The 115343-nt window shown below is 25.7% G+C and carries 104 protein-coding genes and 1 pseudogene (1 of these 105 cut by a window edge); 61 read left to right on the forward strand and 44 right to left on the reverse strand.

The features are described from left to right. Window positions 1-51: 51 nt before the first annotated feature. The 4 genes from ARA19_RS06030 to ARA19_RS06045 all read right to left on the reverse strand — a co-directional run bounded on the left by ARA19_RS06030 (window position 52) and on the right by ARA19_RS06045 (window position 3703). On the reverse strand, window positions 52-486 hold the full coding sequence (locus ARA19_RS06030) for a cell division protein SepF (protein WP_055070068.1): 435 nt from the start codon (window positions 484-486) through the stop codon (window positions 52-54). 620 nt (window positions 487-1106) lie between these two features. Next, entirely contained in the window at window positions 1107-1460 is a 354-nt protein-coding gene (locus tag ARA19_RS06035; protein ID WP_055070069.1) for a winged helix-turn-helix transcriptional regulator, read from the reverse strand. A 31-nt stretch (window positions 1461-1491) separates the two neighbouring features. After that, window positions 1492-2622, reverse strand: coding sequence for a metallophosphoesterase (locus ARA19_RS06040; protein WP_055070070.1), 1131 nt, complete (start codon window positions 2620-2622; stop codon window positions 1492-1494). A 256-nt stretch (window positions 2623-2878) separates the two neighbouring features. After that, the gene (locus ARA19_RS06045) at window positions 2879-3703 is read right to left on the reverse strand and encodes an MBL fold metallo-hydrolase (RefSeq protein ID WP_055070071.1); all 825 of its coding nucleotides are present in this window, start codon (window positions 3701-3703) and stop codon (window positions 2879-2881) included. 677 nt (window positions 3704-4380) lie between these two features. On the opposite strand from ARA19_RS06045, the gene ARA19_RS06050 reads away from it, so the two are divergent. Then, entirely contained in the window at window positions 4381-5823 is a 1443-nt protein-coding gene (locus ARA19_RS06050) for a radical SAM protein (RefSeq protein ID WP_055070072.1), read from the forward strand. Window positions 5824-6066: 243 nt separating this feature from the next. Here the strand turns inward: ARA19_RS06050 and ARA19_RS06055 are convergent, their stop codons facing one another. The 4 genes from ARA19_RS06055 to ARA19_RS06070 all read right to left on the reverse strand — a co-directional run bounded on the left by ARA19_RS06055 (window position 6067) and on the right by ARA19_RS06070 (window position 9087). Then, a complete protein-coding gene (locus ARA19_RS06055) occupies window positions 6067-6582 on the reverse strand; it encodes a hypothetical protein (protein ID WP_055070073.1) in 516 nt (171 codons plus the stop codon). Window positions 6583-6865: 283 nt separating this feature from the next. Next, window positions 6866-7630: an FAD-binding oxidoreductase gene (locus ARA19_RS06060; RefSeq protein ID WP_055070074.1), complete on the reverse strand. Its 765-nt coding sequence runs from the start codon at window positions 7628-7630 to the stop codon at window positions 6866-6868. A gap of 175 nt (window positions 7631-7805) precedes the next feature. Further along, window positions 7806-8609, reverse strand: a complete 804-nt coding sequence (locus tag ARA19_RS06065) for a dimethylarginine dimethylaminohydrolase family protein (protein WP_055070075.1) — start codon at window positions 8607-8609, stop codon at window positions 7806-7808. Between the two features lie 160 nt (window positions 8610-8769). Further along, window positions 8770-9087 carry a rhodanese-like domain-containing protein gene (locus ARA19_RS06070; RefSeq protein WP_055070076.1) on the reverse strand — a complete coding sequence of 106 codons (318 nt, stop codon included), beginning with the start codon at window positions 9085-9087 and terminating at the stop codon, window positions 8770-8772. Between the two features lie 594 nt (window positions 9088-9681). Between ARA19_RS06070 and ARA19_RS18110 the strand changes: the two genes are divergently transcribed. The 4 genes from ARA19_RS18110 (at window position 9682) to ARA19_RS06085 (ending at window position 13553) form a co-directional block, all read left to right on the forward strand. After that, window positions 9682-9816 carry a hypothetical protein gene (locus ARA19_RS18110; protein WP_278321673.1) on the forward strand — a complete coding sequence of 45 codons (135 nt, stop codon included), beginning with the start codon at window positions 9682-9684 and terminating at the stop codon, window positions 9814-9816. Between the two features lie 348 nt (window positions 9817-10164). After that, entirely contained in the window at window positions 10165-11799 is a 1635-nt protein-coding gene (locus ARA19_RS06075) for a C40 family peptidase (protein WP_055070077.1), read from the forward strand. A gap of 145 nt (window positions 11800-11944) precedes the next feature. Beyond that, window positions 11945-12388, forward strand: coding sequence for a hypothetical protein (locus ARA19_RS06080; protein WP_055070078.1), 444 nt, complete (start codon window positions 11945-11947; stop codon window positions 12386-12388). 343 nt (window positions 12389-12731) lie between these two features. Then, window positions 12732-13553 (forward strand): hypothetical protein, encoded by an 822-nt coding sequence (locus tag ARA19_RS06085; protein WP_055070079.1) that lies wholly within the window; start codon window positions 12732-12734, stop codon window positions 13551-13553. Between the two features lie 237 nt (window positions 13554-13790). Here ARA19_RS06085 and ARA19_RS17765 read toward each other — a convergent pair whose 3' ends face one another. Both ARA19_RS17765 and ARA19_RS06095 read right to left on the reverse strand, forming a co-directional pair. Continuing rightward, entirely contained in the window at window positions 13791-14432 is a 642-nt protein-coding gene (locus ARA19_RS17765) for a helix-turn-helix domain-containing protein (RefSeq protein WP_055070080.1), read from the reverse strand. 158 nt (window positions 14433-14590) lie between these two features. Continuing rightward, entirely contained in the window at window positions 14591-14899 is a 309-nt protein-coding gene (locus ARA19_RS06095) for a DUF3784 domain-containing protein (protein ID WP_055070081.1), read from the reverse strand. A 187-nt stretch (window positions 14900-15086) separates the two neighbouring features. Between ARA19_RS06095 and ARA19_RS06100 the strand changes: the two genes are divergently transcribed. Then, window positions 15087-16154 carry an amidase domain-containing protein gene (locus ARA19_RS06100; RefSeq protein ID WP_055070082.1) on the forward strand — a complete coding sequence of 356 codons (1068 nt, stop codon included), beginning with the start codon at window positions 15087-15089 and terminating at the stop codon, window positions 16152-16154. Between the two features lie 1006 nt (window positions 16155-17160). On the opposite strand, the gene ARA19_RS06105 is transcribed toward ARA19_RS06100, so the two are convergent. Beyond that, the gene (locus ARA19_RS06105; protein WP_055070083.1) at window positions 17161-17979 is read right to left on the reverse strand and encodes a mechanosensitive ion channel family protein; all 819 of its coding nucleotides are present in this window, start codon (window positions 17977-17979) and stop codon (window positions 17161-17163) included. 1070 nt (window positions 17980-19049) lie between these two features. Next, on the reverse strand, window positions 19050-20378 hold the full coding sequence (locus tag ARA19_RS06110; protein WP_055070084.1) for a hypothetical protein: 1329 nt from the start codon (window positions 20376-20378) through the stop codon (window positions 19050-19052). Window positions 20379-22598: 2220 nt separating this feature from the next. On the opposite strand from ARA19_RS06110, the gene ARA19_RS06115 reads away from it, so the two are divergent. The 6 genes from ARA19_RS06115 to ARA19_RS18115 all read left to right on the forward strand — a co-directional run bounded on the left by ARA19_RS06115 (window position 22599) and on the right by ARA19_RS18115 (window position 26424). Then, the gene (locus tag ARA19_RS06115; protein WP_055070085.1) at window positions 22599-23375 is read left to right on the forward strand and encodes a sensor histidine kinase; all 777 of its coding nucleotides are present in this window, start codon (window positions 22599-22601) and stop codon (window positions 23373-23375) included. 303 nt (window positions 23376-23678) lie between these two features. Further along, window positions 23679-24506 (forward strand): sensor histidine kinase, encoded by an 828-nt coding sequence (locus ARA19_RS06120; RefSeq protein WP_055070086.1) that lies wholly within the window; start codon window positions 23679-23681, stop codon window positions 24504-24506. Between the two features lie 15 nt (window positions 24507-24521). After that, window positions 24522-25238 (forward strand): LytR/AlgR family response regulator transcription factor, encoded by a 717-nt coding sequence (locus ARA19_RS06125; RefSeq protein ID WP_055070087.1) that lies wholly within the window; start codon window positions 24522-24524, stop codon window positions 25236-25238. Next, a complete protein-coding gene (locus ARA19_RS06130) occupies window positions 25235-25564 on the forward strand; it encodes a hypothetical protein (protein ID WP_055070088.1) in 330 nt (109 codons plus the stop codon). The genes ARA19_RS06125 and ARA19_RS06130 overlap by 4 nt, the downstream gene beginning before the upstream one ends. 315 nt (window positions 25565-25879) lie before the next feature. Further along, window positions 25880-26209, forward strand: coding sequence for a hypothetical protein (locus ARA19_RS06135; RefSeq protein ID WP_055070089.1), 330 nt, complete (start codon window positions 25880-25882; stop codon window positions 26207-26209). An 83-nt stretch (window positions 26210-26292) separates the two neighbouring features. Beyond that, a complete protein-coding gene (locus ARA19_RS18115; RefSeq protein WP_278321674.1) occupies window positions 26293-26424 on the forward strand; it encodes a hypothetical protein in 132 nt (43 codons plus the stop codon). 574 nt (window positions 26425-26998) lie between these two features. Here the strand turns inward: ARA19_RS18115 and ARA19_RS18310 are convergent. From ARA19_RS18310 to ARA19_RS06145, 3 genes and pseudogenes are all read right to left on the reverse strand, one after another. Further along, a pseudogene (locus ARA19_RS18310) lies at window positions 26999-27112 on the reverse strand (DUF4177 domain-containing protein); the annotation flags it as partial. Between the two features lie 361 nt (window positions 27113-27473). After that, window positions 27474-28058: an SdpI family protein gene (locus ARA19_RS06140; protein WP_055070090.1), complete on the reverse strand. Its 585-nt coding sequence runs from the start codon at window positions 28056-28058 to the stop codon at window positions 27474-27476. 33 nt (window positions 28059-28091) lie between these two features. Beyond that, complete coding sequence (locus tag ARA19_RS06145) at window positions 28092-28346, reverse strand: autorepressor SdpR family transcription factor (protein WP_055070091.1); 255 nt, start codon at window positions 28344-28346, stop codon at window positions 28092-28094. A gap of 255 nt (window positions 28347-28601) precedes the next feature. Between ARA19_RS06145 and ARA19_RS06150 the strand changes: the two genes are divergently transcribed. Genes ARA19_RS06150 through ARA19_RS06165 form a run of 4 tightly spaced genes read left to right on the forward strand, consistent with a single transcriptional unit; the run spans window position 28602 to window position 31234 of the window. Further along, the gene (locus ARA19_RS06150; protein WP_055070092.1) at window positions 28602-28970 is read left to right on the forward strand and encodes a GntR family transcriptional regulator; all 369 of its coding nucleotides are present in this window, start codon (window positions 28602-28604) and stop codon (window positions 28968-28970) included. Window positions 28971-29003: 33 nt separating this feature from the next. Next, on the forward strand, window positions 29004-29879 hold the full coding sequence (locus ARA19_RS06155) for an ATP-binding cassette domain-containing protein (protein ID WP_055070093.1): 876 nt from the start codon (window positions 29004-29006) through the stop codon (window positions 29877-29879). Further along, a complete protein-coding gene (locus ARA19_RS06160) occupies window positions 29879-30541 on the forward strand; it encodes a hypothetical protein (RefSeq protein ID WP_055070094.1) in 663 nt (220 codons plus the stop codon). Before ARA19_RS06155 ends, ARA19_RS06160 begins: the two co-directional genes overlap by 1 nt. 3 nt (window positions 30542-30544) lie before the next feature. After that, on the forward strand, window positions 30545-31234 hold the full coding sequence (locus tag ARA19_RS06165) for a hypothetical protein (protein WP_055070095.1): 690 nt from the start codon (window positions 30545-30547) through the stop codon (window positions 31232-31234). Between the two features lie 527 nt (window positions 31235-31761). On the opposite strand, the gene ARA19_RS06170 is transcribed toward ARA19_RS06165, so the two are convergent. Both ARA19_RS06170 and ARA19_RS17530 read right to left on the reverse strand, forming a co-directional pair. After that, window positions 31762-32064, reverse strand: coding sequence for a hypothetical protein (locus ARA19_RS06170; protein ID WP_055070096.1), 303 nt, complete (start codon window positions 32062-32064; stop codon window positions 31762-31764). A 1283-nt stretch (window positions 32065-33347) separates the two neighbouring features. Next, window positions 33348-33515: a hypothetical protein gene (locus ARA19_RS17530; protein ID WP_157452234.1), complete on the reverse strand. Its 168-nt coding sequence runs from the start codon at window positions 33513-33515 to the stop codon at window positions 33348-33350. 238 nt (window positions 33516-33753) lie between these two features. Here ARA19_RS17530 and ARA19_RS06175 point away from each other — a divergent pair, with 238 nt between their 5' ends. After that, complete coding sequence (locus ARA19_RS06175) at window positions 33754-34518, forward strand: EFR1 family ferrodoxin (RefSeq protein ID WP_055070097.1); 765 nt, start codon at window positions 33754-33756, stop codon at window positions 34516-34518. Window positions 34519-34599: 81 nt separating this feature from the next. Here the strand turns inward: ARA19_RS06175 and ARA19_RS06180 are convergent, their stop codons facing one another. Continuing rightward, window positions 34600-35949 carry an FAD-binding oxidoreductase gene (locus ARA19_RS06180; protein WP_055070098.1) on the reverse strand — a complete coding sequence of 450 codons (1350 nt, stop codon included), beginning with the start codon at window positions 35947-35949 and terminating at the stop codon, window positions 34600-34602. A gap of 596 nt (window positions 35950-36545) precedes the next feature. Between ARA19_RS06180 and ARA19_RS06185 the strand changes: the two genes are divergently transcribed. The 6 genes from ARA19_RS06185 (at window position 36546) to ARA19_RS06215 (ending at window position 45168) form a co-directional block, all read left to right on the forward strand. Further along, entirely contained in the window at window positions 36546-37310 is a 765-nt protein-coding gene (locus tag ARA19_RS06185; RefSeq protein ID WP_055070099.1) for an acyl-[acyl-carrier-protein] thioesterase, read from the forward strand. A 130-nt stretch (window positions 37311-37440) separates the two neighbouring features. Then, window positions 37441-40068, forward strand: a complete 2628-nt coding sequence (locus ARA19_RS06190) for a 3'-5' exonuclease (protein WP_055070100.1) — start codon at window positions 37441-37443, stop codon at window positions 40066-40068. A 536-nt stretch (window positions 40069-40604) separates the two neighbouring features. Next, a complete protein-coding gene (locus ARA19_RS06200; protein ID WP_055070102.1) occupies window positions 40605-41897 on the forward strand; it encodes a cation:proton antiporter in 1293 nt (430 codons plus the stop codon). Window positions 41898-42067: 170 nt separating this feature from the next. Next, the gene (locus ARA19_RS06205) at window positions 42068-43024 is read left to right on the forward strand and encodes an FAD:protein FMN transferase (RefSeq protein WP_055070103.1); all 957 of its coding nucleotides are present in this window, start codon (window positions 42068-42070) and stop codon (window positions 43022-43024) included. 9 nt (window positions 43025-43033) lie between these two features. Further along, a complete protein-coding gene (locus ARA19_RS06210) occupies window positions 43034-44551 on the forward strand; it encodes a 4Fe-4S binding protein (protein WP_055070104.1) in 1518 nt (505 codons plus the stop codon). A gap of 338 nt (window positions 44552-44889) precedes the next feature. Continuing rightward, window positions 44890-45168 (forward strand): ArsR/SmtB family transcription factor, encoded by a 279-nt coding sequence (locus ARA19_RS06215; RefSeq protein WP_055070105.1) that lies wholly within the window; start codon window positions 44890-44892, stop codon window positions 45166-45168. Between the two features lie 724 nt (window positions 45169-45892). Here ARA19_RS06215 and ARA19_RS06220 read toward each other — a convergent pair. Then, a complete protein-coding gene (locus ARA19_RS06220; protein WP_055070290.1) occupies window positions 45893-46618 on the reverse strand; it encodes a PP-loop family protein in 726 nt (241 codons plus the stop codon). Window positions 46619-46774: 156 nt separating this feature from the next. Then, window positions 46775-47974 carry a hypothetical protein gene (locus tag ARA19_RS06225; protein WP_055070106.1) on the reverse strand — a complete coding sequence of 400 codons (1200 nt, stop codon included), beginning with the start codon at window positions 47972-47974 and terminating at the stop codon, window positions 46775-46777. Window positions 47975-48224: 250 nt separating this feature from the next. On the opposite strand from ARA19_RS06225, the gene ARA19_RS06230 reads away from it, so the two are divergent. Continuing rightward, window positions 48225-48905 carry a hypothetical protein gene (locus ARA19_RS06230; protein WP_055070107.1) on the forward strand — a complete coding sequence of 227 codons (681 nt, stop codon included), beginning with the start codon at window positions 48225-48227 and terminating at the stop codon, window positions 48903-48905. Window positions 48906-48994: 89 nt separating this feature from the next. On the opposite strand, the gene ARA19_RS06235 is transcribed toward ARA19_RS06230, so the two are convergent. Then, a complete protein-coding gene (locus ARA19_RS06235) occupies window positions 48995-49564 on the reverse strand; it encodes an N-acetyltransferase (protein WP_055070108.1) in 570 nt (189 codons plus the stop codon). 520 nt (window positions 49565-50084) lie between these two features. On the opposite strand from ARA19_RS06235, the gene ARA19_RS06240 reads away from it, so the two are divergent. From ARA19_RS06240 to ARA19_RS06255, 4 genes are all read left to right on the forward strand, one after another. Further along, window positions 50085-53600 carry a COG1361 family protein gene (locus ARA19_RS06240; protein ID WP_055070109.1) on the forward strand — a complete coding sequence of 1172 codons (3516 nt, stop codon included), beginning with the start codon at window positions 50085-50087 and terminating at the stop codon, window positions 53598-53600. Window positions 53601-53677: 77 nt separating this feature from the next. Next, window positions 53678-54088 (forward strand): hypothetical protein, encoded by a 411-nt coding sequence (locus ARA19_RS06245; RefSeq protein WP_055070110.1) that lies wholly within the window; start codon window positions 53678-53680, stop codon window positions 54086-54088. Between the two features lie 205 nt (window positions 54089-54293). Then, the gene (locus ARA19_RS06250; protein ID WP_055070111.1) at window positions 54294-54767 is read left to right on the forward strand and encodes a hypothetical protein; all 474 of its coding nucleotides are present in this window, start codon (window positions 54294-54296) and stop codon (window positions 54765-54767) included. Beyond that, on the forward strand, window positions 54760-55248 hold the full coding sequence (locus ARA19_RS06255; RefSeq protein WP_055070112.1) for a hypothetical protein: 489 nt from the start codon (window positions 54760-54762) through the stop codon (window positions 55246-55248). Before ARA19_RS06250 ends, ARA19_RS06255 begins: the two co-directional genes overlap by 8 nt. 403 nt (window positions 55249-55651) lie before the next feature. On the opposite strand, the gene ARA19_RS06260 is transcribed toward ARA19_RS06255, so the two are convergent. From ARA19_RS06260 to ARA19_RS06280, 5 genes are all read right to left on the reverse strand, one after another. Further along, on the reverse strand, window positions 55652-56866 hold the full coding sequence (locus ARA19_RS06260; RefSeq protein ID WP_055070113.1) for an SPOCS domain-containing protein: 1215 nt from the start codon (window positions 56864-56866) through the stop codon (window positions 55652-55654). A 42-nt stretch (window positions 56867-56908) separates the two neighbouring features. Next, window positions 56909-57388, reverse strand: coding sequence for a hypothetical protein (locus ARA19_RS06265; protein WP_055070114.1), 480 nt, complete (start codon window positions 57386-57388; stop codon window positions 56909-56911). Window positions 57389-57400: 12 nt separating this feature from the next. Then, window positions 57401-57871, reverse strand: a complete 471-nt coding sequence (locus ARA19_RS06270; protein WP_055070115.1) for an SPOCS domain-containing protein — start codon at window positions 57869-57871, stop codon at window positions 57401-57403. Between the two features lie 73 nt (window positions 57872-57944). Continuing rightward, a complete protein-coding gene (locus ARA19_RS06275) occupies window positions 57945-58418 on the reverse strand; it encodes a hypothetical protein (protein WP_055070116.1) in 474 nt (157 codons plus the stop codon). Between the two features lie 79 nt (window positions 58419-58497). Then, window positions 58498-58989 (reverse strand): hypothetical protein, encoded by a 492-nt coding sequence (locus ARA19_RS06280; RefSeq protein ID WP_055070117.1) that lies wholly within the window; start codon window positions 58987-58989, stop codon window positions 58498-58500. Window positions 58990-59236: 247 nt separating this feature from the next. Between ARA19_RS06280 and ARA19_RS06285 the strand changes: the two genes are divergently transcribed. Continuing rightward, window positions 59237-60217 (forward strand): DNRLRE domain-containing protein, encoded by a 981-nt coding sequence (locus ARA19_RS06285; RefSeq protein WP_055070118.1) that lies wholly within the window; start codon window positions 59237-59239, stop codon window positions 60215-60217. Between the two features lie 153 nt (window positions 60218-60370). On the opposite strand, the gene ARA19_RS06290 is transcribed toward ARA19_RS06285, so the two are convergent. Both ARA19_RS06290 and ARA19_RS06295 read right to left on the reverse strand, forming a co-directional pair. Then, window positions 60371-61606, reverse strand: a complete 1236-nt coding sequence (locus ARA19_RS06290) for a chloride channel protein (RefSeq protein ID WP_055070119.1) — start codon at window positions 61604-61606, stop codon at window positions 60371-60373. 143 nt (window positions 61607-61749) lie between these two features. Further along, entirely contained in the window at window positions 61750-62367 is a 618-nt protein-coding gene (locus ARA19_RS06295; RefSeq protein WP_055070120.1) for a TetR/AcrR family transcriptional regulator, read from the reverse strand. A gap of 176 nt (window positions 62368-62543) precedes the next feature. Here ARA19_RS06295 and ARA19_RS06300 point away from each other — a divergent pair, with 176 nt between their 5' ends. Then, window positions 62544-62762: a hypothetical protein gene (locus ARA19_RS06300; protein ID WP_055070121.1), complete on the forward strand. Its 219-nt coding sequence runs from the start codon at window positions 62544-62546 to the stop codon at window positions 62760-62762. A 156-nt stretch (window positions 62763-62918) separates the two neighbouring features. Here ARA19_RS06300 and hcp read toward each other — a convergent pair whose 3' ends face one another. Both hcp and ARA19_RS06310 read right to left on the reverse strand, forming a co-directional pair. Beyond that, window positions 62919-64574: a hydroxylamine reductase gene (gene hcp, locus ARA19_RS06305; RefSeq protein WP_055070122.1), complete on the reverse strand. Its 1656-nt coding sequence runs from the start codon at window positions 64572-64574 to the stop codon at window positions 62919-62921. Between the two features lie 67 nt (window positions 64575-64641). Continuing rightward, window positions 64642-65004 (reverse strand): hypothetical protein, encoded by a 363-nt coding sequence (locus tag ARA19_RS06310; RefSeq protein ID WP_055070123.1) that lies wholly within the window; start codon window positions 65002-65004, stop codon window positions 64642-64644. 546 nt (window positions 65005-65550) lie between these two features. Between ARA19_RS06310 and secA the strand changes: the two genes are divergently transcribed. Together secA and ARA19_RS06320 are read left to right on the forward strand one after the other, a co-directional pair. Next, a complete protein-coding gene (gene secA, locus ARA19_RS06315; RefSeq protein ID WP_055070124.1) occupies window positions 65551-67932 on the forward strand; it encodes a preprotein translocase subunit SecA in 2382 nt (793 codons plus the stop codon). A gap of 517 nt (window positions 67933-68449) precedes the next feature. Then, window positions 68450-69352: a hypothetical protein gene (locus tag ARA19_RS06320; protein WP_055070125.1), complete on the forward strand. Its 903-nt coding sequence runs from the start codon at window positions 68450-68452 to the stop codon at window positions 69350-69352. Between the two features lie 70 nt (window positions 69353-69422). Here the strand turns inward: ARA19_RS06320 and msrA are convergent, their stop codons facing one another. Beyond that, window positions 69423-69896, reverse strand: a complete 474-nt coding sequence (gene msrA, locus ARA19_RS06325; protein ID WP_055070126.1) for a peptide-methionine (S)-S-oxide reductase MsrA — start codon at window positions 69894-69896, stop codon at window positions 69423-69425. Between the two features lie 274 nt (window positions 69897-70170). On the opposite strand from msrA, the gene ARA19_RS06330 reads away from it, so the two are divergent. Beyond that, a complete protein-coding gene (locus tag ARA19_RS06330) occupies window positions 70171-71100 on the forward strand; it encodes an oxidoreductase (RefSeq protein ID WP_055070127.1) in 930 nt (309 codons plus the stop codon). A gap of 142 nt (window positions 71101-71242) precedes the next feature. Here the strand turns inward: ARA19_RS06330 and ARA19_RS06335 are convergent, their stop codons facing one another. The 3 genes from ARA19_RS06335 to ARA19_RS06345 form a co-directional block, all read right to left on the reverse strand. After that, window positions 71243-72595, reverse strand: coding sequence for a [Fe-Fe] hydrogenase large subunit C-terminal domain-containing protein (locus ARA19_RS06335; RefSeq protein ID WP_055070128.1), 1353 nt, complete (start codon window positions 72593-72595; stop codon window positions 71243-71245). Window positions 72596-72712: 117 nt separating this feature from the next. Then, complete coding sequence (locus tag ARA19_RS06340) at window positions 72713-73825, reverse strand: DUF4179 domain-containing protein (RefSeq protein WP_055070129.1); 1113 nt, start codon at window positions 73823-73825, stop codon at window positions 72713-72715. Between the two features lies 1 nt (window position 73826). After that, window positions 73827-74345, reverse strand: coding sequence for a sigma-70 family RNA polymerase sigma factor (locus ARA19_RS06345; protein WP_055070130.1), 519 nt, complete (start codon window positions 74343-74345; stop codon window positions 73827-73829). 345 nt (window positions 74346-74690) lie between these two features. Here ARA19_RS06345 and ARA19_RS06350 point away from each other — a divergent pair, with 345 nt between their 5' ends. The 4 genes from ARA19_RS06350 to sdaAA all read left to right on the forward strand — a co-directional run bounded on the left by ARA19_RS06350 (window position 74691) and on the right by sdaAA (window position 78876). After that, complete coding sequence (locus tag ARA19_RS06350) at window positions 74691-75323, forward strand: pentapeptide repeat-containing protein (RefSeq protein ID WP_055070131.1); 633 nt, start codon at window positions 74691-74693, stop codon at window positions 75321-75323. 690 nt (window positions 75324-76013) lie between these two features. Next, window positions 76014-77087, forward strand: coding sequence for a PTS sugar transporter subunit IIC (locus ARA19_RS06355; protein WP_055070132.1), 1074 nt, complete (start codon window positions 76014-76016; stop codon window positions 77085-77087). A gap of 226 nt (window positions 77088-77313) precedes the next feature. Further along, window positions 77314-77994 carry an L-serine ammonia-lyase, iron-sulfur-dependent subunit beta gene (sdaAB, locus tag ARA19_RS06360; RefSeq protein ID WP_055070133.1) on the forward strand — a complete coding sequence of 227 codons (681 nt, stop codon included), beginning with the start codon at window positions 77314-77316 and terminating at the stop codon, window positions 77992-77994. A 3-nt stretch (window positions 77995-77997) separates the two neighbouring features. Continuing rightward, entirely contained in the window at window positions 77998-78876 is an 879-nt protein-coding gene (gene sdaAA, locus ARA19_RS06365) for an L-serine ammonia-lyase, iron-sulfur-dependent, subunit alpha (protein WP_055070134.1), read from the forward strand. 191 nt (window positions 78877-79067) lie between these two features. Here sdaAA and ARA19_RS06370 read toward each other — a convergent pair whose 3' ends face one another. After that, on the reverse strand, window positions 79068-80366 hold the full coding sequence (locus ARA19_RS06370; protein ID WP_055070135.1) for a glycosyl hydrolase family 18 protein: 1299 nt from the start codon (window positions 80364-80366) through the stop codon (window positions 79068-79070). Between the two features lie 185 nt (window positions 80367-80551). Between ARA19_RS06370 and ARA19_RS06375 the strand changes: the two genes are divergently transcribed. The 9 genes from ARA19_RS06375 to ARA19_RS06415 all read left to right on the forward strand — a co-directional run bounded on the left by ARA19_RS06375 (window position 80552) and on the right by ARA19_RS06415 (window position 88911). Continuing rightward, on the forward strand, window positions 80552-80707 hold the full coding sequence (locus ARA19_RS06375) for a zinc-ribbon domain-containing protein (RefSeq protein WP_055070136.1): 156 nt from the start codon (window positions 80552-80554) through the stop codon (window positions 80705-80707). 159 nt (window positions 80708-80866) lie between these two features. Then, window positions 80867-82795, forward strand: coding sequence for an FUSC family protein (locus ARA19_RS06380; protein WP_055070137.1), 1929 nt, complete (start codon window positions 80867-80869; stop codon window positions 82793-82795). A gap of 475 nt (window positions 82796-83270) precedes the next feature. Next, complete coding sequence (locus ARA19_RS06385; protein WP_055070138.1) at window positions 83271-84998, forward strand: hypothetical protein; 1728 nt, start codon at window positions 83271-83273, stop codon at window positions 84996-84998. A gap of 264 nt (window positions 84999-85262) precedes the next feature. Further along, window positions 85263-85811, forward strand: coding sequence for a class I SAM-dependent methyltransferase (locus ARA19_RS06390; RefSeq protein WP_055070139.1), 549 nt, complete (start codon window positions 85263-85265; stop codon window positions 85809-85811). A gap of 388 nt (window positions 85812-86199) precedes the next feature. Next, complete coding sequence (locus tag ARA19_RS06395) at window positions 86200-86577, forward strand: BlaI/MecI/CopY family transcriptional regulator (RefSeq protein WP_055070140.1); 378 nt, start codon at window positions 86200-86202, stop codon at window positions 86575-86577. Window positions 86578-86580: 3 nt separating this feature from the next. Continuing rightward, the gene (locus tag ARA19_RS06400; RefSeq protein WP_055070141.1) at window positions 86581-87102 is read left to right on the forward strand and encodes a M56 family metallopeptidase; all 522 of its coding nucleotides are present in this window, start codon (window positions 86581-86583) and stop codon (window positions 87100-87102) included. Between the two features lie 2 nt (window positions 87103-87104). Beyond that, window positions 87105-87368 (forward strand): M56 family metallopeptidase, encoded by a 264-nt coding sequence (locus ARA19_RS06405; RefSeq protein ID WP_055070142.1) that lies wholly within the window; start codon window positions 87105-87107, stop codon window positions 87366-87368. Window positions 87369-87439: 71 nt separating this feature from the next. After that, window positions 87440-88030 (forward strand): hypothetical protein, encoded by a 591-nt coding sequence (locus ARA19_RS06410; protein ID WP_055070143.1) that lies wholly within the window; start codon window positions 87440-87442, stop codon window positions 88028-88030. A gap of 107 nt (window positions 88031-88137) precedes the next feature. Continuing rightward, the gene (locus ARA19_RS06415) at window positions 88138-88911 is read left to right on the forward strand and encodes a GNAT family N-acetyltransferase (protein ID WP_055070144.1); all 774 of its coding nucleotides are present in this window, start codon (window positions 88138-88140) and stop codon (window positions 88909-88911) included. A gap of 383 nt (window positions 88912-89294) precedes the next feature. Here ARA19_RS06415 and ARA19_RS06420 read toward each other — a convergent pair whose 3' ends face one another. Continuing rightward, entirely contained in the window at window positions 89295-89495 is a 201-nt protein-coding gene (locus ARA19_RS06420; RefSeq protein ID WP_055070145.1) for a hypothetical protein, read from the reverse strand. A 221-nt stretch (window positions 89496-89716) separates the two neighbouring features. Here ARA19_RS06420 and ARA19_RS06425 point away from each other — a divergent pair, with 221 nt between their 5' ends. The 7 genes from ARA19_RS06425 to ARA19_RS06455 all read left to right on the forward strand — a co-directional run bounded on the left by ARA19_RS06425 (window position 89717) and on the right by ARA19_RS06455 (window position 98259). After that, entirely contained in the window at window positions 89717-91051 is a 1335-nt protein-coding gene (locus ARA19_RS06425; RefSeq protein WP_055070146.1) for an APC family permease, read from the forward strand. Window positions 91052-91927: 876 nt separating this feature from the next. Next, window positions 91928-92683 carry a hypothetical protein gene (locus tag ARA19_RS06430; RefSeq protein WP_055070147.1) on the forward strand — a complete coding sequence of 252 codons (756 nt, stop codon included), beginning with the start codon at window positions 91928-91930 and terminating at the stop codon, window positions 92681-92683. A 344-nt stretch (window positions 92684-93027) separates the two neighbouring features. Next, the gene (locus tag ARA19_RS06435; RefSeq protein ID WP_055070148.1) at window positions 93028-94287 is read left to right on the forward strand and encodes a tetratricopeptide repeat protein; all 1260 of its coding nucleotides are present in this window, start codon (window positions 93028-93030) and stop codon (window positions 94285-94287) included. A gap of 204 nt (window positions 94288-94491) precedes the next feature. Then, a complete protein-coding gene (locus ARA19_RS06440; protein ID WP_055070149.1) occupies window positions 94492-95118 on the forward strand; it encodes a DedA family protein in 627 nt (208 codons plus the stop codon). A gap of 273 nt (window positions 95119-95391) precedes the next feature. Then, window positions 95392-96876 (forward strand): YjjI family glycine radical enzyme, encoded by a 1485-nt coding sequence (locus ARA19_RS06445; RefSeq protein ID WP_055070150.1) that lies wholly within the window; start codon window positions 95392-95394, stop codon window positions 96874-96876. A gap of 52 nt (window positions 96877-96928) precedes the next feature. After that, window positions 96929-97771 carry a YjjW family glycine radical enzyme activase gene (locus ARA19_RS06450; protein WP_242862402.1) on the forward strand — a complete coding sequence of 281 codons (843 nt, stop codon included), beginning with the start codon at window positions 96929-96931 and terminating at the stop codon, window positions 97769-97771. A 92-nt stretch (window positions 97772-97863) separates the two neighbouring features. Continuing rightward, window positions 97864-98259 carry a hypothetical protein gene (locus ARA19_RS06455; RefSeq protein WP_055070152.1) on the forward strand — a complete coding sequence of 132 codons (396 nt, stop codon included), beginning with the start codon at window positions 97864-97866 and terminating at the stop codon, window positions 98257-98259. Between the two features lie 296 nt (window positions 98260-98555). Here the strand turns inward: ARA19_RS06455 and ARA19_RS18120 are convergent, their stop codons facing one another. Further along, window positions 98556-98684 carry a hypothetical protein gene (locus tag ARA19_RS18120; RefSeq protein ID WP_278321676.1) on the reverse strand — a complete coding sequence of 43 codons (129 nt, stop codon included), beginning with the start codon at window positions 98682-98684 and terminating at the stop codon, window positions 98556-98558. Between the two features lie 389 nt (window positions 98685-99073). Here ARA19_RS18120 and ARA19_RS06460 point away from each other — a divergent pair, with 389 nt between their 5' ends. From ARA19_RS06460 to ARA19_RS06470, 3 genes are all read left to right on the forward strand, one after another. After that, complete coding sequence (locus tag ARA19_RS06460) at window positions 99074-99784, forward strand: ABC transporter ATP-binding protein (protein ID WP_055070153.1); 711 nt, start codon at window positions 99074-99076, stop codon at window positions 99782-99784. Next, window positions 99781-100503, forward strand: coding sequence for an ABC transporter permease (locus tag ARA19_RS06465; RefSeq protein WP_055070154.1), 723 nt, complete (start codon window positions 99781-99783; stop codon window positions 100501-100503). Before ARA19_RS06460 ends, ARA19_RS06465 begins: the two co-directional genes overlap by 4 nt. A 307-nt stretch (window positions 100504-100810) precedes the next feature. Then, on the forward strand, window positions 100811-101761 hold the full coding sequence (locus ARA19_RS06470; protein WP_055070155.1) for a GH25 family lysozyme: 951 nt from the start codon (window positions 100811-100813) through the stop codon (window positions 101759-101761). A gap of 352 nt (window positions 101762-102113) precedes the next feature. Here ARA19_RS06470 and ARA19_RS06475 read toward each other — a convergent pair whose 3' ends face one another. Both ARA19_RS06475 and ARA19_RS06480 read right to left on the reverse strand, forming a co-directional pair. Next, the gene (locus ARA19_RS06475; protein ID WP_055070156.1) at window positions 102114-102416 is read right to left on the reverse strand and encodes a hypothetical protein; all 303 of its coding nucleotides are present in this window, start codon (window positions 102414-102416) and stop codon (window positions 102114-102116) included. Window positions 102417-102534: 118 nt separating this feature from the next. Further along, window positions 102535-102816, reverse strand: coding sequence for a bacteriocin immunity family protein (locus ARA19_RS06480; protein ID WP_242862403.1), 282 nt, complete (start codon window positions 102814-102816; stop codon window positions 102535-102537). A gap of 759 nt (window positions 102817-103575) precedes the next feature. Here ARA19_RS06480 and ARA19_RS06485 point away from each other — a divergent pair. From ARA19_RS06485 to ARA19_RS06505, 5 genes are all read left to right on the forward strand, one after another. Next, a complete protein-coding gene (locus tag ARA19_RS06485) occupies window positions 103576-104319 on the forward strand; it encodes an FHA domain-containing protein (protein ID WP_055070157.1) in 744 nt (247 codons plus the stop codon). A 45-nt stretch (window positions 104320-104364) separates the two neighbouring features. Beyond that, window positions 104365-105756, forward strand: a complete 1392-nt coding sequence (locus ARA19_RS06490) for a protein kinase domain-containing protein (protein ID WP_055070158.1) — start codon at window positions 104365-104367, stop codon at window positions 105754-105756. An 89-nt stretch (window positions 105757-105845) separates the two neighbouring features. Next, window positions 105846-106682: a hypothetical protein gene (locus ARA19_RS06495; RefSeq protein ID WP_055070159.1), complete on the forward strand. Its 837-nt coding sequence runs from the start codon at window positions 105846-105848 to the stop codon at window positions 106680-106682. Between the two features lie 505 nt (window positions 106683-107187). Next, window positions 107188-109197 (forward strand): anaerobic carbon-monoxide dehydrogenase catalytic subunit, encoded by a 2010-nt coding sequence (gene cooS / locus ARA19_RS06500; protein WP_055070160.1) that lies wholly within the window; start codon window positions 107188-107190, stop codon window positions 109195-109197. Between the two features lie 400 nt (window positions 109198-109597). Beyond that, a complete protein-coding gene (locus tag ARA19_RS06505; protein ID WP_055070161.1) occupies window positions 109598-110113 on the forward strand; it encodes an MgtC/SapB family protein in 516 nt (171 codons plus the stop codon). Window positions 110114-110202: 89 nt separating this feature from the next. On the opposite strand, the gene cax is transcribed toward ARA19_RS06505, so the two are convergent. The 5 genes from cax to fdhD all read right to left on the reverse strand — a co-directional run. Continuing rightward, window positions 110203-111282 carry a calcium/proton exchanger gene (gene cax / locus ARA19_RS06510; RefSeq protein WP_055070162.1) on the reverse strand — a complete coding sequence of 360 codons (1080 nt, stop codon included), beginning with the start codon at window positions 111280-111282 and terminating at the stop codon, window positions 110203-110205. Window positions 111283-111418: 136 nt separating this feature from the next. Then, complete coding sequence (locus tag ARA19_RS06515) at window positions 111419-111871, reverse strand: hypothetical protein (protein ID WP_055070163.1); 453 nt, start codon at window positions 111869-111871, stop codon at window positions 111419-111421. An 88-nt stretch (window positions 111872-111959) separates the two neighbouring features. Beyond that, window positions 111960-113831 (reverse strand): molybdopterin biosynthesis protein, encoded by a 1872-nt coding sequence (locus tag ARA19_RS06520; RefSeq protein WP_055070164.1) that lies wholly within the window; start codon window positions 113829-113831, stop codon window positions 111960-111962. Between the two features lie 22 nt (window positions 113832-113853). Next, on the reverse strand, window positions 113854-115071 hold the full coding sequence (locus ARA19_RS06525; RefSeq protein ID WP_207643337.1) for a molybdopterin molybdotransferase MoeA: 1218 nt from the start codon (window positions 115069-115071) through the stop codon (window positions 113854-113856). A 1-nt stretch (window position 115072) separates the two neighbouring features. After that, a protein-coding gene (fdhD, locus tag ARA19_RS06530) for a formate dehydrogenase accessory sulfurtransferase FdhD (protein WP_055070166.1) crosses the window boundary here: on the reverse strand, window positions 115073-115343 show its end. Its footprint extends 506 nt past the window's final position; the window shows 271 of its 777 coding nt (coding positions 507-777); its start codon lies beyond the right edge, outside the window; the stop codon is at window positions 115073-115075.

A 115343-nucleotide genomic window follows, 5' to 3' on the forward strand; every position in this document is an offset into this window, starting at 1 on the left:
TCTGAAATAAAAAATAGAGCTGTACTATTTATACAGCTCTATTTTTTTGTCTTATCTAGCTTTAAAATTTAAACTAAATAATCCACTTTCTTTTAATTCATTTTTCATCTCATTAGTTATTTCTACAGTAGGTGGTGCTGCTATATACACCCTACTTTCAACAGCTTGTAAATCACCATCTAATGTATATGTAACACCACATACAAAATCAAGTAATCTCTGTGCAACTTTTACATCTAAAGCTGTTGTATTTATAATAACTATATTTCCGCTTTTTAAAGCATCACATATTTCTGATGATTCCTCATATGAATAAGGCTTCTTTATTATAAGTTTAACATTTGCGCCTTCATTTAAGTGAACAATTTTGTTATTATTGTATGTTGTTTGTTCAGCTTGTCCGTAAGTAACTTCTTCCTCATAATAATCTTCTTCATATTCTTCTTCTTCGAATCCTAAAAAATTTTTAAATTTTGCTAATGCCATAATTTTACTCCTTTCTTAAATTTGCATTCTTTCTAATTATACCTTTAAATATCTTTTTTACATAGTATTTTATAACTTTTTTTTATAAATAAATATCTTTTTCCATATTTTATATCTTTATTTTACTATTTTCTCCAATTAATTTCAACATATTAAATTACTTTCTTGAACTTAATATACAAACTTTTTTTATTTTACTACGTATAATATAAAAAGGAGATATAAATACTTAATCTCCTCTTGAATCTTCATGATTATAAGTGTAGTTTTATAATAATTCTTTTTAGCTTTCTAAAATATTAAATTATATATTAGAATAAATCATTAAATTCTTTATTTTCAAGCCTTTTACTAAAGCCTTTAAATGATATATACAATTCTAATTCTAATAAAAATAAAAGTATTATTATTACTATACTATTGAATATATTAAGCCATTGAACTTTAAGTATAAGCTTTTAATTTGATGTTCTTATCAAAAAATAAGTTATAGTTGAAGCTAGAATCAATTTACTTTCTCTTATTCTAGAAAAAACTTCATTAATCAAACTCCTTAAATACCTTAGCCTATTCCTTAAGTAAATCTAACCATAAGATACTTTTATTTTCATTACATAATATTAATTTTCTTTTTGAGCATCAATAACAGCCTTTCCCCAATCTTCTATAGCATGTAATATTGGACAAAGTTTTTTTCCTAACTCTGTTATAGAATATTCTACATGTGGTGGAACTTCATTATATTGAACTCTTAAAATTAATTTTTTATCAACAAGTTCTTTTAGTGAACGTGTTAGCATTAAACTCGATATTCCATCTAAATTTTTTTGTAATTGATTAAATCTTATACTCTTATGTCTTGACACTTCCCATAATATAGGCAATTTCCATTTTCCTGATATTATATCTAGAGCATGATTTATGGAAAGTTCTCTTAAAGAGTACTCTCCCTTCAATTTACACACTTCATCCATAAAAACTCCTCCATTAATTACTTTTAATTGATTATGATACTATAACTTGAATTATTTCCGCTTTACTACCTGTTCTTAATCTAGGTCCACAAGTTCCATAACCTGAGGATACAAATAAATTGAAATTTCCCTTTCTTAAGTACCCATGGTCTATTTCGTACATTCTTTTTACAGCAAAAGCCCAAGGTCTCATTTGCCCCTTATGTGTATGCCCAGAAAATTGTATGTCAATATTATTATTTTCTGCTTCATAGCTATATTTAGGATTATGATCCATTAACATTGTAAATTTAGAACTATCTATTTCTCCAATTATTTCTTCTATGTTCTTTCTTGGAGTACCAAGTTTTTCAGATATTACATCATCTCTTCCAATTAGGTAAAATTCATCGTTTATAAGTACCTTTTCATCTCTTAAGACACGAACTCCATTTTTAGTTAATTCTTCTGATATTTCCTTACTTTTTCCCATCATAAGATCATGGTTCCCTAAAACTGCATATGTTCCATAAGTAGATTTTAATTTTGAAAATTCTTTAGCTAAATTAAGCTTCATAAAAGGAGTTATTTCACTATCCACTATATCTCCTGCAATTAACACCAAATCTGGCTCCAAAAAATTTATTTTTTCAACCATCTTTGTAAGTCTTCTTTTACCAAAAGTTATTCCTAAATGTATATCTGAAATAAGTATAATATTTAAACTATTTTTAAGTCTTTTTTTCTTATCATCAACTTCAAATTTTATTACATGTGGAAAAACAGCATTAACTGTTCCTTTGACACTTGTTAATATGGTCATTACCATAATTATTAAAAATCCTTTAAAGGATAATTCCATACTTTTTTCTCTTGATAAATCGCCAAAAAATGTTATCGCATTCACTATAGGGAATATAATGAAGCAATATAATAAAAATGCCATCCAATAAGTACTGACATTAGTAAAAAAATCATTTAAGGCCTTCGGTAAATATTTGTAAAATAGTAGTGGTATTCCGTAAGAATACCCTATTAGTAATACTATGCACCAAAAAACAAGATCACAGTTTATTATAAAATAACTTTTTAAGCTATAAGAAACCATTTCCCAAGTATAAAAAATTATCATTGTATATATAACTAATAAAATCAAAGTTGTTGATTTCTTTACTGTTTTCATATGTTTATTCTCCCAATTCACTTTCATTAAAATTAGAAAGCCTTGAAAAACTATTATTTAAGTATTTATCACTATCTTTTATAATATCATGTTAATATATTTTTAACAACTATATTAGATTTATTACTTTCTCTAGTAATTAGTGTTAAATCAATACAATTATTATTTTATACTCTATTCTATAAAATTATTAATTAATAATAATTCTTATTATAAAAAAATAGGACCTTTGTCCTAAAAATCATCTCTATATTTTTTATAAATCTACACTTGTTCCCTCATTTAAATAAACTATCTTTTCACCCATTATTTTTCTTAACTTATTATAAGTACGTTCTTTTGTATAGTGGCAAGTATAATAATTTATTTTTTTATCTGCAAGTGTTTCACAGATTGCATCTATATAATTTCTCTTTATTCCTTTTTTTCTTATAGTGGTAAAGAATTGAAATCCCCCTATTATATTATTAATATCATCCCCTATTACATCCTCTGCTTTTTTTGTTATATTAATAATTCCATTATGTCCACAACCTATAAATAGATTATTCTTATTTCCTTCTTTTATTATTAAGTTTTGTTCATGGTTAAAATCATCCAAAATAAACCCTTGATTAGACTTTATGAATAATCCTCTGTTAAATTCTAATGTATATTCTTTTTCATTTATTTCACTAAAAAGTATCAGTTCCTCATCTATTTTTAAATAATCTTCTACTAATATTATTCTTTCGTTTTCTTTAATTGATTTATCTAATCCTACATAAACCTTAAATATTTTAATAAAATTAGCATAAAAACCTTTAAAAGCATTTTTATTTATATATATTTTTGCTTTAGTATTAGCCTCTAAAAAAGCTTTTATTCCTCCCCCATGATCCTTATGTCCATGTGAAATTATAACAGTATCTACTTCTTTAATATCAATTCCATAAAATTCAGCATTTTTTATAAACCTATCATTTGGTCCTAAATCAAATAATATCTTATGTTTTTGAGTTTCTATATATAAAGAAAGACCACTTTTATTTTTATAAACAGAATTTAAACTATCGTTTTCTAATAATGTAGTTACCTCCATAAAACTCCTCCTTTATTTCATTCCTCTACTACTAGTAATATTTATCCTTTACTAAATATTTTTAACTTCCCTATATCTAACTATAGCATTATTTTTTTAATTATAAACAATATTTTATTAACATTCCTATGTTTATATATTTCTTTCTATATTTTATCTCATTTTTTCTAATAAATACCTTTATAATTATTCCTTTTTATTTAATATAAGTAAAATCATTGTTCATTTTGTAAAAAATTATAAATAAAATTATAATAATTTTTATTAGTTTTTACAATAAAATTAATATAATATATTGTTTTTAGATAAAAATTTAACATACCATTATCTGCTTTTAGTGAAATACTGTGATTAAATAAGAAAAATGATTTTTTTATAAGTTAATTTATTTATTTAAGTAAATTTAGCTTAATTTCATTTAATTTAGCTTAATTTTAGAATTGATTAATTAATGCTATACTCGCATAATGAACTTGTTGTTTGTTAGTTAACATTTTTTTAAATCTTTATTTCTTAAAGATTCCCTGTTTTAAAAGGTTAACAACAAGAAAAGCTTATTTTATAAACAATTTGTTAATAATTAAGCATTTAATTTTACGTATATTTCTATAAAATGTAATTACTAAATTAACTAAAGATTACATAACTAAAATTTATAATAATTTATGAGGTGACTTATGAACAGTGCAAAAGAAAAAATATTAGATATGATTTGTGATTATATCGAAAAGAATCCAGAAGGAAACATTGAAGATATAATCAACGTAGCTAAAAAATTTGTAAAAAGTGATTATGATAGAAAAGGTATAGAAAGAGTTGAAAGATTCTATAGAGAAATACCTTCAGTTAAAGGATTATTACACAGAATAGCAACAGAAGTTGATCCTGGAATATTAAGAACATTTTTCAGAAATTTTGTAGCTAAAGGTATGTGGGAAGGTGCAGAAATAAGAGACGAATTCTACATGAAAACTGGTGGAAGAGTACCATTCGCTTTATTAATAAGTCCATCAATGAAGTGTAACTTAAGATGTACTGGTTGTTATGCTAATGACTGGGATAAAGCTAAAGAATTATCATTCGAAGATGTTGATAGAATAGTTGGAGAAGCTAGAGACTTAGGTATCCACTGGATGTTCATATTAGGAGGAGAACCTTACTTCGTAGATTACATGTGGGATATATATGCTAAATACCCAGATGTTGAGTTTTTCACATTCAGTAACGGAACATTATTCAGCGATGAATATGCAGATAGAATATTAAAACTTAAAAACGTAATTCCAACATTCTCATTAGAAGGTTTTGAAGAAGACACTGATGCTAGAAGAGGAAAAGGTGTATTTGCTAAAGTTATGGACGGTATGGACAAACTTAAAGCTAGAAAAATTCCATTTGGAGTTTCATCAGCTACAGGTTCACCTAACGTAGATACAGTTATATCAGAAGAATACATTGATATGTGTATGAATAAAGGTTCATTCATAAGCTGGTACTTCATGTTCATGCCAATCGGTAAACCTGATACATCACTTATGTTAAACCCAGAACAAAGAATAAGACTTGGTAAGAGATCTGATGAAATCAGACATACTAAACCTTACATGACTATCGACTTCTTCAACGATTCACCACATGTTGGAGGATGTATAGCAGGAAGCTTCTATGCAAGTGTAACTTCATCAGGAGATGTTGAACCATGTATATTTGCTCACTTTACAGTTGATAATGTTCATGAAAAATCATTATCAGAAATCTTTGCTAGTGACTTCTTTAAAGAATTATTACACAGACAACCATACAATAAGAACTTATTAAAACCATGTATGATGATAGATAATCCAAACGTTATTAGAGAAGTAGCTGCAAAAGTTGGAGCTAGACCAACTGATGAAAGTGCTCATGCTATGCTTAACGATCCTAAATTTATGAAAGAATTAGAAGATTTATCAGCTAACTTCACTCCACTTGCTGACCAAACTTGGGAAGAATTATACGGAGATGTTAAAGATAAATTTGTTACTAGAAATGAATTCATGGAAGCTAATATCGCTAAGAGATTAGCTAAGAGAGAAGAAGAAGCTGCTAGAAAAGCTGCTAGAGCTAACAAAAATAAATAATTTTTAGAGGACGTATCGAATTACAGATACATCCTCTCTGTTTTTTATCTAGCTATATATGTTCATCATTTATAACCACTCACTTACGTAAAGAACTCCAATATTTTTCTTCAATTTAACTATACATCACTTACATAAATTCCATTGAAATTCATTCTAATTTAACTATACATCACTTACATAAATTCCATTGAAATTCATTCTAATTTAACTATACATCACTTACATAAATTCCATTGAAATTCATTCTAAATTAAATCCCCTACCTATCTCATATGTTAAAGATTCATTATTTTCTTTAGGATTTAAAACTAACCAATATGCTTTATCTAAATTTCTCCCATTTAATATAAATTTAGAAGATTCATCTGAAATAAAGTCTATTTGTTCTAATGGTATCTCTCTTCCCTTTTTATCTAGCACTTTAAAATTTATATAATGAAAAATATCTTTTAAATCATTTTTATTTGGAAAATTAATAGAAACTATTAGTGATTTATCATCATATATTGCACTCTTTAAATTTATTAAAATTTCTTTTCCGTTACTTAGCTTTTCTTTATAAGTATTATTAAAACAAGCTATATTATTTGGTTTATATGAAGTATTTATTAAATTATGTTTTTCAATATTAATAAGATTATTTTTATGTACTTTATTATTGCCAATAACCCCAGATGCTCTAAAAAATATATTAAATAAAAAAGCCATTATCACCCAAAACCAAAATTTACTTAATAAATCACCTAATTTTTTCATAAAATCCCCCTAACTACTATAATTTTACTATAGGACCTTTTATTATTCAATCTCTAAAAAAATTTCACTATTTAATTTTATTATTTATGTATATAAAATAAAAAATTGTTCATAATAAAGATATACAAAAGATAATTCCCCCATATTGCGAAGTCCCCCAGCTTCTTAATATAGAAAAGGAGTATTTCAAAGTAAAATTTTTTAACTTTGAAATACTCTCTTTAAGTTTATAGTATATTATTGCTTTCAAGCCTTATTTCTAAAAAATATAAATAAAATATTTTTAGAAAAATTCAAAATGAATATTTTCTTTTTCTACTCCTAATTCTAATAAAGAATTTTCTACAAGTTCAGTAAAACCTTTATTTCCACAGAAATAAAAATCACCATTTAAAGGTAAATTTTCTGCTATCCATTCTTTTGTTAAACGTCCTTTTATATCAAAATCTTTTCCTTCAACTTCACCTTCTAAAGGTCTTGTAAAGAAGATAGTTCCATTTATTAAACCTTCATTTTTATATTTCTTTATATCCTCTAAAAAGCATTCTGCTTTCATATTTCTTAATGAATAAACAAAGTGTATATCTTCTCTAGTTCCAACAACATCATATAACATTGATAAAACAGGTGTTACTCCTATTCCTCCACCTAATAATACTAATGGCTTGTCTGTCTTTTCCTTATTTAAAGCAAATGCTCCTTTTGGTGCTGTTACCTCTAAAACGTCCCCTTCATTTATATTATTTAATAAGTAGTTAGTCATTTTTCCACCTTCAACTACCTTTATACTAACTCTATAATAATCTTCATTAGGCTTCATTGATAAGCTATACATTCTTATTACTTTTTTCATAGCCTCATCTTCTGTCTTTATCTTTATTCCTATAAATTGTCCTGCTTTTGGTAAAGCCACTTTACTTCCGTCTGAAGGTTCTAAATAAAGAGAAAATATATCATCATTTTCCATTACTTTTTTCTTTACAACAAAATCCTTAAATCCCTTCCATGGTTCTACTTTAGTTATATTAGTAATACTTCCATTATTCATAGCAACTCTCCTTATCACTTATCTATCATTTATCTTAAGTATAGAAATATGTAATATTTTTCTAAACATAATTCAACTTTTTGTTCTGTATTCATATTATCAAAACCGATAAAAATAGTCAACTATAAATCCTATTAAATTTAGGAAGTAAAAACTTATATTTCTAATTAATTCTTTATTCTCTGAAAATAGGTAATGTACTACATGTAAATCCACCTCCAGCTTTAATAATTTCAGAATAATTTAAATAAAAAACTTTAAAACCAACTCTTTTTAAAATTTTTTTAACTTTCTTATCTGATGTTACTATCCTTTTTTCTCCCAATGATATTATATTAGTGCCTAATTTTTTTGCTGTTTTTTTATCAATATAATATAAGTTTTTAATAATTCCTTCTATTATATATGTATCATAAACATAATCACATATAATTGCATCATCATCATCTAATATGTTAAATACGCAATCAAGATGTAGCATTTTCTCTTTATTAAATTTTATAGGTATGACTTTATATTTTTTTCCTTCTTTTTTTAAATACTTTTTTAATTCTAAAATCCCATCTAAAGAAGTTCTTGTACTTACACCAACAAATATATATTCCTTATATATTAAGACATCTCCACCTTCCATTTCATTATTCATTTCATAATATTTTATATTTTTATCTTTTATGTACTCCTTTAATGCTTTTGTTTCTTCCTTTCTTTTTTTATTGCCTAACTTACATATAAATAAAATATCTTCAATAACAAAGCCTATATCTCTAGTAAAAACTTGATTAGGACCATATATAGGATTTAAAAAAATAAGTTTTGCCCCTTCTTCAATTAATAGATTAGTAAATGCAGTATATTGTTTAAGCATTTTTTTATAATTTATTTTTTTAAAAGTAAATTTAGTCAAAGTTAAATTATAAGGATAACAAAGAATAAATGTTCCTATTTTTTCATAATGATTTTTGTGACTTATTTTCATAAAATTCCTCTTACTTCTTATAGATTAATTAATTAATTTATTTATTATATTTTTTACATCTTAAGAGTAAATTATTATAAAAAAATAAGCCCTATAAAAATAGTCTAGGTTTTCTACTATTTATTTTTATACAGCTTATTTTATTATTTTTTATTAAATTTTACTTTACGAGTTCATAGGGCCAATCTAATATTCCACCAATATTATAAACATTAGTATATCCTTTTAAAGCTAAGATAGTAGCAGCAACTTCGCTTCTTGCACCACTTCTACAATAAACATATATAACTCTATCTTTTTCAATATCTAATCCCTCTATGTCATTTTCAAAATCTCCTATAGGAATTAACTCAGCTCCTTCAATATGCCCATCTTCATTAAATTCCATAAATTCTCTAACATCAATTAATAAAATATCGTAATTATTATCTAAATTCTCTTTAGCTTCTTTTGCTGATATTCTATGTACTTTTTCCATATTTACTCATTCAAAATTCATTAATATGAATTTTGCACTTCCTCCTTTTTAATAATAATCTTAAAATTTAGTAGTATAAGACTTTAAAAGATGTCTATTACTTAATACTTTACAGTGATAAATCACTCGTTTATTATATAATATAATTCAATAAAAATACACATTTAGCTATTAAATAGCTCATTTTTATTAATGCACTACTTTAAATAGCTTACATTTCTTTTAATTTATTATTTTAGTAAAATATCATTTTTTTACCTCATTTTATTATTTTTTTATTAAAATATATCCATTTTATTTTTAAATTATTAATAGAATATTTAATTTCCTTAACTACCATTTAATTCACTAAGTAGATTTTATATGTTATTGTGTGTATAATGTGATTAGTTGTAACATAAAATTAATATTTGTTATGAAATTGATTTTTTTCTTAATAATATCTCAATGATTGTTACAACATATTTATAAATGCTTTTTTACTGGACAAGCTCACAAGAAAAAGAGTTTATTCTTTAACAATGATAGTATTATGACTTTATAGCATAACATTTGTTGAGCTTATTACCAAATTAAAATAAATTATCATATAAAATGAAATTTAATTCAGAAAAATTTATTCCAAAGTATTTTGTGAATGAAACTGAAGTTTTAATAGAAGATATATATGTTCATAGTAATGTTAATATAGCTTTTAAAAGTTATGCTAGTTATATTAATTATCTATGAAAAGAAATTGATTTTTATCAGACTTAATGCTCATTGAGAGCTTAAGTATTATTTAATATAAAATTTAATTCATTAATTCATTGCCCCTTAAGTTCATATTTTCAATAATTAAACTCGAAAATTATTTTATTTTAAATATTGAACTTTTTAATAATGTTTTAATGTTTTAATAGAATATCTCTTTTGCTTTAAGGCGTTGTCTTATAGCTAGTTTAAGTCTTAAAAAGCAGTTAATATTCTATATTGGAAATTTAAATTTATGTATTGGAAAAAATAAGTTTTGGTTTAAAAGTTAAGTTTTAAAAATTAAGTTTTAAAAAATTAGGTAAGCACTTAGGAGGAAATATAATGAACAAATCGAAATTAACGGGAATATTATTATCATCAGCAGCAGTATTAACAGGAGCTGGAGTTATGCATCATGCACCTGCTCAAGCACAACAAACTCAATCAAACAATCATGTTGTATTAGCTCAAAGATCAGCAGATACAAACACAAGTAAAACTGCAGTAGTTATAGATGGTAATGGTTCTCTAGTTTTAAGAGCTGCAGCTAGTTCAGGTTCAGCTGTATCAAGTTACTTATCATCAGGTCAAATGTTAACTATAAATAGTCAATCAGGAGCTTTTTATAACGTTACAGTTCATGAAACTGGAGCTACTGGCTATATATCAGCTAACAATCTTCAAATAATTGAAAATGGTACTGATGATGCATTTAACGCTTTAAATGAATATGGACAAGTTGTAAATGTAAGCTCAAGCGTTCATTTAAGAGCTAACGCAAGCTTAAATTCAAGTATTATTGGTTTCTTACAAAATGGAAACACTTTCAAAGTATTAGGAAAAGAAGGTCAATGGTTCAAAGTTGATGTTGATGGAACTATCGGTTTTATTTATCAAGAATACGTATCAACTTCACAAGAAAACTTAGCACCTGTACACACATCAAGTGTTAATACTAATAGTAAAAACACTACTATTGTTAATAATACTAATAGCAACAATAATACAAAAACTAATAATGTAACAACTAAAAAAGCTCCAGTTGCAAAAGTTCAAGAAAAACAAGAACAAACTAATACTAAAGCAACTGAACAAACAAAAGAAGTTGTAAATAATGAAAATAATAAAGAAGCGAAAGCTAATAGTGAAACTAATAAAAATGTAAGACCTCAAGCTATGAGCTTCTTAGCTATAAATGTTAATAACAATAATAACAGCAACGCTCAACAAAGTAATAATAAGAGCCAAGCTCAACAAAACAACAATAACAGCAATGCTCAACAAAACAACAATAAGAGCCAAGCTCAACAAAACAATAATAAGAGCCAAGCTCAACAAAACAACAATAAGAGCCAAGCTCAACAAAACAATAATAAGAGCCAAGCTCAACAAAACAATAATAACAGCAATGCTCAACAAAACAACAATAACAGCAATGCTCAACAAAACAACAATAACAGCAATGCTCAACAAAACAATAATAACAGCAATGCTCAACAAAACAACAATAACAGCAATGCTCAACAAAACAATAATAACAGCAATGCTCAACAAAACAATAATAACAGCAATGCTCAACAAAACAACAATAGCAACAGCAATAATCAAGTAAGTAATGGAAATGTAACTGGTCAAGAAATTGTTAACTATGCTGAACAGTTCTTAGGAAGACCATATGTATGGGGAGCTACAGGTCCTAATGCTTTTGACTGTAGTGGATTAACTTCTTATGTTTACAGACACTTTGGATACAATATAGGACGTACTACTTATACTCAAGTAGATCAAGGAACTCCTGTATCATTAAATAACTTACAACCTGGAGACTTAATATTCTGGGGACCAGCTTCAGCACCTTACCATGTTGCTATATATATTGGTGGAGGAGAATATATACAAGCACCTCATCCAGGTGAAAATGTTGATATCTCATCATGGAACTTAAACAATATAAGTGCTGCTAGAAGAATTCTTTAATTATTTAATTATTTAATTCTTTAAATTAAATAATAGGATGTATCTATAAATTAGATACATCCTTTCTTTTGTCTTAATTTATAATATTATTTTTACTTTTGGAAAAACTAAAATATCTTTAATATTTAATTTTAGGAGGCCTAAAGTGAAAAATTTAACTAAATTTTTTATAATATGTATTCTTCCATTCGTACTATTTTCTTGTTCAAAGAAAGAAAATTCTGTATCACCAATTAACAAATCTATATTAGAAAAATCCTTTTCTATAAAATCTGAAAGTTCTAATGATAATTCAGATATATTTTTTAGAATCAATAGTAATAATACAAGTGACACTAATATTGTTTTAAGTGTCTACATAGATGATGACTTATTTATAAAAGAAACTATAAATCCCAAATTAAAAAGGACCCTAAATTATTCTTATGAAATTCCTAGAACAACTCATACAGTGAAAATACTTGTAGATGACATAAATAAATTTTCAATACCTTTTAATAATAGTTATAAAAATCAACTAGTTACTATAAATTATAACAATAATAATCAAGTTAATGATGTTACTGCAACAGTTTCTGATCTTAACTAAGATTAGATAAGCTTTGAATATAATCTTTTAAATAAATAAACATTAATCCCTATAAGGTCTATTAAAAGTAGATAATCTAACTTTATCTAAATTAAACCTTAATTTAGATAAAGTTAGATTATCTAAATTAAACCTTAATTTAGATATTTTTCTATAAAAAATCATTATTTAATAATAAAATATTAAATAATGATTTTTTGTTTTGTATATTCTTTTATTTATTATTAAAATAACCTTTTATTATACCTTTCCTTTATAAATTTATTAATTTTTCTATTTGAAATTTTAATTTTCTTAACTTATAATAAAGCAAGAATTATAACAATAATAAAGGGGAAAACATATGAAAAAAAAAAGAATAATTCCTATAGTAATAGTTGTTGTAATTATACTAATACTAATTGGAATTTTTTCATTTTATGAAAATAATAAAAAAGAAGTTGCTTCAAAAGAAGCACCTATTGCAACTAATTCAAGCAATATAACTAATACAACTGAAAAAACAAATAAAAACACTAGTGATTCTTTATCATTACCAAAACCATTATTTACTGATGAACAAAAAAATGAATACTACAAAATTTCTACAGCTATTAATGACATAGGACTTCCAAGTGATTCTTTAGTTACAAACCTTGATAACTATAAAGTTATTGATGGTGTTAAATATTTTGATGCTTACAGTTATGCTACTAGAACCTCATTTAAAACTCCAATTATACGAGAAGATGCTAATAATAATTTCTCTGGTGAAATAAACCATTATAATCTAGTAGGTCTTAATGGTAAAAAATTAGAGAATTCTTCTGTAGCTAGTTCAGAGGATTTAAACAATTTATCAAATGAGGATAAATATGTTCAACTTTATAAAATAGCTTCTGAATATATTGAAGGATATACAGCAAATTATCCTAATATTCAAGTTCAAGCTAATGATAATTATGAAGGAAATCTTAATGATATAACCGACCTTAAAATTGACTTAAATGATACTAAAGATATAGCAGGACACAAAACATATAAAGTATTAGTTGATATAAATAACTTCCATACTCCTATTTATGTTTCTCTTGATGGATATATCTATGTAAGTAGTCCAACTGACTACGAACAATTATTCTTCCCTGGATGGTTAAATCAAAACGTTCCTATACAAAAAGCTTAAAAATTAAGGTACTGTATCAATTACTTTTAAAAGAAGCTAAGTGCTAAGTGCACTGAGTAACTTCCAGTGATCAAACATAGATCTGGACTGTCAGTGAAATAAAGTGAGTTTGGAAATTTTAGCAATTGTTATAGAAAAATATTAGAACTTCTTTACGTAGGTGAGCGGTCATAAATGGTAAATCTATACAACTAGATAAAATACAGAGAGGATGTATCTGCAATTTGATACATCCTTCTATATTTTTTTTATTCCTATTTTATTGATATATTCTAAATATACCGTTACATAATCTCTAAGATCTAAATAATTATTAAAACTAAGTCCTGTTATTTCCTCTATTCTATTTAATCTATAATTTAAAGTATTTCTATGTATATGAAGCTCTTTAGCTACTCTATTTCTTTCTCCATTTTTATTTATATATACTAATAGAGTGTTTAACAATTCATGCCCCATATTCTCCTCTAAAATCTTATTAATTACCTTGTTATTATTAAAATCTAATTCTCTTTTAATATCTAAATTTAACTCTTTAATAAAGTTACCCTGTTGCTCTAACATAAGCTCAAATGCTGCTATAACTAATTTCGAGTACTCTTTTATATTTTCACACTCTCCAGCGATGGATATAAAACCTATAACCTTATTAAAATAATTAATTGGTTCTATTATTTCCATTATTTCTTTATTTTCATTTATTATTTCTATAGTTTTAGCTTTTTTTATTGCCAGCTTAGCCTTATCATTTTTATTATTAATTAAATTGCTATCAGTAGAGCTTATAGTTATTCCTTTATCATTTATTATACTTACAGTACATAAAGTTCTATTTTTCATTTTGTCTATAAAATTATTTACTAGCTCCTTATTTAACATAACCTTCACCCTAATTTATTATTTAATTCAACTCTAATTTTACCTTAAGTTAAGTGAAATTACTAATTAAATTTAAGTGTATATTTCATTTCAATATTATGTCCCCTATCTTTATGAGGTTATACTAGTACTTTAATATAACCTCATAAATTAATTATTTAATCAATTTCATATTTATTAAAACCAATTCCTATAATTATAGCTAACAAAGCTATAGTTATACCAAATATAACTGAAATGTTTATAAAAGTAAAATACCACCCTATTATTGATATAATTATTATCAATAAACCTGCTATAAGAAAGCTACTCCCTGTCCAATTTAATAAATTTTTTGCACAATAATTTTTCTTACTATCATACTCAGCTAATATAGAAACTGACTTCTTTCTAAATATAAAAAATGATATTAATATAAAAAATATCCCTACAATAGAGAATAGAATATTTCCTAAATATGCTTCCATTATAATTCTCCTTCCCTTCTTATCTTTATATAATATTCTGAACTGTAAAATTTTGTTTATAATATCCTAAATTTTTATTTCTGAATTTACATATTTAATATTTGCTTGATAAATACTACTTTTGTATGATTAGATAATTTATTATTATTTAACTAAATTTTATATTATAGAAAAGGAGTAGCAGAGCTTGAAAGTAAAAACTTTATATAAAATACCTTTGTTTTTTTTATTCATAATATCATTATTAAATTTTAATAAGTTTACATGTATCTCTACCTCTCATTATGATTTAATAAAAGAACCCATTTATAAGTACTTTGATAATGAAAAAAATAACTTTTTAATACATAAATCTAATATTAATTTAGACACAATAATAAATGAACCTTTATTAGCTGAAGATTTAAATTTTAAATATCTTTTTTTTCAAAATTGGAATTCTTCCTTAAATATTAATTTTTCTACTTATAATTATGATTTACATTTTATTGATTTTTACATTAATAACGATAAAGTAAAAGTTCATTTAATTAGAAACTTAAATTGCATACTAAATAACACTGATCAATTTAGCTCTTCAAATGAAGAATATATATTTTTTCTTGAATACCAAAATAATAACTGGAAAATTTATGACTTAGCAATAAAAGAAGAAAATGAAGACTATTTCTATACTATAAAAAACAACACATCTTTCAGAACATTAGCTAACTACAAATGGAAAGAAAGTTTTGATAATATAGATAACATTTTAAATGAATACTTATCTTTAAGAACAACTCATAACAGCAATAGAATAGAATCAACAACAAGAAAATATGACCTAGATAAAACTATAGATTATGCTTTAAAACATGCATTAAATTACAATAATGCTTATAAAAATTTTGATAATAACGGAGGAGATTGTACAAACTTTGTATCCCAATGTCTACATGCTGGCGGTTTACCCTTAAGCTCTGCTTGGAAACCTTATAGAGATAGTTGGATCAATGTAAATCTATTAAGAAACTATTTAATTTATAATTCTTTAGGCATTGAATCATCTACTATTGATGATGATATTATTGGATCTACAATACAATTTTACAATAGTGAATTAAATAGATATTCTCATAGTGGAATAGTTACCAGTAAATTAAGTAATGGTGATTATGGTTATTGTGCTCATAGCTATGATAAATTAAATTATCCACTTAGTTTATCATTTCCCGTGATTTATAAGAAAATTAGAATTATTAAAATAGTCTATTAAAATTAGCACTAAATTACACAGGTCTTTATTTAAATAATTTGATATGTGTAATTTGGTGCTAATTTTTATTTCTCTAATTATTGCTTAAATTTTGCTTTTTAATCCTTATATAATCCTAAAAATAAACCTAGACTTAATTCGGGTTGAGTTTTAATTCCACCTCACTGCTTAGTTATCATTATCTAGAAGGGTAAAACCATTTATCTTCTACTTATACACCGCTAGTATCAGGTAAATCTTAAATAAATAATTAAATCTTAATTTAAGTAGGTTTTAACTTCATTTAAATCTTATTTAAAGTTAGTTATTCATCTCTCTCTTCATTTCTAACTTATAGAACATTAGTGATTATAGATACTACTTTCTTAACTACTAAAAGAATGTAAACATAAACGTTTGTAATTATGTTTGTAATTACAGTTATGATTAAGTTTAAAATTATGTTAATATATGTGTAATTTATTGCTAATAAATATTTATTTTAAATAAATATGTTTACATTTACGTATACATAAACATAAGTATATTTATTTGTAAAAATATATCTATTTATTTTGAATTTTTATTACTTATATTAATGTAAACATTTTTACTTGCATTAATGTATTTATTATTGTAATCTTATTTGTTTTATTTCTTCATTTAACTCCTTTATTTATCTAATTTCAAGCTAGAAATTTTTTTAAAAAATTTTGTAGATATAAATAAAAAAACACTCTCTTAAGATGGGAAGAAAAGAGAGTGTCTTTCATTATATAAAGAAAGGAATGTGTGTATGAAAAAAGCATGATCTATAATTTTATATTATGCCCTTTTTTTTGTATTGTTACTATTATTCTTATGAAAATTTCTATGTACAAATTATTTCTTTTCAATATGAAATCTAAGTTAATTCTCTACTTTTAGTATAAAAAAGAGGATATATCTCTTCTTGATATATCCTCTAGAAATCTGTATCTCTTTATCTCTATCTTATAGAAAATTGGATACTAGTTATCAAATAAACTTATTTGTTAATGCTACCATTTACATGTACATCCATTTGTGGATATGGTATATTGATTCCTTCTTCATCAAACTTTAATTTTATATTTTCTAGTAAATCAAATTTAACAGTCCAATAATTTTCTCTTTTGGTCCAAACTCTTACAGTGAAATTTAAAGAACTATCCCCTTGTTCACAAACAGCTACAAATGGTTCTGGTTCAGTTAATATTAATCTATGTTCTCTAATTAATTTATATAAAATATTTTTAGCCTTTATTAAATCATCCTCATAGCCTATTCCTATAACTAAGTCAACCCTTCTAGTTTCTTTAGTAGAATAATTGATTAAACTTCCATTAGAAAGCTTTCCATTAGGAATTAAAACTTCTCGATTATCGGATGTAACAAGATATGTATAAAAAACGCTTATTTTCTCTACAGTTCCTTCATATTCAGAATTTTTAATATAATCCCCTACCTGAAATGGTCTTAATATTAATATTAATACACCACCTGCAAAGTGAGATAGACTTCCTTGAAGGGCTAGTCCAACAGCAAGTCCTGCTGATGCCACTGCAGCTGTTAATCCTGCTAAATCAAAGCCTATATACTCTAGTAAAGAAATAATTAATAGAGCCCTCAATACAATTTCCATAAATGTTTCTAAAAATGATGCTACTGATGGATCAAAGTTTTTACTTTTTAAAACTTTAATAAATCCAACAACAAACTTTCTTATTAATTTCCACCCTACAATTAAAAGTACTACAGCTATTCCTATTTTTAATCCACAGGTACTTAACCACTGTAAAAATAGCTTTAAAATATGTTCCTTCACTTTACTTCTCCTTTATCATTAGTATTTTATTATATATAAGATAACTTATACACTTTATAAATATTATCATCAAATTACACATATATAAAGACTTATTTTTATTATGTGTAATTTGGTGATAATCTATGTTTATTATTTTCCTCATCTTACACTAGCTTTAGTTAAAGGCTCAAGCAACCTCTTATAACTTATTAGTTATCTATTTTTTATTTCCCTTAATAAAGAAAACTTAATCTAGCTGGAGTTTTAGCTCCATCTCAATACTTAAGTGCAATTATCTAGAAATATGAGTCTGTAATATATTTACTTATAGAGTATAGGAATATTATAGCTTTTAGCTCTTAGGTAAATTCTCTTAAATTCTTATTAATCTAATAAAAAATTTATAGAGACTTTATATTAGATTAAATTTTATTTATTTTTATATAGTCATTGAAATATTCTAGTAAATCTTTTATTTGTTTTTTTAAATTATTTAGAATTAAATCTCATTGTATAAAAAATATTATCACCAGATTACACAATGCTTTTCATTATTTCTTAGATTTCTATAAAAATTAAATAAAATATTTTTGATGAACTAGTTATTATTCCTCACTTATAACAAATTATCACCAATTTACACAAACAAGTTTAATTTAAATAGCTATATCTATAAAAAAATAAGTTTAGCACCATTTAACACACATACTTAAATATAATTATAAATATAATTATATTTAGCTCTGATTACTTTATTAATAACTAGTTTTAAAAATACTCCAATCTTCTTAAAGTTGAAATAAACAAATATAGTTCTTAAATAGCCTTATCTCCCATTTAGATAAATCTTTAAACTTGACTTGGATAAGCCTTACTTTATATCATAAAGTCCTTATATGCCCCTTAAATCATTATTATTTTCAAATATTCTCTAAATCTAGTTATCCCATTTTCTATTGTGCTGTGTAATCTGGTGAAAATTTTAATCCCAAGTGTAAACTCAAGAAAAAATACTCATTTTATATTCTGCTGTGTAATTTGGTGAAAATTTTAATAACAATAAAAAGGCTTAAAAATAAGCCCTTTTATTAATCTTTATTAAAATATTTCTCATCAATATTTGAATACGGCTCAATAAGACCTTTTAATACATAGCCTTTAGCCTCAGCTTCATTCTTTAAAGTTTTTTTCCTTAGTTTATCATCAACTAATCTTAATAAAGCTTGATAATAATTAAATTTATGCATTTTAAAATGCTTTTTAAGTGTTTGATTAGTTACACCATAATGATGAAGCTTATTTAAAACTTCCTCATACTCATTATATTTTTCTAGTAAATTTTCTTCTTCTATTTCAGAATCATTTTCAATATAAAGTTCTTTAGGGAAGAATAAAGTAACACCTTCCTTTGATTTTTCATAATTACTTATAAACCCAACCTCTAATAACTCATTAAGAGCTGACATAAGTCTTTTTTTCCTATAATAGTCACTTTTTTCATCAGTTAATGGTATTCTGTTATACAAAGTTTCATACTTTAAATACATTTCCGTTCTATTGTTTCTCCATTTATTAAGAATTAAGAAAACTTTCTTAGTTATTCCACCTTTTAACTTTTGTCTTAAAGATTTACTACTTAGCTTTGCATTTCCAAAAAATAAGTTTTTTATAAAGAACTTATCGATTTTCACTGAACATTTATCACTAATAGAATTTGGATCAACTTTAAATTTATGCTCTCCATTTTTTTTATAAACATATTCACCATTTTCATCTATTACAGGAATATATTTATAACCACTATATCCATCTAAAATTCCTATCTGGAAAGTTGCGTCTATAATATATTCTTTCTTTATAGGATTATAAAGTCCTCCTTGCCCTGTATTCCATAATTTACTTTGAACAAGTATTTGTATAGCTTTAAACAATTGCTCCTGTATGGTCTTAGAATAACTCTTATACCCCATCTCTCTGGCTAATTGTCTATAAGTAAAATAAACAGTATTATCAATATCATCCAAATAAGATATATCATCTAAAGTATTTATTTTTTCTGAAATATCAACTTCATCATTTATTTTTTTTATAGCTTTTCCTATAGTACTAATTTTATTATCATTGCTCGCTATGTATAATCTAAATAATGCCAATAAAACATCATAACAATACTCATTAGGAACACCATATTCTGCATGCCCTAAAACTTTTAAAGCTCGTTCTTTTCCTTCACTACTTTCCCAGTTATATGTTATAGATGAAATAACATTCCCTTTTTTCGGCTTATAATAATAAATAAACGGCAAATCTATAAGGTTATTTTCAATATAATCTTCATCAACCTTAACAACAATGGTTTGAGGTTTCATCTCTACAACTTCACTCTTCATCCCTTTAATTTCAAGGCTTTTACCCACTTATCCACAACTCCTTTTTTATTAGCATACTCTATTTAACCATCCTGTGTAATTTGATGATAAAAAAAAGCTTATTTTTAAAAGTTATCCACAGGTAACACAATGCTATAAAGCAAGTATTATCAACACTTTACACATAAATTTTAATTACAAATAATATCTAACCTGTGGATATGTCTCTTTTTTTTCATTATATCATAAAAATGTGTAAGATGGTGAAAGCCCTTGTGTAAGTTCATGACCAAAAATGTGTAAGCTCATGGTAATCCACAGGGGCCTTTGTGTAAATTCATGATAAAAAGTGTGTAAAACCATGAAAAAAAAACCTCTCTATGTCGCATCCTTACTCACTTAAGCTTTCCTATAAGCTTTTTATAAGCAAAGCTTATATAAGCTCTTTATAAGCATTAAAAAGATAAGCACTCTAAATGTGCTAAATTCATATAAAAAAATTTTTTCTTCACCTTACACCTATAAAAATTTTCACTAAATCTATTAAACCTATGTGTAAATTCAATCTAAATATAAAAATATTCTAACTTAAGAATATTTTTAAGTTTTTAGAAAGGTTAGTTCTTACTATTAATTCCTTATTGATAAGTAAAACCATTAAGAAAGTAATATTCCTATTTAAATCAAATATAAGCCCTTTAGAGAGTCTTTTCTTTTAAAAGTATATTTACCTATAAAAATAAATAAAAATCATTTTAAGAGCTCTATGAAGCTTATATGAATATTTAATTAATAATTTTTTACCTAATAAACAGTGTTTGTAATAAGTTAATATTTTATCTAATAGCTAGATGCTGTAATATTCCTATTTTCTATAAGTAGTACATAAATAGTCTTATGCTCCTAGATAAGGATCACTAAGCATTCAGATGGAGTAAAAACTCCACCTGAGTTAAATCTATGGTTATAAAGCTAAGATAAATAAAAATGTTCTTAGATAAGGGTTACTAAAATTTAGTTATAGTTGAAACTTTATCTAAATCAAATCTCAGAGTGCCTGATAACTAGTACCTATAATATCTCAACTTTCTATAGACTAGAAATAAGCAGACATGAGACTCTGGATATGGAACATTAGAATTTACATAGACTTAAAATTATACGTAAATTAAGTCTTGGCTTATACAAATTATTAATTAAAATTTAATTAAACAAATAATTTTGTAAATGAAAGTGTAAACAAATTTATCTACAAAATAAATTTATAATAATAACTTTAATGGCATTGTTATTATATTTGATCAATAAAAAAGTTACAAATTTGTTTAAGAAAATGTAATCTATTATGTAAACATAATTTGAAATTTATATTTTTATAAGTAATGCAAAACTACAAATGTAAGTACTTACGTTTATGTTTACACATATGTAATCAAAAATACAATAAAATAATTATTTAAAAGAAAAGTTATTCCTTTTATAGAAATTTAAAAAAAGAAAATATTATTATAAATATTACTTTTAGTTATATTAAACAAATTTTAAAACATAAATGTTTACATAAATGTAAATGTAATTATAATTAATATCTGTGTAATTTAGTGATAATAAGCATTGAAGTAATACTGATGTGTAATTTAGTGATAATAATATTAAAGAAATAAATTTGATATCTAAAATTTGAAAATTATAGAAAATTAGTATTAAAAATATAAAAATATATAATAAATTAGCAATAAACAATTATGTAAACAATTATGATTACAATATTTGAATAATTTTAAGTATATTTATTTATTAAATATACTGTTTGAAAATCAATAATTATTATTAAAATAATATCATGGACTTACACATATATTTTCACTGAATTACACTTAATATTAAAAATTTATATTATTATATTTAAGTATAATTTATTAATCATAAGAAGATTTGTATACATATATAAACATTTACGTTTACATAATCATTTACATATAATATTGCTAAATGACTAATAAATTTAATTGATGTGTTACTTCAAGTTAAAGAGGAATATTATCATATTTTTAGACTAATTTCACTCAAAAAATTGCAAGAAGGCTTCTACTTCTAAACGTAAATAAAGTATAAGTAGAATTGTTTATAGGGGACTCAAATAGCAGCTATTTTATTCCATTTAAAATTTAAGGAAAAATTAAAAATTAGTTTTTAAGGAAATTTTACATTATATGATATAATTTTCTTGATATTGTATATTTATTTTTAAAAAGGATTTAGATTTTAATGAAAAAAACATTAATTATATTACCTATTGTATCTAATATAATCTTATTTCTTAGAGTTATATTAATAGAATATAATGAAGATCTTTATAAACTTAGAATAAGTGATATTATAATTTGGTTAATTATAACATTATGTAGTTATTTTATATTCTCCAAGGGAGAGAAGGAAAAGCATTTCTCTAGCTTATTTAATGATATTAATAGATTAGAAAGCCATAATCATAATTTAATTAAGGAAAATAATCAATATCAAAGATTAATTAATATGTATATGAAGGACTTGTCCAAAAATAATAAAAAAGAACTTAATGAAAAATACAATTTTATAGATGTTAACACTGGATTAATAGCATTAAATAGTCTTTTAAATTCTAAATACTTCATTGCAAAAAGTTATAATATAAATATTAATTACAATATTATAGATAAATTAGATAGTAAAAGTAATATTAAGACATCAGATATATGCTCTATTATAGGGAATTTATTAGATAATGCTATCTATTACAATAAAGATTATGAACAAAAAAATATTAATTTATACATAGAAAACAAAGAAAATTTAAAAATTATTGTGGAAAATTCAGTTGGATATATTTCATCTTCTGTAATATCAAAAATTTTTTGTAAGGGCTTTACCACTAAGGGACAAGATGGCGATGGAATGGGTTTATATATAGTAAAATCTATAGTTGATAGTTATAAGGGGACGGTTAGACTTAGTAATGAAAATAATTTTTTGAAGTTTATTATTGAATTACCATTAAAGAATTAAGGGCTATGATTATTAATTTTTTGAAAAGATACTTTTACATAGAAATAGGACAAGTAAAGATATAATTTGTTTAGTTAATGATTAGTACCCGTAATGCTCAAAGTTTTCAAAAGCTAGAGGTACAAATATATATCTCTAGATAAGGAGCACTAAAATTCAGATAGAGATAAAACTCTATCTGAATTAAGTTTTAGCCTATATTTAAGACAATTAAGTTGATTAAATGTATTTTTTAGGGGATATGTCTTAAAGAAAGCTTAGGAGCGCAGTATTATTTAATTAATTAAAGGAGGGGATTAAATTGTGAGATTAGCTAAAGGTACTTTGATTGTTAATATAGCTTTTTTGATTCTATTAATTTTTTCTATTAAGAATAATACGATTACAGGAATTAGCCTCCTTGTAATAGTTTTTTTTATAGCATTTAATGGTGTTATATCAGTAATAGGATTTTATAAAGCAGTTTTGTTATCTAGAGAAAAAGAACTTAGGGATAATATAAAAAATTTAGAAATTTTAAATAGCAGATTAAGGGGACAAAGGCACGAGGCTTTGAATCATATACAAATACTTAATGGATTAATAGAGCTTGGTGAATTTGATGAAGCTAGAAAATATATATCACCTTTATTTGAAGATATAGCTGAAATGAAAAGAGGAATAAAAAGTGGAATAGGTAGATTAGATGCCTTTATACTAGGTGAAATAACTAAGGCTAAGGAGCGAAATATAGAATTTAGGATAAATATAAATAACGCCTTAAAGGAAATTATAATTCCAGAAATAGATTTATGTTCTATGTTTAAAGAATGTTTAGAGAATTCATATCTTTCATTAAGTTCAAGCGAGCCAGGGAGAATAAATATTGATAGTAGAATTGATGAAAAAGATAATAGTTTTATAATAAGGTTTCATGACAATGGAAGAGAATTACCTAAATCTATTAAAAATGAAATGAATATTATAAAGTTAACAAGAGCTTACAAAGAAAGTATTAGAAAAGGATATGGATTCAAGTACTGTAGAAATACATTAAACTCACTGGGAGGTCGTATAAGGTATGGATACTATAATGGTAATATTATAGAGCTAGTTATTCCAAATGCAACTTTAGAAGAGCAAAAATATTAATTTGGAGGATATTAAATGATAAAGGTATTAATAGTTGATGATGAGCCAGGAATGAGAGTTCTCTTAAGAAAAATAATAAATAAAGTTGATGGCTTTGAGATTGTTGATGAAGCTGAAAGTGGAGAAAAAGCATTAGAAATAATTATAGATAAGAATATTGATTTAGTATTTTTAGATGTAGAGATGGGAGATTTAAATGGAGTTGATACAGCTAAAAGTCTAATGGCTATAAAGCAAAATATAAAGGTAATATTTGCTACAGCACATGGAGAATATATGGGATCAGCTTTTGAAGTTTATGCCTATGATTATTTATTAAAACCCTTTAGAGTAGATAGAGTATTTAGAACTTTAGATAAATTTAAAAAAGAATATGATGAATATTTCTATAAAAAAGAGAGATATTCAGAGAAAATAATGATAAAAAATAAAGAATCTAATAAGATTATAAACAAGAAGGATATTGTATTTATTAGTCGTGAAAATGGAGAAACAGTAATCTATACTAATGATGAAAAGCACAAAACATCAATGACCTTAAATGATTTAGAGATAAAAATGGATCATAATGATTTTCTAAGAGTTCATAAATCTTATATAGTGAATAAAAATAAAATAAAGGAAATATACCCTTATGGAAGATGGACTTATGTAATTAAATTCTATAATTTGGAAGAAGATGCTTTGATGACACAAAGTAAATATGAAGTTTTAAAGGAAGAATTTAAATGAATACAGATAAAATAGTACTTTTATTTATTAATGTATTTCTAGCAATAATATTTTTCTATAGAGCTTATGATGTAGCTATAAATAATAATTTTTTTTATTATAGTTATAGTAAAAAAATTCTAAAATTAAAAGAAAGTAAAAAAGTTTTAGGTGAAAAATTAGGATTAGTTTTTTTAATATGGGGTTTTTCTTTTTTTATCTCACCTATATATATTTTTAGGGATGACTATACTTTAGGAATTTATATAATTTTACTTTTTTTAATATCAATAGGAGCAATAATAAGTATAAAAATTATATTAAAGAAGTATTTACTTGGAGAATAGTTGATATAAGACTTCCTTGTAAAAGTGCAAATATGAAATTTATTTCATAGCTAGAAACTGTAATACTCCTATCTTCTATAAATAGGAGATAAACAGCTTCACGTTTCTAGATAAGGAATACTAAGCATTCAGAGGGAGTTAAAACTCCACTTGAATTAAGTCTACGTTTATTTAAATTAATTGTAAGAGGAATAAATGGTTACTTCATATAGATAAGTACAGAACAAATAAGATATTTACACATAAGTAAATGCAAACACAAACAAAAATGTAAACATTGATATTTATATAATAATTTTAAAGGAGAGATATATTATGTTATTTACAGGATACCTTCCAGTAATAATTGTTAAGGTTAAAAATAAAACTAATGAGGTTATTGAAAGGATAAATATAATTTATGATGGATGTAAATATAAAGCACCAGCAATAAAAAAAATTAAACCAAATGAGAGAAAACAAGTCCCTATTGCAACAGTAAATTTAGGTAGACCTGTAGATTTAAAAATATTTATAAATGAAGGTTTAAAATATGTAATAAAGAAAAATGTTAAAAATAATGACAAATATAATTTAGAAGTTATTATAAGTAAAGTAGATAATAATGGAGCATTGGAGTTCACTTCAGAAATAGAAAAGGAATAGGTATAAAAAGTAGAAATAATTGTGTTTACGTATACAAAAATGTTTACAAAAGCACAATTAATTTTGTTGAGGGGTTTATAGCAATGAGAAAATTAGGAGTTATATTGGCTACAGTAGTTATTACTATTGGAACTTTCATTGGGTGTGAGAATAAAAATTTAATAGAGGTTGAAGGATATTTTTGGAAAATGACAAAGGAAGATAAAGAAATCTAGGACCATCTCTAAAAGTATTCCTATTTAGAGATGGTCTTTTCAGTTTATAGATAGGAGCTCTGTAATACTTCTATCTTCTATAAATAGGATATTATCCACTTTACTCTTCTAGATAAGGAGCACTACCTATTCAGATGGAGTCAAAGTCCTATTTGAATTAAGTCTATGTTTAAAGTGAATAACAGTCTCTAAACTTACTTATATTTTCTTTACAGATAAGTCTACGTTTATTATAGTAAATTGAAAATCTCTAGTTATTAAATAAAAAAATTTTACTATAAAGAAGATCATTTTTTAGGATAAGAAAGATGAAAATTTGACTATATATAAAGGATAAGATGATATTACAAATAACTATATATACACAAACAAAATCATAAACGTAAACAAAAAACAAAAATGTAATTATTAATGTTTACATTTTTGTTTTCTTATGATGAATTTTAAATTTTATGGCTATGTTTCATATTAATTATGAATGATTTTGTTTTATAATGATGTGTAAATAGGTATAACAAAAAGGATGTCCATATGGGCATCCTTTTAAATCGAAATATTTTAAGCTTGTTCATCGTCACTTTTTTTCAAATATTAAGTCAAAAGTTTTATATTTCCTATTATTTCTATGTAATAAAGAAGCTATTGTATTTACATATCTCCAACCTTCTGATGCATGCTTATCAATTAATTCTCTATGATTTCTTTGAAAGCATTCCTTTTAATTTAGACTCAATATATAAATATTGGTTGTATATCTTTATAATTATATATCTTACTATAATTATAAAATATATTGTTTTGCACAATAAAGTTTTTATTATTAATACAATCTTTTCTTGTTTAAAAAATTTCTAATCATTTGAACCATTTTATAATTTGATTATCTATAATTTATAAATATTGAAAATTACAAATATTAGCCAATAATGTAGGAAAACAAATGTAAACACGAGTGTAAATGTAATCACAAACAAAAGCATTTACATACATGTAAACATAAATGTATATATAATAATAGAAAGTAGCTAATTAACTACTTTCTATTAAGATTAGATTTTAAATTTTTTCATTTTTTTATTATAAAAATTTAATGAATGTAATGAAGGAATTAGAATCCAAGAAAAAAAGAATATTAAAGCTAGATTAGTATTATTAAAGTAAGCACATAATAACATTAGTATTCCACATGGAACTGATAGATAACCAAGTAATCTATGAGCTATTCTAAAAGTATCTTCATCTCTAATTGTCCAAGGTAATCTAAGACCCATATATCTGTTAAAGGGAATTTTAGGAGATAAATTTCCAAAGAATAATATAAATAGAGCTACTAAGATTATTTCAATGCTTTCTGGTAAAGAACCATTAATAGATTTTATATTAATGAATAAAGAAATTATAAGTACACTTCCTATGGTAAAGTTATTTATTAATCTTACTGTTTTAATTTTTGGGTTATCTTTTGAAAGATTTAGTATTTTACTAGCTTTAATATCAAATAGTATTAGTGAAATGATTGCTAAAAAAGCAATTACAGAACTACTTACTTCTCCTTTAGGAATCAATATTCCAATTAATAAGATTAGAATAGAAGAAACTAAAAACACTATTTTGGTAAAATCAAGTTTTTTCATTTTTAATACCCCTTTTTAAAATTTTAATAGATTTTAGCTAAATAAACTTAAAAAATTACTTAAAGCTTCTTGGAGGACAGAGGTGTTAATTGAGTAAATCACAAATTGTCCTTTTTTCTCTGAGGTTATTAACTCTGCTTCTCTCAATATATCCAAATGTTTAGAAATTGATGGTTTACTCATACTAAAATGATTAGCAATTTCACCAGCATTCATATCTTTTGTATTTAAAAGTTTTAAAATTTCTCTTCTTGTTTCATCACTTAAGGCTTTAAAAACTCTACTCATTAAATTAGCTCCTTTTTATTAAATAGATATTTAGCTAATTAGTTAAATATCTATGTATTTATTTTATATTAGTCAATAGAAAAAAATATATGTTATAGCAAGTTTAAATGGCTATTTAAAGCCATTCAAGATCAAATATGAAAAAATGTCGAAAAGTTTTTTTATCAAATTAACAGTAAAATATTTACATTATATCATTATGGTACTATAGTTAGTTATATAAGTAACTAACTGATTAACTAAGGAGGTGTAATCTTGCTTTTAAATATAAGGGATGATATTCCAATATATTTTCAAATAGCAGATGCAATTAAAGATGCTATTTTAAGTGGAATGTTTAAGGATGAGGAACAAATTCCATCAACTAATGAAATATCATTAAATTACAAAATTAACCCAGCTACTGTAAGAAAGGGATTTAACATTTTAGTTGAAGAAGGGATTATTTATAAAAAAAGGGGGATGGGTATGTTTGTTGTAGAAGGGGCTAGAGAAATTCTTATGGAAAGAAGACGAGATGATTTTTATAAAGAATATATATTAAAGCTCATGGAAGAAGCAAAAAAACTTAATATATCAGGAAATGAAATAATAGCTATGATATCAAAGTATGAAAATAAGTAATTGGTATAAGTTAAAAAATAAGGGGTAATAGGAATGAGTAATTTAGAAATAAAGAATTTAAAAAAGAGTTATGGAAAAACTGTAGTTCTTGATAATATAGATATTTTCTTTGAAGAAAATAAAATATATGGATTATTAGGAAGAAATGGAGCTGGTAAAACTACACTTTTAAACTTAATAAATAATAGGATTTTTAGGGATTCAGGAGAAATATTACTTGATGGTGAGGAGATTTACGAGAATGATAGAATGTTACAAAGAATGTATTTGAGTAAGGAGCAAAACCTCTATCCTGAAAATATTAAAGTTAAAGATATATTTAAATGGACGAAGGAATTTTATAAGAATTTTGACATGGAATATGCTTTAAAATTAAGTGAAAAATTTGATTTAAATATAAAGAAGAAGTTTAAAAGCTTGTCTACTGGATATAAATCAATATGTAAAATTATAGTGGCTTTAGCAACAGAGGCAGAAGTAATAATGTTAGATGAACCAATTCTAGGACTTGATGCGAATCATAGGGAGCTTTTTTACAAGGAATTAATGAATAATTATATAAATAACCCTAAGACTATCATAATTTCTACACATATTATAGAAGAAATAGAAGACATAATAGAAAATGTAGTAATAATACATGACAAGAAAGTTATTGTTAATAAGGAAATAGGGGAACTTATAGATAGTGCTTATACAGTTTCAGGAATAGGAAGAAAAATAGACGAATTTATAAAAAATAAAAATTGTATTGAAGTATCAGAATTTGCTTCTATTAAGACAGCTACGATTATAGGAGAATTAAACGAAGACCTTAAGAGAGAAATAAGAGAATATGACTTTGAGCTAGGAAAGCTAAAACTTCAAAAACTGTTTGTAGCTATAACTGAAAATGGAGGAAGATTTTAATGAGAGAAAAGGTATTTTTAAAATACAAAATAGAGTCAATGAAACTTCCATTAGTAGCTTATTTTTTTATAATCTTAGGGCTTATAGTCTTTAGGCAGATAAGTATTTCTATGGTAGGAAAAGAATATTTTCAGATTGATGGAATAGAATCAACCACTATAGTGTTTTTATTTTCTTATGGAGCTATTACTTTTATTGAAAGTTTTAAATTAAGTCAAGGATTTAATTTATCTAGGAAAAAATATTTAACAGCTAATATGCAGTTCAATATTATAATTGCTGTGATTGGAGCATTTATAAATTTAATATTATATGGTTTAGTGAATTTATTTAGTTATTCCCCAAGTTTATTAGATACATTAGTTTATTGGGGAGAACCTATAAGGGTAAATATAGTTATAAATTTTCTTTGGTTTTTATTAATAAGTTTTTTATCTATAACTTTAGGAATATTTTTTGTAGCATTATATTATAGATCTAATAATTTAGGTAGAATTTTGACTACAGCATTAATAGTAGTAAGTTTTATTGGATTAAATTTAGTAGTAATTTTATTTCCTACTGAAGTCAAAAGAATAGTTTCATATTCACCTAGAGTTATAGGAATTATATTTACTATGTTTAATTTTAAAATCATAAAGAAAATAAAGGTTGAGGGATAATTTATGAGGTGGAAAAGTGTTTTAAAGTATAATTTAAAGTATTCAGCAAATGATATATTGTTTTATTATGCTTTGTTTATAGGTTTTGGAATAATTTTTATAGTTGTAAGTGAAGTTTATGGAGCTAACTTTGAATTTTCTGGATTAGATGTTTTCACTAGTCTTTTACTTTTTATAATAGCTATAGAAAGTTCTAATAATAGTATTAAACTCACTTATGGATTTAATGTTTCAAGGGTTGAATATATAAAGGGAACAACAATATTTTTAACATTATTATCTGTTGGGACTGCAATTTTAGATGTAATAATAAATAGAATTACTAATATATATATCAATGCACCTATGGTAGTTGATATAAATTACGGGGAATACTTAAAGAATGGAACTTATTTAGAAAGCTGGAAGGCAATTATATTAATTTCAATTATACATTTTACAGCTATTGGACTGGGTTTTCTATTAAGCAGTTTTTATAATTTTTGCAAGGGATTAAAATATGGAGTAATTGTATTGACTGTAATATTTATAAGTATGGTTTCTTTTAGCTTCTTTTTAGGGCAAGTAATATTTTTTATAGCCAATGGAGGAACTGAAAACTTATTAATAAATGCAGTTTTAGATTTAACTATAGGAATTGTAATGACTCTCCTCGGGGTTATTTTAACCAAAAAAACTGTTATTTTGAATTAAGTCCTAAGTTATAAATAAACTTTAATTAAGATTTTAGATAGAGTTTTGACTCTATCTGAATTTTAGTAATCCATCTAGTAGTATAAAGTTATTTATCTTCTATTTGTAGACAACATCAGTGTTACAACTAAGCTATTAGATAAATTAGTTTAACCTATAGAAAAGTCGAATTTAGTATAAAAATGTTTCACGTGAAACATTTTTGATTTAAAATTTTTTAAATTTTTCTATAAAGTTTCTTATTGTGTAAACGTTTGTGTATACAATGATGTAAACAATTATATAAATGAAATGAGAGATGTGTTAATACCAGATAAGCTAGGGTTTAACTTAGGTAGAAGTTTGACTTTAATGGAAGCTGTCTACAGGGAGGAGGCTGATTATATCAGCTATTAAATATTAGCGAATTATAGTTATTTCAAAATAAATTTTGAGTTAAATAAAAAGGCAGACTTCCATAAAGGAAGCTGCCTTTTATATATAATAAGTGAATAAGGTAATAAAAATCTTAAAAATAAAGTTTTAATTTATTTTCTTTTATGAGTTTCTTTGAAGTTAATATGCTTTTCTATTTCTGCTTTAATATCTTTTAACATCATAATATAACCATCAGATAGATTATTTGAATTTACTGCTTTTAATTTTTCATCTATATAAGTCATTATATCTGAATTGTCTTTTTCTACAGTATTCATTACATCATCTAAGGCATTAATTTCTTCACTCATCTCTTTCACATTGTGTACTGAAAGAAAGTATTCTGCTGGGGTACAAGCTTCAAGCTCTATTTTCATATTTTCCAATAAGCTTAATAATTCTTCTTTATTCATTTGTGTTTCTCCTAACTATTTGTAATTTTTTATTTCTATTTTTATAGAGAATTTTCTTTCATCTAAAAAATTTTAGATATAATATGTCTTATTTTCAAATATAAAATTTTTTAAAATATACTTTTTTCAAGATCATTATATTATTTTGGAGTCCAAGCTATTGATATGATTAAAAGCAATAGGTTGGATTTTTTGATTTTTAAATCTTAGTTTATCAGATAATCCTTTAAAAAACTTTTTAACTATCATAATCATTTTTAGGAATATGTTTATAATGAGAGATAGTTTTTAAGCTAAGTTAATTCAGTTCTCTTCAACTGATTTCTCTTTTTTCTTAAATCATTATCTGAAATGAGTTTTCTTTGAAAATAAGTTAAGTAAATTGGATTATGGAATAATAGTCCAATTATGTTATATCTTAATTTAATAATAATATAAATGTTGCAATAAATCAATGCAACTTTTATAAGCTAAGATTTAATCTACATAGAGTTCTGAATTCAGCTAAATTTTAGTGAGCATTATTTATAAGCATAGGTCTATTTACTAGAAGATTGGAGTATTACAGACACTAGTCTTCAGATGAATTGAGTTCATAATATTGTTTTTTACATAAAAAATTAAGATAATTTTAAGAATTTTTTAGGATTAATATTTAGAAATAAGATTTATTCTAGTATATGAAGTTTAGAAAATTTTATTAGCAACACTTATTATTAATACATTTCAGTACCACTATTTCCTTTTGGTTTATATACTTAGTAATTGGCACAATAAATTTTAAACTAAGTTTTTTGTTAGCTAATTTATCTTTGATGATAATACTTACTATATTAATTTCAATAATACCACTTCTAGAAATAAGAAGACTTAAAGTTATAGATCTTATTAGAATTCAAAAATAATTAAAAGTTTATATTATAGGACAACTTTTTTGAAAAGTTCAATTTTACAATTATAAATAAATATAATTACATTAACGAAATTGATTACGAAAATATTTACGTTTACGTATACGAAAATGTAAACATAATTATTTAAGTTGATATAAGAATGAACAGTCTATTTTATATTTGGAAATAGACTGTTCATTAAAGCTTGTATATATTTATTTGTATAAAAATTGAGAGTTAATTCAGGTAAAATTTTAGTGGGAATTAATTAAAGAATTATACTTTATTATTTTTAATTTATATAAAATTGGAGTGTTAAAAATATTAGTTATTAGATGAATACTAGAAGCAAAATCAGTTTAATTTTAATATAAATTTTTAAAATTTAAACTAAGAATTTTTCTTTTTTTTATTATAAGTAACTAAATCTATTATTGTTCCAAGGACTACTCCAGAACAAAGCCCCACAAGAATTTTATTTAAAACAATTCCTATGGCCAAACCAAAACCAAGACCAGTGGCAGCATAAGTAATAGAATATTTAGGATCTTCTTTCACTATAAGCACCTTCTAAAATATAAATATAGTTTATTATATTTTTTTTTATGGAAATAGTGAATTAATATGATTAAGAAGAATAAATATTAAAAGTATAGTTTGAACTTAGTTTATTTTAATTGTTTGAAGTTAAGAATATCTTAAGATAGAATAAATCTATATAAAGAAATATAGCGAAAAAATATAGAAGCATTATAGTTTCTAGTTATCAGGTAAATTAAAATTAGGAGGGGTATTTATGATATTTTATTTCTCAGGTACAGGAAATTCAAAGTATATAGCCACAAAATTAAGTGAATTTAATGGTGATAAATTAATTTCCATAGCAGAAGAGATCATTAATAGAAAGGATAATTGTGAATATGAATTAAAGGAAAATGAGACTGTTGCTATTGTTTACCCAATATATGCTTGGGCACCACCAAAGCCTGTTTTAGACTTTGTAAAGAAATTAAAATTAAACAATTATAATAAAAATTATATTTATACAGTAGCAACCTGTGGTGAAAATATAGGAGATGCTATGGGTGTATTATCAAGGGCTTTAGAAAAAAATAACTATAGATTAAATAGTGGATTCTCTATAGCTATGCCAAATAATTATATAATAATGGGTGATATTGATAGCAATGATATACAAAATAAGAAAGTTAAAGAAGCAAATAAAACAATAGAAGAAATTAGGAAGGTAGTTGAGTCTAGGAGTAGTGTTTTTCAGGTAAAAAAAGGGGCTTTTCCAAAGGTTCTTACTAAAATAATAAATCCTGTATTTAATAAATTTGCTATAGATGCAAGTAAATTTAAAGTTTCAGATAAATGTATTAGTTGTAAAAAGTGTGAAAGTATATGTAATACAAAAAATATAAAAGTTGATGGAAAGCCAGTTTGGGGAAACAATTGCTGCCAATGTTTAGCTTGTTTACATTGTTGTCCTACAAGAGCAATTGACTATGGAAAATCAACAGAGAAAAAGGGAAGATACTTTTTCAATTTTGATAAGTAAAAAGAAAAAATAGGACTATCTCAAAGTGGAAAAATCCACATTTAGAGAGGGTCCTATTGTTTAATATAATACTTTCAAAAATTATAGTGATTGTTCAAAATTAAATAAATTTATAGGGTCATATTTCTTCTTGATTTCCTCTAGTTTAGGAAGACTTTCACCATAATATTCTTTCTTATAATTATCTAATTCTTTTATAGGAAAAGCTATGAAAGAACCAGCTGTTATTGGTTTAGTATAATTAGTGAATTTATCTACAACCCATTCTTTATTTATTTCAGCAAATTCTCTTTCTTCCCAAACTGATTGAAGTCCTAATATAGCATCTGCATTTCTATAATAAAATGAAGCAGAGTCTTTAGGAGTTGATTTTACATTTCCTCCTAGTCCATATAGAGAAAGGGCTGTATAAATTGAACCTTTAGGTCTTTCTTCTAAAATTGATAGAAGATTTTTAATTTCTTCTTCTGTATAATCTCTAGTTATAAATCTACCAGTTGATTTATAGCTTTCATAGTCAGGATGGGCATCTTGGATATCCCTATTTATTTGTAATACAGATTGATATATAAATTCAGATTCTACATTTTCAAGTATATTTAAAAATGGTTTAAGAATTTCTTTTGCTTCTTCTGAAGTACCATAAAAAATTCCAGTAATATGTGAGCCACTTCCTTTTTCTAAGGAGTTATATGTACTTAATTTACAGTTAAATCTATTATCTATAGTTTTAAAATGCTTTTGCCATGTAAGAAATACTTTAACTTTTTCTTCAAGAGTTGTGTTAAAGTAATCTATATGAATTAATGTTGCATTTTCTATTTTGTGGGAAAGTTTAAAGGTAAGTTTAGTTACTACTCCAAAATTACCAGCACCAGCACCTTTTAATGCCCAAAATAAATCAGAATTTTCTTTTTCATTAGCAATTACACTATTACCATTGTAGTCTACTACTTCAGCTTCTAAAAGATTATCAGAACCAAGCCCTAGATATCTTGCAGAATAGCCCCAGCCACCGCCAAGGGTGAAGCCTACAGCCCCAACAGTAGGACAACCCCCTCCAGGAAAAGCATAGCCTTCTGAACAAATTGCTTCATAAACTTCTCTATTTCTAGCACCAGCTTCTATAGTGGCAGTATTGCTATTTTTATCTAAAGAAATAGCATTCATTTTACTTACATCTATTACTATTAAATTATCTCCTGTTGAGAATCCTTCATAATGATGACAACCAGATCTAATTCTGAATTCTAAGTTATTTTCTCTTACGAATTTTATTGCATTGATAATATCATTTTTATTTGAACAATAAATAATAGCTGTAGGAAATTTTTCTATAGCTCTATTCCATGAAAGTGTAGCATTTTTATATAAAGGATTATCTTTAGTTATTATTTCACCTGTTAATTGTGAAAAATCTATTTTTGTCATTAAAAAAATCACCATCCATCAATTTATAGTCATTTAATAGGTTAGAGTTATTTTTATAAAAAATAAAACTAAATCAAAAAGAGTAACAAAATTTTTATAAATATATTTCTCTAATTAGTGAAATACATTTATAATCTTCATATAGTCCTCTTTTTTACTGATAATTAGTATCTGTAAGTTTAAATTTCTATAAGCTTAAGATAAACAGATACAGATTCCTAGATAATTTTGACTAAAATTCAGAGAAATCTTTAAAGCTACCTGAATTAAGTCTCAATTTATATAATACTCCCTTATGTGAACGGAGTAAATAAGGTACTTTAGTGTGGCTTACTTACAAATTAGTAACTTACTATAAAATATATATAGTTGTTGTGAAATTTTTATTATAGTATACTATTTTATCAGAAAAATTCTTAAATTGCATAATTTTAAAAAAATTAGTGAATAAATTATGTAAAAAAGCTAAAAACTTTGTATAATATAAATGTACTTATTACTAAGTTTTATTTTTTTTATATTAATGTTAAATATTTATCATTGATTTGAACTTTATAGAATAGGTATCTAATCTTTACAAAAGTAGGTGTAAATTCATGTACAAAGGAAAAAATTATTGTGAAAAAAACTATGAAATAGTATTTAAGGATATAAATGAGGAGGGAAGATGTAAAATAACAACTATGATTTCATACTTAACAGACATAGCATTAGCACATGCTGAGGCTGGAGGGTTAGATTTTTTTGAAGAGATGAAAAATGGAAGAAGTCTAATTTTTGTAGATTATAGTTTAAAAATAAATAAGTATCCAACTTATAGAGAGATAGTTACAGTGAAAACTTATGTTGAACTTATGGAAAAGTTTTATGCTATAAGAAAATATTATGGTTATAATTCAAAAGGAGAAGAACTTTTTGAAGCTGAAGCTTTAGGTCTAACTTTTGATATAAAAAATAGAAAAATGTTAAAAGTCCCAGATGAGTATTTTGATTTATATGGAGTTGAAAGAAAAAAATATCCAAAACCAAATAGGGTAAAAGTAGCTGATATAAATGAGATTACAACAGAACATGAGTTTGAAATAAGACATACAGATAAAGATAGGAATAAGCATGTTAATAATACAAAATATGTTGAGTGGGCTATGAATATATTTTCAAATGAAATTTCAGATTCTTACAAAGTCCAATCAATAGAGGTAAAATTTGAGAGAGAAGTACAAACAGAAGATTCAATAAAAATCCAAGCACAATTAATAGAAAAAGAAGACGGATATGAAGCAATATATAAATTTATTGATACTAGTAATGATAAAGAAACAACAAGAATGAAAATTACTTGGATTAAAAATGACAATTAAAAGAGATATTATCTATGGATGTGTGCCTGTTTATCTTCAACCTATAGATAGTTGAAGTATTATAGATACTAGTTTATTAGGTAAATTTTTATGAGTGATGTAGAAGATAAGAATAGGAGTTGTGAATAAAATGAATCTTAATGAAAAACAACTTATTGTTACGAATACTTTAGATAAAAATATTTTTTTGGCAGCTCCAGCTGGGACAGGAAAAACTAAAGTTTTATCTGAGAGAGTTTTTAATATAATAGAAAGAAATTTAGCAAAGGAAGAAGAAATACTTTGTATAACCTTTACTAATAAGGCTGCAAAGGAAATGAAAGAAAGAATAGAAAATAGACTTGATGGAAGTACTAAATGTACAATTAAAACTTTTCATAGTTTTTGTCTTGAGGTTATTAGAAATAATGCTAAAAATAATACAGATATTTCAACTGACTTTGTTGTTTTTGATGAAGAAGATGGAAGAGAGGCAGTTAGAAAAATTGCCACCATTCAACAAAGTGGATATGATAGGGCTTTTATAAATATAGCTATGATGCATAAATTTATAAATCTTGTAAAGGATTATAGACTTAAATGGGGATTTTTAAGTGATGATGAAAGTCATGATTATAAGGTTTGTATAAATAATTTATCACAACCAAATTTTAAGAATTTAGTTGTAGATTGTTTTAAAGATAATGGTTCTGTAAATATAAAACTTATGAATTATATGTTAACTAATGGTGCACTTTATATTTCATTTTATAATAAGCAACTTAGAAGTGATAAGGCCTTAGATTTTAATGACTTAATTACTTTCACTAAGTTACTTTTTAAAAACGAGGATATCGTTAATTATTATAGAGAAAAATATAAATTTATAAATATAGATGAAGTTCAAGATACTAGTATGACAGATTATGAAATTATAGAGAAACTATTTAAGAATGATAAAAACAAAAATGTTTTATTATGTGGTGATATATTTCAAACTATTTATAAGTGGAGAGGATCTGAACCAGAGAAAATATTTGAAGCTTTTAGAAAAGAATGTAGCCCTCTTGAAATAGCCTTTGATAAAAATTATAGAGCTACAAAAACTTTAACTGATGCTAGTATGAATTTTTTAGGGAATGTATTTAAAAGCAAAGTATCTGAAGTATATAAAGATGGAATTACTTCTTATAATGATGAAAGTGGAGAAAAGATTTCTGTAATAGCTTATGAAAATTTTGAAGGGGAAGCAATAGGTATATTAAAGACTTTTAAAGAATTAGCTTTAAAAGGTGAAGATTTAAGTAAGGTTTGTGTACTTACAAGGATGAATAGTTATAATAAGGAAATAAGTAAAGTTTTAAGTAGACTTAGTAAAAATGAAGATTTTGAATTTATATTAGTTGATGAATATAAATTTTTTAGAAGAGCTGAAATAAAAGATATTACGGCTATGTTTAAAATACTTACAAATCCCTATGATACTGTGAGTCTAGAGAGAATTCTAAAGAGGCTAAATACAGGAATAGGAAAAAGAATTCTTGAAAAAATGGAAACAAGGGAGTTTAGGTTAGCAAGGGTAAAGCTTTCAGATTTTATAAGTGACTATACTGCTAGTGGAGAGTTTTATACTAATCTTTTAAATGCCTATGATAAGGAGTCCTCAGAAGGTAATATAGTCATTTTTGATGTTGAAAGCACAGGAACTGATGTTACAAATGATGAGATAATTCAAATAGCAGCAGTAAAAATTGATAATAAAGGTAATGTTATAGATACCTATGAAAGATTTATAAAACCTAATAAGTCTGTTGGAGCATCAGCTAAGGTTCATGGATTTACTGATGAATATTTAGAAGAACATGGACTTAATAAGGAAGATGTTTTAAAGGAATTTATAGAGTATACTAGGGGGAAGATAGTAGTTGGTCACAATGTACAATATGATATAAATATTTTTAGAAGTGAACTTAGTAGATACAATATAGGAGAACCTTTGTTTAAGGGCTTTTATGATACCTTAGATATTTATAGAAGATTTTATCCAATGGAATCAAATTATAAGCTTGAGTATTTAAGTGAAAGATTTAAAACTAATCATAAACCAAGTCATAATGCATTGGATGATATAAAAGCTACAACAGAGTTATTAATTATGGCTATTGAAGATAAAATAAGACCAACAACATTTGAGAGAATGAAACTTGTAGCCGATTTATACAAAAAATTTGGAGAATTCAGAGAGAAGTATAGAATTCTTTGTGAAAAATCCTATGAAATAAGACCTTATGAAATGATTTTGGAAGTACAAAAGTACTTTGATATTATAAATAAGTATCCTGTTCATGAAAGAGAAGAACGTTTTAGAAGAATAAAAAACTTCTATAAAGTGCTTGAAACTTTAGATGAGAAGGATAAGTGTCCAAGAGATGCTCTAATTTCATCGGTGGAACTTACAGCATTATCAGGAGGAGAAATTGAAGAAATCCTCTCAAGTACACAAAAAAAGCCAAGAATACCTATAATAACAGTTCATCAAGCAAAGGGGCTTGAATATAATACGGTAATAGTAGCAGGGCTTACAGATGGAAAGTTTCCATTATATAATGGTGATTTAGATGAAGAAGGAAAGCTTTTTTATGTTGCAATAACAAGAGCTAAAAAGAGATTAATTTTAACTTATCCAAATAAGGGGAAAAATTATCAAGGTACAGAGTATAACACAAAAATAAGTCCTTTTATAGGAAGAATAGATGAGAGTTTTTTAGAGTTTAAATAACTAATATAGGAATTTTTAAATTTAAATTAGTCATATTTCTTTGTTATGTTTAATATATTAATAATGTAATATTAAATTATAAAATATAAAACATAGTGGGGAGTTGCACGAGAAGTGCAACTCCCTTATATTGCGTATATTTTATATAAACGTAGACTTAGTTCAGGTGGAGTTCTGACTCTACCTCAATGCTTAGTGGAGGGTGAAGCTATTTATCTCTTACTTATGGAAGATAGAAGTATTACAGCCCCTAGTTATGAGATAAAAGAACATTATAATATTAGGAATGAAAAGTAAGTAATTTATGGTGAGGTGCAAGAGGAAATACAGTGGATATATAAATATATAATGAAAAATGTAAAAAATGTGAAAAATGTAAGAATATCATATAAAATCCAAAAGAAAAGTGATAAAATCTAGAGAGGTAAGTCATTATATCTTATTGATGTTATAACTAAAGAAAAATAGAAAATTTATATAGCAAAACATAGGATAATTATTTAATAGTAATAAGGAATATGGGGAGGTTAATTTAAATGATTAAAGGAATCATATTACTAGCTATATTTACAGTTATGGCATTAATGGTTGGAAAATTAGTTTCAAAGCTCAATCTACCATCTATACTTGGTTGGTTATTAACAGGTATGATAATAGGTCCACATGCATTAAATTGGCTGAATGGTAGCATATTAGATACTGGTTGGTTTCATGTTATAAGTAATGTTGGAGAAGTTTTAGTAGGAATGCTAATTGGTGCTGAGTTAATAGTAGGAGAGCTTAAGAAATCAGGAAAACAAATATTAACTATATGTTTTTTTGAAGGAATGGCAGCGTTTATAGTTGTTACAGTAGCATTTTTAATATTTGCAGATATTCCAATATCTATAGCTTTAATATTTGGAGCAATTGCATTAGCAACAGCACCAGCACCATCGTTATCAATAGTTAAAGAGTATAATGCTAAAGGTCCAGTTTCAAAAACTTTAATACCACTTGCTGCATTAGATGATGTGTTAGCATTAATTGTATTTTTCTTAGTTATAGGTGGAGTTTCAGGAGCAATGACTGGAGAATCAGTAAATATTCTTTCTATATTAATGATGATAATATTACCATTGGCTATTGGAGCACTTACAGGAGTTATAGGAGCTAAAATATTAAAAAATAAAAAAACTAAAGAAGTAGATGATTTAAATAAGATAGAAAATGAAAATTCATTTAATAAAAAATTTAAATTAGAAATTTTATTAAAGCTTACATTTCTTATAGCCCTTACCGTAATTATAGGAAGATATGTAAATGATAATATACTATCAATAAATTTATTATTGTCTGGTATATCTTTTTTTGCGATTATTGTAAATAAAGTTGAAAAAGAAAGATTAGATGAGATAATGGAAGTTGTTAATCCTATAATAGGAATAGGTCTAGTTGTAATGGTAATAAACTTAGGAGCTCCATTAGATTATAATTTAATATTTGGCGCTGGATTACTTACTGTTATATATATAGTAGCTCGTGGAATTGGTAAGATAGCAGGGGCTTATACAGGTGGTAAGTTAGTAAAAGCTGATCCTAAGGTGTGTAAATATCTAGGATTATCTCTCTTACCTCATTCAGGTGTATCTCTTATATTTACAGGAATTGCAGTTGATACATTACTTCCATTTGAACCAGAGTATGCTGTAATGATACAAGGAACTATTGCAGCTGCAGCTGTTATAAATGAAATTATAGCGGTATTTTTAGCTAAACAAGCATTTAAAATGTCTGGAGAAATTGATGTAAGTAAGGAAGAACAAAAAGATAAAATACTTAGAAATTAAAATATATAATAAATTAGATATAAAGGTAGATTTAATTTTCTACTTTTATATCTTTTTTTTGTAAATTAACATTACTCTGATTTGTTATTAAAATTTTTTAATTTGTTTTTATATGGATGAAAAATTATAATTAAATTTAAAAGAATAATTAAAAAGAAGAGTGGTGACTAATGAATTTTAATGATAAACAAAAAGAAGAGTTTTCTTTCCAAGCTTTAGGAACAAATTGTGAATTTATTATTTACGGATGTAATGCTAAATATATAGGAAATATAGGGAAGCGTGAGGTGGAAATTTTTGAGAAGAATTTTTCCTCTTATGATGGTAATAGTGAAATAGGAAAAATAAATAAAAATTCAGGAAAGTTAACTGAATTATCGAGGGAATGTTTTGATTTAATTAAGAAATCAATTTTTTATAGTGAACTAACAGAAGATTTTTTTGATATTACTATTAAACCTTTAGTTAATCTTTGGTCTGTGGGAAAAGATAATTTTAATATACCGAGTGATAAAACAATTAATAAATATAGGGAGTTAGTTGATTATAAAAAGATTGAATTGAGAGAACAGTCTAGTGAAATAAAATTAAATAGTGGTCAACAAATAGATTTAGGAGCTATAGCTAAAGGATATATGGCAGATAAATTAAAGGATATATTTGTAACTTTAGGTGTAAAATCAGGAATAATTAACTTAGGTGGAAATATAGTTTTAATTGGTTCCAATATAAATGAAAAACCTTGGACTATAGGGATTCAGGACCCTTTTGAAAATAGAGGAGAATATGTTGGTATTGTTTCATTAATAGATAAATCAATAGTTACATCAGGTGTTTATGAAAGGTTTTCCATAAAGGATAATAAAGTATATAGTCATATAATTAACCCTAAAACAGCTTATCCAATAGTAGGAGAGATATTATCTATAAGTATAATTTCTAATAAGTCTATAGATGGTGATGGACTTAGTACAGGATTATATATTTTAGGAATAGAAAAGTCTTTAAAAATATTAAAGGAATTAAATTTAGATGGAATTTTTATTACAAAAGATAAAAAAGTAATAATTACAGAAGGGATAAGAAAAAATTTTATATTAACTAATGAAGAATTTAATATAGTATAGGAGAAGCTAATGAAAAAGAATTTTAAATTACAATATTTAAGAGTTTTATGTCAAATATTTTTCTTTATTTTTTATCCAGGATTATTTGCATTAGCCTTTGCACAAATAGGAAATGTAGTATCAAGTTTAGTAACAGGAAAAGCCAATAAAGAGCTTATCTTAATTAATATACTTTTAGGAATTATACTTATTGGACTAAGTATTGTTTTTGGGAGATTTTTTTGTGGATGGATGTGCTCTTTTGGAGCAATGAATGATTTATTTTACTACATATCTAAAAAGTTATTTAAATTTAATTTTGTAATAAGTGAAAGAATAGATAATATATTAAAATGGCTAAAATATTTAATTTTATTATTTATTATTATTTGTTTTTGGATACTTGGAATGAGTTTTGCAAATGAGCTTAATCCATGGAAAAGCTTTGCTGAAATAGCTAAATTTCCACCATCAAAGCAAATGTTAACAGTAGGTTTAATATTCTTAGTGATTATTATAATAGGATCTATGCTAATAGAAAGGTTCTTTTGTAGATATTTATGTCCTCTAGGTGCTATATTTACTTTATTTTCAAAATTTAAAATAACTAATATATATAAGGAAAGGTCAGTTTGTGGAAAGTGCAAGGCTTGTACAGCTACTTGTTCTATGGGACTAGCCTTATATAAAGAGAATAAAGTTAAAGAAGTTGACTGTATAAGCTGCTTAAAGTGTGTAGATACATGTCCAAAGAAAAATGTAAATCTTGGAGTAAATAAAAAGACTATTAATGCAGTTATTATTACATCTATTTTCTTAGTATTATTCTTTATACTTTACTTTATAAAAAATTCTATAACTACAAGATTATTAAAAAATTATAACCCTATAAGTTCAAATAATAATTTTAATATACAAAAAAATACTAATACAATTATAGAAAAACCAAGTTCAAATGTATATAAGGATGGAATTTATTATGGGACAGCAAGAGGTTATAAATCTAATATAGAAGTAAAGGTAACTGTAAAAAATAATAAAATAACAGCTGTTAATGTGGTTAGTATAGATGATACAGTAGGATACTATGAGGAAGCTGTTCAAATAATTCCAAAGGAAATTTTAAATGCTCAATCTCCAGCTGTTGATGCAGTTGCAGGGGCAACACAATCTTCTATGGGGATTATTGATGCAACTAAAAAAGCTCTTATAAAAGCAATTGGTGGAGGTAGTGAGAATAGTAATAAGGCTGCTACTTTAACATCAATGAACAGCAGTAATAATGGTGGCTTACCAGCAGAAAAGGGAACTACTACAGTTGGGGATTCTACAGCAACAGTTGAAGTAACATTATCAGGAGAAATGATAGAGAACATTAAGGTTTTAGAACTAAATAGTGATGAAAAAAATGCACAAGAGGCAAAGAGTATAATACCTCAAGAAATTTTAAGTAGTCAATCTACTAATGTAGCTAGTGTAAGTGGTGCAAAGAATGCATCAGAAGCTATAATAAAAGCAGTTAATCAAATAATTGATACTCAAAAATAGCAAAATAACCTTTTTAATGGTTAACTTTAAATAGATTTTAATTAAAATAAAGGAAGTATATTGAATTGGAAGAGAAATTCCATCTTTGAGGTGCTTCCTTTATTATGTTTATTTAATAGCTAGAGGCTGTAATCCTTCTATCTTTTATAAGTAGGAGAATTATTCCAATACAGATTTTTGGTAATATATAAATAAACATCTATTTATACATAGAGTATATATTATGATATAGTATATAATATAGAAAGATATAAATGAACTTAAGATAGTTAATAATATGTTTTATGATTATTAAAATATATATTAATTTCATGAAAATAAAGAGTGAGGGATTTTTTATGGATAATTTATATGAAATGAATTCTAAGATATTTAAAGCTTTAGGAGATTCTAAGAGATTAGAGATAGTATCAATATTAGCAAAAGGGGAAAAGTGTGCTTGTGAACTTTTAGAGTATTTTAATTTCACTCAACCAACTTTATCTCATCATATGAGAGTTTTAATGGAGTGTGGTATAGTTGAAGTAAAAAAAGTGGGGACTTGGAATCATTATTCTTTAAATAGGAAAAATGCTAATAGATTAGTTTTATTTTTATTAGGTACAATTACTGAATAAGATAATAAATAGATAAGTTACTACATATTAAGATAGGAAGTTAATTATGAATGAATTTCAAAATTAACTTCCTATTTTTTAGTAAAAGTAAGCATTAATAAAAACATAATAATAATATCCTTAAGTAAAATGAATTTATAATAAAAATAAAAATATTAATAAGAAGTAAAGTACAGATGTTCCTAAAAGAATAGCAAGTAACCAAAAAATACAAGTAATAATAGTTTTTTGCGGTGGGATTTTCCCATTATTGTAAGGTACTTTCATAAGAAATCAACATCCTTTACAATGTATTTTTTATTATGTACTTTGTCTTATACTTTAATTCTATTAAAAAACTAAAAGAATACAATAAATATTAACAAAAATTAATTAAAAGTATTCACTTTAGAAATAAAATCAAAAAATGAAGTAATTGATTAGATAAGAAAAAGAAGGGAGTTATAGAAAGTAAATGTATTTTTTCATCTGCCGAGATAGATATATAGGTACAAAATGCTGTGACCATTGAACTAGTACTAGAAGTTCTTTATTTTTGAACAATAGTTTCGTGAAGGAATTTCCATTGTTTGAACAAAGTGAGTTTGGAAATTTTAGAAACTATTGTAGAAAAAAATATTAGAGCTTCTTTACGTAGGTGAGTGGTCACAAATGGTGAACCTATATAGCTAGATAAAAGGCAGAGAGGATGTATCTGTAATTTGATACATCCTCTTTTATTAACTTACATATTTTGTACTATTTCTTTATCCCAAATAAATAGTTGATTAGAGTTTCTTAAAGATTTAAAGAGGTTTTTCTTAAAACCTGGAATTTCTTTGTCTAGTTTCTTTATTAATTCTTTTATGTCTTGTCTATTAGTTTTTCCATCAGCAGGACAAGGATTTTTTATTATAGGGTAGTTATTTTCTTTTGCAGTTCTAATAATCATGCTTTCATCAATAAAAACCATAGGTCTAATTAAGGTAATATTATTTTTATCCATATAGCTTTTTGGTGAAAAACAATTGATTCTTCCTTCAAAAGATAGTGACATAAAGAAGGTTTCAAGAGCATCATCTTTATGGTGACCAAGTGCAACTTTATTACAACCCAACTCTTCAGCCTTAGCATTAAGAGCTCCTCTTCTTAAATTAGCACAAAGGGAACAAGGATTTTTTTCTTGTCGAATATCAAAAACAATTTCTTTTATGTTAGTTTGAACTTCATGGTATTCAACATCTAATTCTTTACAAAGTTCATGTAGGGGACTGTTATCAACTCCACCAGGGTTTAATGTAACAGCTACAAGTTCAAATTTCTCTGGTAAAAATTTTCTAAGATTATTTAATATATGTAATAATGTAAGGCTATCCTTACCACCAGAAAGCCCAAGGCAAATTTTATCTCCATTTTCTATTAGATTATATTCTACTATAGCTTGTCTAGTTTTGCTTAAAAGCTTTTGCATTAAGTTCATAATATTCCTCCATTTTATCTGAATTAACTTTTATCTTATGTAAATTGAATTTGACTAACTATATTATATAAGCTTATATATAAAAATGCGAGAAGAAAAAGCTCACCTAAGGCATTTATGCCTTAAGTGAGCTTTTAAAAGTTCTTATTAAAGATTGTTTATTATAGATAATACACCATTACCTATAGATAAGATATCATTATTCATATTTACAGCAGCACTAACCATTGTATTAACTGAGTTAAGTCCATTAACTGCACTATTTCTTGCAGCATTTGCATCTTGAAGAACATTTATTAAATTATTATTTATATTTATTCCTTGGCTACTTAATTTATTAATATTATTAACTATACTATTTATGTTATTTGATAGTGTTAGGCCAGAACTTTTTATAGAAGAAATATTATTATTTATAATATTTAAATTGTGTTTTACTGTTGCAACAAATTTTAAGTTTTCTAAAGCACTAGGTTTTGAACCACTAGCTATAATATTTTTAGCAGCATTATTTATATTTCCAATAGCAGTATTTATATTGTTTATTGATCCATTTATTTGATTAATTATTTTTAAAGAATTAATTGTATCATTATTTATAGAATTAAGAGTTCCATTAGCTTCATTAACAGAACCTGTAAAGTTATTAAAACTATTTTTTAGATTATTTAAATCTTGGCTTGTAGCATTTAAGCTATTTTGTAATCCATTTAATCCAGTTTTGAAATTATTTAAGTTATTTTGTAGATTATATTTACCTTGTACTATATTAGTAACTCCATTTTCTATATTAGAATTATTGGAATTAGAGTTATTACTTTGTGTAGAACTTCCTTGAGAAGCTTGTACAGAATTATTATTTAAAGGTTGTAATTGTGTAGAACTTCCTTGGGATGTTTGTACAATATTATTAGAATTATTTTCATTATTATAGCTATTGAAAGCTGGAACTGAAGATACAGCTGAGTTTGGATTTTCATTACTATTTATAGTATTGCTAGTAGTTTGTATAGATGAATTATTCCCTGTAGTATTATTGCTTAGAGAAGTAGAACTTTTAGTAATAGTATTATTACTAGCAATAGCCTGTGCTGATGAATTATCCCCAGTAGCTGTTGTAGAAACTTTAACACCATTAGTAGTAGATGTAGCTGAAGAACTTGCACTAGAGGAGTCTTCATGGTTAGCTAAAGCTATTTTATTTTGAGGTAATTGTCCACTTACAGTTGTAGTAACTGCAATAGGTTTTTTCATATCTTTAGAAATTCCATTAGACATTGAAAAACCTATTCCACCTACTGCAGCTAAACCTATAATTGTGTATAATATACTTTTGTGTCTTAACATTTTCGTCACTCCTTAAGTAAAACTGTTTTAAATTATGTATATTGTTTATATAATCAAAAATAGATTATAAATTTATATTATAACTTTTGAAAGAAATAGTCCATTAACTAAATGTAACATATTCTTTGATATAGGTATAAAACATTAATTTTTTGTAAATATTGATATTGTTATAATAAATGTTATATAATTTAAGTTGTATATTTTTAAAATATATTTATTAGGAAGCAATACAAAGGAGGAAATAAATATGGAAGAAGCAATGAAATATAAAGAAGTTCAAGAATTCTTAGAACTTGATTCTGGTATTAAAATATCAAACAGAGCAGGAAAAGCATTCAAAATATTCAAAGGAAGAAATCTTATAAAAAATCAATCTATAGAATTTTATGCACATAATAGAAAAGAAGAAGTATGTAATATAATGGAATTAATAAATTCTTATAAACTTGATAAAGAGTTAATAAAAGAATTATTAAAAATGGATTTATTTTTCATACTTTTATTAGAAGGATGGAATAAAATAAACCTTCAAGATAGTATGGATAAAATAAATGAATATGTAGAAAAACAAGCTGAATATTATATTAAAAATACTTTAGATAAACCAGAACTACATAAATACAACATAAAAGATTTTACATTTAATGTTGGTGAAAACTTCACAATGAGTTTTGAAAATAATGAAATAAAGTTTGCAATATGTAATCAAGAAATCGCAAAATACGATGAAAGATTTACAAACTTATTTGCTAACATGGTTATGGATGGAACAACATCACCACAAAGTTTAATAGCAGATATGGTAATGGATGCTACAAATAGAGAAATGCAACTAGAAATACCAGTTGGTCAAAGAGTAAGTTCAGAAGGAATTTATACTGGAATTGATGAATTTAAGAGCTTAATGAAAGATAATTTCTTATTTTAGTTATCATAAATAAAAGGATATAAAGGTTATAAAATCTAAATTTACTTAATGTTGATTTAGATTTTATATTACCTATATATCCTTAAGCTTTAGCTATCAGGTAAAAGCTTTTTACTAAGAATATATCTTCTTAGTCCACCATACTTTAGTTTTTCTTTTTCTACTTTAAAATCTAAGGCTAAAAATGAATTTAGGCTATATGGATTTAGAGGAGATACAGTAGCAGTTATATATTTATCTCCTTGATTTAAAGCTTTTTCAATGAATTCTTCACAAATTAATTGTTGAAGTTTATTCCCTCTAAATTGAGGTGAAACAAGTGTAGATTCGATTTGAGATGTTTTTAATAAATCTTCTTCTGAAAATCCTAAATCATGGCCGTAATTTTCCTTGTCCAATTTTTTAAGAATATAAATACCAACAGCAATAAGTTCCTTAGTATTTAAATTCTCAACACCTAGAATATAATGTGGCTTTTCTAAATATTCAATGTATTCAGTACTAGTTATAGGAGCATAAAGATCTTTATTATCTAGAGCTTGGATTATTTTTTCTTGAAAGTTCATGAATCTATTTAAATCATTTCTATCTAAAGCAATAAATTTAGCATCTACTAAATTATCATTATTATATCTATCTTTTAATTTTATTTTATTCATTATAAAATCACTTCCTTTTTATAATTTCATCTTATATTAGATTATACCTCTTAAATATAACCAGTTTGTATTTTAATAAGATTTAGTATTTAAGTTTTGTTGAATGAACTTAACTATTTAATTTAATATTATTTCATTAAGTATATATTATCATAATTATAATGATTAACAAAGATAACTTAATATATGAAGAAAGAGCTCATTTAGAAAGGCTATTGGAATTTTGAAGTAATAAAATTTATATAATCTATCATATACATAAACTGAGACTTAATTTAGAAAGTGTTAAAGCTTCAGCTAAATTTTAGTGAAAATTGCTTAGTGATATATATCTATTTAAATCTAGCTTATAGAATATTGAAATATTATAAGACCTAGATAAATAATAGATTATAAGTAAACTATACTTATACATAAACGTAAACATAAACAGAAATGTAAACAAAAGTGAAAACATAAATGATTGTTTAAATTATAAAAATTTAGCGTAGTATAAAGGAAGTTTTAAGGGGTAGTAAGAATGGAGGAAGTAAAGAACTTTGTGAAAATATATATAGATTATTCTACTGATTTTGCTATGATAAATGAAAATATAACTTATAGTATAGTGGTAGAAAATACTAGTAATGAGAATATAAAAAATTTATTTATTAGTATAAATATACCGAAAAATACAGAGTATTGTGATGAAAGTTTAGTGTGTAGTTTAAAGTATAAAATAAGTGATAAGGAAAGTGGGATAATATTAGATGAATTAAAAGCAAATTCAAGGTGTAGTATATTTTATAAGGTAGAAGTTATAAAAGTTCCAGAGGAAGGCACTATAATAAATAGGAACTTTACAAAATATAAAAATGATGAAAATGAAGTTGTAGAGATAGGCAGTAATATTTTATATACAAGAATAAAAGGGGCTCTTATTAAGAAAGAAGAAGATTTTAGAAAAAATATAGTTGATGGACAATTAAAAATTGGAGAAGTTATAACCTTTGAAATAATAATAAAAAATACAGGAAATTTAACAGCTTTTGATTTATTTTTAACTGATATAGTACCTAGAAATATTGAACCTTTACTAGAGAAGGTTATAGTTAATAATAGAATAATTACTTTAGATTCATTGAAATCTATAGCCCTTGGAAATTTAGGACCATATAAGTCTGTGATTATTAGATACAAAGCACTTGTAAAAAATACAACGTCAGAGAATGAAACATTTTCTTTAGGAAAGTTAAAATATAGATATTTTAATGATTTCATAGGAGATTACATAGATGCTGAAAGTATTAGTAATGAATTAGCACTAAATATAAATGAAGCAATAATTAATAATAAGAATTTTAAGTGTACTATTGATAAAAAAAATTATATTTTAAATGATAGTATTTTTTGTGAATTTAATATAGAAAATTCAGGAAATACATCTGCATTAAATACAAGGTTATGTATAAATTTATCTGAGGGAATTGAAATAAAAAATGATTCTATTTTTATAAATGGTGAAGAAAATAAAGTTGAAAATTTTAATAATATTGAATTAGGTGAACTAAAATCTTTTCAGAGAATTACAGTTAGTTTTAAAGGAAAAGTAAAAACTATTAATAATGGAGAGAAATATATTTTAGGAAAAATATTATACGATTATAAAGACTTAGAACTAGGGGAAGTTGTAAGTAAATATAAGGAAAGTAATATTGTTAAATTCAATGTTTATGGAGTTATTATAAACAATAATAGGAAAGTAATAGAACGATTTGTAAATAAGAAATATTGTAAAATTGGAGAGGATATAGAATATAAATTAATTATTGAAAATAAAGGAAATTTGAAATGTAGTAATGTAAGATTAAATGAGTTAGATGAATTTGGTCAAGAAGTTCTTAGGGAATCACTTAAAATTAATGGGGTTAATATAAGAGAAAATAATAAAGGATATTTCTTTATTGGAGATATTAATCCAGGAGAGAAAAAAGAAGTATTATATAGAAGTAAAATTGTAAATATGCCTTCAGAGGAAATAATAAGAAGTAGGGCTTATATAGAATATTTTGAGGGCAATAATTTTACGGAAAGAAAAAAAATATGGTGTAAGGAAAAAGAAATAAAGGTAGTTGGAGCTAAAATAGAAGCTCAATTAAAGGTAGAGGATTTTTACAATGTAAATGGAGAAGCTATAAATTGTAATTTAAATATAAGAAATGTAGGAAATAAAAAGGCTAATAGACTAAAGTTATTTATATTTGAAAATTCAATTATAAAAGTTTCAAAGATAACTTATTGTAATAAAGAAAATAAAATTATAGAGGGGAATAATGGAATAGAAATTCGGAGTTTAGATTGTTTTGAAGACTTGGATTTGAATATAGAAATAGATGTTACAGAAGCAAAATTTCATAATAAAATTTCCTTAGAGGGAGAAGTGCAGTATTCTTATTTTCTAGATAATGAAGAAAGCAAGGTAGAAATTTCCCTATGTAATATAAGTAAACAGCATTTAAAGCTTTTTTATCCTAGTATAGATTTAAATTATAATACTTGGATTAAAGGAATAGAAGCTAATGAAGAATTTGAAGTAAATTTAGTAGTTAAAAATACTGGGAATATAAATTTATCTAATATAAGGATATGGGATATAGTAGATGATGGATTAGATTTACTTTATTGTAGTGAATTTTATGAAAATAATTTTATAGTTTTAGGAAATTTAAGAGTAGAAGAAGAAAGAATTATAACTATTATATTAAAGGGACGAATGGACTTTTATGAAAGTATTATAAGTATAGGTGGAAAGGTGGTCTATGAATATTTTTGTGAAAAAACTATAGAGTTTACTAAAAATATAAATCCTTTAAAACTTGAGTTTATAAATTCTCAAATAGAGATGAATTTAAGCAGTGAAAAAGATGAAGTCATCTTAGGTGAGGATACTTATAATAATTTAGTTATAAAAAATAAAGGATTATATAATTTATTTGAAGCAAAATTATATCTTGTATATGATAATACTTTAGATACTATTATTAATCCTAATGTAGCCATAAATAATAAGTTAGTTAAATTTAATAATTTAGATAAAGTTATTGAATTAGGAAATATAGAGTCTGGAGAAAGCTTAATAATAAAATATACAGTAACACCAGAAACCATAAATAATAGAAACATCTATTGTAAATTAATAGGGAATTATGAATTTAAAAATAGTGGAGAAAGTAGAGAGAAAACTTTTTATAGTAATAAGATTTTATTGGTGGTACAAAAAGTAAGTCTCAAAAGTTTTTTATCTGCTGATAAGAATATTGTATATAAGGGAGAGAAGATAAAATACAGTTCGCTTTTAATAAATGATGGAACTGTACCACTTGATATTTCTTATAAATTAAATGTGAATAAATCCTTAGTTCCTCAATATAATGGTTTTATTGTAAATGGAGTTGTTATTGAAAATGAAGATCTTTATTGTACTACAATAAATCCCTCTGAGGGAATATCAATAGATAGGTTATACAGCTATAATAATTCTTTTGGAGGAAATAAAATTTTAGCAGAATCCTTAATAAATTATAGTTATAGTATTGATGGAAAAGAATATAAGAATATAAATAATAAAACAGAAAGATTATTTATTGATGCAGCTTTTACTACCTTTAAGGAAGTAATTGTAGAGCATAAGGAAAAGCTTATTGATTTTGAGGAAGAACTTACTAGTGTATCTAATGTTTATGTTAGTACTCATATATTGAATTATTATGTGGTAGATAGATTTAAGAACATAGATACAAATAATGAGATAATATCATCAACTAAAATTGTAGTTAGAGGAATCATTACCTTAAAAATAGAATATATATCAAAAACAAACAATGTTTATATTCATAATAAACATTTAGATTTTGTCACATTTATTATTTTACCAAGAGAATTTAAAGATGGAGATAAAATAGAAATTAAAGGAGAAGTCTTAGATATTTATTATAAAATAATAGATTTATCATACCTATTTTTAAATATAAATCTTATAATAAAAGCTCTTTTTTAACAAAAATATAATTTAATACATATAATAATTTAGAGAAATTATATATATTGAATTAATTAAGTAAGGAGTGCTAGGGTGTGATATATAGTGGCTTTGATAACTTGGCTAATATGAGGAAAAATAAAATTGACTCAGCATATTATAACAGCAAATATAAATGTAAATATACATTAGAAAAATGTACTGATTTGGTTGGTAAAAGTATTAATTTATATATAGATTGGAGTAAGAGTGAGCATAAAAGAGATGTAGTATTAAATGAAATAAATTATATAAGAATTTCAGGATCGGTTTTGGATGATAAATCTAATAAGATTAGAGGCATTTACGTGACATTATACAGATATGATATAGTAAATTATAAAACAGAGTATACAACTATAGCAGATACTATTAGTGATGAAAATGGATTGTTTCAATTTATAATTACCAATAATTCAGGGGGAAATTTTAAAGTCAAAATAAGTGATAACACAAATTTTGAATAGAAATAAAAATACCTTTATTTTACTTTATAAAGGTATTTTTATTTTTTTATTAAATATACATAAGTATATAAACATTAAATATTTATTAATAGATGAATTAATATAGTTCATTAAATTTAATAATAAGTTTTTTCACTCAATTAAGCATTCAGATAGAATCAAAATTCCACTTGAATGAAGTTTAGGTTTATGGGAGGTTAATATTTTGAATAATATTATAGAATATAGTGGCTTAGCAAAAAAGTTGCCCATTGATATAAAGGCATATAAGCAATTTAATATAAATAAAATAATAGAAATAGAAGAAAATAGGGTAGGCATTAAAGACATAATAAAAGTAGTTGCAAGTAGCTACATAACAAATCAAAGAATTATAAAAACTGCTGAAGGAGAAGCTTTAGATGGAGAAAAATTAACAGGTCTTAAGTACCTTATTAAGGGTTTTATGGATTTAAAAATTTACTATGAGGAGGATGATCCAGTAGGACTTTTAGCAGTAAAAACTGCTAGTGTAAAATTTTATGATGGGGTGATATTAGGTAAAGAATTTATGAGTAGCAACAACTTAATTTTAAATATATATATAGAGGATATATATTCTGAAATAATAAGTGATAGAAAACTTTTAGTAGCAATTACTGCAACAGCAATTGTAGAAGGAGATAGTGAATATGAGTAATTTATTATTTTCTTTAGATACTCTAGATAAATCAGGAATAAATCTTAAAGATATAAAGTTCTTTAAGGAAATAAGTATATGCCATAATATAAATACTAAAGTGAGAGAAGAAATAGAATCTATTCTTTATATGAAAGCTAATATTTTTATAGGAGAAATAAGCTTAATAAAAACAGATAAAATGATATCTAATGAAGGAGTTACATTGAGTGGTTATAAGCTAAGAGTAGAACTTATAATAAATGAGTTTTTTAAGTATAGCTCAAAATTTAGTAATTCTTCAGTGGGAATTATAAGAAATAATATTATAAAAACAGTTTATATCGTTGTTCCAGAAAAATATAGGAATATAAAAATAGAAGAACTATATAGGAAAAAGAAAATATCAATAAAAGGATACCTAGAAGATATGTATTGTGATAAATACAAGGGACAAGTGGATGCGAATTTAACTATTTTAGTAAATTGTAATATAAATTAAAAAAATGAAATTTATAGTAATTTATTCGAATTAACTATAAAAAAGGGGGTATCAAATCAGTATCTTAATTTATATTACTTCTATAAATGTATTTTTTCATCTGCCGAGATAGCGATATAGGTACAAAATGCTGTGACCATTGAACTAGTACTAGAAGCTCTTTATTTTTGAACAATAGTTTCGTGAAAAAATTTCCATTGTTTGAACAAAGTGAGTTTGGAAATTTTAGAAACTGTTGTAGAAAAAATATTAGAGCTTCTTTACGTAAGTGAGTGGTCACAAATGATGAACCTATATAGCTAGATAAAAGGCAGAGCGGATGTATCTGTAATTTGATACATCCGCTTATTATACATATTTTTCTATGTTACTAAAAATATAGTATTGATAAAAAGTTATTTAATTAATCTAATACTTTTACTTTTAATAGTAGGGATACGCTTTTAAAAAAACACCGAGGATTTATAACATCATAGTAAATATCTTCAATATCACCACTAATATCTAATTTACAACCTAAATTATAATTTTTAGGAAGTATTATAAAATTACTAAAAGGAATATTATAATGAGCTGAATGGACAGATTGCTCTGGCTCTGAAGTTGTATATTGAATTATTTGTTTTAACATACCATGAATTATTAACTTATAACCTGTTAAGATTTGACCTTCAATGGAAGTTACCTTAGGGGTTTCAATGACATGACAATTTTTTATTTCTATTTCAGCATTTATACTGTTTATTTCTTCAATATCAGGGTTAACATCAGGGATACTTAAATATTCATCAATACTTATTTGTTTAAATGTTGTAAGAGCAACATTTAAAATATTAGATGAAGTTTCATCGCTAACGGAGGTTTTGATTCCGCTTGAGCCATCAGGGAGCATGTAGTTAAATTTAACATGACCATTATTAATTATAACCCCTTTACAATTACCTGATGTCACTATTACATCAAATTTTAGAGTTATAGAGGAAGCTGATTTTATAGTTCCTACATTTATACCTTGAGATAAATCTACACTATTTATGACAGTGTTATTTAAAGTAAAACTACCATCTATTAATTTTAACTCTGGTGGTAGTTTATCAAAGAAAAAAACACTATTAGCATCAATATCACCATTATTACTTAAAGTTACTGTATAGGTTACTTTATCTCCTAGGACTACATTTTTTTTATTTGATTCTTTTTTTATATTTATACTTACCTTTTTTGCATAGAGGATGCTTGAATTACTTTTACTTTCTCCTGAACGGGGAGGAAGTGAAGGATCTACACTATAAGTAAATTCTCCTAGTGCTGTATTTTCTATAGTAGTACTTTCTTTACTTATAACCTTAGCATCAAAAGTTATAGCTTTAGTTTTTTCTAATTCTAAGGAACCAAGATTTATACCTGAAGTAATATTTAGATTAGTTTTTTTCTCACCATTTATGGTGACTGAATTAGGGATAAATTGTAGGTTCGGTGAGAGTAGGTCCATAATAGTTACATCATTTAAAGTAATATCACCAATATTAGTAGAATAGATTGTATAGGTTACGACATCACCTATACAAGCATAACAGACTGAAGAATCTTTATTTATAAAAAGCTTTGGATTAGCCACATTAACACCTCCATTGAATTGTATATTTAAGAAAAGTAGATATCAATAAATTTTAACATCAATAAATATTAAAATACATTTGTGGATAGTTTTTTCATCAAGTATTCTACCGTAAACTGATTCCACATAAGGTATAACATTGATTCTTCCTGAATTAACTAAATCGCAAACATCTCGATTATCAATTTTTTTTGGTAATATTACAAAAAAGCTTTTTAAATCTTCAAAGTGAAATGAATGAACAGATTGACATAAATCATTAGCTACATAAGTAATTTTTTCTTTTATTTTAAGTTCAATGTTTAATTTCACACCTGTTAAATTTTGTCCTTCTTCAGAAGTGCCTTCTATGGTTTCAATGACTTTTATATCCTTTACTTCTGGCCAAACTAAAATATCTAGTAATGTTTCTATATTAGGTTTTTGTGGAGAAAGGTGAAGAACTTCACAAATATCTTCTTCTTTAAAGTATAATGAATTTTTTGGAAGTATATTTTGTTTACATGATTCTCTAAATAACATTATTATTTCCTCCTAGCAAATATCTGCTGATAACATCATAGTTATTGTGCTATAGATGCATCTTGAATCTGTTTTTTCAGAGTATATATCTTCTATAGTGATAGCTGGAAAAGTTGTAGAATATTTATTTAAATTTTCAGGCAATACTATATATCCACAAAAGGGAAAATGATTATGTGCAATATGAACTGGGTGTGTTTTTTCAAGGGTAACATACTCAAATTTCATTGTTATATCACCGCTTACTAAAAGTTTATACCCAGTGAGAATTTGTCCTTCTAGAGATTTTCCTATAGGAGTTTTTACTATTTCATGATGAATTATTTCACCACTTGCATATACCTTTACTAATTGTTCAATATCTGGTTTTTCAGATGGAATTGAAAAGATATTTTCAATATTTATTTGTTTAAAATTTAATACATTTTTAGGACAACTATTTATTCCATTATATTCAATTAAACCTCTTTGGACTTTACTCATTTCTAACCTCCTAAAATGGTATGTTATTCTTCTAATTATTATATTTAGTTTGAATTAAATGCGATACTAATTATTAAATAGAAAATTTGACTTCTGAAAAAAGTAAACTACAAGTAAAAAATTCTCTTTGATTAATTAATCTAATATGATGATTCCTAAGTGAAGTGAATATTTGGATTTTATTGAATTTAACTAAATCTTCTATAGGATAGCATTTAATTTGCTTTGGAAGTATTATTGAAGCAGTTTTATAAGATGTATAGTTAAAAATATGAACAGGATTCCCTTTCAAATTACTAGAATAGATAAAATTTTCTTTTAATCTTAGGTAAATAGCAAGATTAATACCTGTGAAATTAGTCCCATCTTCAGATACTGATTCAATTGTGTTTATAATTTTATAGTCAATTATTTCAGGGGAAATAAAAAAATCTAAAATATCAGACACATTAGGTTTATTAGAAGAAAGAGGTATTAATTCTGAAATAATATCCTCTTTAAAGTAATTTATTTTTTCAGAGTTTAAGAAAATATTTTTTTCATACATTATAGCTTCCTCTCTTTAATAAAAAAAACTCTATAAGGCTTTGCTTTTAAACAAAGCCCAAAATAGAGTCTTAAAGCAGTTAACAGATACAGTCAGAATCACATGGAATACAAGGATTGCAATTAGCTCCCTTTAATCCTGTAGAAACTACTTTTTCAGAACCTGTTGAAGCTTTTCCTACTAAGATTGTGTATTCATTATCAAAGCCTTCTTTACAAACACAAATATCAAATTGATAAAATCCTAAACAGTCAGTTACAGTATGAGCAATACCGTTTAATCCATTTGGAGTTTTTTTCAATAATTTTACGTAAGCATAAGGAACTGGTTTTCCATTACAATCTTTGATTTGTCCCCATATTCTAACTGTATCTCTATAGTTAACTGTTACATCAGCTTTAACTTCATTATCATATTCATCAATTGAGAATGAAACACTATTACCAACTATATAACTATTTCTAGACGGTTTGTGTGGATGTGATGGATTTGGAGGGCAAGGTCTACTACATCTTCTTGAAGTAGGCATATCATCCATTGATTTATTATAGTCATAAAAACTTTTACTCATTATAAAATAATCCTCCTTGAATTATAAGCATTATAAATATTATTAAAATATAACTAATATCTCTCAGCAATATTATTATAGATAATAATTGGTGAAGTGTTACAATTTGGATTACTAAAGCTACATTAAAAGAATTAATAAATTAAATTGAACAGAATTAGTAGAAAAACATAGTATAGTATTAAAGCATTTTTCCTTTGAGATTTTTTATTTAAATAGATAAATAAATTTAAGGAGTTGATTAATATTGTGCAATAGTAGAATAATAAACTCACAAACAACTTATATAACAAGTGCATATCCAGAGAGGAGCTTTTATTTTGCTAATGGAATTTTAGCTGGAATAGTATCTAATAAATATGATTTAAATGCCTATAAGGCTTTATTGAAATTTGATTTCACAGATGTAGAAAAATGTAACATAGAATCAGCTTTTTTGTATTTATATATAAATGATAGAAAATGTATAGAAGAAGTATATAATAGTAATTTAATAGTTACTAACAATTTGGATAATTTTAATATAAAGAAAGTAAATTGGTATAATCAACCTAAGACTAATTTAGATAATGCCATAAAGATAATTATAAGAGGAGAAAATAAAAAAAATTATATAAAGGTTGATATTAGACAGTTTATAGATAATGGAATATTAAAGGAAGGGTATTTAGGTTTAACAATTCAGGGAATAGCACAATGTAAGACATCTTTGGTTAAATTTTCTTCTTATAACACTATAAATAGACCTTATATAGAGATAAAATATAATTCAATATGTGATGATGAATGTTATTATGAGGACGATTTTGACTGTGATGATGAGGACGATTATGATGATGATTACCATTGTGAATATGATTGCCGATGTGGAGATAAATTTGATTGTGACTATGGAGAAATTTATAGATGTAATAATGAATGTAGATATAATGGAAGTGTTTATATAACTAATGTAAATAGCTCAAGAGAATATCCAGATGATTCAGATGATTATTCATTAATAGCAGAAAAAGGAGCGACAGAATCTACAGGGAGAGGAGTATTAGGAATAACTTCATTTAATTTATATAATTCTGCATTTTACACTTTAGGCCAAATAGTTACTTATGAAGGATCAACTTATATAGTAACAACAAGTCCACCACAAGGAACTCCCGAGAACTCTTTAGATTATATGTTGTTAGGAGCTAAAGAGGCAACAGGTACAAATGGAATAAAAGAAACTTAAATAAGGATGTATTCTTTTTTAGAATACATCCTTGTTTAAGTTGAGTATGTAAAATACTTTATCCAATTTAATCTTTTGTTTAAAGATAGATTAGATTTTTAGAATTTAAATTTTATAATTCTTAAAATAACTATTTCTATAAAAAATATTTTTCTAGATAGAAGGGTATTTATTAATTCTAGAAAATAGAGGGACTAAATATTTTTTTGTTATAAATTCAGAGGCAAATGCTACAACTAATATAAAAGGCCAGGTATTAATACTAAAGAACCAAATTATAAGTATTACTGTAAGCTTAAAGTTTTTTGCAATTCCAGCAAGAGCAGTTGCCATAACTACTGCTACTGAAAATGGAAGACTTATATTAAATATATAAGAACATGCCATTCCTATAGCAGCAGATGAGAACATTATAGGAAAGATAGGTCCTCCTATCCAACCAGTATTTACACAAATTTTTAAAGATAAAAGTTTAATTAGTCCTATTAATATAAGGAGTGCAATACCAAGTGAGGAGTTTCTTATTATTAATTCCTTAAGTGTATGTTCTCCAGAAAATAATACAAATGGAATAGTTATAGCAAGGAGACCAAGAATTAATCCACCTATAATTGAATGTAATATTTTATATTTTTGTAGAGGCTTAAATATTTTAAAAACTATCTTGTCCAATATATTAGAATAAAAAACTATTAATAATCCAATTATAAATAAAGGAATTAAGAATATAAAATCTTCTTTTGTTATTATTGAAGGTGAAAATTTAGTTATAAAAGATACTTTTTTATCCAAACTCATTAAAGTAAATAGAGTAATAACTGAAAATAAAATAATAGTTCCATATAAAAGTCTTTTTATAGCTTTTACTTTCTTTTTATCATTTTCATCTGTAAAGTTATATAAACCATATAAAGGAATTTCAAATATTTTTTCTACAGTTGAATTTGTTTGTACTTTATTGTGTCTTTTTCTTTTAAAACCAAATTTTAAAAATTCACTAATAAGAGTAGAAGTTCCACCTATAATTCCGGTAAGTCCAGCTTCAGGACCAACTGTTGCTCCAAACCAAAGTATGGTAAAGATTTTAACTATTGATTTTGGTAGACTTTTATATTCAATAGAACCTGTAGTTTTAAATTCTTTTATAACATCTTCCATTGTTTTAGGATATTTTCCAATATATTTTTCACATAGTCCAACTAGCAGTCCACCTATAAGGCAAACTGTTAAGATTAGTAATTTACTGTTTTCTTTTAAAATAAATCCATCCCAAAATAGATGTATTCCTAGATAGACTAAAAATAAAAATATCCAACTTATAAGTCCTAGAATGATACCGAATATAGCTGAGTATATGGTACCAACTGAACTTCTTAAAAATGTAGTCATATTGATTTCTCCTTTGTTTTTCTCATAGGTATAGATTTTTAATAACTTTATTCTTTACAGTGTGCGGATAGGAATTACATATTCTATGTATATAGTATCAGCATTTAAATAAAGTTAAAATTTTACTTAAATTAAGTAAAAGCTTATAAATTTTCAATTAAAGTTCTGATATGAGTTTCTCCAATTTCTACAATATCAAAATTACCTTTAGCTAAACACCAAGTGGTCATTATTCCTCTAGCAAAGCTCTCTATATAGAGAACTAATGTATCTAAGTCATTATATTTAGTAAATGTGTCATGTTCTATTCCTTCACAAATTAGCTCTTTTAGTGTAGGAAGGAATTCTCTGTTCACGAAGTGATGATTTTTACCATTTATTGAATCAGAAAGATTGGTAAGATATACTCTACAAATTAAGTCATATCCAATATGATTTGCATACATAAATTCATATTTTAAAAATTGTACTATTTTTTCTTTGATTGATTTATCAGGATTTTTTTGAGCAAATGTTTTATATTCATTTAGAATAAAATTATCAAAGTTTTTTAGTACATAATTACTCATATCTGCATGATAATTTTCTTTTATGATATCTTCCTTAGATTCAAAGTGAACATAAAAAGTCCCTTTAGCGACTCCTGCTTCCTTACATATTTCACTGACAGTTACATTGTCAAATCCTTTTTGATTTATTAGCTCTATAGCTGTTTTAAATATTTTTGCTTTTGTTAATTGTGCCTGTTCTTTTCTAGACATATTAAACCATCCTTTTTTATTTAATGACTATAGTCAGTGACTATAGTCATTAAAATTTTAATACTTTTTTAACTATAAATCAATGTAAAAAAATGAAGTTATAGATTTAAATAAAGTTTTTATTTATGATGTATTAAGTCCATTATTAGAATTTATAAAAGGATCTGTTAAGGCTAGTGGTAAAATTAGTATCTGAAAATATTATTTCGGGTAAAGAATATGGTAGGATTACAGTAGATGGAGTTGTAGTAAATAATGTGGATTTATCTAAGGGCATAAATATAGGATGTATAAGGATTAATAAAACTGTTACTATTAAATATAGTGTTATTGTTAAAAATAGAACATGTAATGGCAAAATAACTAATATTCTAGAGAAATATTTTCTAATATAATTATTTTAATAAAGGCTACTTTATGTAATTATTAATTTAATTTTAGGAGAAATTCTACAGTTAAAATATTAAATTATAATAAGATATTAATATATGAATCCATATAGCATAAGATTAGAGTATCTTTACTATATGGATTTTATTTTATATGTATTTTTAGAGCTGTTGTTTAAGTATATTTTTTAAATCTTCTTCAGCTATAGAAATAGGTGTTAAATTATATGTATCAACTAGGTATTGAAGAACATTAGGAGTCAAAAAGGCTGGTAAACTAGGTCCTATATACATATTTTTAACTCCTAGAGCAAGTAATGCAAGAAGGTCTGCCACTGCTTTTTGTTCATACCAAGAAAGAATAATTGATAAAGGTAAGCTATTTACATCTGTATTAAAGGCATCTGCAAGGGCAAGAGCTATTTTAGTTGCAGAGTAAACGTCATTACATTGGCCTACATCTAAAAGTCTAGGTAATCCGCAAACTTCACCAAAGTCTAATTTATTAAATCTATATTTACCACAAGCAAGTGTTAATATAACACAATCATCTGGAACCTTTTTAGCGAATTCTGTGTAGTAATTTCTACCAGGTTTGGCTCCATCACATCCTCCAATAACAAAGAAGTGCTTTATAGAGCCATTTTTTACAGCTTCTACAATAGCTTCTGCATGTGATAAGGTTGCATTATGACCAAAACCTACTAAGATTTCTTTAGTTGGTTCATCTTCTTCAAAACCACCAAGTTCTAGGGCTTTATTAATTATTTCAGAAAAATCTTTTTTTCCATCAGATAAAGTTTCAATATGTTTAATTCCATCCCAACCAACAACACTAGTTGTAAAGATTCTATCTTTATAAGAATCTCTAGGTTTCATAAGACAATTGGTTGTCATTAGTATACATCCTGGAATGCTATCAAATTCTTTTTGTTGGTTTTGCCAAGCACCTCCATAGTTTCCTACTAAATTAGAATATTTATTTAAGTTTGGATAACCATGTGCTGGAAGCATTTCACCATGAGTATAAATATTTATTCCAGTTCCTTGAGTTTGTTCTAGGAGCATTTCTAAATCTCTTAAATCATGTCCTGATACAATTATAAATGGTCCTTTTTGTTTGTTTACTTTAACCTTTGTAGGGGTTGGATGATTATAGACACCAGTATTAGCATCATCTAAAACTTTCATAACTTCAAGGCTCATATTACCAGCTTTAATCATAAGTTCTATAGCTTCAGTTAAGTTTAGTTTAGGATTTGCTATGGCATCTAAGGCTGTTATGTAAAATTTATCTACAGCATCGCTATGATAACCTATAAACCTAGCTTGATGGCCATAAGCACTAATTCCTTTAAGTCCATAAAGAATTGTATGTTTAACAGATTTAACATCAGGATCTTCACCATTGTCTTTATCAAGTCTAGCTTTTTTAGCATCCTCTAAAATTTGTTCCTTAGTATTACTTAAAACATAATCTGCTTGTTCATTGGTTCTAGTATAATTTTTAGCCTGTGATTTAATTTTCTCCTTTAACTGTTGACTTTCTTTTAACATTTCAATATGAACATCAGCATCAAAATTTACATTAGTTAAAGTGGTAAATAATGAATTTTCAATAAATTTAATGAAAGATGCATCAATAGATCCACCAGCATCTAATATAGATTTACCAAAACAACTTATTCCTTGAAGTTGATAAATAAGTAAATCTTGAAGAGCCGCAATTTCAGGGGACTTACCGCACACACCAAATTTAGTACAAGCCTTTCCCCCTAAAGTTTGCTCACATTGATAGCAAAACATTGGACTGTTCATAAAAATAATTCCTCCTTAATATTAAGATGTTATTTTTAGTACTTCCCTGAATTGCTATAATTAATACTTAAGACTTTTTTTTATTTTGATAATATAGTATAGAATCTCTAACCCATTTTATGCAAAATCTTTTTTCAGCTTTACTAAATTCATTTTTATAAAGATTTAAATCATTAAGAATTCTTGTAACTAACTGAATAGGATTCATTTCAAAAGTTTCTTCCATAGGAATTTGAATTCTTTTGTTTTTGTAAAATGGATTTTTAGAATTATATGTCCAATATAGATTTTCAAAATTTAAAAGCTCTATGTTATTACTAAGAACTAATCTAGGAGCATAGTTACCACCATGAACAAGTCCAGTAATTTCAATTTCAGCTAAAGCACTTAAATCATCATCATCGTTATTTTTAAATATTTTGCTAAGCATAAATTTAAGTCCTCCTTATATATAAATTTCTCCTAATATGTATATTAATATTATATACTCAAATAGTTAATATTAATATAGTTTTATAGAATATGAATATAGTTACGCTTAGAGTGTGATATTTATACAATTTTATTTTAGATTATTTTTCAATATAATATTATAATTATCGGTTTTTATCAATAATATATTTAGCAAACATTATGTTAAAGAAAATATTTTTATTGTTAAAAATATTTGGAGATTTAATAGAAAAAATAAGTTTAATTTAAAGGATACATCTAGATAAAATCACTGAAATTTTGTATTGTAATTTTAATTTAATTAATGAGTTTTTATTTTGTTTGAAATTTGTGATAATATAAGTTAGGATAAGTTTTTATAATTTATTATATTTAAATAAGTAAAATAATTATTAGGAGTGTGACGTAGATATACTCAGAAATAGAATAAATAAGGATTAGTAGTATAGCTATTAATTGAAGTAATTATATAGAAGAGATAAAGTTAAAATATAAAAACAAAGGAAAGTGGAGTAGAGAAACTATGTTGATAAAAAGTTACAATGATAGAGAATTAAAAAGATTAAGTAAAACGGCAGATAAAATTTTAAATTTAAATAAAACCTATAGAAATTTGAGTGATGAGGCACTTCAAGGGAAAACTTTAGAGTTTAAAAGAAGATTGCAAAGTGGTGAAACATTAGATGATATACTAGTTGAAGCTTTTGCAGTTTGTAGAGAAGCAGCTTCAAGGGTTCTTGGAATGAAACAATATAAAGTTCAGTTAATTGGTGGTATAGTAATTCATCAAGGAAGAATTGCTGAAATGAAAACTGGAGAAGGAAAAACATTAACAGAAACATGTCCAGCATACTTAAATGCTTTAGAAGGAAAAGGTACACATATAGTAACAGTTAATGATTACCTTGCAGAGAGAGATATGCATCAAATGAAGCCTCTTTTTGAGTTCTTAGGATTAACTGTTGGAGTTGTAAAACAAGATACTCCTCATAATGAAAGACAAGAAGCTTATAGATGTGATATTACTTATACTACTAATAATGAAATAGGATTTGATTTTTTAAGAGACCATATGGCTGTTGAAGAAGAGGATAAGGTTCAAAGAGATTTACATTTTGTTGTTCTAGATGAGGTTGACTCAATATTAATAGATGAAGCGAGAACTCCTCTTATAATTTCAGGAGAAGGAGATAAACCTACTGAATTATATAGAATAGTTGATCGATTCATAAAAAAATTAATTCCTGAGGATTATGAAAAAGATGAAAAGGAAAATGCAATAACTCTATCAGAAAAGGGAATTAAAAAAGCTGAAAGAGTTTTAGGAATAGAAAATTTAGCTTCTGTTGAATATGGAGAGCTTAATCATTATCTTAGTCAATCTTTAAGAGCAAATTATATGATGATAAGAGATAAGGATTACCTTGTTAAAGACGGAGAAGTTATAATAATAGATGAATTTACTGGAAGAATAGCAGATGGAAGAAGATTCTCAGAAGGACTTCATCAAGCAATTGAGGCTAAAGAAAACTTAGAAATTAAGGCAGAATCAAAAACCTTAGCAACTATAACTTATCAAAATTTATTTAGATCATATAAAAAGTTATCAGGAATGACTGGTACATGTAAAACAGAGGAAGCTGAGTTTAGAGAAATTTATAATTTAGATGTTATAGTAATACCAACTAATAAGCCAATAGCTAGAATAGACAATCCTGATAAGGTATTTTTAAGTCATCAAGGAAAAGTAAGAGCTATAATAAATGATATAATAAACACACATAGAACTGGTAGACCTATACTTGTTTGTACTCCTAGTGTAGAAAAATCAGAGGAGTTATCACTTAAATTAAATCAAATGGGAATACCACATCAACTTTTAAATGCTAAATATCATGAGCAAGAAGCAGATATAGTATCAAGAGCTGGAGAAAGAGGAAAAATAACTATTGCTACAAATATGGCTGGAAGAGGAACAGATATAAAATTATCTAAAGAAGTAGAAGCTATGGGTGGTTTAAAGGTTATAGGAACTGAAAGAGCTTACAATAGAAGAATAGATAATCAGTTAGTAGGAAGAGCTGGAAGACAAGGTGATAAGGGAGAATCTCAATTCTATGTTTCTTTAGATGATGATTTATTAAGAGTATTTGGTCTTGAAAAACTTAAGTCTATGTTAGAAAAACAAGGTTTTAGTGAAGCTGATGTTATACAAAATCCATTTATTCATAAACAAATAGTAAAAGCTCAAAAGAGAATAGAAGGAGTTCACTTTGATGAGAGAAAACAAACTATTAAATATGATGATGTAATAAATGAACAAAGAAAAATAATTTATTCTCAAAGACAAGCTGTTTTACATGGAGAAGAACTTGAACAATATATAGATGAAATGATTAAAGAGACTGTAGAAAGTATAGTAGAAAGAACTTTAGAAAAAGAAGAATGTGAATATGATGATTTTGAAACTAATACAGAACTTCATAATAAAGTATGTTTAGACATATTTAATGAAATATCATTAGGTTATTTATCTACAGGGAAAGAAGTTTTATCCTTTGAAAGATTAAAAAGAAAAAGAGATATAGAAGAATTAGAGGAATATATTAATTCTGTTATGGAAAAGTTTCTTAGAGAGAAAATAGCATTAGATAGAAATTTCTTTGAACAAGCACAAAGAAAAACATTATTATCAGTAGTTGATAAGTTATGGATGGAGCATGTTGATGAAATGACTGAGCTTAAGAAAATGGTAAGAAATGCTGGATACAAGCAACAAGATCCTGTACAAGCTTATCAACTTGAAGGAAGTAAGGTGTTTGGAAGTTTAGTTAATAATATAAGAGAAACGTATATTAGAGCAATTTTTAATATACAAATATTTGTAAATGAACAATTAGGCTAATAAAAATAAATAAGTAGGGGCTATATCAAAATTAACTTATAATATTTTGGTTTAGTCCTTTATTTACTTAATTTTAGAATATAAAATAATTTAAATATTATAATAATATACTTATTCTAAGAAAGGTTTTAGAAATAATTAATTAATATTTTAATGACTTAATTTTTTTTATTAATAATTAAATTTTTAGTAGGAATTTTTATAATAATATATGAAAAAATGTAGAAACTATTGTAAAAGTTAATAAAATAAGAGCGAATATGAAAAAAAGGAGAAATATATATTAAGATAAAGATAATTAGAGTTAGGTGAAAAAATTATTAAAGTATTGATAATTTACAAAAAAAAAGCTGAGTGTTAAAATAGTTTGTAAGCAAAAGCCTTTAAAAAAATATTTAGGAGGGAGGTTACTGTTGCAATAAATATATAAAAATCTAATCTTTTTAATTTATATATAAAGTGCATCATGTATAGTTAATTATAATATAGATTTTTTAATTATTGGCAATGGGGACTAATGCTGAATAAAGATAAGAATTCACGAAAGAAAAAGTCGACAAGACAAGAGGAGATTGTTAAAAGAACAAAAAAAAGTTCTAATACAAAGAGTTCTGTAGTATCAAGTAATAAAGCCACTAAGACAAGAGAAAGGGATAAGGGTTTAGATAAAAAAAATACAAAGAACGTTTCCAAAAAAGCAGTGAAAGAAGTACCAAAAAAGAAAAAAGTTAAAAAAACTAAAAAGGAATTATCACCAAGACAAATTAAAGTAAGAAATATATTAATAGGGATACTAACTATAATAATAATTGGGGGACTTTGTACCCTAGCAGTAATAGAGTCTAAGAAGCAAGAAGTTACTAAGAATAATGTACAACAAAATAAACAAACTTTAGATGGACTTACTGATGAACAATTAATAACTGCTGCTAATGCATATATGGGAAATACAAGTTATAATTTTAAGTCAGTTTTAAGTAAAACAAAGCAAAGTAATGGAGACTTAGTTGCTACATTAATGGCAACTAATGAGAATAATGGAACTTATAATACTACAAAAGTTAATGTAACTTATGAAATTGCAAGTGGTGAACCATTGGCAATTAATGAACAAGAGGTAGGTAAGGAGACTCAAACTAAGAGTGCTATAGAAAATTCTACTCAAGTACAAAATAAACTTGATGTTACTTATAAGGTGTTAGATTATTTAGAAGGAACAGGAATGCAGATAAATGATACTAACTGGGCTATGGATATCTATGAAAATAGAACAGTAGATGGTCAAACAGGATACCTTATAGATGTTTATAAAATACAAGGAAGTGTAAGTAATTCTATAAAATGGATATTTGTAACTAATAGTGGACAAATGTATAATGCAGGGCAAAATGGAAAAGGCCCATTACAGCCACTTCAATAAGATAAAATTAGGGATGTATATAAATTTTGTATACATCCCTTCAATTTTATCTGAATTAATTTTCAGTTTCTTAATCTAATTTTATATGGCAATAGCCATTAGGGTTTTTCTTTAAATAATTTTGATGGTACTCCTCAGCCTTATAATATTTTTCAAGTGGTTTTACTTCTGTTACAATAGGCTTATCATATTGTTTTTGAATGTTCTCTTTACTTTTGTTTATAACAACTAAATCTAAGGGGTCTAAATAATAAATACCAGTTCTATATTGACTACCTACATCATTTCCTTGTTTATTCAGAGAGGTAGGGTTTATAATTGACCAAAATTTATTTAATATTTCTTCAAGAGAAATTAAATCCTCATTATATTTAATAAGACAAGCCTCTGCATAGTTCGTATTTCCATAGCATATCTCTTCATAGGTTGGATTTTCAGTTCTTCCATTGACATAAGAAACCTCTGTGTCAATAACTCCATCTATTCTTGAAAAGAATTCTTCAACACCCCAGAAACAACCACCTGCTAGTACTATTTCTTTCATAAATGTCACCTCTTTTAATATTACATCTATATTGTATAAGTTTATATATTTAAATAATTAACTATTTCATAGATGTATTTTTTATATTTTATCATAAAATTATTCATTTCATCAAAGGATTAGAAGGATAGTAATTTTAAAAAATATATAATATTATTAACTTTTCAATAAAAAGAGATACTAAATTCACAATAATGTCACATTGGTAATATAAAATAAAATGGAAGTAATAAAAGGATAAGGGTTAATTATCTTAAAATGAGGAGTGATATTTATGGGTAAAGGAGCTTTTAAGGATTTCACTATAAAAAGTTTAAACTTTAAAAATAAAATGGTGATGGCTCCTATATCAAGTAATAAAGCTGATGAAAATGGATTTCCAAAAGAATTTCATTATATGCACTATGGAAGTAAAGCAGTTGGCTCAGTGGGAGCTATAATAATAGAAGGAACTGCTATAGATAAAAAAGGAAGAGTAAGCAATAAGAACTTAGGAATTTGGAGTGATTACCACATAAGAGGATTAAGGAAAATAGCTGCAAGCATAAAAGAAAAATCAGTGGTTGCTGGAATTCAGATTTTCCATGGAGGAACTTCAAGTGAAAAGGATTTTGATAATATAAATAATATTCCTGTGAAAAAAATCAAGTCAATAATAAAGTCTTTTAAGTTAGCTGCTAAAAGAGCTATTAAAGCTGGATATGATATTATTGAAATAAATGCAGGAAATGGATATTTAATAGACGAATTTTTATCTTCTAAAACTAACAAAAGAGAAGATGAGTATGGTGGAACTATAGAAAAAAGAGCTACTTTTTTAATAGAAATTGTTAGAGAGATAAAATCTGTTGTAAAGGATAATAAAATAGTGGCTATAAGATTATCTGCAGATAGCTTTGAGTCTAAAAAAGAGGAAGAAGAGCTTTCATACCTAATAAATCTTCTAGAAATGGAAGGGGTAGACCTTGTTGATATTAATAAAGGATTAGAGGTTAAGAGAGCAGTTGATACTGATAAAGATATACTTAAAAAGGACCTTCCTGTATTAGAAGGTGGATTAATAAATATAGTAGATGAACCTGTAGAAATTGTGAAAAAACATAGAGAGTCAGGATTGGCTTTTCTAGGTAAAGCTATATTAAGAGATTCCTATTGGCTTTTAGGAAGTCCAAGCAGAAGTTTAGAGTGTAGAATGGGAAACTAGTCTTTAAGTTATTTAATTTATGTATATTTAAAAGTAGGAGTGTATTTAAAACTCCTACTTTTTTGGAATCTTAAATCTTTTTATAAATAAGAAATTATTTAAATATTTTAATTTAAGATTAAAGATATAGTTTTTTATATTTTTATTTAAAGCTTCGTTGGAACATAGCCATTTTTTCTTCATCTTCAAAATCTTTTAATGAATTGATATTTAGCTTAGAAAGAATATCATTAAGCAAGGAGCTGTATATTGGAACTTTTATAGCAGATGAACTAGCAAAGTTATCTACATTTTCTGTACCTTTATCTAAAGGTAAATTAGCTCTAGGTCCTCCAACACAACCACCAACGCAGCCCATCCCTTCTATAAAGCTTGCTTTCACTTCACCATTTAAAGTTTTAGTTAAAACTTCCTTACATTCACGGACACCATTAGCTTTAATAGGATTGAAATATTTAGCTTTGTCAGGATATAATTCTTTAATCACATCATAAATTGCTCTTGTAACACCACCAGTTCTAGCATAGGAACGACCACCTAAAGAAGGATATTCTTTAGTAGGAATTGGAATGAGCTCCTCAGGATTGATTTTTAATGTGTGGAATATTTCTTCAACTTCTTTAAAAGTTAAGACGAAATCAATAGCATCTTTAATATCGGGTTCTTTAGCTTCAGCTTTTTTAGCTAAGCAAGGTCCTATAAAAACAACTTTAGCTTCTGGATTTAATTTTTTTATTATTCTTCCAGCAGCAATCATTGGTGAAACTGAAGGAGAAAGATTAGGTATGAGTTCACCATAAACTTTTCTTAACATTCCAACCCACATTGGACAACAGCAGGAAGTTATTAATAAGTCATTTGGACCTTTTACATGTTTATCAAATTCAACAGCCTCTTTTATAGAAAGAATATCTGCTGCAAAGGCTACTTCTACCATATCGGTGAAGCCCATAGAAATAAAGGCAGATCTTAAATGATCCATTGAAACATTATCACCAAATTGTCCAATAATAGCAGGAGCAACAATAGCTATAACTACTTTATTATTTTTAATTAAATCTAAAATAGGTAAAAGTTCTACTTTATCTATTAGCTTACCTTTTGTACAAGCGTCTGTACAAAAACCACAATTTAAACAAAGTTCTTCATTTATACTAGCTATAAAATTTTCATTATCCACAGTTAAAGCATTGAAAGGACAAGCTTTTTCACAAGGAAATTTGTTATCAATATCCTTTACACAATTACTATCTATACATTGAAGCTTTTCGATTAATCGTTTATTTACAACATAATAAGTAATTGCTTTTTTTAGATTACGAAGATAGTCATTATCAAACTCTACAGTTACACCACATAAAGAAGTTATTATTTTGAAGGTTTCCTGAGGGGAAACTTCATGAGCAGTCATAAGAGTAAAAACAGTTTCATCAAAAGTTCCATCATAGTAAGCTTTTATTAAACTTTCAAATAAGTCTTCATATTTACTATTCATATGATTACCTCCAAGGTAAAAAATAATCGTTATAATTTAGTATGCTTTAAATGGATAATAATAATACTAATTTTTCATTCATTTTAATAAAAACTAAAATTTTTAAGTGTAATAAGTTTAATTAAGATTTATTTCTATGGCTTTTTCCTTTTTCTCATAATAATTACTTTTATCAGTATTAGGTTCTGGGCAGTATAAAGGAATTATAATTATTTTATTGGTATCTTTAAACTTTCTATATTCACAGTCGTAGCTTATACTTTTATCTCCAATTTCATAACCAGAACCAACTTCAGTACATCGTTCTAATAGAGTATTATTTTCATCATAGATATTAAAACCAGCAAAAATATCTTTTTTAGAATATAATAAAGAGATATCCATATCATAAAAGAGTCTTATAGAACCTGGAGAATTTGATATTTTAGTTATATTAATAAATTTTTTAGATTGAATTTCTATTTTTTTATTTACATTTAAAAGTTTACTTTCATTAGCTAAGTTTTTTAAAGGGACACGTATGTTAAATTTAAAGTGATTATTTGTTTTTTTATTTAAATCTTCAATATTATTTATATCTTTCACTATATGAAAATTATAAAAAGTGATTGTTAGATCAACTTCATTATTTTCATTTATAATTTTCATAACATCTTTTAAATCGTAAATTCCATTAGGTTTAGCTGAATCTTCCAAGTCATAAATGGATAGCATAGTTATATAATTAATAGTATTACCTTCAATAGAACCATCAACTTTAGATTGAGAAGTAAGTACATCTTTCCCATTAATAGCTATAGAAACTTGCCATTGTACAGAACTTTTACTATTTTCACTTTGATCAATATCTGCTATGAGTTTTTCAGGTAGTATGAAGCTATTATTTATTTTTATATAAGGTCCATCAAAAAGAACTTCATTTAATTTTGCTGTAATTTTGTTTTTAGTTACTTTTTTATCATAAATATTTATATAATTATTAGCTGAAGATTCTTCGGAAAATAAGTTACTCAAAGAGATTTTCAGTTCATTAATAGCAGCTAGTACTGATTCATTATTTAGAGTTATAAATCCGCAGCCAACAGTTAAAGTTAAGGAAGCAGCTAGAATTTTATATTTTTTATTTCTTTTTGCTTTTTTCTTTTCTTTATAACCTTTTTTTATAGAAAGATTAATTGTTTCTTTTAAGTTTTTTGGAATTTTTATTTCATCAAATTCTTTTTTATCCATACTAAGCTCCTCCTAAAATTAACTTTAATTTTTTTAAACTTCTATTTAAGGTGCTTTTAATAGTACCAATAGGTTTTTCTGTAATAGTAGCTATTTCATTAAGTAATTTATCTTCTAGATATTTGAGCTTAATAATTTCTTTTTCATTATCTTTAAGTTCTTCTAAGGCAGTATTTAAATCTATATTTTTTTCAATAGGAAATGAGTTATAATCTATAAGTTCATTTTCAAATTCTAAAAGATCAATAGGAATGGTCTTACTAGATTTTTTTATGTAATCCTTACATTGATTAACTAGGATTCTAGTAATCCAAGAATTAAAACTTTGAGGACTTTGTAGTCTATCTAAATTTTTTATAGCTTTTATAATAGCATCTTGAAGACAATCTAGAGCATCACTTTCATTCTTCACATAAATATAGGCAGTTTTATAAAGTTTTTCTTCTATAGGTTCAATAAGTTTATAAAAAGCTTCAGAATCTCCATCCTTAGCTTTTTTTAAGATTAATTCATCAATCATTTTAGCCTCCTTAATTTCTTTTCACTTAAAAGACGATTTAAAAATAATAAAAGTTCCAAAAGGGAGAGAAATATGTAATAAAGTAATATGTTTTGCACCTACATTATGACTAAAGAGTTTAAAATAAAATAGATCAATTTTGTTAATTAATAGTAAATTAATGGAGGAATATTTTTATCCTATTTAATGAGTAAATAGTGTAAAATTATAGAATTTTATTTGATTAATTATTTTTTAGAGATACCTACATTGATTAAAAGGATTTGAAAATATAAAAAGTAACATATTATTTTGTTATAATTAAAATAAATATAAGGACTAATAAAGAGAAAGTGAGAAGTTATTATGAAAATAAAAAATCCTAAAATAATTGGAGAGCTAGAAGAATTAGATAACTTAAAAGAAGAACTAAAATATAAAGAAAAATTACTAGAGAAAATAATTGAGGATAATAGAATAGAAGATGTTGATGAGAGAGGAATAACTATAGACTCTTGTATTTTTAAAAATGTCATTTTTAATCAATGTACTTTTAGTAATACTGATTTATTAGATACGATTTTTGAAAATTGTGATTTATCAAATGTTGATTTTACAGCATCTATTATAGAGAGAGTGGAGTTTAAAAATTGCAAGTTAATAGGAGCTAGATTTGATGAGTGTAGCTTTAAAGATATATTATTTAAAGATAATTTAGCTAAATATATTAATTTTTCATTTTCTAAAATGAAGTCTGTTAAGTTTATTAAATCCAATATGGAAGAAGCTATTATGCAAGAAATTAAGTTAGATAAGGTTGAATTTGAAAAAGTAAATTTAGTTAATTCTTACTTTAACAAAACAAAATTGAAAAGTATAGATTTTACAAGTTCTGAAATAGATGGAATTGACGTAGGAATTGATGATATTAGAGAAGCTATAGTAAATCCAGTTCAAGGATTAGAATTAACTAGACTTATTAATTTAATAATAAAATAATTTAGAAATAAGATTAACTTAAATTTAGAAATTAGTTCTAGAATAAAGCTATTTTTAGTTTTGTTTTAGAACTTTTTTTACTTTTATAAATGTAGACTTAATTCAGGTGGAGTTTTCACTCCATCTGAATGCTTAGTCAAACTTATCTACAAGGGTGAGGCTGTTTAGCTCTTACTTATAGAAGATAGAAGTATTACAGCATCTAGCTATGAGATAAAATAAAACTAATTGAGATAGAATGTTTCATTTGAATTTACTAAAAGTTATTTAGTATAGTATATATTTTTTATTTATTTCTAACTTATGGAGTATTAAAGTATTACAGGAAATTTATCAGGGAAATATGAATAAATCAAATGAAAAAAAGTAGAAAAATATAATAAATATGAAAACATAAAATTTATCAAAATATTATATTTATTCTAAAAAAATAAATATTTATTCAAATTTTAGATTTAAGTTAATTTAGATTAAAGTAGTAAAAATCTAGAAAGTAATATTATTAATGAAAAAGTAAAATAAAAAAGTATACTTGAGATGAATAATTATTATAGTGTCAAAAATGTTATGTTTATGTTAAAAAATATAACAAAATATAAATTATATAAAATATATGGTGAAAACATTTCCATTAGTCGAAATTTGTTGTAAAATGATTATGTTAAAAAATTAAGTAAGGGGGATATTATTATGCAAATCTTATTTGGAACGTTGTTATTATTAGTGGTTCTTGGCTGTTTTACATTATTTAGTTACAAAGCTCCCCATGGAATGAAAGCAATGGGAGCACTAGCAAATGCTGCCTGTGCAAGTTTCTTAGTTGAAGCTTTCCATTTTGCGTTCTTTGGAGAAGTTCTTAAAATACCATTTTTAGAAGCTGTAGGTGCAGCAAATGGAAGTCTTGGAGGAGTTGCAGCAGCAATTTTAGTCCCATTGGCACTTGGAGTTTCACCAGTATATGCAGTACTAACAGGTCTTGCATGTTCAGGTTTTGGAATATTACCAGGATTTATAGCAGGGTATCTTGGATCATTCGTTATAAAGTTCCTAGAAAAGAAAATACCAGCTGGTCTTGATTTAATAGTTATTATTGTTGTAGGAGCACCACTTGTAAGGGGAATAGCTCAAATATCAAATCCTCTTGTAAATACAACTCTTCAAAATATTGGAGGAGTTATAACAGCTTCGTCATCAGCTAGTCCAATAATCATGGGAATTATACTTGGAGGATTAATTACAGTAGTTGCTACTGCACCTCTTAGTTCAATGGCTTTAACAGCTATGCTTGGATTAACAGGGCTTCCAATGGCAATTGGAGCATTATCAGTATTTGGTTCATCATTTATGAATTTTGTATTCTTTGGAAAAATGAAATTTGGAAGCAAAAAAGACACTATTGCAGTGGCTATAGAGCCATTGACACAGGCAGATATAATTTCTGCAAATCCAATTCCTGTATATGTAACTAATTTTATAGGTGGTGCTTTATCAGGTATAGTTATTGCATCAATGGGACTTGTAAATAACACACCAGGAACTGCAACTCCAATAGCTGGTTTTGCTGTAATGTTTGCATATAACCCAGCAGTTAAGGTTTTAATTGCAGCAGCTATAATAGTAGTTCTTAACATAATTGCAGGTATGATAGGATATTTCATATTTAGGAATTATAAGATAATGAGAGCAGATCAAATCAGAGGTAATAAAGCAACTGATGGTGAGGGAGCTACTCAAGGAGAAGATGAAGAGCTTATAGTAGTTTAAAGTAAATATAATATTAAATTGAGAAATAAATATAGGGTAGAGAAATCTACCCTATATTCAATATAAACTTCCACTAAAATTCAGCTAGAATAAAAATTCTATTTGAATTTTAGTGGAAGCTATCTAGTGAACTGTATTTGTTTATCTCTACTTTGCAAAAGAGTGGAGTATTACAGAGATTAGTCATTAGATAAAAACCATTGTTGAATAAAGAAAGGGGATAATTATGAATAATGTTTGTGTTTTTGATATATTAGGTCCAATAATGGTTGGGCCATCATCATCTCATACAGCTGGTGCAGCTAGACTTGGAAAAGTTGCTAGGGCTGTTGCAGGAGAAAAAATTGTAGATGTTAAATTTTTGCTTCATGGTTCTTTTGCTAAGACTTATAAGGGCCATGGAACAGACAAGGCTTTACTTGCTGGAATACTAGGTATGCAACCTGATGATGAAAGACTTAGAGCATCTATTTTAATTGCAAAGAAAGAAGGATTAAATTTTGAGTTTATAGAAAGAGATTTAGGTGATTATCATCCAAATACAGTTAAATTTATTATGACCGGTGAATCAGGAAAGGTTTGTGAGGTATTAGGTTCATCAATAGGAGGAGGAAGTATAGAAATAGTTGAAGTAAACGGTAAGGGAGCTAGTTTTACAGGAGCATATCCTACTCTTATTACATGTCATGATGATAAGTTTGGTACTGTAAATAAGGTTACTAGCATTCTTTGTGAAAATGAAGTTAATATTGCATTTATGAATGTTTCAAGAACTCAAAAGGGCATGGATGCTACTATGACTTTAGAGATTGATAGTAAAATTGATGAAGCAGTTATAAAGAAAATAGAAGAGATAGATGGAATAAACAAAGTTATACTTATAAATATTGAAGAGGACGGTGAATAATACATGAGAATTGCAAAGACAGGTGAAGAACTTTTAGCAATATGTAAAGAAGAAGGAATTAAGCTTAGTGAATATGCTTTAAGATGTGAGATGCAAAGTAAAAATCTTTCAAAAGAAGAGGTTTTAGAAAAGCTTTCAAAAACTTTAGCTGTTATGAAAAATTCAGCATCAGAGGGAAGAGAAAAGGAAGTTTATTCTCTTAGTGGATTAATTGGAGGAGATGCTTTTAAGCTTCAAAAGTATTTAGAGTCAGGAAAATCATTTACAGGTAATGGAGCTATATTAGCTATGGCTATGGCACTTTCTTCATCAGAAGTTAATGCTTCTATGGGGAAAATAGTCGCTTGTCCAACAGCTGGTTCCTGTGGAATACTTCCAGCTGTAATGTTAACAGCTAAAGAAAGATTAGAGCTTCAAGATGAGGAGCTATTATATGGTCTTTTAGCAGCTTCAGCTGTTGGGATGATAATAGGAAAGAATGCTACATTTTCAGGAGCTGAAGGTGGATGCCAAGCAGAATGTGGTTCAGCAGCAGCTATGGCAGCAGGTGGTCTTGTAGAACTTATGGGTGGAACACCAGAAATGTCACTTAATGCAGCAGCAATAGTTATAAAGAATATTTTAGGACTTGTTTGTGATCCAGTTGCAGGACTTGTTGAAATTCCTTGTGCAAAAAGAAATGCTTCAGGAGCTGTAAGTGCAATATGTGCAGCAGACCTTGTAATGGCTGGAATAGAATCAAAAATACCATTTGATGATACAGTAATAGCTATGTCTCAAGTAGGTAAGGCACTTCCAGAAACCTTAAGAGAAACAGCTCTTGGTGGAGTTGCTATTAGTAAAACAGGACTTATGATGAAGAAAAAAGTATTTGGTGAATAATTAAATAAATAAGGGAGTTATCTGATAAAGCTGTTTTCAGCTATTATAAGGGCTCCCTTTTTAGTAAACTGATTTAATTTAAATAGAATTTTTACTCAAGAAGAATTTTAGAGGAGGCTATTTAAGGATTTGTGTTATTTATCTCCAGATTATAGAAGATTGGAGGATGATAAACATTAGTCAGTTATAGTTTAGTGCTTATTTTTAGATACTATAGTCCATAAGGTATTAGCTTTATTAGGAGCCCAATTTATTAGTGACTTATGGTCAGCTAAGCATCTATATTCAATACAATTATGAAGAACAATATCATCTTTTTTATAACTAGTTTCTGCTTTCCATTCATTATAAGACGAATTTAGGATTTCATTTATAACTTTTAATAAATCACCACTTCTATCTTGAAGGTATTGCCAACTCATTATACCACCTAAGTTTTTCTTTAAAACATAATTAGCTTTATAGCAAATAGATTCTTCATCATCATAGGAAATAAACATATCACTATTAAATAAATATGGTACTTTTGCTTCATCATCCCAATGTCGTATAAAGCCGTTTTTATTTATAAATTCATTTTTTAGTTTAGTATAACCCATATTCAAGTTATTTGAACCTTTAAATTTTTGTCCTAAGCCATTATTAACATTGTTAACTCCATACCAGTCCTGAGAAAAGAATGGCACACCTAGAATTAATTTATCTTTCTTTGCTCCATATTTTATAAATAATTCTACAGCATCTGAGGAGTTTAAACTATAATAGGAAGAGCTACTATAAGGATATAAGGCACTAGCATGTCCAGTTCTTGTTGACCATGAACCTTCATAAGAATAACCCATTAAGTTTATTCTATCTACTAATTGAAAGACTTCTTTATATTCTAAGTTAGTTATAGCCCATTCATTGATACCAGAGGCATAGGATAATATATATTCCTTTCCATTTATCTTTTCTAGTTTATCTAATTCCGCTCTAAATTCTCTTATTAACTTAGTGAAGTTTACCTTATCATTCCAACTTCTATCTACATCAGGAAGCCAGTTTTCACCTACGGGATATTCCCAGTCTATATCTATTCCATTCATATTATAAGTTTCTAAAAGTTCTATACAATCAGAGATAAAAAGAGCTCTTAATTCTTCTGAAGCTGCCACTTCACTAAATTCAGTTACCCCCCAGCCACCTATAGATAAGCTAATGTTTAAATGAGGATATAAGTTAGTTAATCTTTTAACTTCTTCTAGTTCAGTTTGATTATATTTATCAAAGGAAATTCTATTATTTTCATCAAATTTAGCGAAAGCTATAATAGCATCAGTTAATTTATACCCTTGAATATCTTCTGCTTTCCACTTTTCATATAGAGGAATATAACTAGCAATTATTTTTTTAGGCTTATTCTTCTTTTTTCCTTTGGCTATAGATATAGTTGAGAAAATCCCTGAAGCCATAAGCAAGTTCAAAATTAAAGTAGAAGTTTTTTTCATTTTAATCTCCTAATTTTATAACTAAAATTAAATTTAGTATAAGTATATGTTTGAGATATTAAGATTAATTACAATAAAGCACTATTAAATAGATAAAGTAAAGAATTATTATAGATGAATAAATTTTTATAAATTAGGGAAAAAATTAATGGAATAGGTCTTTAATTTCAAGGAGGAATTTATAAATGGAAGATAAAACATTAGTATGTAGAGAGTGTGGGAATGAATTTACATTTTCTGCTGGAGAGCAAGAATTTTATAAGGAAAAAGGTTTTGAAAATGAACCAACAAGATGTGCACCATGTAGAAAGGCTAAAAAAGAACAACGTAACAGAAGATAATTTATCTTTAGTTAAAGACTATCATTATTGTAATGATGGTCTTTTATATTAAAAGAAAAAATAATTTTGTAGTAAATATAAAAAATATATATGGTATAATTTAAATCTAAAATAGAATATTTTACAAGGGAACTATTTAATTAACAAAGGAGAAAAAATATGAGTGGAGCTATAAAAAAAGCAACTTTACTATTTGTAGTAATGATGATTTTTATTTTTTTGGCAAAGACGTTTTTAGGTGAAGAAAATGTAACTGTTGGTGTTAGTATCGTGCTTATTAGTTTTATGCTTTTAGGTAAAGATTTAACAGGAAACTTATTGAAAAATACTATTAATTTAGTGGTGCTAATTATAGTTATTTGTATTTGCACTTATGTGGCAACTTTTAATATTTACTTAGGTCTTATAGTGAATTTTATAGGTATTTTTGTAACTACTTATGCTTCTATGTCAGATTTAAAAAGTTCTGTATACCAACCTTTTTTACTTGCTTATATATTAATGCTTAATCATGTACCACATCACCAAGAAGTCCCTCTTAGATTTATAGGATTCATACTTGGTGGATTATTTGCAATGTTATTACAATATTTAATCAATGGGAAAAAGGGAAATAAAATAGCAAAGGGTAGTTTAAAAGGCATAGTAGAACTATTAAGAAAAGAAATTAAAGCTATTAGAAATAATGAATTTATAGATAAGTACAAGGAAAGTGTAAGTGAAGAAATTAAAAAATGGAATAATTCTATTTTAGAAAGAAGAGATAGTTATTTTCACTTTACTAAAATAGAAGAGATTCAACTGAATTTTTTAAGTATATTAGAAAACTTTGAATTAATTATAGAGGATTTAGGAAAAGCCAATGGTAAGGATAAGATTTATGATGAAGTATTAGAAGATTTAGATAACTTTTTTGCAGTCCTAAAAAAAGTTATAGATGAAGAAATTGATTCAAAGGAATTTATTAAGGAATTCAATAAAATCAATGAGAAATATAAAAAGAAAAGTGAAGATGATTACTTATTATTTGAATTATTCAAAGTTTTAGAAAGCTTTGATTATTATGTAGAAGATGCAATGATGATTCATAAAAATGAAGAATATAGAAATAGTATTCTAGAGATAGAAAAGCCAGCAAATTGGTATATGATTAAAGCAGCTACAAGTAAAGATTCTTTAAGATTTAGCTTTTCAATTAGAATGGCATTAATGATTTCAGTTGTTTATTTTATAAGTAAATTAGTTGGTGGTGAGTATACTTATTGGATAGTATTAACTATAGCTATGGCAGCAGTACCTTATAATGATCATATAAAACATACAGGAATAAATAGAATATATGGAACTATTTTAGGGGCAGCTATATTCTTTATAGCATTTGCCTTAATACCAGGAGAACTTCTTAGATTAGCTGTAATAATGATTAGTTTCTATATAATGGGTATAGTTAAAAATGATATTATAAAAAATACATGTACTACTATTTTAGCACTTGGAATTTATGGAATGTCTTCATTTAATACATTAGGATTAGCTGAGGAAAGAATTTTATTTGTAGTGATTGGAGTAATAATAGCAGTTATATGTAGTGCAGTTATTTTCCCATATGATATAGAAAAAGAAACTAAAGTGTTTATGTCTAGATATAATAAAAGTGTTAAGAGAGCAATAAATGAATTAAAAAATATAGAACAGTTAGAAGAGAATAAAATTGCTATAAAAAATGTATTAAATATATCTAGGGCAATGGAACATAAAATTTTAGTTAATAATAGAGCTATAAATGATGAAAATATAAATAAATTCGTTAAAGATCAAAGAAATATAGTAAATAATTTATATATACTTGCAAATAGCATGGATGATATAGCTAAGAAAGAATTTGTAACTACTAAAAAATTTAAGGACTATATAGAAAGATTTTATAACAATTTAGAAGAAGAACATGAGAAGTTAATAGAAAGAATAAAAAATCAATCACTTTCAGGTTTTACAATGAATGATAAATTTACATATTATAATACATGTAAATTACTTTCAGATGAAAAAGAACTTGATAAATTTATAGAAGAAAAGAATTTAATATAAGCAAAAAAGCTACATCAATTTTAGGTGTAGCTTTTTATTATATTATTAAGAATGTAAAGAAATAAGATTACTGAGAACTAATTTAGGCAGTAAAAATTCATATAAAGTTTAATGGAAGTTATCTAGGGGATATGTCTAGTTTGCATAAGTAGAATATTACAAAAATTAGTTGTGATATGAATTTTAAAGGGGAGTTTAACAAAAAATGAATGGAGAAGTTTATACTAGAAAAAGAGAGCATAAGAAATCTATAAGGTGTAAATGAAATTTATCAAATACTTTAAGTGAAGATAGTAAAGTTAATTTTTTGTAAACTATAATTGTAAGAAATATGACATAATATATTTACCTAAGAAATAGCTAGTAATTGTTTCGGAATAGCTAAGATGAGTAAAATAATAGTAAGGCTTATTTCTAATTATGTTGTTAGAGATAAGCTATTGTTATATAGGTACAAATGATACGAGGTGGAAGAATGGATTTTTTAGAAAAGTTAATTAATGAAATAATTAGATTAGAAGAGAAATATGGAAATTTAAAGCTTATTTATGAAAATGGAGAAGATAAAAAAGATTTTGACTTATTAAATTTAGAGAATGAAACAATTAGTTTGTTATTAAATACAGAAACAGAAAGAAATATGCTTAAAGCTATTTATTATTCCTATGCTATTGAGTACTTCTATAAAAATTATTCAAATGAAGAATTAGATTTAGATGTTCCTATTGGAAAAACTCTAGCAATGAATTCAGTGCTTTTAAGTTTAATAAAATGTAAAGTAAATTTTAGATATCAAGTAGAAAGCTATGTTGATAAAGTATTAAGAGAGAAGTCTGGTAATGAATTTGAATTCTTAAAGGAACTTTCAGATTGGTATTCTGTAAGCATAATAAATAAAAGACTTCCTTATAAAGTTACTATGAATGCAATTCATATGGCACTTAATAATAATAGTAATTTAATAGAATTAAAAAAAGCAATTTTTATAGATAGTTCTATGGCTATAATAGCAACTGCATATAGATTTTTAGAGTTAACTGAAGAAGAAGTTAGAGTTGTTAAATGCTCAATTTTATTTAGTTTCTTGGAAGATGCAAAGGCAAGAAGACTTGTTGATAGTTTTCTAAAGGAAATTACCTATGAATATGAGGAAAAAGATTATTCAAGATCAGATATTTTATTAAAAGTAATTGCATCATTTGGAAAAAATAAATATCAACAATTTGAAGAAAGATTCAGAAATTATAAGGTTTGGAAGTCTACAAACTTCACTAATAATATAAATAATTTTGAAGAAATAATGATTGCTAATTTTAATATGGAAATAGTTAAAAATGAAGAGAAAGAAGAAATTAAGGAAGAGCCTATTGTAGAAGAAATTGTATTTGATAATTATGAGGAAGATTTAGAAGCAACTCAAGTTATTGATGTTAATAGTATAAGAAGAGAATATGGACTTATTGAAGAGGAAGAAGAAATTATTCCAAATAATAATTTAGAAATAATAGAGGATGATGAAACTAGGGACTCATTAAATTCTTATGATGAATTGGATGAAAATCAAACTATAAATGAAATAATGGCTAGTGTTTCACAAAATATTAATGAAGAAGCCGATTGTAATAAAGAAATTGAATTAGAAGAGGAAGAAATTATAGAAGAGATTACAGAAGAAGAACCTATAGAGGAAAGTGAAAACTTAGAAGAATTAGACGACGTGGAAAAAGAACCTGAAACTATAGAAGAAATAGATGAATTAAAAGAAATTCTAGAAGATGACATATTAGAAAATGAAAATTATATAGAAGATAATTTAGATGAAGAGACTGAAGAAGAAAATGAGTATATTGAATTAGGGGAAGAAATAGAAGATTTAGGTAATGAGATTATAGAAGAAAATAATTATAATAGTAGTGAGGAAGATTTTTATACCGAGGAGGAAGAAGAGATGAATACTTTAGAAGGATTAGATGATTTAATAGGAAGTTTAATGCCAGCTGAGAAAATTGCTGAGAGAAACACAAATGCTAGAAAAGAAAGAATAAAAGAAGAATTAAAATTAATAATAGAAGCAATACAATCAACAAAAATAGAAAGTTCTATTAAAATTTCTTTTGAACCATTAAATGAGGTTATTAACATATTAGAAGCTAAAAATTATAAAGTAGAAAAGAATGATAGTTCAATAATAATATCTTGGTAATATTATGTAATTAATTGTGTATACTAATCATTGAATTTATGGTAATATTAACTATAAATGAACACTTAATTTAGACAGAGTTTTAATTTTAGTTAAATTTTAGTGGGAGTTATAGAGAGGACTTGTGTTTGCTTATCTCTAGATTATAGAAATTTAGAAGAGTGCATATAGGAGACATAAGGTAAAATAGTATTCGAAGGGAATATTTAAATTAGGATATTTTATAAGTAATAAGGGGAAAATTTAAATTAAGGAAGTGTTTTAGTGAAGTTTATTAAGGAATTTGTGAAAAATCCCAAGAATGTTGGGGCAATAGCACCTAGTGGTGCACAACTTGCTGAGAAAATGATTGAAACTATAGATTTTAAGAATAGTAAATGTATAGTTGAGTATGGACCAGGATTAGGTTCTTTTACGGAAAAGCTACTTTCAAGAATATCAGATGATACTATATTCATAGCTTTAGAAGTTAATGAAGAATTTTATAAAATTCTTAAGAAAAAATATGGTCATAGAAACAACGTTAAAATTATAAATGATGGTGCTCAGAATTTGGACAAATATCTAAAAAAATTTGGAGTAAATAAAGTTGATTATATAGTGTCTGGGTTAGCATTTACATCTTTAGATAAAGAAATATCAAGTGTTATATTAGAAAAAACTAAAAATATAGTAAATAAGGATGGAGCTAAGTTTATAACATTTCAATATTCTTTAGTTAAAATAGGTTTGTTTAAGCAATACTTTAATGATATAGATAAAGATAGAGTTATTGCTAATATACCGCCAGCTTATGTTTTAAGATGTAGCTAATGAATTTAAATTTAGATTTAGATAGAATCTTGAATCAAGCTGTATAAACTTATATTTATAAGTTTATAGTTGATTACAAGATATTAGTGATTAGGTAACATTAATTTTCAAAAATCCAGCAGGAGATTATTTTAATTTCCTACTGGATTTTTTATTTTATTCAACAAACTAAAAATCAATTAAGATAAAGCTTAGATTTTATCTCAATTTTACTTATTTTTACTTAATTCTTGTGTCTTTTTGTCTTAAGTTTATAGGAAATTGGAGTATTAGAGATATTAGTTATAGTCATCATATAAGTACAAAATTTAAGTGTTGACAAATAAGAATTACAAGTGTAAACTGTAAATAAATTACAAATGTAATTTTAAGGAAGGGAGAGAGTCAGATGAGAAATTTACCTAAAGTATCTGATGCAGAATGGGAAGTTATGAAAATTATTTGGAAAAATCCAAAGACTACTTCAGCTTTCATTATAAAAAGCTTAAGTAGTGAACAAATGTGGAAACCTGCTACAATTAAAAGTTTAATTAGTAGGCTTTTAAATAAGGAGGTAATAGGGTACGAAAAGGAGGGAAAAGAGTATCTTTATTATGCTCTAATAAGGGAAGAAGAATATATCAAGGCAGAAAGTAATAGTTTTCTGAAGAGAGTTTTTGGAGGGTCTTTTAACTCTATGATTTTAAATTTTGTTAAATCAGAGCATATATCTAAAGAGGATATAGATGAACTTAGAAAAATTTTAAATGAAAAAATTGAGGATTAGATTATGGGAGGATTTGAGAAATTATTTGATTTTATAATTAAGGGATCAATAGATGCGACTATATTAGGCTTAGTAATTTTAGTTATACGATTTTTTTTGAAGGAGAAAGTTTCTCCTAAAGTAATTTATTCCTTATGGATAATAGTTTTGTTAAAGTTTTTAATGCCTTATGGACCTAAAAGTAGCTTAAGTATTTATTCTATGGTAAATAAGTCAGTAGAAAGTTATTTTACTCAAAGTAGTAGTAAGGATGAAAGTATAAATGAAATAAGTAGTGATGAGAGGGTTAATAATAGTAGTTTTTTAGAAAATAATATAAATTTCAACAAAGAGAACATTGAAAGTAAAGTCATAAAATCCAATGAAGTTATAAATGGTAATCAAGAAATATTAAAAGATATAGGAAGTTTTTCTTGGCTAGTAATAGTAATTTTATTAGGGAATTATGGCTTTTTTTCATATATTAAATTAAAAAACTTAGGAAAAGAAACTAATAATATTATGGGATATTTAATCCTAAAATAATTATGCCAAATGATTTAAAAGTAAAGTTAGATGAGGAAGAAATTAAATATATTTTTTTACATGAAATAATGCATTTAAAAAATAAGCATACTTTAATAGCCATTATAGCAGTAATTATAAGAATAATACACTGGTTCAATCCTTTCATTTATGTTTTCTTAAAAGTAATGAATATAGATTGTGAGTTAGCATGTGATTATGATGCTTTAAAAAGATTAAACAAAGATAAAAACATAAGGAGTTTAATAAAGAAAGTAAAAATATAGAAAAAATTTTAAAGGAATATATTAATGCATTAAATAATAGAGATTTAGATTATATAAGCAATTTAGTATCAATGAATTTTTATGAGCTAAAAGAAAATGATGTAACACAATTAACTTATTTAAGTGGAAATAAGTTAGGGAATGTTAAATCTATTGAAATAGAGGAACTTATTAGAACTAATAAAATAAGTGTTTTTGTGAGATGTGAAAATAAAAGTGAAGTTTTTACTTTAATAAAAGAAGATAACCAGTGGAAAATAGATGCTATAGGTTCCCTATCTAGAAATATTGATTGTAGAAAAGAAGAAAAAGTAGCAGAAAATAAAATTAATGACTATCTAAGAGAAAAGAATTATAAGGCTCAAGTAAATAGTGCTATGGGGGGGATTTTAAGGCTTCCTGCATCTTTCAATGAAGTTAAAAGAGATGTAAAAGTTGGAGAGATAATAAAAGAGCTTAATGAGTTATCTATTAAAAATGGATATAATGTTTCTAACTATTTAAATGAGGAAGTTTATTTTAAGTCTATAGATTTAGAAGATAATAAATTAATTAAAACTATAATAGCTATGGTTAAAGATGAAAAAGTTGTAGGATTATTTTCTTGTGATGAATTAAATAGTGGAAAGTTTAGAGAGTTAATAAATATAATTGGAGAATAAATTAATTATATTACATTTAATTATTGAATTTAAGTAATATTATGGTAAAATAGGTTTAAATATAAAATTAGTTCAATAGTAAATTATTTTTGGAGTGGAGCTAGGCTATGATTTATAGAGGAAATTCTAATGTAAGAAAAAATGCAAGTAAATTTTTTAAGGACATTGATGAAAAAATTATTTTAACATATATTCAGGGGCACATGGGAGAAGCATGGGTTGATGACTTAATAGATCCAACTATGATAGAAGTTATTGTTGGTGATTTTGTCTTTTTTGGAGGAATTCCTAAAGGTGAAGAAGCTGAAGAATTGATTCTAAATATACCTTTAAATTCAATTATATATGTTGAAAATAATAAATGGGGAGATTTATTAGAAAAGTTCTATCAAAGAGATATAAAAAAAATAAAAAGATATGCATTTAAAAAGCATAAAGAAAATTTAAATAAAGCTTATATAGATAGTTTAGTAAAAAAACTCCCTAAAGGATATTCATTAAAAAAAGCAGATGAGAAATTTCTTGATGATTATTTAATTGATGAGATTTCAGTAGATTTTATGTCACAATTTAAATCTAAAGAAGATTATTTAAAAAGGGGTATAGGTTATTTTATAACAAAAGAAAATAAAGTTATTGCTGGAGCATCATCTTATGTAATTTATGATGATGGAATAGAAATAGAGGTTGATACTTGTAAAGATTATAGAGATAAAGGATTTGCAACTATAGTATCTTCAGCATTAATTAGTGAATGCTTAGATAGAGGAATTTATCCTAATTGGGATGCTGCTAATTTAATATCTGTAAAATTAGTAGGAAAGTTGGGATATAAATTAAATTATGAATACGAAGTATTTAGCATTAATTATAAGAAGTAGAACAAAAGGGGCTGTACCAAATCAAATCAGCACCTTAATTTATATTTACTTTTATCTGCCGAGATAGCTATATAGGTACAAAATGCTGTGACCATTGAACTAGTACTAGAAGCTCTTTATTTTTGAACAATAGTTTCGTGAAAAAATTTCCATTGTTTGAACAAAGTGAGTTTGGAAATTTTAGAAACTGTTGTAGAAAAAATATTAGAGCTTCTTTACGTAGGTGAGTGGTCACAAATGATGAACCTATATAGCTAGATAAAAGGCAGAGAGGATGTATCTGTAATTTGATACAGCACCTTTAAAAGCATAGTTATATATCTGTTGAGACAGATATATAACTAGTTAAAAGGGATATATCTATAATTCTGATATACCCCCTTTTAATATTTTTTATTTAATAAGGCAATAACAAGTTCATCCTTTGTAAATTTACCTTTATTAGGTTCTGCAAAGTAGGATAATTCTACAGTTTCCTTTTTCCCACTTTTTAGAACTATATTTATAAAATTACTTTCGGTAGATTTTGTCCATCCTTCTATATTTTTATTTAACCACTTTTCATATTGTTCACGAGTTTTCAATAGTAGACCTCCCAGTATAGAAATTATCATGTTAATTAATGGTATACTTTAATGATATAATAATTTCTATAAATTATCAAGTGAAACTCAATTTAAAATAATTTTATTTAAATTATTATAATGATGAAAATATTTATATAGGATATAATATAAGTTATGATACAAAAGAAAAATAATTTCTACTTATGGTAGAGGTTAAAAAGTACAAAGGAGGAAGTTGGATGACAAAAGGACATGGACTAAAGAAGACTGTAGGGTTATCAGCTGCATTGTCAACTGTTATAGGTGTTGTTATAGGATCTGGAGTCTTTTTTAAACCTCAGGCAATATATAGTTCTACTCATGGTGGTCCTGGACTAGGTATAATTGCTTGGATACTTGGTGGCTTAATTACAATTGCAGCTGGATTAACAGCAGCAGAAGTATCAGCAGCCATGCCAGAAACAGGTGGAATGATGGTCTACATGAGAGAAATGTATGGGGAGAAATTATCTTTTTTAACAGGATGGATGCAAACAGTTTTGTATTTTCCGGGAATAATAGCATCAGGAGCAGTAATATTTGGTGAACAATCAGCTTCAATGCTAGGAAATTCTCATTTTAAAATGCCAATAGCAGTAGGTATAATAATATTTATATTAATTTTAAATGTAATTAGTTCAAAATTTGGAGGGGTAATTCAAACTTTAGCAACTATATGTAAATTATTACCGTTAATTTTGATAATAATTTTTGGGTTTATAAAAGGAACAGGTTCAAACAATATAATAACTCCTTTAATAGGTCCACATACAAGTATAGGGGCAGCTCTTGGGGAAGTTTTAATAGCAACTTTATTTGCTTATGATGGATGGATAAATGTTGGGGCTATAGCAGGAGAAATGAGAAATCCAGGAAAGGATTTACCAAAAGCTATAATAGGTGGATTATCAATTGTTATGGCAGTATATTTAGCAATAAATATATCCTATCTTTGGGTTGTTCCAGCTTCAGTAATGGCAACTGTACCATCACCAGCCTCTTTAGTAGCACAAAAAATATTTGGCTCAATTGGAGGAAATATAGTATCAGTAGGGATATTAATATCAGTTTTCGGAAATATGAGTGGAAACTTATTAACAGGACCAAGAGTAACTTATGCTTTAGCAGAAAAGAAAACAATTCCTTTTAGTAAGGTTTTCTCTAAGGTAAATAAAGGTGGAGTTCCAGGAAATGCAATGATGTTAACAGTAGTGCTAGCAATAATTTATGCTCTTTCAGGAAAATTTAATTTATTAACTAATTTAACTATATTTACTGTATGGATATTTTACATAATGATATTTGCAGGAGTAATTAAATTAAGAAAAACAAGACCAGATATGAATAGACCATATAAGGTTATTGGATATCCTATAATTCCAATAATAGCTATATTAGGTGGAGCATTTGTTATTATAAATCAATTATTTATGGCAGGGGAACAAAGTACTTTTACAGCTATAGGAGGAGTTATTATAACATTAATTGGACTACCTATATATTTATTTATGAAGAGAAAAAATGAATTAGAATAAACTTAGAATTATTTTTAATCTATAAAATAGTTGATTTTAAGAATCCTATTTTATAGATTTTTTATTCAAAAATAAGCATAAAAAATCCTAGGTAAAACTCGAAAATACCTAGGATTTTTGAATAAAATAAATATAATTGCTGTTTAAATAATTTTTAAAATATAATTTTTAATTAAGTTTTTAAGTTTTAAGTTTTATAAATTTTAAGTATCTTTTTTGAAATATAATTTTAAGTTAGTTATTAGTTTTCAAAACATTGTATTTTTTTGTCTTTAGCTAAGAAAGAACCTGCAAAAAATACTGCTGAAACTCCACAAACGATTCCTAATAATGATAACATATTATTTCCCCCTTTGCACTAAAATATTGAAAATCTATTTAAAATTATTGTTTTTTTATGATTGGCTTCCGTCAATCTCTATAGTTTTATTATATTCCTGAATTATTACAAAAGAGTAACTTTTGGATTAATAATTGGTGGAAAAAACATAATAAATTTTCTTTAATTATTAACAAACAATGAACGTTGTTAAGTTACTTATAGACAGGGCTGAGAAATAAGGTTTACTTAAATTTTTTTAGGAAAAAAATAAGGTTTTTTTTATTTTATATAATGTAAACATTACAATTATAATTTGATAATAAAAAGGAGAAAAGGGAGTCCTTAAATTTTATTTTTTATAGATAAAAGTTATTAAAATAATATTTCTATATTTGTTTTTAGATGTTCTTTAATAACTATAGAGAATTATTTATAATAATTTATTTAATATAGAGAAAAATAATTAAAATGATGAAAATAGAAGGTAATTGAAAAAAAATCAATTTATAAAGTAAAATTATTAATATCTTCAAGAATTTTTAAAGGAGTATTTTATGGTAAAGGAAAAAATATATAGAGATGATGACGTTGATAAGGAAAATAGCAACAATATAAAAGAAAGTGAAGAAGCAAATAGAAAAAAAGAGTTTTTAATTGAAGTTTCAAGGAACTTATCTATTGTACTAATAAATGAATTTATATCAGAGGAGAAATTAGTTGTCTTATTAAGTAGAAATAATTTTTTAACTGCTATTTTAAATACAATAGCATCTATAGATGTAATATGTACTTTAGGAAATTATTTAGGGATTCCTATTTTAGAGAATGAAATTAATGATATAGGAAAAATGATAGTAAAAGAAAATAAAACTATGGATAATTTCAGTAGTCCTGGCGAATATATGGTTTACTTAGTTGATAATGTAAAAGTAGATGATTTTGTAGTGAATAATGATGTAGAAGAAGCAATTTATAGTGCAATTGGTGGAATATTATTATTAAGTATAATATCAAAAAAAGTTAAAGCAAGAGTGGCACCTAATTTTGTTAATATACTTAAAAATATAGGAGTGAGACCTGATGAAATTTTAAGTATTATAAGGGCTTTTGCCAAGGAAAAATTAGCAGCAGATTTAGATCCCTTATTTGATGGAACTTTAGTACATAATGATAGAATAAGGACAATAGAGACTTTAAAAAATTCATTAATAATGACATTTTCAAAAATGTCTGAAATAGGGGCTTATGATAAAATAGATGAAATGAGAGAAGAAAATAGATTATTTAAAAAGGATTTAGGTATAATATAATAAGCTAAGGTTTAGGAATTTTAAATAGGGTTTTAAAAAATAAAGATGACTATCTCTTAATTGGAATTAATTCCTTTATTAGAGGTAGTTCTTTTATATTTAAATATCATATCACTAATTAAGTTTTCTGTATTTTCTTTATATTAGTAATTCTATTATAAATCATTTAAAGAAAAAAGTATTTTATCATGAAATTATTATTTAATTTTATATAAAGGATTTTAGAAGTTAATGAAGAATATAGATAATGTAAAAAATATCCATTTAGATAAAAATAACAACATATCAATTAATTTAAATATGTATATATTATGTAAAAGGGGTGTAAAGTAGGGGGGAGCTTCATGGAAGATAAAATAAAAATAGTTGATAAGCTAATGAATATGAAGAGGTATGAAGATGCTATAGAGTACTTAAATAATATTAGATATAGTCTAGAAAATGATATTGAATATTATTATAAACTATCAAAGATATATGAAGAATTAGGATTTTATGATGAGGCTATAGAGAAGTTAGAAAGGATTTTAGATATTGACAATAATTCAGGAGAAACTTATTTCAAGATTGCTAATGTATATCAAAAGGCCAATGAATTAGATAGTTGTTATGTCTATCTGAATAAGGCTTTAAAATATGGGTTTGATAGTTCAAAGATATTTTTCTATAGAGGATTAATTCAAGAGGTCAAGGGGAATTATGAGGAAGCCTTGAGTTTTTATAATAAGTCTAATATAAAAAATAAAAGTTATATGGATCCAAGGTATAGAACATATTATATTTATAGATTATTAGGAGATGAAATATTAATTGAAAAATCTTTAAGAGAAATAATAGAAAATAGTAGAGAACAATATAAAGGATATAGATTATTATTTGAGTTTTTAATATCTAAAAATAGGTATAGAGATGGAAAAAATTTATTAGAAGAAGCTAAAAAGATATTCTTTGACTCAGAGGAATTGAAATATGATTTAGTTAGGATTTATATAAAAATAACTAAATATGAAATGGCCGAGGAAATAATAAAATCAATTCCAGAAGATAGTGATAATTATAAAGTTTTTCAAATAGAACAATCAAGGTTAGAGGCTATATATAAAAATTATTATATAGCACGAAGTATTTTGGAAAAGGAAAATGTTTATGATGAAAAAAATACTGAGATTTTATATTTATTGGGAATTTATAATATAAAAATAAAGGATTTTAAAAATTCTTGTAAGTATTTAGATAAATTGATTCTTTTAGATTCAAATAATTTATTAGTTATTGTTGGTCATTACTTGAATGCTTGTAGTTATAGGATTATTGAAGGAAAAGAAGCAAGCATAAGAAGATTTAAAAAGCTTTATAAATTTTATAGTAATAAGTTATTAGAAAATAGAGGAGATACAAAATTAATTATATTGAAAATATTATCACTTTTAGAAATTGATGATTATATTGAAATAAATAATATAATCAATGAAATTAAGGAAGAAAACTCGGAAGACAGTTATAAGATTATAAGGTTAGTAAATAAATTTATAGAGAGTAAGGCTAACGGAAAGTTTAATAGTATTGATATAATAATGATGTTGAAAGTATTGTGGTCAAGATAGGTTAGGATGCTATCTTTTAATGAAGGAATGTTAAGAGATAGCATTGATTTAATATAATTATCTTTATAGTAAGTAAAAAAGTTATTTAATATTATCTTACAAAATTGAAAGGTTAAAGAAAGATAAGGAAATAGAATAACTTATATTAAGTTAGTATAATGAAGTAAAGAAAGTATCGAAAACTAAAGAGGAGTAGATAGAACAATGGATTTTAGCTTTATTATTACTAAACTTACAGACCTATCCATAAGCATGGGAAATATGGGAATATTTCTATTTTTAATTATAGAATATGCAGGAATACCAATACCTAGTGAATTAATATTACCTTTCTTTGGCATAGCAGCAGCTAAAGGAGATATATCTCTTATTGGGATTATAGTATTAAGTACAGTAGGAGCTTTAATAGGATCACTTATATGCTATGGAGTAGGATTTTTCGGGGGAAAAAAATTAATTGATTTTTTAATAAGAAAATTTCCAAAATTAAAAAAGCCATTAGACTCAATAGAAGTGTGGTTTTCCAAATATGGAAAGGAAAGTATTCTCATTGTTAGATTATTGCCTGTAATTAGAACATATATATCTTTATTTGCAGGTGTAGAAAGACAGAAAATTTCTATATTTACTATATATTCAACTATTGGAATAGCTATATGGAATATAATACTTATATTATTAGGATATTTTGTAGGAAACAACATGTCATTAATACAATCTATATTAGAAAAATATACATATGCATCAATAGTACTTGTAGTATTAGGTTCTGGAATTTATTTTTATAAAAAAAAGCGTAAAAGTAAAAAAATAGATAAGGAACTTTGTTAAGTAATATTTGATTACTAATACTTATAATGTTTAACGTTCTATAAATTATCAGATAAATAGGTAGAGTTTATTAGTTAAAGTTTATTATATATGAAAAGTTATTTATAATATTAGGGCAATATGTTAATATTTGACGAATTATTTAAGTATATAGGTTTAAAATAAGATTTCTATATTATTATATAACTATAGAAATCAATAATTATAAGTAAGAGAAAGAGCTTATTGATTTTTATCAATAGCTCTTTTTATTTTAGTACTGAGGGGGAGCTTATGAATAAGGTAGAAAGTATTATAAAAAATAAGAGTTTAACTTTTGAGCAAATGGTAGTAGCTTTAGCTAGAGAAGCTGAAAATAATATAGATGTTTTAAATATAAGTGGGAAAACTGAGGAACTTAGGAAATCAGGGGTAATTTGTGATCTTTTTGAAGGAAATGCACCTTATAGACCTAGATATATAATTCCTAACTATGAGAAGTTTATGGCAGAAGGGTCTAAGTTTTTAGGGCTTAAAAAACCAAAGGATATTTGGGAAGCTGTTAATAACCTTTTGATTTTTTATAAGCATGTTCCATCAATAACTACTATGCCTGTTTATATAGGAAATATAGATACTTTATTAGATCCATTTATTAAGTCAGAGAGAGAGGCTAGAAAGGCCATTAAATTTTTCTTGCTTCATATTGATAGAACTATAACGGATTCTTTTTGCCATGGAAACTTAGGACCAAGAGCAACTAGAGCTGGAAGAATAATATTAGAAATAGAGAGAGAACTTGAAAATACTATACCTAATTTGACTTTAAAATATAATAAAGATACTGAAAAAGAATTCGCTTTGGAAGCTATAAAAACTTCATTAAAAACAGCTAAGCCAAGCTTTGCTAATGATGAGATGTTTAAAAAAGATTTTAATGGAGATTATGCAATTGCTAGTTGTTATAATGGATTACCAATTGGTGGAGGAGCTTATACTTTAGTGAGAATGAATCTTAAGAAATTGGCAGAAAGTGCTCAAGGAAAAGAAGATTTCTTTCATAATAAATTGCCAGAAGCAATGGAAGCCATGGGAAGTTATATTAATGAAAGAATAAGATATTTAATTGAAGAAACTGCATTTTTTCATAGTAATTTTTTAGTTAAAGAGGGCTTTATTGAAAAAGAAAAGTTCACAGCTATGTTTGGTATAGTGGGATTAGCAGAAGCTGTAGATTATATTATGGAGAAAGAAGGAAAGGTTGGTTCCTTTGGGCATGATGTTGAATTTGATGATTTAGGAGAAGAAATAATTAAGGCATTACATAATTTTGTATTAAATTATGAAAGTCCACATTGTAAGATAACAGAAGAACGATTACTTATGCATGCTCAGGTTGGAATTTCAGATGATAATGGAGTGAGCCCAGGTTGTAGAATTCAAATAGGGAATGAACCTGAAATTTGGAATCATCTAAGACAAGCGGGAAGATTCCATAAGTATTTTCCATCAGGAATAGGTGATATTTTTCCTTTTGAAGAAAATACAATAAATAATCCAGAGTATATATTAAATATAATAGAAGGTGCCTTTAAGGTTGGAATTAGGTATTTTTCCTTATATTCAAGTACAGCAGATGTCATAAGAATTACAGGATACTTAGTTAAAAAGAGTGAGATGGAAAAATTAAAGCAAGGTGAAGCTGTAATGCAAGATACTGTAACTTTAGGTCTTGAAGCAGCACAAAATTGTAATATATTAAATAGAAAGATAAGATAATATTTACTTCTATTTAAATTGAGTTTAAGTGTAATAATGAGAGTGTGGTTTTATGAAGAGGATGACAGCAATAATTAATGATATTATTCCATTTAGTTCTGTAGATGGACCTGGAAATAGAACTGTTGTGTTTTTTCAAGGATGTAATTTTAATTGTTCTTATTGTCATAATAAGGAGACTATATCATTATGTAAAAACTGTGGTATATGTGTTGAGTTTTGTGAAAATGAAGCTTTAATTTATAAAGATAATAAAGTTACTTTTAATAGAGAACAATGTAGTGGATGTGATTGTTGTATAAATGCTTGTCCAAATAGCTCAACACCTAAAGGAAGAAAAATTACTGTGGAAGAATTATTTAATACAATAAAAAAATATACACCATTTATAAGTGGAATAACAGTATCAGGTGGAGAATGTACCCTTTGGAATGAATTTCTTATAGCATTATTTAAATTATGTAAGGGTGAAGGTCTTAGTTGTTTAATTGATAGCAATGGTTCTAATAATTTTAAAAATATGAAGGAGCTTTTAGACCTTAGTGATGGTGTAATGCTTGATATAAAGTCTTGGGATAATAATATTCATAAAGTGCAAATTGGAGAAAGTAATGAAATTGTAAAGGAAAACTTCTTATATTTATTAGAAAGAAATAAATTAAAAGAAGTTAGAACAGTTGTTTTAATGAATGATTTGAATAATGAGGAAACTGTAGGTGAAGTTTCAAGAATTTTAGGTGAAAAGAATGAAAATATAAGATATAAATTAATAAAATTTAGGAATCATGGTGTTAGAAAGTCAATGAAAGACAAAAAAGGACCAGATGATGGATGTATGATGGAATTAAAAAATATAGCAGAAAAAAATAACTGTAAAAATATTTTAATTGTATAGAAATATAAGTATTTTATAAAATAAATAATTGAATTTTATTCTAATAATATGTAAAATATTAGAAAAAGGTTTAGGAGAGTTTATTTAAGGGTATGAGTAGATTTGGGGAAAGAAAAAAATTAGTTGAACTTACGATAAATCTTATAAATGAGTATGAAGAATTAGCTTCAGAGTTTAGAGACAGCATAGAAAGTATAGAAGCTGATGGAATTTATGAAAATATACAAATTATTGATAAGAATGGAGAAGAGGAATTTAACCTTTCAGAAATATCTTATTATTATGAAGAGGAACAAGAGCTAGGATTGTTAAATAAAACTATAAGAGCTAGATTAAACAATGAGGAAATTAGAGAACAGTTTGAAGAAATGAACAAAGATGAATTTATAAATTATGTAGGGTTACTTTATTATAGTAATTATAGATGCTCAGAAATATATGATGAACTTAAAGCTGTGGAAGAGTATTATAAAGAAAATTTAATGTAATTAGTAATAAATTTTTACAAAAAACAAAAAGAGTATCTAAAAATAAAATTTTTAGATACTCCTTTTTATTACGATAGAAGTTATTAAGTAATTAATATTCTGGCGGTACACCCATAATACATCCCTCGCTAACTTAAATTTTAGTTCATAATTCAATGTTCTGGTGGTATATCCATTACATCTACCTCATTTACTTCAAATTTTAGTTAAATTTTCTTTTGATAATTAATCTCTAGATTTTGGAACTTACTTGTGGTGACTTTCAAATTTCTTCTATCTTCTTTTTACCATGTCACCTAAGGATTGTCTCCTTGTCTTCCTATAGGATAACCCTTCATGTCATTTAAAATCTGCCTAAATTCTTCAACTAATTTTAGTCTTAGATTAGTGATTTCATGACTTTCGGGAATCACTTTATTAGACATAGTCAATTCCTCCTTATGGATTTCTGGCTTGTAAGATGTTTCTTAACCACCTTACACTATTATATTGTCCTAAAGTAATTTTTTAATTCAAGGTAATTTAAGGTATTAATATTATTTTATGGACAAATAATGTTATTTTTAATCTATTAATAAAACTATGTACTTTTTTGTATTAATAATATAATTCAATAAATTGTATTAAATATATTAAAATGTATAAAAATATTTATACATAATTAAGAAAACGTTTTAATAATCAATAAATATGAAAAAGATATGAATTTGATATTAATATTACATGAATATACAATTGGCTCATAAAGAAAAAGTAATGATTATATCAATTATATTAAATGAGTAAAAAATATAAAGAATAGATGAGGACATTTATGGAAAGAGAATGTATATTAGAAGTAAGAAATTTAAGAAAAAAGATTAGAAATAAGCTTATAATTCAAGATGTTTCATTTTCTATAAATGAGGGAGAGATTATAGGATTAATAGGTAATAATGGAAGCGGCAAAACAACTATTATGAAATTAATTACAGGATTACTAAGACCAAGTAATGGCGAAGTATATATAAATGGATATAATATAAAAACTCATAAGAAAAAGGCCTTAGAATATATTGGGGCAGTAATAGAAGTTCCAGCTTTATATTTACACTTAACAGGACTTCAAAATATAAAATATTTTTCTAGATTCTATAAAGATATAAAAAAAGATAAAATAGATGAAATAATAGATTTATTAGAAATGAGAAATTTTATTAATTTAAAGGTTGATGAATATTCTTTAGGCATGAAGCAAAGGTTAGGATTAGCTATTTCAATGGTACATAATCCTAAATTATTAATATTGGATGAACCTATAAATGGAGTTGATTCAAAGGGTATTATGTTATTAAGAAAACATTTGAGAGAAATTGCTGAAAACTATGGGACAGCTATACTTGTTTCAAGTCATATTTTAACTGAATTAGAAAGTATTTGTGATAGAGCTATTTTAATTGAAGATGGAAATATAAAAAATATAGTAGAGGTAGATAAAAATATATCACTTGAATCAATTTTAAATGATGTTAAGGAGAAAAAATGATTAGTTTAATAATTAATGAATTAATAAATATATTTGGAAGAAAAAAAACTAAGATATTTTTGTTATTAGAATTTATATTAGTTTTTATATGTTATTATTTCTATATAAATAGTCCATCAATGATGCATGTAGAAAAACATAATTTTGTTAATTATATTTTAGAGAGTTCTATTGTAGGTTTTGTAGTTATCTGTGCAAGTATTATTTTTACCAATGATATAATCGTAGGAGAATTTTCTCAAGGGACTATTAGACAAATATTAATAAGACCTAAAAGTAGATTTGAAATATTATTAGCGAAAATAATAACTATAATTATTTTAGTAATAGTACAATATTTAATATTACTTGTGCCTTCTTTAATAATAGGACATTTTATTTTTAATGTAGTTAATTTTAGTTCTATTATTACTAATTTTATCAATGACGGTTTTGTTGGAATTGTTGTTTCAGTATCTTTAACTATTATGATTGGAGTAATTACTTGTTCAACAGCAATTTCAGTTGCTATTCCTATTGGATTATATTGTTTTGGGCAAATGCTATCATATACATCAGTTTTTCATTTAATATATAAGTATTATGTATATTATTATGTTGATTATCCTTTAAGATATACTGGGCAATCAATGAAATTTATTTCATTTGTGGTTTTTTCATATTTTATTATTTTTACAATAATTTCTTTTATTGTTTTTCAATGTAGAGAGATAAAATAATAGGATGAAATTTTTATTACTACTATTTTATAAGATAATTATAAATAAGTATCAAGAATAGATTAATATATCAATAGGCTTTCTTTCAAGGTATAACGATGTAAAAATACATTAAGAATTATGTAGTAATTTATAATAAAAAATAGAGTATTAATTTACCAATTAATACTCTATTTTTTATTTTTTTTGGAAATAAGTATTTAATTTATCTTCTTTATATTTAATAATTATTATCACTTTACAGTTATTCATAATAAACTAAAAGTAAAAGATAATAATTAGCTAATAAAATTAAGGAGTGAATAATATGATAAAGGGAATAGATGTAAGTAATTGGCAAGGAAGCATAGATTTCAATAAAGTTAAGAATGCAGGGTATGAAATAGTTTATATCAAAGCTACAGAGGGAGAGCATACTTTAGATCAAAGATTTAATGCTAATTATCAAGGAGCTAAAGCAAGTGGCATTAATATAGGATTTTATCATTTCTTGCATGGTAATGAAAGTGGTAAAACACAAGCTAAGTGGATGTTTAGTAATATTAAAGATAAAGAATATCAATGTAAAATAGCTATTGATGTAGAAGTCACTGATGGAGCAAGTGTAGATGAACTAAGTCAAATAGTAATAGATTTTGCTAATACTATAACAGCATTAACAGGTAATGAAGTTGTGTTATACACTTATACTAGTTTTCTAAATGATAATCTTAATAGTTCTATAGATAAATATCCTCTTTGGATTGCTGAATACGGAGTAAATCAACCTAGAATATTAAGAAAATATATTGGCTGGCAATATGCAGATAATGGTCAAGTTGCAGGGATACCAAATGGTAATACTGATTTAGATTACTTTACAGAAGAAATCTATTTAGGCAAGAATATGACAAATGATGATAGAATAGATAAAGCAGTTATCAATAATAACACAAGTTTTAAGGTAGGGCAAAATGTTAAAATTATTGCTTATAGATATTCTACTGGTCAAGTGATTCCTGCTTGGGTTAAAGAAAGTAGTTATCCTATAATTCAAGTAGATAGTAATAAAGTCCTATTAGGAAATGGATTAATGAGTTGGGTAGATAAATCTGGAGTAGTATTAGTTAATAATATAAAAACTTATATAGTTAAGTCTGGTGATACGCTAGGAGCTATAGCAAGTAAATTTAATACTACAGTAAATAAATTAGTAGCTTTAAATAATATTAGTAATCCAAACTTAATTTATGTAGGGCAAATATTAAAAATAAATTAGAAGTAAATTTTGAATTTCTAGAAGGGTAAAAATTGATCTATTGCATTATTTTTTATGCTTAGTAATCATTTATTTAGAACAATATTAGAGAGTTAACCATCAGCATTTATCGGATGGTTGGCTCTTTTTATATGCAAAAAGAGAAAGATGAAATAATGATAGTAAAAATTATGAGTAATACAGTAATAATAAGAAAGATTATAGGAATCTTTTAGATAGATTATTTACGAGTAATAATGATGATGTTATACTGGATAAAAATAGATAATTAAAAGGTAAAAATTTATAGCAGATGTTTTAAAATCTAATCTATTGCTGATTAAATTAGTAAAATAAGATTCAGAAATTTAAATTAAATTTTTTTTATATATAAATATTTATTTTTTAATATAGTGGCGTAAATAAATAATAATAGAATACGCCATCCCTTTAACGAAGACCCACATTTAAATTCTATATTTTCATCATCTAAAATTTCAAAATTTATTTTATTACTTTTACACCAATCAAGTGTTAAATAAATTATATGATTTCCTTTTTGTATGTCTATTCTTTTTGTTTCATTGCATTTAATTTTACCATAAACTTGTCCATCTATTATAATTTTATAATTTCGCTCTGTATCAAGTAAATTATCTCTATGTAATATTAGCATGTGAAAAACCCCTTAACTATAAAAAATTAGATATACAATATAGGTTAAATAATATATTATAAAACAAAATTAAATAATTAAAATAAATTAAGCAATGACCAATAAATTAATCCACGCCCTAATTCTTTTTCAAAAAGCCCAGTTGAAAAAATATCCATGTAAAGTTTACTGACTTTAGGACTAAGATTTTTTTATTTCTAAATTTATAAAGTGCTAATCTTCTTAAATTTTCTGCTAATCTCATAGTTTGCAATTCAAAGTCTTTCCCTTTTTCGACTGCATTTTTAAATTCAATAAGTTTAATGCGTTCATCTTCAGCAGTTTGCTTATCCAAAATTAAATCATAAATTCGTTCTAATAAAATATTTTTTGACAAACATTGTTTTTCTTTCCTATTCAAGTTAATCACCTGCCTCAAAATATTTAAACTCACTGAAAGATAATTAAGTAGAAAAAATTAATATGATAAGAAAGCCTAAATTAGAGAATAGGCTTTCTTATAAATGCTATTAGTTTAAATGAACAAATAAAAAAGTTGATATAATTTTATATGCAATTAAGATGTATTCAGCTACAAATACATTATAATACTAATAGATAAGGATAATCAATATCAATTAGTGAATGTTAATAAAAAATATATAATATTAATATAGTGTTATAAACTTTAACGAATAATAGATTTTATGTAAAATTTAAACTATTTACTATCACAAAAAAAGCCTAGATTGGTGAGACGTAATCTAGGCTCTTTGTAATAAGGGTAAAAACTAAGAAACTCATAGTTTTAATATTAAATAATATAAAAATGGTTGAACTTAATTATTTAATGTCCACTACAATTATATTATATTACTAATTGTAAATGTATACAATAGAAAAGGGATGCAATATTAATAGAATGTTGTTAATTTTAAGAACTAATAGATTTATTATAAATAATTACTAAAATTGTTTATATATGTAGTATGATATAGATGATGTTATGATTAATAAATATGAAATTCTAAATGATAAAAAAACTTCTAAAGAAAGAAATTACCTCATACTATATAAAGGATATTAAAATAATAATATTATGTGAAATAGATTAATATAATTTACAATAAGAGGAGAAAAGGTAAGTGGGAAATAGTTTTTAGTTGAGGTGAGTTAAATTTTGATAAAAGAATGTATGAAACCAAATTGCAGAAAGAAATATAGAGTATGTGATGAGGGATTTGGGTTAAATAATTGTAAGGTTTGTGGAGCACCACTTAGATTGATAAATGATGAGGGGAATGAGTTAGAAAACTTTAAAGAGGAAAAATTCATAAATACTAATGAAGAGACAATTATTGATAGAACTATGATAGATAGTGATTTTACAGAAAAAATTAATAAACTAGAAAATCAACATAATAAAGAATTAAAAAATGAGGAAAATTTTAAAAAGAGTAAGTTATCATCTAGGGAGTTAGAAATAGGTAATATTGAAAATATAGAAGAGAAAGAAGATATAGTAGAATTTAAGGAAGAGGGTATTTTTGAAATAGATGAATTTGGCTATATCTATTTTAATATTATAAAAGAGGAAAATAGAGAATGTTCTAAAATTATTCTTTATTTAGATAACATCATACATTCCGTATTTAATTTAAAGTATGATGAAATGATAATAGGTCGTAGTGCTAAAGGGAGTAATCCAGATGTAGATTTAGCTTCTATAGATACAGATAAAATAGTTAGTAGAAAACATGCTGTGATATATAAAAGAAATAATGATTATTATATAGGAAATTTGACAGATCAAAATTATTTAGATGTAAATGGAGAGGATGTTATAAAATCTAAAGACAGGAAATTAAATAATGGGGACTTAATACTATTAAGCAAAAGATATAAATTAAAATATATAAATTAAAAAGTTAATATAGTAATTATTTAAATGATCGCTTAGGGGGAGTTTATGGGGGAAGTCTATAAAAATTCAATAGTATTATGTGCTAGCAATAAAAATTTAAATGGTAGATGGAGTTTAATAGATAAGAATGAAGTTGTAAATGAGGAATTTACATGGATTCATAAGGAATTTCAAAAAGAGTTTAAAAGGGTTAGTACATTTTTAGGTTATGATAACTTAAAGCAGAAGGAAGTTATTATAAAAACGGTTAGATTAAGTAAAAGTAAGGATTATAAAGAACAAAGGGAGATATTAAAAAATTATACAAAGACTTTAAATGATATAAAATCACCTTTTTTACCTCAATTATTAGATTTTTTTTATTTAAAGGAAAATAACAACATACAATGTATTAAAAAAAATGAGCCTATGATAATTTTAGAGTATAAAAAGGGAAGGACTTTAGAAGAGGAAGTTTTAGAGGGGAAATTTAAAGAGGCAAAAAATAATGAAGCTAATATGCTTAGAATTGTAGAGATAATGAAAAAGACATTGGGCTTAAGTAAATATATAGAAGAAAAGGGATACGTTCATTTAGGAATAAGTCCAGAGCATATTATTATAGGGGAAAATGATGAAGTTAGCTTTCTAGGTTTAGGAAGAATTTGCGAAGTGAAAAATGGAGTTTTAAATTCTAAATCAGTTAATTTTAGTAGAAGTCTTTATGGATATTCTGCTCCAGAACTAAATAATATAGAGTTTAGTTGGGGTGAAAATTCTAAACCTGCTGAAATAATTGCTTTTTCTTTAGGTGTGTTATTACATCAATTAGTTTGCGGGAGTATAAATTTTTCTAATGATTCTATAAGGGAAGGTGCTTTTTATTATCCTAATAATAAAAGTAAGGAAATAATTCTTAAGCAAAGAAATGGATATAGATTACATGATTTTTTAGAAAAACTTTGTAATCATCAGAAAGAAGAAAGATTAAAAAACTATGAGGAAATAGAAAGCATATTAGATGAATTAACGAAGGAAAGAAATTATTATGAACTTACTAATAAGCCATTTATAGCTCCAGAAGGTGAGGAAACTATATATAAAAATTTAGTTGGCTATATTAGTTCATTTAATAAGGAAAGAAAGCATGGATTTGTAAGAAGTGATAAGGGTGAGGAATTTTATTTAAGGTTTAAGGAAATTGAAGAATTTAATTTAAAAAATGTTCGGGAAGGATTAGAAATTGAATTTGATGTAGTAAAAGATTCTACAGGAGAAATTTTTGTTTCTAATATAAAAGATAAAAGTTATGTTGTAATAGATGTAGAAGAAAAATATAATACTGAAGTTGAAGATGATGAGCTTGAAGAGTATTATGAATATGAAGATGAAGCGAGTGGATTAAAAGTATTTGGAGGAATACTAAGGCGTATTAGAAAGGTATTAAGTAAAAGTTAAATTAAACATTGAATAGTTAGAGGGAAAATTAATTTAATGGGAGGTAAAAGTTACAATATATTAGAATATGAAAGTAACTGCTTTAAAATATGAAAATAAATAGGGAAGAAAATCAAGGAAATTTATCTATAATAGAAAAAGAATTTTATTTAAAGGAAGTAGCAGTTGATAAATTTGATTCAAAGGATGAGGATTATTTAGTTATAGGAGATTTTTTAAAGGAAAATATTAAAAGTTATAACATTGGATTTGGAATAATAGATAAGGAGAGTAGAGAAATAACATCTTCAAAAAAGTTAGATTTAATGTCTAATGAAAATATAGCTATTTTTATATATAACTGTACCTTAGATATGAGTTCTATTTTAGGCAAAAGAATTTTTCTTAAAAATAAGAAGAATGAAGTAATATGGGTTGGAAAAATAAGATGTATTCCAAGTAAGTGTTTAAAGTTTACTGAGCATGAAGTTGGAGAATGTTATATTTGTGACAGAGTTGTGAATAAAAATACAATAGAAAATAAAGAGGATGTTGCTATAGCAACTTTAGAAGGAAATGATAAAATATTTTCTGTTTTGAATATAAAATGTAATGGAAAAGCAGATTCAGAAAAGAAATTTAAAGAAGTAGATAATGGTATTGTAGAAAAAGAAAATATTGTATCTACAGAGTTAAAACAATATATAGGAAATAGAGGAGAAGAATTAATACTAAAAATAATAAAGGATATAATAACTGAAAAATCAGTAGTAGTAAGAAATATAAAAAAATTTGATAATACTTTAGATAAATATGCAAAAATAACAATTTCAAGGGAAGAAACAGAGATAACTATAAATCAAAATAATGATACAACTACAATAATAAGTTGTGGAAGAGGAATAATAGATTTAGAAAAAATATTAATGTACACAATATCAAAATAATTCTAATAAGAACTTTTTATATAATTTATTGTAATAATCTATCTGTTATAAGTAAGAGATAAACAGTATCATCGTTCTAGATAACTTCAACTAAAGTTCAGATAAAGTTTTAATTCTATTTGAATTTTAGTTGAAGTTTATTTATTAGTAAAATATGAAAATTCAATATTTTGTATAATTGTATTTCCAATAATAAACTTTTAAACCTAATTTATAGAATTATTGATTTTTATTTATAGAAATTTGTAATAAATTCATTATTTTTCAGTCATATATGAACAATATAATGAATATTTATTAAAATTTTATTCATTATGCAGTATGTATAAATATTAACATAAAAAGGATAGGTGTTTCCTATGTAATTATTTAAAAAAGGTTGATATTTTTTAACTTTGTTAAAAATATCACATTGGACTTTAAGAATTAATAAGCCTAAAATTAATCTCGTAAAGGAAATTTAATTTGTTTATGGTTAATTTAACTAGAAGATGGAGGGAAAACAATGGATAAAGAAAAAATGAACAAGCAAGAAAACCACATCCATGATCATAATCATGATCATGGACATGAGCATCATCATCATGGTGGAGTAAATGATTACTTACAAGCAGTATCAGAATATAGAAAAACTTTTCCTAATAAACAGCAAGTTATAGAAAAGACACCAGACCCAGCTGTAAAAGAATTATTATTGCATATGGAGCAAATAGGATGTGAAACATCATTTGATAGATTTGATGCACAACAACCACAATGTAGTTTTGGTATGGCAGGAGTTTGTTGTAAAAACTGTAGTATGGGCCCTTGTAAAATTACTCCAAAAAGCCCAAGAGGGGTTTGTGGTGCAGATGCCGATATTATAGTATCAAGAAATATGTTAAGAGCTCTTGCAGCTGGTTCAGCAGCTCATGGTGCTCATGGAAGAGAAGTTGCTATAGCATTAAAGAAAGCAGCAGAAGGTCAATTAAATTTACCAATATGTAAAGATGTTACTTTAAAATATGCTAAGCAATTTGAAATAGAAACTGAAGGAAGAACAATAGAAGAAATAGCTATAGATTTAGCTGATGTATTATTAGAAGACTTATCAAGACCAATGGCTGATGAATATAAATTAATTAAGTATTGTGCCCCAGAGGAAAGACAAAAAGTATGGGCTGATCTTGATATACTTCCAATAAGTGCTTATCAAGAAGTTTTTGAAGCTTTCCATAGAACTAATGAAGGAACAGATGGAGATTGGGAAAACATAATGAAACAATTCATGAGAGTTGGACTTACTTTTGCATTCTCAGGAGTTGTTGGTGTTGCTGTAGCAACAGATTCATTATTTGGTTTACCAGAAAGACGAACTTCAAAAGTTAATGTTGGAGCATTAGAAAAGGGCTATGTAAATATAGCTGTTCACGGACATTTACCTATTTTAGTAAGTGAAATAGTTAAACAGGGACAAAGTGAAGAGTTTATAAATTTAGCTAAAAAACATGGAGCTAAGGGAATTAAATTCTATGGAATTTGTTGTTCAGGGCTTTCAGCTATGTACAGATATAGTGGAGTTATTCCATTATCAAATGCAGTAGGAGCAGAGTTAGTATTAGGTACTGGTGCATTAGATCTTTGGGTTGCAGATATACAAGATGTATTCCCTGGAATAATGGAAGTTGCAAAATGCTTTAAAACAACAGTTGTAACAACTAGTGATTCAGCTAGATTACAAGGTGCAGAGCATTATGCATATGATCATGAACATTCTAATTTAAAAGATACTGAAAAAATAGCTAGAAAAATAGTTACAAGAGCTATAGAAAGTTTTGCTGAAAGAAGAGATGTACCAGTATTTATTCCACCTTATGAAGTTGATGCTGAAGTAGGATTCTCATCAGAATATGTAGTAGAAAAATACGGTAGCATGAAACCTCTATATGAAGCATTAAGAGATGGTAAGATTTTAGGTATAACAAATATGGTTGGATGTAATAACCCAAGAGTTATCTACGAAAGAGCTACAGTAGATATAGCAAATAAATTAATTAAGAACAATGTTCTTATATTAACTAATGGTTGTGTTTCATTCCCATTATTAAAATTAGGATTCTGTAATAAAGAAGCTTTACAAAAAACTGGAGAAGGATTAAAAGAATTTTTAGGACAAGATACACCTCCAGTATGGCATGTAGGAGAATGTATAGATAACACAAGATCAGTTGAAATATTTGCTGGTGTTGCTGCTGAAGCTGGAAAAGCTATTAAGGATATGCCTTATGCTTTCTGTAGTCCAGAATGGTCAAATGAAAAAGGTATAGGTGCATCATTTAGCTTTAGATTACTTGGAATAAGTTCATATCATTGTGTAATGGCACCAATTATGGGATCAGATAATGTTAAGAACTTCTTACTTGACCAAAGAGATACATTAGGATGCACAATGAATATAAATGTAAATCCTGATGAATTAGGAGATAAGATATTAGCAGACTTAAAAGCTAAGAGAAAAGCTTTAGGATGGAAATAAGAAATTAGAGCATAGAATTTATAAAAAATAATATTTGTAATATTAGGCATATGTATATGCATAGTAGATTTTCATTAAAAAGAGGATGTATCAAATTACAGATACATCCTCTCTATCTTTTATCTAGCTATATAGATTCACCATTTGTGCCTATATAGCTATCTCGGCAGATGAAAAAAATATATTTAAAGGGAATAATTTGATACAGCTCCTTTAATTATTTTTAGTTTATTGAAAATTACAGAGGAGTACATTTTTATAGTGTTTTTTATTTTCTTTGCATTGGTCAGTTTCAAAGGTAAAATTTCTAAGATAAAAAAATTGATTTAAGTGAATAATATTGGTCATAGGGTAATAAAAGTATTATGAAGTTAATTATAAAATGCTGAGGAGATAGATTATGAATGTTACTTCTCAAATAATTAAACTTATAATTGCATCAATAGTTGGATTTGTAGTAGGAATAGAAAGAAGCAAAAGACAAAAAACAGCTGGGGTAGGAACTTTCTCTATTATATGTATAACATCTTGTTTTTTAACCATAATGGCAGTTTATGAAATACCAAATAGTGCTGATCCATCTAGATTAATAGCAAATATAATCACTGCTATAGGTTTTGTTGCAGGAGGTACTATTTTTACGGTAGGAATAGGAAAGTCTATTAAGGTAAGTGGATTAACCACAGGTGCTGAAATATTTTCAGTGGCTTCTCTTGGAATAGGAGTGGGATTAGGCTTATATGAAATAGTAATAACTGTAGTTATTTTAATTGAGATTAATATATATTTCGCTAAATTGACAAAGAAACATTATAAAAGGAAAAAGGGTAAAAAGGTGAAAAGCGCTATTGAGGTAATTTCGGATGAGGGTTTAGAGGAAAGTTCCAGTGAGGAAGATGAAGAAGAATTAAATTAAAGATTAAAGCCTATAAAAACTTAAGGTGTTTTAAAAGAAGTGTCTAATAAAAAACCACGCTCAGAAAAAAGCGTGGTTTTAATGTGATGTTAAACTATAAAAAAGCCAGCAGCTATTATAAGGTATACAGCTAATAGTTGAAAGCCTTCAAGCCAATGAGATTCACCATCACTTGCTATTCTATTAACTATGAGAACAGCAAGGAACATTGAAACTAATTCAAAGGTATTAAATACTATACTCATAGGTTTAAAGAATAAGCTTAGGAAAATCAATACTGGTGTTACAAATAATATGATTTGTAAGCTTGAACCAATGGCAATTTCAACAGAAACATCCATTTTATTTTTTAGTGCCATAGAAACAGCAGTTGAATGTTCAGCAGCATTTCCGATTATAGGTATTAATATTATACCAACAAAAAGATCGCTAAGTCCAAGAGTTGAAGTTATGGCATCAACTCCATTAACTAGGAATTCACTTTCAATGGCAATACATATTGTAGAAATAGCTAGTACTGCTATTGCTTTTCCTAAAGACCATTTATTTTTATCTTCTGACTCTTCTTCATTTGTGTTTAAAGAAGAATTATTTTCTTCTTCGGTGGTCTCATAAACATTTTTATGAGTAAAAAATGAGAAAACTAAGCTAAGTATGTAAATGATAAACATTACAGCTGCAACAAATATGCTAAAATCTTCGTATCTTGTATTTATAAGAGACTTGTCCAATGTATGAGTAAATACAGCAGGAATAGATAATCCAATAACTGCAAATAACAACATACTAGATGAGACTTCAACAATTTTTTTATTAAACTTTTGAGTTTTAAATTTTAATCCACCAGCAAACATACTAGCACCAAGAACTAATAGTATGTTTCCAATAACAGAACCAACAATAGAAGCTTTAACTACATCAAATAATCCAGCTTTTAAGGCAAAGAATGATATTATAAGTTCTGTAGCATTTCCAAAAGTTGAATTTAAAAATCCACCAACCTTTGGTCCAGTATAAAATGAAATTTCCTCCGTAGCTTCCCCCATTAATCCAGCTAAAGGTATAATAGATAAAGCTGCAAAAATAAAGTTAATTGAAGGTGAAATTTTTAGAAATTCTCCTATAAAGCTTATAGGAATGAAAATCAGTAAATATTTCAAAATCTTCATTTGTTTATGTATCCTCCTTACATTTGTCTTTTGTTATATTACTTGCTAATTATATCATTAATCTTAAAAATTTTCCTGTAATAAACTGTGTGTTAAATAAAGTTTTAATAGCTACTAAGATAATATAAAAATAAAGTTATAAAACTATAGATATTTCATCCTTAAGAGCGAGAGAACCAGCTTTACTTACTGAACAAAATAAAACATTGTGTTTTAGTGGACAAGATAAATTTTCTTTAACCAAGTTACAATCTGTATAACATTTCTTGCCTATACTATTAATTGTAAGTAGGGTAGATCCAATTTTTAATTTAGAATCTATTTTTAGCTCTTCATCTTTATATCCAGAAATGTATAGATTAGCCTTAAATTTATTTGTACATAAACCATCTTTTAAAAAGGGAGTATTTTCTCTTGGAATTAGATAAATTGCAACTTCTCTAAGTGCTTTTCCTCCTTTATCATCATTTTCAAGACCAAAACCTTCAATTGTATTGCAGTTTTTTAAACATAAGAGCTTTTTATTTTTAGTTATACATATATTTTCTACATACATGTTGGTGTTTTTAAGCTCCTTTAAAGTAGTCATAATTAACCTCCTTTATGTGCATTGAAATTATTTGAGCTACCTCAAAATATAGTTTTAGTGAGGTAGCTCATATTTGTTATATTTAATATTAATTAATTTCTATTAGTTTACCTAAGTTATCGAAGCTATAGCCACCAAGTTCTTCAAGAGATTTTTTGAATTCTTCACTTTTTAATGCATTTATGAATTCTGTTAAAAATTCTAAAGAGGATTTTTTTATTAGGAAATCATATTCTTCATTAGCTACTTCAATGAAGTCTAAATCCATTTCCTTAGCAGCTGAGTAAACACCAAGACCAACATCAACTTTAGGAGATTTAACTTCAGCAGCTACAGACATATGAGTAAGCATTTCTCTATCATAGCCTATAATATCTTCTTTATTTATGTCATTCTTCTTAAGAAGATAATCTAAAAGTAATCTAGTGCCTGCACCTCTTTGTCTATTAACATAAGTTATATCTTCTCTTGTTAAGTCATCTATAGTTTTTATATTCTTAGGGTTTCCTTTTTTAACTATAAAACCTTGAATTCTATTAACACCCTTAATTAATATCATAGGTTCTTTAAAGTATTTTTTTACATAGGAAATGTTATATTCCCCTTTTTCACTATCAAGAAGATGAATAGGAGCTAAGTGACATTCACCTCTTTTAAGAGCCATTATTCCACCCATACTACCTACATGAGATGAAGTTAGACTAAGATGGTCTCTTAAAACGTCCATTAAAATATCGTGGCTACCAATAGAAATAATATTTTTTTCTATATCTTCTTTACTTTTAAATAATGAAACAGAGACTTCTTCACCTTCATTTAAGCCTTCTACTTTTCTTGGAATTTCTATAATTCCATCTGCTTTTAAAAGACTTGTTGTTATTCCAGCACCTCTACTTATAGGGGATACTATAAGCTTTCCGTCTACAATGCCAGCATTAGCTCTAACAAGTTCTCTATGTTTAAAAGATGAAGCTATTTTTCTAGTAAGAGTACCTTTTAATTTATATTCAGAAACCTCTTTTTTATTATAATAAGCACCTAAAATAGGAATTAAAAACTCTTTAAAAGCAACATAAGATGAAACAGGATACCCTGGTATTCCTATAACTGGTTTTCCTTTAATTATTCCAAGAATAGTTGGTTTCCCTGGTTTTAAAGCAACACCATGAACAACAACTTCTCCAAGTTCTCTTATGATGTGAACAGTATAGTCATGGGTACCAGCAGATGAACCAGCATTAATTAAAACTATATCACTTTCATTTACAGCTTTTAATAAAGTATTTTTAATTAAATTATAGTCATCTTCAACTGGAGGAAGAGCTTTAGCACTACCACCGCATTCTTCAACAAGACCAGAAAGCATATAACTATTGGAATCTATAATTTTTCCTTCAGTCATTTCTTCGAAGGAAGAGACAATTTCAGAGCCAGTAACTATTACTGAAACTAAAGGTTTTTTATAGACATTAACATTAAAGTTTCCTGAAGCGGCAAGGGAACCAAGGGCAAAGGAATTTATTTTAAATTCAGAAGGAATAACCATTTCTCCTTTAACAATATCTTCGCCAATAGGTCTTATATGTTGCCATGGCTTAGAAGGAACAATAATTTCTATATGGTCATCTCTATCTAAAACATCTTCAATCATAATGACACTATCATATTCATCAGGAATAACATTACCTGTATTTATATATTTAAAATCTTTTCCTTCATAAAGTTTAAGAGGGTTTAGCTCTGTAGCTTTTTCTGTAATAGATGCTTTTATAGCAATACCATCCATAGCAGCTAAGTGACTTTGAGGAGAAGATAGCTTAGCAAAGATGGCTTCACTAGAAGTTCTGCCTAAAGCTTCTCTTAAAGTTATATTTTCAATTATAGGTTTTATATTTAGCTTATTTAAGTACTCCCTTAAAGCTTCTTTATAATCTTTATTTTCAATATATACATTTCTCATTAGTTTATGACCTCTCCTTAAATTATTTATTTAAAAAGTATACTTCTATATTTTCATCTTTATATAAACCTTCTTTGTGTTCACTTATTCTAATATAGCCTTTAGCTCTAGCCATCATGCTAATCATTGAAGAACGACCAAGAATAGGGGAAGCCTTTCCATCTATAATATCAATCATTTGGAAGGTATCTTTACCCGGAGCAGAATGAATATTTGTATTAATAGGTAAAGTTCCCTTTATAGATAAGGAAAAACTATTGTTTAAAGCTTTAACAAATTCAGAAATAATTAAATCACAAGTTAAAGAACATGATACTGGATTTCCAGGAAGTCCAAAGAAAGCTTTATTATTTATTGAACCAAATAAAACTGGTTTTCCTGGCTTTATTCTTATTCCATGGAAGAAAACCTCTCCAAGTTCTTTTAGGAGTTTATTCATATAATCTCTCTCTCCCACAGAACTTCCACCAGACATAATAATAAAATCAGAGCTTTCAATAACTGAAAGAATAGATTCCTTTAATGAGTTGTAATCATCCTTTACTAGATTAGTAGAGATTACTTCACAACCAAATTCTTTAAGTTGAGCTTTTAAACAATGGGTATTTATATCTCTGATTTCTGTTCCAACTAAGTTCTTTTTGGAAACAGGAACAATTTCATCTCCAGTAGATATAATTGAAACTTTAGGTCTTTTAAAAACTTTAATAGTTTCTATGCCAAGAGATGCTAAAACACCTATATGGAAAGCAGTTAACTTTGTTCCTTTTTCTAAAACAACTTCACCTACTTTTATATCTTCTCCAATCATTGTTATATTTTCATTAGCAGCTACACTTTTGTTACAAAGTAATTCATTTTCACCTATAGTATCAGTATTTTCAATCATTATAACTGCATCAGCACCTTTTGGTATTTCTCCACCAGTTGGAACGTAAGCACATTCTTCAGAATTTATTTTAAACTTAGGGCTTTCTCCAATACTAACAGTACCAATTATGTTAAATAAGGATGGCATTGTTTCAGAAGAACCTATAGTTTCTTTGCTTTTTAGAGCATAACCATCCATTCTAGAACGATTAAAATTAGGGATATTTTCAGAAGAAATAATATCCTCAAAAGCAAATCTTCCTAGAGCATCTTCAAAATTAATAACCTCATAATCTAAATTATAAGTTTTACCAAAATCAGAAGCCATAGTAATAGCTTCATCTATAGATATTGATTTGAAAAATTCCATACTACGCATTATATTCAACCCTTTCCTTTCCTGAGTAAACATTAAATCTATTTCCTCTAGAGAATCCAATTAAGGTCATATTCATGTTTTTAGCTAATCCAAGAGATAGTGAAGTAGGGCATGCTCTTGAAATAGCAAAGGAAATACCAGCCTTACTGATTTTAGAAACCATTTCAGAACTTAGTCTCCCAGATATATAAATAACAAATTCATCAACAGGAAGAGAATTTAAAATAAGATATCCAACTGCTTTATCTATGGCATTATGTCTT

It is taken from the genome of Clostridium massiliamazoniense (assembly GCF_001403635.1).
GTDB lineage: Bacteria > Bacillota > Clostridia > Clostridiales > Clostridiaceae > Sarcina > Sarcina massiliamazoniense.

Bases quoted from the DNA above. Each gene is read 5' to 3' on its own strand.
- ARA19_RS06030 (WP_055070068.1), bottom strand. From the start codon at position 486: ATGGCATTAGCAAAATTTAAAAATTTTTTAGGATTCGAAGAAGAAGAA.
- ARA19_RS06035 (WP_055070069.1), bottom strand. From the start codon at position 1,460: ATGGATGAAGTGTGTAAATTGAAGGGAGAGTACTCTTTAAGAGAACTT.
- ARA19_RS06040 (WP_055070070.1), bottom strand. From the start codon at position 2,622: ATGAAAACAGTAAAGAAATCAACAACTTTGATTTTATTAGTTATATAT.
- ARA19_RS06045 (WP_055070071.1), bottom strand. From the start codon at position 3,703: ATGGAGGTAACTACATTATTAGAAAACGATAGTTTAAATTCTGTTTAT.
- ARA19_RS06050 (WP_055070072.1), top strand. From the start codon at position 4,381: ATGAACAGTGCAAAAGAAAAAATATTAGATATGATTTGTGATTATATC.
- ARA19_RS06055 (WP_055070073.1), bottom strand. From the start codon at position 6,582: ATGAAAAAATTAGGTGATTTATTAAGTAAATTTTGGTTTTGGGTGATA.
- ARA19_RS06060 (WP_055070074.1), bottom strand. From the start codon at position 7,630: ATGAATAATGGAAGTATTACTAATATAACTAAAGTAGAACCATGGAAG.
- ARA19_RS06065 (WP_055070075.1), bottom strand. From the start codon at position 8,609: ATGAAAATAAGTCACAAAAATCATTATGAAAAAATAGGAACATTTATT.
- ARA19_RS06070 (WP_055070076.1), bottom strand. From the start codon at position 9,087: ATGGAAAAAGTACATAGAATATCAGCAAAAGAAGCTAAAGAGAATTTA.
- ARA19_RS18110 (WP_278321673.1), top strand. From the start codon at position 9,682: ATGAAATTTAATTCAGAAAAATTTATTCCAAAGTATTTTGTGAATGAA.
- ARA19_RS06075 (WP_055070077.1), top strand. From the start codon at position 10,165: ATGAACAAATCGAAATTAACGGGAATATTATTATCATCAGCAGCAGTA.
- ARA19_RS06085 (WP_055070079.1), top strand. From the start codon at position 12,732: ATGAAAAAAAAAAGAATAATTCCTATAGTAATAGTTGTTGTAATTATA.
- ARA19_RS17765 (WP_055070080.1), bottom strand. From the start codon at position 14,432: ATGTTAAATAAGGAGCTAGTAAATAATTTTATAGACAAAATGAAAAAT.
- ARA19_RS06095 (WP_055070081.1), bottom strand. From the start codon at position 14,899: ATGGAAGCATATTTAGGAAATATTCTATTCTCTATTGTAGGGATATTT.
- ARA19_RS06115 (WP_055070085.1), top strand. From the start codon at position 22,599: ATGAAAAAAACATTAATTATATTACCTATTGTATCTAATATAATCTTA.
- ARA19_RS06125 (WP_055070087.1), top strand. From the start codon at position 24,522: ATGATAAAGGTATTAATAGTTGATGATGAGCCAGGAATGAGAGTTCTC.
- ARA19_RS06130 (WP_055070088.1), top strand. From the start codon at position 25,235: ATGAATACAGATAAAATAGTACTTTTATTTATTAATGTATTTCTAGCA.
- ARA19_RS06135 (WP_055070089.1), top strand. From the start codon at position 25,880: ATGTTATTTACAGGATACCTTCCAGTAATAATTGTTAAGGTTAAAAAT.
- ARA19_RS18115 (WP_278321674.1), top strand. From the start codon at position 26,293: ATGAGAAAATTAGGAGTTATATTGGCTACAGTAGTTATTACTATTGGA.
- ARA19_RS06140 (WP_055070090.1), bottom strand. From the start codon at position 28,058: ATGAAAAAACTTGATTTTACCAAAATAGTGTTTTTAGTTTCTTCTATT.
- ARA19_RS06145 (WP_055070091.1), bottom strand. From the start codon at position 28,346: ATGAGTAGAGTTTTTAAAGCCTTAAGTGATGAAACAAGAAGAGAAATT.
- ARA19_RS06155 (WP_055070093.1), top strand. From the start codon at position 29,004: ATGAGTAATTTAGAAATAAAGAATTTAAAAAAGAGTTATGGAAAAACT.
- ARA19_RS06160 (WP_055070094.1), top strand. From the start codon at position 29,879: ATGAGAGAAAAGGTATTTTTAAAATACAAAATAGAGTCAATGAAACTT.
- ARA19_RS06165 (WP_055070095.1), top strand. From the start codon at position 30,545: ATGAGGTGGAAAAGTGTTTTAAAGTATAATTTAAAGTATTCAGCAAAT.
- ARA19_RS06170 (WP_055070096.1), bottom strand. From the start codon at position 32,064: ATGAATAAAGAAGAATTATTAAGCTTATTGGAAAATATGAAAATAGAG.
- ARA19_RS06175 (WP_055070097.1), top strand. From the start codon at position 33,754: ATGATATTTTATTTCTCAGGTACAGGAAATTCAAAGTATATAGCCACA.
- ARA19_RS06180 (WP_055070098.1), bottom strand. From the start codon at position 35,949: ATGACAAAAATAGATTTTTCACAATTAACAGGTGAAATAATAACTAAA.
- ARA19_RS06185 (WP_055070099.1), top strand. From the start codon at position 36,546: ATGTACAAAGGAAAAAATTATTGTGAAAAAAACTATGAAATAGTATTT.
- ARA19_RS06190 (WP_055070100.1), top strand. From the start codon at position 37,441: ATGAATCTTAATGAAAAACAACTTATTGTTACGAATACTTTAGATAAA.
- ARA19_RS06200 (WP_055070102.1), top strand. From the start codon at position 40,605: ATGATTAAAGGAATCATATTACTAGCTATATTTACAGTTATGGCATTA.
- ARA19_RS06205 (WP_055070103.1), top strand. From the start codon at position 42,068: ATGAATTTTAATGATAAACAAAAAGAAGAGTTTTCTTTCCAAGCTTTA.
- ARA19_RS06210 (WP_055070104.1), top strand. From the start codon at position 43,034: ATGAAAAAGAATTTTAAATTACAATATTTAAGAGTTTTATGTCAAATA.
- ARA19_RS06215 (WP_055070105.1), top strand. From the start codon at position 44,890: ATGGATAATTTATATGAAATGAATTCTAAGATATTTAAAGCTTTAGGA.
- ARA19_RS06220 (WP_055070290.1), bottom strand. From the start codon at position 46,618: ATGCAAAAGCTTTTAAGCAAAACTAGACAAGCTATAGTAGAATATAAT.
- ARA19_RS06225 (WP_055070106.1), bottom strand. From the start codon at position 47,974: ATGTTAAGACACAAAAGTATATTATACACAATTATAGGTTTAGCTGCA.
- ARA19_RS06230 (WP_055070107.1), top strand. From the start codon at position 48,225: ATGGAAGAAGCAATGAAATATAAAGAAGTTCAAGAATTCTTAGAACTT.
- ARA19_RS06235 (WP_055070108.1), bottom strand. From the start codon at position 49,564: ATGAATAAAATAAAATTAAAAGATAGATATAATAATGATAATTTAGTA.
- ARA19_RS06240 (WP_055070109.1), top strand. From the start codon at position 50,085: ATGGAGGAAGTAAAGAACTTTGTGAAAATATATATAGATTATTCTACT.
- ARA19_RS06255 (WP_055070112.1), top strand. From the start codon at position 54,760: ATGAGTAATTTATTATTTTCTTTAGATACTCTAGATAAATCAGGAATA.
- ARA19_RS06265 (WP_055070114.1), bottom strand. From the start codon at position 57,388: ATGTTATTTAGAGAATCATGTAAACAAAATATACTTCCAAAAAATTCA.
- ARA19_RS06270 (WP_055070115.1), bottom strand. From the start codon at position 57,871: ATGAGTAAAGTCCAAAGAGGTTTAATTGAATATAATGGAATAAATAGT.
- ARA19_RS06275 (WP_055070116.1), bottom strand. From the start codon at position 58,418: ATGTATGAAAAAAATATTTTCTTAAACTCTGAAAAAATAAATTACTTT.
- ARA19_RS06280 (WP_055070117.1), bottom strand. From the start codon at position 58,989: ATGAGTAAAAGTTTTTATGACTATAATAAATCAATGGATGATATGCCT.
- ARA19_RS06290 (WP_055070119.1), bottom strand. From the start codon at position 61,606: ATGACTACATTTTTAAGAAGTTCAGTTGGTACCATATACTCAGCTATA.
- ARA19_RS06295 (WP_055070120.1), bottom strand. From the start codon at position 62,367: ATGTCTAGAAAAGAACAGGCACAATTAACAAAAGCAAAAATATTTAAA.
- hcp (WP_055070122.1), bottom strand. From the start codon at position 64,574: ATGAACAGTCCAATGTTTTGCTATCAATGTGAGCAAACTTTAGGGGGA.
- ARA19_RS06310 (WP_055070123.1), bottom strand. From the start codon at position 65,004: ATGCTTAGCAAAATATTTAAAAATAACGATGATGATGATTTAAGTGCT.
- secA (WP_055070124.1), top strand. From the start codon at position 65,551: ATGTTGATAAAAAGTTACAATGATAGAGAATTAAAAAGATTAAGTAAA.
- ARA19_RS06320 (WP_055070125.1), top strand. From the start codon at position 68,450: ATGCTGAATAAAGATAAGAATTCACGAAAGAAAAAGTCGACAAGACAA.
- msrA (WP_055070126.1), bottom strand. From the start codon at position 69,896: ATGAAAGAAATAGTACTAGCAGGTGGTTGTTTCTGGGGTGTTGAAGAA.
- ARA19_RS06330 (WP_055070127.1), top strand. From the start codon at position 70,171: ATGGGTAAAGGAGCTTTTAAGGATTTCACTATAAAAAGTTTAAACTTT.
- ARA19_RS06335 (WP_055070128.1), bottom strand. From the start codon at position 72,595: ATGAATAGTAAATATGAAGACTTATTTGAAAGTTTAATAAAAGCTTAC.
- ARA19_RS06340 (WP_055070129.1), bottom strand. From the start codon at position 73,825: ATGGATAAAAAAGAATTTGATGAAATAAAAATTCCAAAAAACTTAAAA.
- ARA19_RS06345 (WP_055070130.1), bottom strand. From the start codon at position 74,345: ATGATTGATGAATTAATCTTAAAAAAAGCTAAGGATGGAGATTCTGAA.
- ARA19_RS06350 (WP_055070131.1), top strand. From the start codon at position 74,691: ATGAAAATAAAAAATCCTAAAATAATTGGAGAGCTAGAAGAATTAGAT.
- ARA19_RS06355 (WP_055070132.1), top strand. From the start codon at position 76,014: ATGCAAATCTTATTTGGAACGTTGTTATTATTAGTGGTTCTTGGCTGT.
- sdaAB (WP_055070133.1), top strand. From the start codon at position 77,314: ATGAATAATGTTTGTGTTTTTGATATATTAGGTCCAATAATGGTTGGG.
- sdaAA (WP_055070134.1), top strand. From the start codon at position 77,998: ATGAGAATTGCAAAGACAGGTGAAGAACTTTTAGCAATATGTAAAGAA.
- ARA19_RS06370 (WP_055070135.1), bottom strand. From the start codon at position 80,366: ATGAAAAAAACTTCTACTTTAATTTTGAACTTGCTTATGGCTTCAGGG.
- ARA19_RS06375 (WP_055070136.1), top strand. From the start codon at position 80,552: ATGGAAGATAAAACATTAGTATGTAGAGAGTGTGGGAATGAATTTACA.
- ARA19_RS06380 (WP_055070137.1), top strand. From the start codon at position 80,867: ATGAGTGGAGCTATAAAAAAAGCAACTTTACTATTTGTAGTAATGATG.
- ARA19_RS06385 (WP_055070138.1), top strand. From the start codon at position 83,271: ATGGATTTTTTAGAAAAGTTAATTAATGAAATAATTAGATTAGAAGAG.
- ARA19_RS06395 (WP_055070140.1), top strand. From the start codon at position 86,200: ATGAGAAATTTACCTAAAGTATCTGATGCAGAATGGGAAGTTATGAAA.
- ARA19_RS06400 (WP_055070141.1), top strand. From the start codon at position 86,581: ATGGGAGGATTTGAGAAATTATTTGATTTTATAATTAAGGGATCAATA.
- ARA19_RS06405 (WP_055070142.1), top strand. From the start codon at position 87,105: ATGCCAAATGATTTAAAAGTAAAGTTAGATGAGGAAGAAATTAAATAT.
- ARA19_RS06410 (WP_055070143.1), top strand. From the start codon at position 87,440: ATGAATTTTTATGAGCTAAAAGAAAATGATGTAACACAATTAACTTAT.
- ARA19_RS06415 (WP_055070144.1), top strand. From the start codon at position 88,138: ATGATTTATAGAGGAAATTCTAATGTAAGAAAAAATGCAAGTAAATTT.
- ARA19_RS06425 (WP_055070146.1), top strand. From the start codon at position 89,717: ATGACAAAAGGACATGGACTAAAGAAGACTGTAGGGTTATCAGCTGCA.
- ARA19_RS06430 (WP_055070147.1), top strand. From the start codon at position 91,928: ATGGTAAAGGAAAAAATATATAGAGATGATGACGTTGATAAGGAAAAT.
- ARA19_RS06435 (WP_055070148.1), top strand. From the start codon at position 93,028: ATGGAAGATAAAATAAAAATAGTTGATAAGCTAATGAATATGAAGAGG.
- ARA19_RS06440 (WP_055070149.1), top strand. From the start codon at position 94,492: ATGGATTTTAGCTTTATTATTACTAAACTTACAGACCTATCCATAAGC.
- ARA19_RS06445 (WP_055070150.1), top strand. From the start codon at position 95,392: ATGAATAAGGTAGAAAGTATTATAAAAAATAAGAGTTTAACTTTTGAG.
- ARA19_RS06450 (WP_242862402.1), top strand. From the start codon at position 96,929: ATGAAGAGGATGACAGCAATAATTAATGATATTATTCCATTTAGTTCT.
- ARA19_RS06455 (WP_055070152.1), top strand. From the start codon at position 97,864: ATGAGTAGATTTGGGGAAAGAAAAAAATTAGTTGAACTTACGATAAAT.
- ARA19_RS18120 (WP_278321676.1), bottom strand. From the start codon at position 98,684: ATGTCTAATAAAGTGATTCCCGAAAGTCATGAAATCACTAATCTAAGA.
- ARA19_RS06460 (WP_055070153.1), top strand. From the start codon at position 99,074: ATGGAAAGAGAATGTATATTAGAAGTAAGAAATTTAAGAAAAAAGATT.
- ARA19_RS06465 (WP_055070154.1), top strand. From the start codon at position 99,781: ATGATTAGTTTAATAATTAATGAATTAATAAATATATTTGGAAGAAAA.
- ARA19_RS06470 (WP_055070155.1), top strand. From the start codon at position 100,811: ATGATAAAGGGAATAGATGTAAGTAATTGGCAAGGAAGCATAGATTTC.
- ARA19_RS06475 (WP_055070156.1), bottom strand. From the start codon at position 102,416: ATGCTAATATTACATAGAGATAATTTACTTGATACAGAGCGAAATTAT.
- ARA19_RS06490 (WP_055070158.1), top strand. From the start codon at position 104,365: ATGGGGGAAGTCTATAAAAATTCAATAGTATTATGTGCTAGCAATAAA.
- ARA19_RS06495 (WP_055070159.1), top strand. From the start codon at position 105,846: ATGAAAATAAATAGGGAAGAAAATCAAGGAAATTTATCTATAATAGAA.
- cooS (WP_055070160.1), top strand. From the start codon at position 107,188: ATGGATAAAGAAAAAATGAACAAGCAAGAAAACCACATCCATGATCAT.
- ARA19_RS06505 (WP_055070161.1), top strand. From the start codon at position 109,598: ATGAATGTTACTTCTCAAATAATTAAACTTATAATTGCATCAATAGTT.
- cax (WP_055070162.1), bottom strand. From the start codon at position 111,282: ATGAAGATTTTGAAATATTTACTGATTTTCATTCCTATAAGCTTTATA.
- ARA19_RS06515 (WP_055070163.1), bottom strand. From the start codon at position 111,871: ATGACTACTTTAAAGGAGCTTAAAAACACCAACATGTATGTAGAAAAT.
- ARA19_RS06520 (WP_055070164.1), bottom strand. From the start codon at position 113,831: ATGAGAAATGTATATATTGAAAATAAAGATTATAAAGAAGCTTTAAGG.
- ARA19_RS06525 (WP_207643337.1), bottom strand. From the start codon at position 115,071: ATGGAATTTTTCAAATCAATATCTATAGATGAAGCTATTACTATGGCT.